Annotated in this window: 116 protein-coding genes and 3 tRNA genes (2 of these 119 cut by a window edge); 41 read left to right on the forward strand and 78 right to left on the reverse strand. The window is 56.0% G+C overall.

What is annotated here, in order from left to right; all coding sequences use genetic code 11:
• The 4 genes from M2305_RS12875 to M2305_RS12890 all read right to left on the reverse strand — a co-directional run.
• Positions 1-917: the 5' portion of a cation:proton antiporter gene (locus tag M2305_RS12875; protein ID WP_264649568.1), read on the reverse strand. The gene continues 346 nt to the left of window position 1, outside the view; 917 of the gene's 1,263 nt are visible here — the first part of the coding sequence; the start codon lies at positions 915-917; the stop codon falls past the left edge of the window.
• Positions 918-1,201: 284 nt separating this feature from the next.
• Entirely contained in the window at positions 1,202-2,410 is a 1,209-nt protein-coding gene (locus M2305_RS12880; RefSeq protein WP_264649569.1) for an MFS transporter, read from the reverse strand.
• Positions 2,411-2,603: 193 nt separating this feature from the next.
• Positions 2,604-3,311, reverse strand: coding sequence for an NAD(P)H-binding protein (locus tag M2305_RS12885; protein ID WP_264649570.1), 708 nt, complete (start codon positions 3,309-3,311; stop codon positions 2,604-2,606).
• Positions 3,308-4,714: a coniferyl aldehyde dehydrogenase gene (locus M2305_RS12890; RefSeq protein WP_264649571.1), complete on the reverse strand. Its 1,407-nt coding sequence runs from the start codon at positions 4,712-4,714 to the stop codon at positions 3,308-3,310. Before M2305_RS12890 ends, M2305_RS12885 begins: the two co-directional genes overlap by 4 nt.
• Before the next feature lie 99 nt (positions 4,715-4,813).
• On the opposite strand from M2305_RS12890, the gene M2305_RS12895 reads away from it, so the two are divergent.
• Positions 4,814-5,422, forward strand: coding sequence for a TetR/AcrR family transcriptional regulator (locus M2305_RS12895; RefSeq protein ID WP_063902827.1), 609 nt, complete (start codon positions 4,814-4,816; stop codon positions 5,420-5,422).
• An 87-nt stretch (positions 5,423-5,509) separates the two neighbouring features.
• Here M2305_RS12895 and M2305_RS12900 read toward each other — a convergent pair whose 3' ends face one another.
• On the reverse strand, positions 5,510-6,493 hold the full coding sequence (locus M2305_RS12900; protein WP_264649572.1) for a zinc-dependent alcohol dehydrogenase family protein: 984 nt from the start codon (positions 6,491-6,493) through the stop codon (positions 5,510-5,512).
• An 80-nt stretch (positions 6,494-6,573) separates the two neighbouring features.
• Here M2305_RS12900 and M2305_RS12905 point away from each other — a divergent pair, with 80 nt between their 5' ends.
• Positions 6,574-6,921 (forward strand): winged helix-turn-helix transcriptional regulator, encoded by a 348-nt coding sequence (locus tag M2305_RS12905; RefSeq protein ID WP_063902825.1) that lies wholly within the window; start codon positions 6,574-6,576, stop codon positions 6,919-6,921.
• Positions 6,922-7,012: 91 nt separating this feature from the next.
• Here the strand turns inward: M2305_RS12905 and M2305_RS12910 are convergent, their stop codons facing one another.
• From M2305_RS12910 to M2305_RS12965, 12 genes are all read right to left on the reverse strand, one after another.
• Positions 7,013-7,480, reverse strand: a complete 468-nt coding sequence (locus tag M2305_RS12910; RefSeq protein WP_264649972.1) for a hypothetical protein — start codon at positions 7,478-7,480, stop codon at positions 7,013-7,015.
• Between the two features lie 120 nt (positions 7,481-7,600).
• The gene (locus M2305_RS12915) at positions 7,601-7,825 is read right to left on the reverse strand and encodes a DUF2171 domain-containing protein (protein ID WP_063902823.1); all 225 of its coding nucleotides are present in this window, start codon (positions 7,823-7,825) and stop codon (positions 7,601-7,603) included.
• 275 nt (positions 7,826-8,100) lie between these two features.
• Positions 8,101-8,484 (reverse strand): type II toxin-antitoxin system VapC family toxin, encoded by a 384-nt coding sequence (locus M2305_RS12920; protein ID WP_063902822.1) that lies wholly within the window; start codon positions 8,482-8,484, stop codon positions 8,101-8,103.
• Positions 8,481-8,819, reverse strand: coding sequence for a type II toxin-antitoxin system Phd/YefM family antitoxin (locus M2305_RS12925; protein WP_264649573.1), 339 nt, complete (start codon positions 8,817-8,819; stop codon positions 8,481-8,483). Before M2305_RS12925 ends, M2305_RS12920 begins: the two co-directional genes overlap by 4 nt.
• Positions 8,820-8,827: 8 nt before the next feature.
• Positions 8,828-9,466 (reverse strand): tyrosine-type recombinase/integrase, encoded by a 639-nt coding sequence (locus tag M2305_RS12930; RefSeq protein ID WP_063902821.1) that lies wholly within the window; start codon positions 9,464-9,466, stop codon positions 8,828-8,830.
• 579 nt (positions 9,467-10,045) lie between these two features.
• Positions 10,046-10,786: a Qat anti-phage system TatD family nuclease QatD gene (qatD, locus tag M2305_RS12935; protein WP_264649574.1), complete on the reverse strand. Its 741-nt coding sequence runs from the start codon at positions 10,784-10,786 to the stop codon at positions 10,046-10,048.
• 9 nt (positions 10,787-10,795) lie between these two features.
• Positions 10,796-12,142 (reverse strand): Qat anti-phage system QueC-like protein QatC, encoded by a 1,347-nt coding sequence (gene qatC / locus M2305_RS12940; protein ID WP_003618835.1) that lies wholly within the window; start codon positions 12,140-12,142, stop codon positions 10,796-10,798.
• Positions 12,139-13,014, reverse strand: coding sequence for a Qat anti-phage system associated protein QatB (gene qatB / locus M2305_RS12945; RefSeq protein WP_003618833.1), 876 nt, complete (start codon positions 13,012-13,014; stop codon positions 12,139-12,141). Before qatB ends, qatC begins: the two co-directional genes overlap by 4 nt.
• Positions 13,014-14,978 carry a Qat anti-phage system ATPase QatA gene (gene qatA, locus M2305_RS12950; RefSeq protein ID WP_264649575.1) on the reverse strand — a complete coding sequence of 655 codons (1,965 nt, stop codon included), beginning with the start codon at positions 14,976-14,978 and terminating at the stop codon, positions 13,014-13,016. The genes qatB and qatA overlap by 1 nt, the downstream gene beginning before the upstream one ends.
• A 288-nt stretch (positions 14,979-15,266) precedes the next feature.
• Entirely contained in the window at positions 15,267-15,503 is a 237-nt protein-coding gene (locus M2305_RS12955; protein ID WP_264649576.1) for a hypothetical protein, read from the reverse strand.
• Positions 15,504-15,589: 86 nt separating this feature from the next.
• On the reverse strand, positions 15,590-16,162 hold the full coding sequence (locus M2305_RS12960) for a hypothetical protein (RefSeq protein WP_264649577.1): 573 nt from the start codon (positions 16,160-16,162) through the stop codon (positions 15,590-15,592).
• A gap of 548 nt (positions 16,163-16,710) precedes the next feature.
• Positions 16,711-16,962 (reverse strand): hypothetical protein, encoded by a 252-nt coding sequence (locus M2305_RS12965; RefSeq protein ID WP_015074028.1) that lies wholly within the window; start codon positions 16,960-16,962, stop codon positions 16,711-16,713.
• Positions 16,963-17,119: 157 nt separating this feature from the next.
• On the opposite strand from M2305_RS12965, the gene M2305_RS12970 reads away from it, so the two are divergent.
• From M2305_RS12970 to M2305_RS12985, 4 genes are all read left to right on the forward strand, one after another.
• Complete coding sequence (locus tag M2305_RS12970) at positions 17,120-17,806, forward strand: LexA family transcriptional regulator (RefSeq protein ID WP_264649335.1); 687 nt, start codon at positions 17,120-17,122, stop codon at positions 17,804-17,806.
• A gap of 242 nt (positions 17,807-18,048) precedes the next feature.
• Positions 18,049-18,588, forward strand: a complete 540-nt coding sequence (locus tag M2305_RS12975) for a hypothetical protein (RefSeq protein WP_264649578.1) — start codon at positions 18,049-18,051, stop codon at positions 18,586-18,588.
• Positions 18,589-18,763: 175 nt separating this feature from the next.
• A complete protein-coding gene (locus M2305_RS12980; RefSeq protein ID WP_264649579.1) occupies positions 18,764-19,087 on the forward strand; it encodes a hypothetical protein in 324 nt (107 codons plus the stop codon).
• Between the two features lie 89 nt (positions 19,088-19,176).
• On the forward strand, positions 19,177-19,506 hold the full coding sequence (locus M2305_RS12985; RefSeq protein ID WP_264649580.1) for a hypothetical protein: 330 nt from the start codon (positions 19,177-19,179) through the stop codon (positions 19,504-19,506).
• A 174-nt stretch (positions 19,507-19,680) separates the two neighbouring features.
• Here the strand turns inward: M2305_RS12985 and M2305_RS12990 are convergent.
• The 4 genes from M2305_RS12990 to gatC form a co-directional block, all read right to left on the reverse strand.
• Positions 19,681-19,772: transfer RNA gene (locus tag M2305_RS12990), tRNA-Ser, on the reverse strand.
• A gap of 92 nt (positions 19,773-19,864) precedes the next feature.
• Entirely contained in the window at positions 19,865-21,322 is a 1,458-nt protein-coding gene (gene gatB / locus M2305_RS12995; protein WP_264649581.1) for an Asp-tRNA(Asn)/Glu-tRNA(Gln) amidotransferase subunit GatB, read from the reverse strand.
• Positions 21,319-22,806 (reverse strand): Asp-tRNA(Asn)/Glu-tRNA(Gln) amidotransferase subunit GatA, encoded by a 1,488-nt coding sequence (gene gatA / locus M2305_RS13000; RefSeq protein ID WP_264649582.1) that lies wholly within the window; start codon positions 22,804-22,806, stop codon positions 21,319-21,321. Before gatA ends, gatB begins: the two co-directional genes overlap by 4 nt.
• Positions 22,806-23,093, reverse strand: a complete 288-nt coding sequence (gene gatC, locus M2305_RS13005; protein WP_064275348.1) for an Asp-tRNA(Asn)/Glu-tRNA(Gln) amidotransferase subunit GatC — start codon at positions 23,091-23,093, stop codon at positions 22,806-22,808. Before gatC ends, gatA begins: the two co-directional genes overlap by 1 nt.
• A gap of 67 nt (positions 23,094-23,160) precedes the next feature.
• Between gatC and ruvX the strand changes: the two genes are divergently transcribed.
• A complete protein-coding gene (gene ruvX, locus M2305_RS13010) occupies positions 23,161-23,646 on the forward strand; it encodes a Holliday junction resolvase RuvX (RefSeq protein WP_264649583.1) in 486 nt (161 codons plus the stop codon).
• Positions 23,647-23,669: 23 nt separating this feature from the next.
• Here ruvX and M2305_RS13015 read toward each other — a convergent pair whose 3' ends face one another.
• Both M2305_RS13015 and M2305_RS13020 read right to left on the reverse strand, forming a co-directional pair.
• The gene (locus M2305_RS13015) at positions 23,670-23,825 is read right to left on the reverse strand and encodes a hypothetical protein (RefSeq protein WP_264649584.1); all 156 of its coding nucleotides are present in this window, start codon (positions 23,823-23,825) and stop codon (positions 23,670-23,672) included.
• A gap of 134 nt (positions 23,826-23,959) precedes the next feature.
• Positions 23,960-24,181, reverse strand: coding sequence for a hypothetical protein (locus tag M2305_RS13020; protein ID WP_264649585.1), 222 nt, complete (start codon positions 24,179-24,181; stop codon positions 23,960-23,962).
• A gap of 105 nt (positions 24,182-24,286) precedes the next feature.
• Here M2305_RS13020 and M2305_RS13025 point away from each other — a divergent pair, with 105 nt between their 5' ends.
• From M2305_RS13025 to M2305_RS13045, 5 genes are all read left to right on the forward strand, one after another.
• Complete coding sequence (locus tag M2305_RS13025) at positions 24,287-24,529, forward strand: hypothetical protein (RefSeq protein ID WP_099212554.1); 243 nt, start codon at positions 24,287-24,289, stop codon at positions 24,527-24,529.
• A 141-nt stretch (positions 24,530-24,670) separates the two neighbouring features.
• Positions 24,671-24,856, forward strand: a complete 186-nt coding sequence (locus M2305_RS13030; RefSeq protein ID WP_264649586.1) for a hypothetical protein — start codon at positions 24,671-24,673, stop codon at positions 24,854-24,856.
• Between the two features lie 542 nt (positions 24,857-25,398).
• Complete coding sequence (locus tag M2305_RS13035) at positions 25,399-25,941, forward strand: RrF2 family transcriptional regulator (RefSeq protein ID WP_086633162.1); 543 nt, start codon at positions 25,399-25,401, stop codon at positions 25,939-25,941.
• A gap of 32 nt (positions 25,942-25,973) precedes the next feature.
• Complete coding sequence (locus M2305_RS13040) at positions 25,974-26,363, forward strand: cupin domain-containing protein (protein ID WP_264649587.1); 390 nt, start codon at positions 25,974-25,976, stop codon at positions 26,361-26,363.
• A gap of 17 nt (positions 26,364-26,380) precedes the next feature.
• Positions 26,381-27,295 (forward strand): NAD-dependent epimerase/dehydratase family protein, encoded by a 915-nt coding sequence (locus M2305_RS13045; protein WP_264649588.1) that lies wholly within the window; start codon positions 26,381-26,383, stop codon positions 27,293-27,295.
• A gap of 140 nt (positions 27,296-27,435) precedes the next feature.
• Here the strand turns inward: M2305_RS13045 and M2305_RS13050 are convergent.
• Positions 27,436-27,510: transfer RNA gene (locus M2305_RS13050), tRNA-Val, on the reverse strand.
• A gap of 122 nt (positions 27,511-27,632) precedes the next feature.
• On the opposite strand from M2305_RS13050, the gene M2305_RS13055 reads away from it, so the two are divergent.
• Positions 27,633-28,772, forward strand: a complete 1,140-nt coding sequence (locus M2305_RS13055; protein WP_264649589.1) for an acyltransferase family protein — start codon at positions 27,633-27,635, stop codon at positions 28,770-28,772.
• Positions 28,773-28,837: 65 nt separating this feature from the next.
• On the opposite strand, the gene M2305_RS13060 is transcribed toward M2305_RS13055, so the two are convergent.
• From M2305_RS13060 to M2305_RS13070, 3 genes are all read right to left on the reverse strand, one after another.
• Positions 28,838-29,794 carry a glycosyltransferase family 2 protein gene (locus M2305_RS13060; protein ID WP_264649590.1) on the reverse strand — a complete coding sequence of 319 codons (957 nt, stop codon included), beginning with the start codon at positions 29,792-29,794 and terminating at the stop codon, positions 28,838-28,840.
• A gap of 198 nt (positions 29,795-29,992) precedes the next feature.
• Complete coding sequence (locus M2305_RS13065; protein ID WP_264649591.1) at positions 29,993-31,867, reverse strand: hypothetical protein; 1,875 nt, start codon at positions 31,865-31,867, stop codon at positions 29,993-29,995.
• An 11-nt stretch (positions 31,868-31,878) separates the two neighbouring features.
• Positions 31,879-32,811, reverse strand: a complete 933-nt coding sequence (locus tag M2305_RS13070) for a mitochondrial fission ELM1 family protein (RefSeq protein ID WP_264649592.1) — start codon at positions 32,809-32,811, stop codon at positions 31,879-31,881.
• Here M2305_RS13070 and M2305_RS13075 point away from each other — a divergent pair.
• Entirely contained in the window at positions 32,795-34,033 is a 1,239-nt protein-coding gene (locus M2305_RS13075; protein ID WP_211502603.1) for a DEAD/DEAH box helicase, read from the forward strand. The two genes, M2305_RS13070 and M2305_RS13075, sit on opposite strands and share 17 nt — an antisense overlap.
• Here M2305_RS13075 and M2305_RS13080 read toward each other — a convergent pair.
• Positions 34,030-35,097 carry a glycosyltransferase family 4 protein gene (locus tag M2305_RS13080; RefSeq protein ID WP_264649593.1) on the reverse strand — a complete coding sequence of 356 codons (1,068 nt, stop codon included), beginning with the start codon at positions 35,095-35,097 and terminating at the stop codon, positions 34,030-34,032. The two genes, M2305_RS13075 and M2305_RS13080, sit on opposite strands and share 4 nt — an antisense overlap.
• Positions 35,094-36,290, reverse strand: coding sequence for a glycosyltransferase family 4 protein (locus M2305_RS13085; protein ID WP_264649594.1), 1,197 nt, complete (start codon positions 36,288-36,290; stop codon positions 35,094-35,096). The genes M2305_RS13080 and M2305_RS13085 overlap by 4 nt, the downstream gene beginning before the upstream one ends.
• A 169-nt stretch (positions 36,291-36,459) precedes the next feature.
• Here M2305_RS13085 and argE point away from each other — a divergent pair, with 169 nt between their 5' ends.
• Together argE and M2305_RS13095 are read left to right on the forward strand one after the other, a co-directional pair.
• Positions 36,460-37,635 (forward strand): acetylornithine deacetylase, encoded by a 1,176-nt coding sequence (gene argE / locus M2305_RS13090; protein WP_211511409.1) that lies wholly within the window; start codon positions 36,460-36,462, stop codon positions 37,633-37,635.
• Entirely contained in the window at positions 37,632-38,681 is a 1,050-nt protein-coding gene (locus M2305_RS13095; RefSeq protein WP_264649595.1) for a M14 family metallopeptidase, read from the forward strand. Before argE ends, M2305_RS13095 begins: the two co-directional genes overlap by 4 nt.
• Here the strand turns inward: M2305_RS13095 and glyA are convergent.
• On the reverse strand, positions 38,678-39,982 hold the full coding sequence (glyA, locus tag M2305_RS13100; protein ID WP_046901634.1) for a serine hydroxymethyltransferase: 1,305 nt from the start codon (positions 39,980-39,982) through the stop codon (positions 38,678-38,680). The two genes, M2305_RS13095 and glyA, sit on opposite strands and share 4 nt — an antisense overlap.
• A gap of 92 nt (positions 39,983-40,074) precedes the next feature.
• On the opposite strand from glyA, the gene M2305_RS13105 reads away from it, so the two are divergent.
• From M2305_RS13105 to M2305_RS13115, 3 genes are read left to right on the forward strand one after another with little or no spacing between them, the layout of a single operon-like run.
• Positions 40,075-41,508, forward strand: coding sequence for an APC family permease (locus M2305_RS13105; RefSeq protein WP_264649596.1), 1,434 nt, complete (start codon positions 40,075-40,077; stop codon positions 41,506-41,508).
• A 25-nt stretch (positions 41,509-41,533) separates the two neighbouring features.
• Positions 41,534-42,532, forward strand: a complete 999-nt coding sequence (hemB, locus tag M2305_RS13110) for a porphobilinogen synthase (RefSeq protein WP_264649597.1) — start codon at positions 41,534-41,536, stop codon at positions 42,530-42,532.
• 56 nt (positions 42,533-42,588) lie between these two features.
• Positions 42,589-42,900, forward strand: coding sequence for a YraN family protein (locus M2305_RS13115; RefSeq protein ID WP_264649973.1), 312 nt, complete (start codon positions 42,589-42,591; stop codon positions 42,898-42,900).
• Between the two features lie 2 nt (positions 42,901-42,902).
• Here the strand turns inward: M2305_RS13115 and M2305_RS13120 are convergent, their stop codons facing one another.
• The 9 genes from M2305_RS13120 to purB all read right to left on the reverse strand — a co-directional run bounded on the left by M2305_RS13120 (position 42,903) and on the right by purB (position 49,816).
• On the reverse strand, positions 42,903-43,202 hold the full coding sequence (locus M2305_RS13120) for a hypothetical protein (RefSeq protein ID WP_046901637.1): 300 nt from the start codon (positions 43,200-43,202) through the stop codon (positions 42,903-42,905).
• 192 nt (positions 43,203-43,394) lie between these two features.
• Positions 43,395-43,730, reverse strand: a complete 336-nt coding sequence (grxD, locus tag M2305_RS13125) for a Grx4 family monothiol glutaredoxin (protein ID WP_046901638.1) — start codon at positions 43,728-43,730, stop codon at positions 43,395-43,397.
• 88 nt (positions 43,731-43,818) lie between these two features.
• Positions 43,819-44,049 carry a BolA family protein gene (locus M2305_RS13130; RefSeq protein WP_046901639.1) on the reverse strand — a complete coding sequence of 77 codons (231 nt, stop codon included), beginning with the start codon at positions 44,047-44,049 and terminating at the stop codon, positions 43,819-43,821.
• Positions 44,050-44,052: 3 nt separating this feature from the next.
• Complete coding sequence (purL, locus tag M2305_RS13135; protein ID WP_264649598.1) at positions 44,053-46,257, reverse strand: phosphoribosylformylglycinamidine synthase subunit PurL; 2,205 nt, start codon at positions 46,255-46,257, stop codon at positions 44,053-44,055.
• Entirely contained in the window at positions 46,254-46,955 is a 702-nt protein-coding gene (purQ, locus tag M2305_RS13140) for a phosphoribosylformylglycinamidine synthase subunit PurQ (RefSeq protein ID WP_064272888.1), read from the reverse strand. Before purQ ends, purL begins: the two co-directional genes overlap by 4 nt.
• Positions 46,952-47,341: a Rap1a/Tai family immunity protein gene (locus tag M2305_RS13145; RefSeq protein ID WP_264649599.1), complete on the reverse strand. Its 390-nt coding sequence runs from the start codon at positions 47,339-47,341 to the stop codon at positions 46,952-46,954. The genes purQ and M2305_RS13145 overlap by 4 nt, the downstream gene beginning before the upstream one ends.
• Positions 47,338-47,580 carry a phosphoribosylformylglycinamidine synthase subunit PurS gene (purS, locus tag M2305_RS13150; protein ID WP_264649600.1) on the reverse strand — a complete coding sequence of 81 codons (243 nt, stop codon included), beginning with the start codon at positions 47,578-47,580 and terminating at the stop codon, positions 47,338-47,340. The genes M2305_RS13145 and purS overlap by 4 nt, the downstream gene beginning before the upstream one ends.
• Complete coding sequence (gene purC, locus M2305_RS13155) at positions 47,580-48,341, reverse strand: phosphoribosylaminoimidazolesuccinocarboxamide synthase (protein ID WP_046901644.1); 762 nt, start codon at positions 48,339-48,341, stop codon at positions 47,580-47,582. The genes purS and purC overlap by 1 nt, the downstream gene beginning before the upstream one ends.
• A 143-nt stretch (positions 48,342-48,484) precedes the next feature.
• Positions 48,485-49,816 (reverse strand): adenylosuccinate lyase, encoded by a 1,332-nt coding sequence (gene purB, locus M2305_RS13160; RefSeq protein WP_099212634.1) that lies wholly within the window; start codon positions 49,814-49,816, stop codon positions 48,485-48,487.
• A gap of 81 nt (positions 49,817-49,897) precedes the next feature.
• Between purB and M2305_RS13165 the strand changes: the two genes are divergently transcribed.
• Genes M2305_RS13165 through M2305_RS13175 form a run of 3 tightly spaced genes read left to right on the forward strand, consistent with a single transcriptional unit; the run spans position 49,898 to position 52,836 of the window.
• Positions 49,898-50,509, forward strand: a complete 612-nt coding sequence (locus M2305_RS13165) for a YjbE family putative metal transport protein (RefSeq protein ID WP_064272890.1) — start codon at positions 49,898-49,900, stop codon at positions 50,507-50,509.
• Positions 50,490-52,364: a lytic transglycosylase domain-containing protein gene (locus M2305_RS13170; RefSeq protein WP_264649601.1), complete on the forward strand. Its 1,875-nt coding sequence runs from the start codon at positions 50,490-50,492 to the stop codon at positions 52,362-52,364. The genes M2305_RS13165 and M2305_RS13170 overlap by 20 nt, the downstream gene beginning before the upstream one ends.
• A complete protein-coding gene (locus tag M2305_RS13175) occupies positions 52,351-52,836 on the forward strand; it encodes a CinA family protein (protein ID WP_264649602.1) in 486 nt (161 codons plus the stop codon). Before M2305_RS13170 ends, M2305_RS13175 begins: the two co-directional genes overlap by 14 nt.
• A 61-nt stretch (positions 52,837-52,897) precedes the next feature.
• Here M2305_RS13175 and M2305_RS13180 read toward each other — a convergent pair whose 3' ends face one another.
• From M2305_RS13180 to M2305_RS13235, 12 genes are all read right to left on the reverse strand, one after another.
• A complete protein-coding gene (locus tag M2305_RS13180; RefSeq protein ID WP_046901649.1) occupies positions 52,898-53,218 on the reverse strand; it encodes a hypothetical protein in 321 nt (106 codons plus the stop codon).
• Between the two features lie 94 nt (positions 53,219-53,312).
• Entirely contained in the window at positions 53,313-53,783 is a 471-nt protein-coding gene (locus M2305_RS13185; protein WP_046901650.1) for a type II toxin-antitoxin system RatA family toxin, read from the reverse strand.
• Complete coding sequence (gene lipA, locus M2305_RS13190; protein WP_264649603.1) at positions 53,783-54,751, reverse strand: lipoyl synthase; 969 nt, start codon at positions 54,749-54,751, stop codon at positions 53,783-53,785. The genes M2305_RS13185 and lipA overlap by 1 nt, the downstream gene beginning before the upstream one ends.
• Positions 54,752-54,756: 5 nt before the next feature.
• Positions 54,757-56,163, reverse strand: coding sequence for a dihydrolipoyl dehydrogenase (lpdA, locus tag M2305_RS13195; protein WP_264649604.1), 1,407 nt, complete (start codon positions 56,161-56,163; stop codon positions 54,757-54,759).
• 3 nt (positions 56,164-56,166) lie between these two features.
• Complete coding sequence (locus tag M2305_RS13200; protein WP_264649605.1) at positions 56,167-57,399, reverse strand: pyruvate dehydrogenase complex dihydrolipoamide acetyltransferase; 1,233 nt, start codon at positions 57,397-57,399, stop codon at positions 56,167-56,169.
• 6 nt (positions 57,400-57,405) lie between these two features.
• The gene (locus tag M2305_RS13205) at positions 57,406-58,773 is read right to left on the reverse strand and encodes a pyruvate dehydrogenase complex E1 component subunit beta (RefSeq protein ID WP_264649606.1); all 1,368 of its coding nucleotides are present in this window, start codon (positions 58,771-58,773) and stop codon (positions 57,406-57,408) included.
• 5 nt (positions 58,774-58,778) lie between these two features.
• Positions 58,779-59,783 (reverse strand): pyruvate dehydrogenase (acetyl-transferring) E1 component subunit alpha, encoded by a 1,005-nt coding sequence (gene pdhA, locus M2305_RS13210; RefSeq protein WP_086633189.1) that lies wholly within the window; start codon positions 59,781-59,783, stop codon positions 58,779-58,781.
• A gap of 165 nt (positions 59,784-59,948) precedes the next feature.
• Positions 59,949-60,872 carry an indole-3-glycerol phosphate synthase TrpC gene (trpC, locus tag M2305_RS13215; RefSeq protein WP_046901656.1) on the reverse strand — a complete coding sequence of 308 codons (924 nt, stop codon included), beginning with the start codon at positions 60,870-60,872 and terminating at the stop codon, positions 59,949-59,951.
• Entirely contained in the window at positions 60,869-61,960 is a 1,092-nt protein-coding gene (gene trpD, locus M2305_RS13220; RefSeq protein ID WP_264649607.1) for an anthranilate phosphoribosyltransferase, read from the reverse strand. Before trpD ends, trpC begins: the two co-directional genes overlap by 4 nt.
• Positions 61,957-62,553, reverse strand: coding sequence for an anthranilate synthase component II (locus tag M2305_RS13225; protein ID WP_264649608.1), 597 nt, complete (start codon positions 62,551-62,553; stop codon positions 61,957-61,959). Before M2305_RS13225 ends, trpD begins: the two co-directional genes overlap by 4 nt.
• A 48-nt stretch (positions 62,554-62,601) precedes the next feature.
• Positions 62,602-64,014, reverse strand: a complete 1,413-nt coding sequence (gene trpE, locus M2305_RS13230) for an anthranilate synthase component I (protein ID WP_264649609.1) — start codon at positions 64,012-64,014, stop codon at positions 62,602-62,604.
• On the reverse strand, positions 64,014-66,020 hold the full coding sequence (locus M2305_RS13235) for a peptidyl-prolyl cis-trans isomerase (protein ID WP_264649610.1): 2,007 nt from the start codon (positions 66,018-66,020) through the stop codon (positions 64,014-64,016). Before M2305_RS13235 ends, trpE begins: the two co-directional genes overlap by 1 nt.
• Before the next feature lie 54 nt (positions 66,021-66,074).
• Here M2305_RS13235 and tpiA point away from each other — a divergent pair, with 54 nt between their 5' ends.
• From tpiA to kdsA, 4 genes are all read left to right on the forward strand, one after another.
• On the forward strand, positions 66,075-66,869 hold the full coding sequence (gene tpiA, locus M2305_RS13240; RefSeq protein WP_264649611.1) for a triose-phosphate isomerase: 795 nt from the start codon (positions 66,075-66,077) through the stop codon (positions 66,867-66,869).
• Entirely contained in the window at positions 66,866-67,249 is a 384-nt protein-coding gene (gene secG / locus M2305_RS13245; RefSeq protein ID WP_264649612.1) for a preprotein translocase subunit SecG, read from the forward strand. The genes tpiA and secG overlap by 4 nt, the downstream gene beginning before the upstream one ends.
• Before the next feature lie 62 nt (positions 67,250-67,311).
• A complete protein-coding gene (locus tag M2305_RS13250; protein ID WP_046901663.1) occupies positions 67,312-68,943 on the forward strand; it encodes a CTP synthase in 1,632 nt (543 codons plus the stop codon).
• The gene (gene kdsA, locus M2305_RS13255) at positions 68,940-69,764 is read left to right on the forward strand and encodes a 3-deoxy-8-phosphooctulonate synthase (RefSeq protein WP_264649613.1); all 825 of its coding nucleotides are present in this window, start codon (positions 68,940-68,942) and stop codon (positions 69,762-69,764) included. The genes M2305_RS13250 and kdsA overlap by 4 nt, the downstream gene beginning before the upstream one ends.
• On the opposite strand, the gene M2305_RS13260 is transcribed toward kdsA, so the two are convergent.
• On the reverse strand, positions 69,752-70,237 hold the full coding sequence (locus M2305_RS13260; protein ID WP_046901665.1) for a DUF3429 domain-containing protein: 486 nt from the start codon (positions 70,235-70,237) through the stop codon (positions 69,752-69,754). The genes kdsA and M2305_RS13260 overlap by 13 nt on opposite strands.
• Before the next feature lie 102 nt (positions 70,238-70,339).
• Between M2305_RS13260 and eno the strand changes: the two genes are divergently transcribed.
• Both eno and M2305_RS13270 read left to right on the forward strand, forming a co-directional pair.
• Positions 70,340-71,620 carry a phosphopyruvate hydratase gene (gene eno / locus M2305_RS13265; RefSeq protein ID WP_064272901.1) on the forward strand — a complete coding sequence of 427 codons (1,281 nt, stop codon included), beginning with the start codon at positions 70,340-70,342 and terminating at the stop codon, positions 71,618-71,620.
• A 147-nt stretch (positions 71,621-71,767) separates the two neighbouring features.
• Positions 71,768-72,097, forward strand: a complete 330-nt coding sequence (locus M2305_RS13270) for an FtsB family cell division protein (RefSeq protein WP_046901667.1) — start codon at positions 71,768-71,770, stop codon at positions 72,095-72,097.
• Positions 72,098-72,211: 114 nt separating this feature from the next.
• Here M2305_RS13270 and rpmG read toward each other — a convergent pair whose 3' ends face one another.
• Positions 72,212-72,379, reverse strand: coding sequence for a 50S ribosomal protein L33 (rpmG, locus tag M2305_RS13275; RefSeq protein WP_046901668.1), 168 nt, complete (start codon positions 72,377-72,379; stop codon positions 72,212-72,214).
• A gap of 307 nt (positions 72,380-72,686) precedes the next feature.
• On the opposite strand from rpmG, the gene lexA reads away from it, so the two are divergent.
• A complete protein-coding gene (gene lexA / locus M2305_RS13280; protein ID WP_211499037.1) occupies positions 72,687-73,412 on the forward strand; it encodes a transcriptional repressor LexA in 726 nt (241 codons plus the stop codon).
• A 52-nt stretch (positions 73,413-73,464) separates the two neighbouring features.
• Here the strand turns inward: lexA and M2305_RS13285 are convergent, their stop codons facing one another.
• The 4 genes from M2305_RS13285 to M2305_RS13300 all read right to left on the reverse strand — a co-directional run bounded on the left by M2305_RS13285 (position 73,465) and on the right by M2305_RS13300 (position 78,128).
• The gene (locus tag M2305_RS13285) at positions 73,465-74,073 is read right to left on the reverse strand and encodes a hypothetical protein (protein WP_211497042.1); all 609 of its coding nucleotides are present in this window, start codon (positions 74,071-74,073) and stop codon (positions 73,465-73,467) included.
• Positions 74,074-74,174: 101 nt separating this feature from the next.
• Positions 74,175-74,777 carry a CDP-diacylglycerol--glycerol-3-phosphate 3-phosphatidyltransferase gene (gene pgsA / locus M2305_RS13290; protein WP_086633199.1) on the reverse strand — a complete coding sequence of 201 codons (603 nt, stop codon included), beginning with the start codon at positions 74,775-74,777 and terminating at the stop codon, positions 74,175-74,177.
• 109 nt (positions 74,778-74,886) lie between these two features.
• Positions 74,887-76,806 (reverse strand): excinuclease ABC subunit UvrC, encoded by a 1,920-nt coding sequence (gene uvrC / locus M2305_RS13295; RefSeq protein ID WP_408871475.1) that lies wholly within the window; start codon positions 76,804-76,806, stop codon positions 74,887-74,889.
• Positions 76,807-77,120: 314 nt separating this feature from the next.
• Positions 77,121-78,128 (reverse strand): dipeptidase, encoded by a 1,008-nt coding sequence (locus M2305_RS13300; protein WP_264649614.1) that lies wholly within the window; start codon positions 78,126-78,128, stop codon positions 77,121-77,123.
• 80 nt (positions 78,129-78,208) lie between these two features.
• Here M2305_RS13300 and M2305_RS13305 point away from each other — a divergent pair, with 80 nt between their 5' ends.
• Positions 78,209-79,006, forward strand: coding sequence for an exodeoxyribonuclease III (locus M2305_RS13305; protein WP_264649975.1), 798 nt, complete (start codon positions 78,209-78,211; stop codon positions 79,004-79,006).
• Between the two features lie 17 nt (positions 79,007-79,023).
• Here the strand turns inward: M2305_RS13305 and M2305_RS13310 are convergent, their stop codons facing one another.
• Positions 79,024-79,758 carry a response regulator transcription factor gene (locus M2305_RS13310; RefSeq protein WP_086633203.1) on the reverse strand — a complete coding sequence of 245 codons (735 nt, stop codon included), beginning with the start codon at positions 79,756-79,758 and terminating at the stop codon, positions 79,024-79,026.
• Between the two features lie 157 nt (positions 79,759-79,915).
• Here M2305_RS13310 and M2305_RS13315 point away from each other — a divergent pair, with 157 nt between their 5' ends.
• Positions 79,916-80,425: a L,D-transpeptidase family protein gene (locus M2305_RS13315; protein ID WP_211508501.1), complete on the forward strand. Its 510-nt coding sequence runs from the start codon at positions 79,916-79,918 to the stop codon at positions 80,423-80,425.
• Here the strand turns inward: M2305_RS13315 and M2305_RS13320 are convergent.
• Complete coding sequence (locus M2305_RS13320) at positions 80,422-82,245, reverse strand: cation:proton antiporter (protein ID WP_211508502.1); 1,824 nt, start codon at positions 82,243-82,245, stop codon at positions 80,422-80,424. The genes M2305_RS13315 and M2305_RS13320 overlap by 4 nt on opposite strands.
• A gap of 97 nt (positions 82,246-82,342) precedes the next feature.
• On the opposite strand from M2305_RS13320, the gene M2305_RS13325 reads away from it, so the two are divergent.
• Complete coding sequence (locus tag M2305_RS13325; protein ID WP_264649615.1) at positions 82,343-82,873, forward strand: GNAT family N-acetyltransferase; 531 nt, start codon at positions 82,343-82,345, stop codon at positions 82,871-82,873.
• Here the strand turns inward: M2305_RS13325 and M2305_RS13330 are convergent.
• The 3 genes from M2305_RS13330 to M2305_RS13340 form a co-directional block, all read right to left on the reverse strand.
• On the reverse strand, positions 82,815-84,149 hold the full coding sequence (locus M2305_RS13330; protein ID WP_086633206.1) for an RsmB/NOP family class I SAM-dependent RNA methyltransferase: 1,335 nt from the start codon (positions 84,147-84,149) through the stop codon (positions 82,815-82,817). The two genes, M2305_RS13325 and M2305_RS13330, sit on opposite strands and share 59 nt — an antisense overlap.
• Positions 84,150-84,205: 56 nt before the next feature.
• Entirely contained in the window at positions 84,206-85,699 is a 1,494-nt protein-coding gene (guaB, locus tag M2305_RS13335) for an IMP dehydrogenase (protein WP_264649616.1), read from the reverse strand.
• 150 nt (positions 85,700-85,849) lie between these two features.
• Positions 85,850-85,923: transfer RNA gene (locus M2305_RS13340), tRNA-Gln, on the reverse strand.
• Positions 85,924-86,081: 158 nt separating this feature from the next.
• Here M2305_RS13340 and M2305_RS13345 point away from each other — a divergent pair.
• The 3 genes from M2305_RS13345 to M2305_RS13355 all read left to right on the forward strand — a co-directional run bounded on the left by M2305_RS13345 (position 86,082) and on the right by M2305_RS13355 (position 89,451).
• A complete protein-coding gene (locus M2305_RS13345; protein WP_264649617.1) occupies positions 86,082-87,206 on the forward strand; it encodes a Ppx/GppA phosphatase family protein in 1,125 nt (374 codons plus the stop codon).
• Positions 87,203-88,003 carry an RlmE family RNA methyltransferase gene (locus tag M2305_RS13350; RefSeq protein WP_046901679.1) on the forward strand — a complete coding sequence of 267 codons (801 nt, stop codon included), beginning with the start codon at positions 87,203-87,205 and terminating at the stop codon, positions 88,001-88,003. Before M2305_RS13345 ends, M2305_RS13350 begins: the two co-directional genes overlap by 4 nt.
• A gap of 86 nt (positions 88,004-88,089) precedes the next feature.
• Complete coding sequence (locus tag M2305_RS13355) at positions 88,090-89,451, forward strand: sodium:solute symporter (RefSeq protein WP_264649618.1); 1,362 nt, start codon at positions 88,090-88,092, stop codon at positions 89,449-89,451.
• On the opposite strand, the gene M2305_RS13360 is transcribed toward M2305_RS13355, so the two are convergent.
• The 4 genes from M2305_RS13360 to hpnD form a co-directional block, all read right to left on the reverse strand.
• A complete protein-coding gene (locus M2305_RS13360; protein ID WP_264649619.1) occupies positions 89,419-90,051 on the reverse strand; it encodes a nucleoside phosphorylase-I family protein in 633 nt (210 codons plus the stop codon). The two genes, M2305_RS13355 and M2305_RS13360, sit on opposite strands and share 33 nt — an antisense overlap.
• On the reverse strand, positions 90,051-92,039 hold the full coding sequence (gene shc, locus M2305_RS13365; RefSeq protein WP_264649620.1) for a squalene--hopene cyclase: 1,989 nt from the start codon (positions 92,037-92,039) through the stop codon (positions 90,051-90,053). Before shc ends, M2305_RS13360 begins: the two co-directional genes overlap by 1 nt.
• A gap of 73 nt (positions 92,040-92,112) precedes the next feature.
• Positions 92,113-93,408, reverse strand: a complete 1,296-nt coding sequence (gene hpnE, locus M2305_RS13370) for a hydroxysqualene dehydroxylase HpnE (protein WP_099212661.1) — start codon at positions 93,406-93,408, stop codon at positions 92,113-92,115.
• A 5-nt stretch (positions 93,409-93,413) separates the two neighbouring features.
• Positions 93,414-94,289, reverse strand: coding sequence for a presqualene diphosphate synthase HpnD (hpnD, locus tag M2305_RS13375; RefSeq protein WP_264649621.1), 876 nt, complete (start codon positions 94,287-94,289; stop codon positions 93,414-93,416).
• Between the two features lie 136 nt (positions 94,290-94,425).
• Between hpnD and M2305_RS13380 the strand changes: the two genes are divergently transcribed.
• Together M2305_RS13380 and M2305_RS13385 are read left to right on the forward strand one after the other, a co-directional pair.
• Complete coding sequence (locus M2305_RS13380; protein WP_211508511.1) at positions 94,426-94,869, forward strand: cupin domain-containing protein; 444 nt, start codon at positions 94,426-94,428, stop codon at positions 94,867-94,869.
• Between the two features lie 83 nt (positions 94,870-94,952).
• Complete coding sequence (locus M2305_RS13385) at positions 94,953-96,128, forward strand: pyridoxal phosphate-dependent aminotransferase (protein WP_264649622.1); 1,176 nt, start codon at positions 94,953-94,955, stop codon at positions 96,126-96,128.
• A gap of 39 nt (positions 96,129-96,167) precedes the next feature.
• Here M2305_RS13385 and hpnC read toward each other — a convergent pair whose 3' ends face one another.
• The 3 genes from hpnC to hpnA are packed head-to-tail and all read right to left on the reverse strand — an operon-like array spanning position 96,168 to position 99,162.
• Complete coding sequence (hpnC, locus tag M2305_RS13390) at positions 96,168-97,028, reverse strand: squalene synthase HpnC (protein ID WP_264649623.1); 861 nt, start codon at positions 97,026-97,028, stop codon at positions 96,168-96,170.
• Positions 97,025-98,167, reverse strand: a complete 1,143-nt coding sequence (locus M2305_RS13395; RefSeq protein ID WP_264649976.1) for a glycosyltransferase — start codon at positions 98,165-98,167, stop codon at positions 97,025-97,027. Before M2305_RS13395 ends, hpnC begins: the two co-directional genes overlap by 4 nt.
• Positions 98,167-99,162, reverse strand: coding sequence for a hopanoid-associated sugar epimerase (gene hpnA, locus M2305_RS13400; RefSeq protein ID WP_046901689.1), 996 nt, complete (start codon positions 99,160-99,162; stop codon positions 98,167-98,169). Before hpnA ends, M2305_RS13395 begins: the two co-directional genes overlap by 1 nt.
• A gap of 138 nt (positions 99,163-99,300) precedes the next feature.
• Here hpnA and M2305_RS13405 point away from each other — a divergent pair, with 138 nt between their 5' ends.
• Positions 99,301-100,470 (forward strand): lysylphosphatidylglycerol synthase domain-containing protein, encoded by a 1,170-nt coding sequence (locus M2305_RS13405; RefSeq protein WP_338085673.1) that lies wholly within the window; start codon positions 99,301-99,303, stop codon positions 100,468-100,470.
• Entirely contained in the window at positions 100,470-101,348 is an 879-nt protein-coding gene (locus M2305_RS13410) for a prephenate dehydrogenase/arogenate dehydrogenase family protein (protein ID WP_086633239.1), read from the forward strand. Before M2305_RS13405 ends, M2305_RS13410 begins: the two co-directional genes overlap by 1 nt.
• Positions 101,349-101,394: 46 nt before the next feature.
• On the opposite strand, the gene pyk is transcribed toward M2305_RS13410, so the two are convergent.
• The 4 genes from pyk to M2305_RS13430 all read right to left on the reverse strand — a co-directional run bounded on the left by pyk (position 101,395) and on the right by M2305_RS13430 (position 105,009).
• A complete protein-coding gene (gene pyk / locus M2305_RS13415) occupies positions 101,395-102,825 on the reverse strand; it encodes a pyruvate kinase (RefSeq protein WP_264649625.1) in 1,431 nt (476 codons plus the stop codon).
• 24 nt (positions 102,826-102,849) lie between these two features.
• Entirely contained in the window at positions 102,850-103,782 is a 933-nt protein-coding gene (locus tag M2305_RS13420) for an SH3 domain-containing protein (protein ID WP_211511445.1), read from the reverse strand.
• Between the two features lie 79 nt (positions 103,783-103,861).
• Positions 103,862-104,239 carry a DsrE family protein gene (locus tag M2305_RS13425; RefSeq protein WP_211515224.1) on the reverse strand — a complete coding sequence of 126 codons (378 nt, stop codon included), beginning with the start codon at positions 104,237-104,239 and terminating at the stop codon, positions 103,862-103,864.
• A complete protein-coding gene (locus M2305_RS13430; protein WP_264649626.1) occupies positions 104,236-105,009 on the reverse strand; it encodes a HesA/MoeB/ThiF family protein in 774 nt (257 codons plus the stop codon). Before M2305_RS13430 ends, M2305_RS13425 begins: the two co-directional genes overlap by 4 nt.
• Before the next feature lie 97 nt (positions 105,010-105,106).
• On the opposite strand from M2305_RS13430, the gene M2305_RS13435 reads away from it, so the two are divergent.
• Complete coding sequence (locus M2305_RS13435; RefSeq protein ID WP_215767408.1) at positions 105,107-105,640, forward strand: DUF2939 domain-containing protein; 534 nt, start codon at positions 105,107-105,109, stop codon at positions 105,638-105,640.
• Between the two features lie 11 nt (positions 105,641-105,651).
• Here the strand turns inward: M2305_RS13435 and M2305_RS13440 are convergent, their stop codons facing one another.
• The gene (locus M2305_RS13440; RefSeq protein WP_046901696.1) at positions 105,652-105,876 is read right to left on the reverse strand and encodes a DUF3126 family protein; all 225 of its coding nucleotides are present in this window, start codon (positions 105,874-105,876) and stop codon (positions 105,652-105,654) included.
• A gap of 189 nt (positions 105,877-106,065) precedes the next feature.
• Between M2305_RS13440 and M2305_RS13445 the strand changes: the two genes are divergently transcribed.
• Positions 106,066-106,665 carry a hypothetical protein gene (locus M2305_RS13445; RefSeq protein WP_046901697.1) on the forward strand — a complete coding sequence of 200 codons (600 nt, stop codon included), beginning with the start codon at positions 106,066-106,068 and terminating at the stop codon, positions 106,663-106,665.
• 34 nt (positions 106,666-106,699) lie between these two features.
• Here the strand turns inward: M2305_RS13445 and M2305_RS13450 are convergent, their stop codons facing one another.
• The 4 genes in view from M2305_RS13450 to M2305_RS13465 are tightly spaced (at most 4 nt apart) and all read right to left on the reverse strand, a layout consistent with a single transcriptional unit that may run on beyond the window.
• Positions 106,700-107,401 carry a pyridoxine 5'-phosphate synthase gene (locus M2305_RS13450; RefSeq protein WP_211502563.1) on the reverse strand — a complete coding sequence of 234 codons (702 nt, stop codon included), beginning with the start codon at positions 107,399-107,401 and terminating at the stop codon, positions 106,700-106,702.
• Complete coding sequence (gene pdxA / locus M2305_RS13455; protein WP_264649627.1) at positions 107,398-108,396, reverse strand: 4-hydroxythreonine-4-phosphate dehydrogenase PdxA; 999 nt, start codon at positions 108,394-108,396, stop codon at positions 107,398-107,400. Before pdxA ends, M2305_RS13450 begins: the two co-directional genes overlap by 4 nt.
• Before the next feature lies 1 nt (position 108,397).
• The gene (locus M2305_RS13460) at positions 108,398-109,819 is read right to left on the reverse strand and encodes a M20/M25/M40 family metallo-hydrolase (protein WP_264649628.1); all 1,422 of its coding nucleotides are present in this window, start codon (positions 109,817-109,819) and stop codon (positions 108,398-108,400) included.
• 4 nt (positions 109,820-109,823) lie between these two features.
• A protein-coding gene (locus tag M2305_RS13465) for a glycosyltransferase (protein ID WP_264649629.1) crosses the window boundary here: on the reverse strand, positions 109,824-110,906 show its 3' end. It continues 2,118 nt past the right edge of the window; the window shows 1,083 of its 3,201 coding nt (coding positions 2,119-3,201); the start codon falls outside the window, past its right edge; it ends in the stop codon at positions 109,824-109,826.

Here is a 110,906-nt window from a genome sequence, read left to right on the forward strand (position 1 = left end):
ATGAGCATGAACAACAGGACGTTCAGCACTTCGTCAATGAGTGTCCACGCGACGTCAAGGTCCTTGCGGGAAGCTTCATCGAAAACGGAGTGGCTATAGTTTGTTCCGAAGCATAGACCGGCCATGACGACGGCAATCGCCCCGGACATTCTAAGCTGATTGGCGATGCTGAACGTTCCCGTGGCCAGAGCCAGCGATGTCAGCAGGTCAATATGCGGATCCCGCTGCCCCTTGAGTACCCGGAGAGCAATCCATCCCGTCAGTGCGCCCAGCAGACCCCCACCGATTGCCTCGCGACAGAAACTCAGAGCAATCTCGGAGACGGTCACTCCCGGACTTCCCCCGGTTGCCAGTCCGATCGTCACACCGAAAATGACAACGCCCACGCCATCATTGAACAGACTTTCACCTGCGAAAACCGCCTGAAGCGGTCCCGGCAGACCCAGACGTTTCAGCATACCGACGACCGAAACCGGGTCGGTTGGTGCTAAAATGGCACCAAGGACGATGCACCATGTAAAAGGAATGTCCTCACCTAACAGGGGGAAGACGTACCATGCCGCGATCGCCAGCAAGGCAACAGCCAGAACTGTTCCCAAAACAGAGAGAGCGGCCACGGAGGCAAGCTTTGCGCGCAGATGTCCGACATCCACTTGCATGGCCCCGGCGAACAGAAGGAAGGATAACGCGCCATTCAGAAGGGCCGTAGGGAGATTGATGGCTCCAAGTACAGATCTCGGAAGAGCCTGGAGGTCATAGGCTGGTATCAATGGATTCAGGGTCATGATCAGCAGGGAAGCCAGCAATGAGAAAATCAAAACGCCAATCGTTACAGGAAGGCGAAATGTGTGGTGATTGAGAATGCTGAAGCCTGCCGAGAGGGTCAGGAGCAGAGCGAGGAGGCTGATGGTATCCATGCCCTCACCGCTGGACACTTCCGCATCTTACGTCAAGGAAAACTGGTTACGTCCGCTATCGGGAAAGCGTGATAGTTCGTTGAATGGCAGAGATGAGGGCACTCCTGCCTGTCTGCTTCATATTCCTTGAGTAGACAGGCCGTTTGGAGGGAGCAACTCCGATGCGATTTTGTCCCGACTAATGGCGTAATCTGACAAGGGGCAGATAGAACATGCCAGTCAAACCGGATTAATTTTCCTTACCGGCCATAGCATAAAAGCAATGTGCTGCTCCTGAGGAGATGTCAGCTTGGTCGACCGGCCATCTTCTGGCGAAGGAGATTGCCTTTCCCCGAACCTGCGGCACTGACGCCAAGGATGCCCACAGCAATGGCGAGCATTGCAGCAGTCACCCAATGCAGTCTCTCCAGAGGCAGTCCGTGCGCAAGTAATGCCCCTCCCATGGCCGCGCCAGCGGCCGTTCCGAAATAGATAATGGAGTGATTAATGGCGATAAGGAGTGGGCTGTTGGAGGGGGCCAGAGCGATCAGACGTGCCTGCTGTGGTGCGAAAGTGCCCCAGCCAGTAACAGACCAGATAGCAAGCGTCACGGCGGTTGTGATGGTTGTCTGCAGGCTCAGTCCCATTGCGGCCTGATTGAGGGTGGCTACAAATAGACATGCCAAGAGTGGCTTAATAGCTCCGAACCGATCAACCAGCCGGCCGCCAAGTTGACTGCCCGCCAGTCCACCACATCCGTAAGCCAGAAAGAGAAAGACGACGGTACGTGGCTCATGGTGCCGGGCCAGAAGAGCACCAAGATAAGTATAACTCATCAGATTGGCGGTGTTCCAGAACACGCTTGGCAGCATGGCAAGAAGGATTGTTGGATCTTTAAGAGGGGCAAACCTCGCTGCAATGCTGACGACGGCGGCGTGTCTTACTGGTTCCTTTGGTGGCCGGAGGCACAGGATGATGGCAGACAGTGTCGAGACTGCCGTTACCAGCCAGAAGGTCATACGCCAGCCGAGTATATCGCCGATTGCCGTCCCGATCGGAACGCCGAAGACGGCTGATCCAGTGAAACCAAGCGCCACCGCAGAGAGCGCCGCACCTTTCCGGGTGTCTGGCGCGAGAGATGCGGCGAGGGAATAGGCTGTTGAAGTATAGAGGGCAGCGACAATACCAGCGATAATCCGGGCCGCAATCAGGACAGCATAAGATGGCGTTGTGGCACAGAGCATATTCGCGATGGCAAACACGGTCAGGGTGCCAATGACGATCCGGGTTTGCCTGAAGGCCGCGGTAAAGGGCACGACAACTGGCGCGATAAGGGCATATGTCAGGGCGTAGGCTGTAACGATCTGGCCAGCACCGTTGAGATCCACATGTAGGCTGGTCGCGACTTCGGGCAGAATACCCGAGATGACGAACACATCTGTCCCGATCGCGAAGGTGCCGAGAGCAAGAAGCCATATTCTGGGGTCTAGAACGGCGGAAACTGAAGACTTCACTGGTCTTATTCTCTTTGTCGTGATGCAGGTCGGGTAAGTAGATACGCATAAGTGCGGCAGACACCGTTGTCGAGAAACACTCTCACGCGATGCCGCGTCTGTTTTGTGCTTAGACCGCTATATAATGTCTGCTCTCTGCTCCGTCCTGGAACGATCCCAGTGTCGGGGATATAGGCGAGTGCTGGCTGTCCGCTTAATTTCTGATCTCAGTGGTTCTGACCGGGTCATTCCATGAGTTGGCAGTTTGACTGGCGATGCGACGCAGGTCCGCATTGTCATATGTCCCGCATCCATCGGCTGCCCGGCTCACAAGCCCATCAATCGCCTTCGCAACAGTTTCTGCGTGAATGGCGCCATATCCGGCAAGTCTGCCAACCATGAGCGGCGTCAGTACCGTAGCCAGTCGCTGACCGATCGCCTCCATCGGTTGTGCCTCCGCACGCTGACCCAGCAGCATGCCGGGGCGTATGATGTCCACACGGCTAAAACCGAGCGCCCTGATGTCGCGCTCGATTGCGCCTTTGGTCCTGAGGTAAAAACCGGGACCACCCGCTCCCACGGAGGAAACGAGAATGAACTGACGCGCGCCAGACGCATGCGCCCCTCTGGCGAAAGCGAGGACGTAATCGTGATCGACGCGAAACATCGCCGCCTGCGATCCGGCAGCCCGGATGGTCGTGCCCAGACAGGAAATCGCCACGTCAGCTCCGGAAGGGACCGCATTACGCAATGTCATTTCCGGCGCAGTACACAGATGCTCGAAATCAATGACATGATCGGATGCGGATGCTTTCCGACGTGTCAGGCTGGTGACGATAATGCCGGAGCGCGCGGAAAGGTCCGCATCAACGAGACGTCCGATGAGACCGGTGGCGCCAATAAGCAGAACGCGCGTTGTCATCGCAGGATAAAATTTGTGATAGCGTCGGTGAATTTACCGAACGGCGGCTGAAGCAGCGTTGCCGCATTGAGGCGGCCCTGCCTGTAAAGGCCACGAGGATGGGTGAGCGCCATGAAACCTTCTTTCCCATGATAGGCTCCGATACCGCTGTCTCCCACGCCGCCAAACGGCAGATCGTCCTGCACATAATGCATCAATGTGCCGTTGATAGTGACGTTCCCTGAAACCGTGCGCTTCAGAAGCCTGTCGCACTCAACGCGGCTGTCACCAAAATAATACAGGGCCAGAGGCCGGGGACGCGCGTTGATGAAGCCGATTGCTTCGTCGAGAGTCTGGTATGTCAGCACCGGGAGGACCGGTCCGAAAATCTCCTCCTGCATGACCGCCATTTCAGGTTTGGCGTTTAGTATGAGAACCGGCGCAAGGACATGGCTGGCGGCTGAATCGCTGCCCATCCGGATGACCTGTGCACCATGCTCCTCAGCATCACGGATCAGACCGCTCAGCCGTTCATAATGATGCTGGTTGAGGATTGCTGTATAATCGGGTGACCCGGCATAACTACCCGGATGCAGCTTTTGCACGGCCTCCTGCCAGGCCGTGGCAAAAGCGTCCCTGTCGTTTTCATGAACCAGCACATAATCCGGCGCGACGCAGGTCTGCCCGGCATTGGTCAGCTTGCCGAACGCAACCCGGTTTGCCACCCGCTGTATGGAAAAACCGGGTTCGACCACCACGGGAGACTTGCCGCCCAGTTCCAGGGTAACGGGGGTTAGATTGCGTGCCGCCGCCTCTGCGACCTTCTTTCCGACTGCTGTGCTGCCGGTGAACAGGAGATGATCGAAGGGCAGAGCCGAGAACGCGGCGCCGACTTCGCCGTCTCCCGTGACGACGGAAACCTGCTCGGGCGGAAAGACGACCTGAACGATCTCGCCGATCGCCGCCGATGTGGCCGGTGTGAATTCCGAGGGTTTGAGCATGGCCCGGTTACCGGCGGCGATTGCTGTCGCCAGCGGCACCAGGGCCAGCGAGACCGGATAGTTCCACGGTGCGATAATCCCCACGACGCCCACAGGCTGCCGGACCACCCAGGCGCGACCGCACTGGAAATAGGCCGATACATGACGGCGTTCCGGTTTCATCCAGCGTCCCAGATGCGCGATCATGTAATTGATCGACTGCACCAGCGGGATCAGTTCCACGATGGCGCTTTCCCGTTCCGATCGCTGGCCGAAATCCGTTTTCAGGGCGCGCACGATGTCACTCCGCCGTTTCAGGATTTCGGCTTTCAGGCGCCGCAGATCGGTGCGGCGCTGTTTCAGGTCGGGTGGTCCGTCATGCATGAAGGCGGCACGCTGGCGGTCGAGAATACGGTGCAGGTCAGATGGGGTAGCGTCGGACATTGCGTCCTCCATGTTTACAGAGAAAACTTATGCAGGCAGGATATGGAGTATGACGATCTGACGTCAACAAAGTTTCTTCTGTAAACATGGATCTCACGGATGAGTGAAACGAAAGAGCGTCCCTATCATCATGGCGATCTGCGCCATGCCCTGGTCGAGACAGCCCTCACCATGCTGGCCACGGACCAGAGCTGGACTTTCACGCTGCGCGAAGTCGCGCGACGCACAGGTGTCAGTCACGCAGCTCCATACAAGCATTTCCGCGATCGTGAGGATCTCCTGCGGGAGCTGGCCCGGATTGGTTTTGTTCGGCTCGGTCAGGCCATGACGCAGGCTATGTCCTCCTCACAGTCCTCTACGCGCGAGAAATTCGTTGCTGGAGCGCGGGCCTGTATTGCTTTCGCAATTCAAAATTCCGGCCTGTACCGTTTGATGTTCAGCACAGACGCCGACAAATCAGCGGACCCTGATCTACATGCAACAGCCATGGGGACATTCGGAATTCTTCTGCAGCTTCTGAAAAACGGACAACAGGACGGCAGCTTCCGTCCGATTACCATCAACGCGCTGGCGGCAGCAGGCTGGGCGCAGGTGCATGGTCTCGCGATGCTGGCAATTAGTGGACAGCTTCTGGAAGAGAAGGTTGGGTCGGAGCCAGTTCAGGCAGCGTTGGACGTGTTGCTGGAGGGAATGTGTCGTACGGATTGAACAGCCTGTGCCTTGATCTCCGCTTCCCATATGCTCGATATAGAAGGCGATTACCGCCTCTCTGGTTTACGTTTGTGCATCAGGTTGTCATTCTCCGATCCGTATTACCAGTTTACCAAAGTGCTCTGCGACCCGCAGAGCATCGTATGCAGCCTCTGCGTCTTCAAACGGAAAGACGCGATCAATCTGCGGTGTAATGTTCGTCTTGACCAAGGCCTGTAAGGACGCGACCGGACCAACATAAATCCCTTGGAGCGTGATCCGCTTTTCAAGAAGAACGCCCGTATCGACCGGACCTTCAAAACCCGTCAGGACGCCCATAAGCGAGATCCGGCCGCCGAGGCGGGTCGCTTTTAACGTTTTGTTCAACGTTGCTGGGCCAGCGACATCGACAGCCAGATCCGTACCCACTCCATCTGTTAGACGCAGAACTTCGTTCTCCCAGTCTGGTATGCTGTGATAGTTGATCAGGTGATCGGCACCCAGGGTCCGGGCGCGTTCTAACTTCTCATTCGAACTGGACGTCATGATCACGCGTGCACCCGCCATTTTGGCGAGTTGCAGCGCAAAGATCGAGACACCACCGGTCCCGAGAAGAAGCACAGTCTCTCCTGGCTGGACAGGACGTCGTTCAAACAGGGCAGACCATGCCGTAACGCCTGCACATGGAAGCGTGGCGGCAGCCTCGAAAGTCATGGCGTCAGGAATACGTACGACGCCAGTTGCGGGCACCACGATCCGCTCGGTCAGAACCCCATCAAAGCCTGGGCCGCCAAGGCTTGCCCTTCTGGCGTCGGTGAATTCACCGTCCAGCCATTTGGGCATGAAGGCAATCACGACACGATCGCCGATCGCATGCCCCTCGACACCGTCACCCATGGCGGAAACCACTCCAGCGTCATCCGACAGCGGAACCACATCGCTGAAGCGTTGCGCCATAATGAGGTCGCGGTAGTTCAGGGATGCCGCCCGAAGATCGACGACAATTTCGCCATGGCCCGGACGAGGGTCTTCACTATGGACGAGTGTCAGTTTCGGGAGATCATGTCCTGTCAGGATATAGCGTCGCATGGAGATTCTCCTTTTCCCTAACGACATATAACCTTATCTGGTCATGGGTAGGAGTACGTACAAAATGAACATGTACTATCATGGATGATAGTGTCCCACGGAGAGGTCGTCGCCGACAGGCTGGCCGCACGGGCTGTGCTGTGGAAGCAACGCTCTCCGTTATCGGCGGCATCTGGAAGCCGGTCCTGCTGTTTCATTTGCTGGAAGGAAAACTGCGCTTTAACGCGCTATGTCGGCTGGTCCCCTCAGCAACGGCCCGGATGATCACACTGCAATTACGGGAGCTTGAGGCAGACGGCGTCGTCAATCGTATTGTCTATCCAGAGGTTCCGCCGAAAGTCGAATACGAATTGACTGAACTTGGACGATCTCTTGAACCCGTTCTTGTCAGTATGCGGGACTGGGGCGCCCGGCTTCAGAAGACATAGATCGTCGGAATACCAGTCCGACACAATTCAATGGCGCCCCAAAACTGAAGCGAGACATCTCTGTGTTGCAGAGTAGAAGGGGCCGCTCAGCTCATCCGATAAGATCTTTTTCCTTTTTCTCCCGTTCAGCGTTTACGCTGAGTTTTTGGTACGTCCCTAATGCCATGACCATAAAAGTTGCTACCACCAACAGGGCTGCCGGATAGAGAATGTCTTCGGGTGCCTTTCCGCTTCGCTCGAACACTCCCACAAGCCCCTCGATAAAGACGGCAATAATAATTGTTGTCATAAATTTTGTGAGGCTGACCCGTGCTTCGGAGAGGGACTGCTTTTCCCGAGAGCGTAAAACTTCTTCTTCTATAAAATACTTGGCAACGTCAAAAACTGCTATGGCGATCACAACATAGCTGATTGCCTGAACAATTTCTTCTCTTCCATCATTCAGAGATAATATGAATGCAGATATTAATCCGATAGCGCCGGATACAATGAGTAATGATGCAAGTATGATCAGGAAAATACTTGCAAGCAAAAAGGCCACCCTTGAGATGTTTGTTATTTTATAAATCAGACATCTCCTTTAAAATATTATGTTTAATTTCGATACTATTCAGTAATTACTCCAATAAAATTCGGAGCAAGACCTCCATTAACGGCTAATTGATCTGCCACCACACTCTCAGTCTTCCAATGTAATAGCGACATCGGCATTGGCAGAAAGCCTGACCGTTCCGTTTTCAATATCAGCGATGAGACCCACCGAAATATATCTTCGTGGGCTGGCCTTTAGATCATCCTGGGATATCTGTATGCGATGCTTCTCTATTTTCGCCACATAACCAATGTGAACGCCATCAGCCCCGATGATTTCGGAACCTTTTTTAATATTTGTGAGATCAGACATGACACCAAGACCTGATAGTTAGAGACACATAACGCCCTCAGGAATGAATAGTGACCGTCTGTTCCAAAATTATTTTTGAGAGTATTAATTTTTTGAGGCGCTTCCTAATCAGGGCACGCGCCCCGCCCCGAGCACCCTAAATGTCTTCGCCTTCCCCGATAGGCAGGGCCAATAACTAAAAATGGGTAGAGTCTAAAAAACGGTTTCCGCTTTATGTACGTTCCCGTGACGGCCTTCACGACCGAGAAGACGGCGTAATCTGACGGCAGTTTGCTTCACGAACAGCATATTCGCTTGACGGGGTAGTGATCCATTTGTCCGTCTTCCGAAAGGAATGCGGCGTGCTCGGACTGTGCTTGCACCACCAGGAGATGGTCAAACGGATCACGATGGTGCAGAGGCAAAGACATCAGGTTCTGCAGGTGTGCGGGCTGTATTTGTAGTAGCGAGAAACCTTCCCCAGGAATGGCTGCCAGAATATCGTTCATATCCGCATCCAGCTTCCCGATACGGATTTTGATCGCAATCTCCCATAATGACACGATACTCACCAGAATATCGTGGGCCGGATCTGCGATGATCTCTCGTGCATTCTCACCCAGCCGGTCGGAGTCCGAAAGCCACCAGAGCAACGCATGCGTATCGAGCAGAACCTTCACAGGTCGCGTTCCATGCTCTCAAGAATGTCTGGTGGTGTCTCATCAAAATCTTCGCTCATTCTGATCCGTCCTCGAAGAGCTCCTGGCTGACGGCGGGGGCGATAGGAAGGAGTCGGCGGCCGCAATTCAGCGACAACCTCATCATGAGACGTCACGAGGATCGTACTGCCCTGTCTGACCTGACGCAGATAAGCTGTCAGGTTTCCCCGGAACTCCCGAACACCGATTTTCTGTGGGGCTGGTGCGTTATCTGAAAGATGCTGACTCATGGTCTTCTCCTTGTGTGTCATCATAGCATGTACACAGAAGGAGAAGGTAGAGAATTCCCGAGGCATATTCGATTTCAGAGATCCGTGGCTTCCGACAATGCCAGAGCGTCCTCGACGTCCACCCCAAGGTATCGAACTGTACTATCCAGCTTTGTATGGCCCAGCAGAATCTGCACGGCTCGGATATTACCGGTTCGTTTGTAAATCATGGCAACCTTAGTCCGACGGAGCGAATGAGTTCCATATTCCCCGGGGATAAGTCCTATCGCCTGAACCCATTGATCCAGAAGCCGGGCGTATTGCCTTGTACTCAGATGAGCTTTGGCACTTAAGCGACTGGGAAAAACATACTCATTCAGACCACCACCGCGATGTTCCAGCCACGCTCGCACACTTTCCCGCGTTGTTTCTGTAATTTCGAACTGCACCGGTCTTCGGGTTTTCTGCTGGACGACCATGGCTCGATGACGCACCTGACCGCTGGTAACGATGTCGCCGATACGAAGGCTGACAAGATCGCAGCCCCTGAGCTTGCTATCGAGAGCAAGATCAAACAAAGCTCTGTCTCTGACGCGCTGTTCGCTCCCCAGCCAGAACCGAATAGCCCAGACGTGCTTTTCTTTGAGTGCCCGCTTGGCGCCAACCATTTTTCCTGCATTCCAAGGCACGGACGCCTTCAGCGTAGGTGATGGAAAACGCGTTTTCTTTTCCATGATACTTTCTCCTGATCAGCTGCAGATGCAGCAATCAGAAGTTTGGACGAGGATATCGGCGGATAACGAGGACTATTGCAGACCGTCCGCTTTCCGGAAACTTGAGCGGCTCTGCTTATGACCGAGATGAGGCGTAAGCGGACCTACTGCTCTCGCCTACATCCCGGTCATACAGGCGGTTGGGAGAGTTTCCCGAAAGTCGACATGAATCCATCCGACGCTCTGCCGGCAAAGGCGGATAGCGGATTTGCGCATGCATTCTACCCAGTCGAGGCTCGAATCTCACTAGGCGGGCCGGAACCAGATGAGAACTACGTCTACGCCATAACCCTCTAAAGCCCCCTTTTGGGACTGAGTCGCCATCCATGGTGCCGTTACCTAACGGCTGTTTATGCCATAATCTGCCGATGGTCTGGTGACGTTGGATCGGCGGGACGAACGTTCAGTTTCAGATTAGCGATCTGCACCCTAGGCTAGCCGAGACCGATGGATTTGCAACAGACAGGTTCCAGCGCAAGCCGGGATATGGTGCTGTTAACCGTGTCTTCACCACCGCCAGAGGGCGAAGCGAGCAGATCGTCAGAAGAGGAGCTTCCTGAGATTGGCGTAGATCAGGGCCTTAGTCTCGGTTTCGTCCAATCCTAGCAAAGCGGCCAGTGGAGCGAGTGCCCGCCCCGCATCTGTAGGCTCAGCCGCACGATCCCCTACCTTGGTAAACGGACCGTCCGTTTCGGTCAGGAGACGTTCACGCGGCAGGGATCGCAGAAATGCCGTTTTACCTTCCTTGGCGAGCATCTGTTCGTTGATCGAGAAATAGCACCCGAGATCGGCCGCACGGCGTGCTTCCGCTGCCGAGCCCGTGAACCAGTGTAGCACCACCTTCCCGCGATCGGGCGGCATGTGAGCCTCGACCATATCGAGGACGACCTTCGCCGACCGTACGCTATGGACCGACAGGATCTTGTTACCGGCTTCGGCACAAGCTTCCAGTACGTGGGCGAAGACCTTCTTTTGCACGTCGAACGAGCTATAGTACCGAGGTCCCGCATCGAGGCCGACTTCGCCGACATAGCGCGTCTCGGGCAGCAACCTCTCCCATAAGCCTATCTCGGCTGCCCTTTCGCCCACAAGCTGAGGATGGAGGCCGAGGCCCGCGCGCACATATTTCGTCGCTCCCGTCACTTCCGCGTTCCGCCGCCACGCCTTAGGCGTCGTCGTCACCGTGAGGGTGAAGACGCCTGCGCGTTCGCAACGCTCGACCGCGCGCTCGAAATCTGGATACAGGTCGAGGTGACAATGGAAATCTACGAGATTGCTCATCCCCGCCCTCTACCTCGGACGCGTGCGAACGCCATCCAGCAATCGCCCGACTTCCTCCAGACCACGCGCGTAGACCCCTGCCATGCGGCCTTGGTCATCCAGATCATGGTCGTAGAGGGGGCCGGGTTTATGGATGAGGATCTTCGCCAGGTCGGGTCGGTCGCGGAGCCGCGCGATCGCCAGCTGAAACGAGCGGACCTGTACGCCTTCTGCTTCCGCGCTGTTCAGCGGGCGCTGGCGCAGGTCCTCGAGGAAGTACCTCGTCGGATCGCCGTCCGGCATCGATGCCCGCCGGATGAGGCACGGAACGCAGTATCCGCAATGTCCTTGAGCATAGCCCGCCCACCGCAGTTTCGCGGGGGACGAACAGGAGATCGATTTGTCGGCGATCGTCATGAGGAACGGCTTGTCCGCGCAAGCGTCGACCATCTCGCCCTTGGTCATCGCCCAATAAGGGTTTGACAGTGACCCATCGATGCCGAGCGCGGCGATGATCTCGCGCCAGCGCGCCATATAGAATGGGTGTGTCGTTCGGGTACTAAGTGCCCCGAGACGTAGCGGATCGAGCGGTACGTTAAGCGCGATAAGGCCATTTTCGGGCACTTTGAGGTCGAATGGCCGACGCAGCGCCGTTCCGGCCGCAACACCGAAGGCGAAGAACAGAAACGATCGCGCCCTAGTCGACGTCTCCGATCCGACGCCTTCTGCCAAGTCATGCGCGAAGACCATCGGCAGCCTCACCCATTCGAAACGACGCTGCGGGAATTTCGCCTTGAGCGCCGCGTGGCAAAGATACTGCGCTTTGCTCCCCGCACCTTCGCCAGCATGGCTCACCAGCAGGGGCCGCTCATCGGCCGCGAGGCTATCGATGGCGCCGATCAAGCTATCGAGGCCGCCCGAGAAGAGGTTCACACCCCCGAGATCCGTATTGAGCAGCGGCGCGTCGCCACCGAGCCTTCCCTTGCCCACTGGCCGGGTGCGGAACTCAATCTCCCATCGGTCGCCGCTCAGGAAGCCTAATGCGCGGTCGATCACCGGTCGTGCCCTTTCCCACGCGGCGACGTCACTGACTGGCAACGAGATGCGTATCTCGCGGGTCCAGCCGTCCTGGGCTTCGGTCGCGCGAGCGATCCGCGTATCCGCCGCGTAGACAAGGGCGCCAAGCGCCAGCAGGTCGATGCCGATCTCATTGGGGACCAGATCGAACTTGCGTAGCTCGTTGAGCGCGGTCTGTACCCCATAGGCCATCCCGCCTGCGTTCAGGAGCTGGACGTCGGATCGGACTTCGTCGATCCGCGTCAAGACAGTAGGGTCGTCCGTGGGTCCCAATTTGCCGACGAGGAGATGACGCTTCATCGTGCCGCCTCCGCATCGCCCATCGCTTGGAGGATCTGGAAGGCATCCTCGTAGACCGATGTCACGAAACCGTTGATCTGGTCGGGTGAAAGCGTCTGGATGTTACTACCGGAACGCGCCACTGCGTCGGTTACGCCGCGCTGGATGAAATCGTGCAGCATATCCTCGACCTTCTGGGCTGCCGCCGGGTTCGCGGGCAAGGCCACCGCCTTGGTCCCGATGTCATTGCAGATGCGGGCTTCGATCGTGTGCGCCACATAAAGCTCAAAGACCGTTGTCATCTGCTCGGAGGTCAAACCATCGATGTCAGTGATGCCGGCTTCGGCCAGGTCGGCGATCGTCTCTATGAAAGCGTTGCGCGCGATGCCTTGATCTATCGACCCATCTTCCGGACAGACATAGTCCGCCAGACCCGCGAACACTTCCTCGATAGGACGTCCGGCGAGCGCGGTGAGATTAAGCTCCCGCAAGGTCTCTGCGATCCCGTTGGCCTGCACCGATTGCAGCATCCGGACCACGTTGCCGCCGGACGCGCGAGCGGTGCCCATCCGCTGCGCTGCGCGGCGCGGGCTCCCCATGGACGAGCGCACATAACCTGATACCGCCCGGCCCAGACTGCGCCGATCGGTGCCGCCAGAACGCGCAAACGTCGTGAAATTGGCGCGCGGGGCCGTGAAGCGACCTGCTGCACCCGGTGGCGGGAGTGGCGGCGCGGCGGGCGCAGGTTCGCCATCACCGCTATTGCCATCGGCACCATCCTGCCCATCGCCTGCGTCATCACCGGCCCCACCGTCCCGGTCGCTGTCGTCGACGAAGGTGGGCACCAGCGGGCGATCGTTATTGGGGCCGTCGAAGGTCGAGGACGTGCCCATCAGCCCTTCGCCCTCGTCCGCAGAGCGGCGGTCGCGCTCGCGGCCAGCGCCGGATTGTCGGTAGCCTTGCTCCATCGCTCCAGCAGAGTCTGGAAGCGCCGTCTTTCGGCGTCTTCGGTGATCACTTCCGACCAACCCGCGACGATCCAGGGACCGCTTGAGGCGGGCAGCGTTCCGAGCATGTCCAAGAGGGCCGACTGAAGGTGCGGTTGCGTACGCACGAGGATCGTCGCGCCGTCGATGCCGGCGGGTGGCCGCGAGAAATCACCCGCACCTAGGATTCGCCGACGCACATAATCGAAGACGAGCGAGGCTTCGGGCTTTGCGAGCGCCCGCAGTTCCGCATCCATTCCCGAGACGGCCATGCGACGGCCCATCAGCCGTTCGACGACCGCCGCCAGCGGGCCGAGGGCGGAGGCTGCTGCGAGATAGTCCTTCCGGTCCTTGGTGACGAACAGATACGGACGCAAATCAACATTGCTCAAGGGCGGCTGAAGCTTCGCCCACGCCTTGATGACGTCCGACGCCTGCCATTGTGTCAGGACCGGATTTTCGACCGTCGCAGGCTCGGGGGCAGCGACAGCCTTGGGGGGCACGACTTTCTTCCCTTCCCCGCCTGCCACAAGTGGTGCAGGGGCCCGAGCCGTTTCGGGTTTGGGACCTTCCTCGAGGACAGCGAGGTCTTTGCAACGACCATCGGGATCGTTCGCCGACGCGAGGCCGATCTCGTCGAACAACGTGGGGATGAACCGTTCCGCTAGCATGAGCTTGGCCAGCACCGGCAATTTGACCGCAGCCCCGAAGCCTCGCGCGTCCGCCGTCCGCTCGCGGAGCAGCAAGCTGTTGAGGAATCGCTTGATCTGCCGCGGATTGCCGGACGTCCCACTAGCCAGCAGCTGCACGATCTGTTCGGTCAGCACGAGATCGTCCGCAACATCCTTCGCGCGCGCACCGAGCGCAGCTTGGACCGCGGCACCATCGAACCCCGTAGGATCCCATGGGCGCTTCAGCGCCTCGCGCGCCACCGCCACCAACGCCTTGAATTGCGCGTCTTCGTCACCGAGCCGTGCGCCCACGAGGAGCAAGGTCACATAGATATGCGTCTCAACCCCGCCGAGCGCCGGGATGCGAAACGGGATCTGGATGAGCTTCTCGAGATAATTGCGCGCATAATCACGCGGACCGGTGGTATCCGGTAAGTCGGGGAAGTGCTTACGCACCGAATATTCGATCATCGCCTCATCCGCCGCGATGACGAAGGCGGTGCGGTCCATCATCACGAACAAGCGCATCGCTTCAAGCGTCTCGATCGCCGGCTCGGGCAGGCAGCGGTCGAGATCGTCGATCAGGACGACCAACTGCTTCAGTCTAGCGCGATTTAGCAGTTCATCGAATGCCTTACGGAATTCCTCGACTTCCTGCGGGACGCGCCGACTTTCCTTCTCCTTCAATAACCCTTCGGCACCTTCTATGACCTTGTTTATCTGCTCCTTGTCGGCATACTTGGCCGGGTCCGCGAAGAAGCCTTTCACCATGCCGACGATCGCGCCGACATGATCGGGACTGGGCAAACCCGACATCGCGGTGAACGCGAGCCCACCGCCCATCCGCGCTACCTTGAGCCAGTCAATGCGCTTGACGACATCCTTGACGGCATCGGCTGCCTTCGTCGTCAGCGACCTCTTCTCGATCAGCTGCGTGACCACGCCTTCAATCAGCGCGATCTTCGCATCCTCTAATCCCTGGAACCGCCATGCGTTGAACTTAATGCACAGCGTCTCGTCATGATCGGCGAACGACGCTTCGATCATCTCCAGCACGCTCGATTTGCCCGCTCCCCAGTCACCGTGGACACCAACGGTGACGGCGCGCTCGGGATCTTCGGTAATGAGGCCGACAATAGTCTTGGCGATCGCATCGTTGTTCAGCAGATCGAAAGTGGTCTCGTTGTCCGCAAGCAGCATTTATTCCCCCGAGAGAGACGGTTTGGGCCAGCCGTCTCCGAAAGCTATCCTGCATCTTGCGATGACTAGATCAAGGGGTGTCGGTATTAAAGCCAAGAGGAACCAGGCAACTGCCTGATGAAAATTGGCCGTGCGAAGGACATGCACCGAAGGCAAAAGGCCGCTTCCGGCATCATGGCGGACTTGAATCAATGTCGTCCGGATATCGTTCAGCGGACATTTTTTGAGGTTAATGAATCCACTCCAGAAAACCAAACCGACAAGCAATCACGTCAAGTATGCAGATTTCTAACTTGCTCCAGCCTCACTTTGTGGAATTTTTTGAAAAAAATCATCCGTATAGTTTTTAACATCAGGAATAATAGACAATGGGTAGCTAAATTTTACCTCATCGTTTTGTATGTGACATATCGGCCTTTCAGTTTTTTCCCAATCAAACATTTTGCGTCCGAATAAATAATGCTCGCCTTGAGACTTTCTAAAAACGTAAGGTAATGTATTTCCATATTGATATATTTTCACCATTTGCAATTCTCCCCCTATGAGCGGAAAATCGGTACAATTTTTTGCCCTCGAAAGAATATTGTTGAGAGCTATCAGAGGCTCATACTTCAAAGAAATATATTTTTTTCATGTGAATTAGTAAATGACGCAGATAGGATTTTCTTTATTTCATTTTCGTAATCTCTTTGGTAATCTCCCAGAAACAGGAATGATTTATTTTGATCACGAAAGGGGTGTGGAAGGTTTGTTTTTCTTTTATGGTAGATGAATCCACTATCATCATACTTAAAATAACCAATAATGAAATCAGATTTTTTCCATGACCATCCCCCAAAGAAAATATTTGTTTCCTTTAGTTCTGTTAATTTTTCTGATTTTTTCAGATCCCAACTAGATATAAGATTATTTAGTATTTTACAAAGAAAATCTTTTATTTCCAAAACATCAAAGATTCTCGTTCTCGTCTTGATGAAATTATTTAACGCTGAGCTTGCCTGAACAGACAATGGATAAGCTATTTGTGCGTCACCACAAAAACCCAAACAACAGTCACCTCTTTCCAAAGGAAAAATTTTTTGACATTGATCCATGGCTCCGTAACTTCGAAGTCTACTATCCGATATTAATATAAGCTCCTTTGTATCTATATTATGGTTAATCCATGAAATAGTTATTGTCATGATAATCTCCAAAATATTATTTATTGGCTGGGACAGTTCTATTAACCAAATATAAGTTTCCCCAAAGATAAAATTTATCCAGCGTATTTCCTGAAAATCAGCAATGCTACTTTTCGTTTAGAACCGCACGCATCTTCTCTAGCGTCTCATGCTGCTCCCTGCCTATCAGCTTACGAAATAACTCTGCCAGATGCAGACTAGCAAAAAAAGCCGTCCATTTTGATGTAAGCGTTGAACGTAACAAATATTTTTTCTTCGGCCGAGGCAGGCATTATTCCCGACCTGTCGGTGAATGTCCGCTCCGTAAGGAGTGACGCCATCCTTGTTAAACCGCTCAGGGATTGACGGAAGTGTCCGCTTTCAAAGGTTTGTGTTGCGAAGCGGTCGGTCCGCTTCCCCCCCCCAAGCGACATTTTTTGAGTACCATTCGCCCTACGGCTCACGTCCGGAATCTGCACACATTTCCACCCCAACGCCGAACAAGTATCAGGCTGTCGCGTTAAAAAATCGTACATTACCGACCAATCTTTGCTCTCATCGCGCAAGCCTCACAGCCGCCCGACCTCCCGGCAGATCCCCAGAAGATGAGCGAGCTTCTGATTGAGCACGGCGCCCAGAACAATGACGCCTTCCAGAATATGGGCCGCCTCACTCTCGGCTTTCAGACCATCGAGCCTGCCGCGGAGCAGATAATGCTCGAGCTCCACCAGTCGCACCACCTCATGCAACCCTGCGTGCAACTCTTCCAGTCGAGGGTCCCGGTGAGAGGACAGGGACAGGCCATGCGCATCGTCGGTCATGAAACCCCCTTGGACAGAACAGTCGGGATATGCGAGCATCCCGCGATGACCTACGAGGCTCCGCGTCACCGTTTGATGCAGAAACATACGTTTATTCGACTATATATTCAAGCGTATTTTCGCCTAAATACAGACATCTCTGGTTCAGGATGTCTGCATGGCTCGATCACGCCCCCGAAAGCGCCCCCTCATGGATGACCAACTTACCCTCCTCCGCGAGCGCGGCGAGCGCCTGCGTCAAGCCGCCCAAAGCATCGGCATCACCCACGCCGCCAAGGCCGCAGGCGTCCCCTATACGACCCTGCGGGATTATATGGGCGGTAGCGAGATGAAGCTGTCGGCTGTCGCGTCCCTCGCCCGGGTTTGTGGCGTCTCCCTGGACTGGCTTGCTTTCGGCGTTGGGGATGCCTCCATCACAGCGTCTCATGCAGCAGGCTCCTCTGAACCCCCGACGCGTGGCGGCCACCAGACTGTCATCCCCTGGATCGATGATCGCGATGAGGGTCTGCGCGTCAGCAAAGCCTGGCTTGAAGCCACCGTCGCACGTGAGACGACCGGATTAAGACTGATCAGCGTGACAGGCGACGCCATGACACCCACCCTGCGGGAGGGCGACCTCGCCATGATTGATACGGCCAGCGTCACCGTTCAGGGCGGTGCTGTCTTTGCCTTACGGGTCGAGGGCAACATTCTCATCCGTCGTCTTGAGCGACGTCTGGGCGGCGGGATCCGTGCACTCGCCGATCATGATCGCTATCCCCCGCAGGATCTCTCACCAGACGAAGCGCAGGCCCTGACACTTCTGGGGGAAGTGATCTGGTCAGGCGGACCGCTGGTCAGTTAGGCTTGCCCAGGCAGATAGAAACGTCTTATGCGATTAATCGCGCCATTCTATATACGAATAATCATTGACTAAGGCGATTCGTCGCCTATTATGGCCTGAGATTCACCGCCCTATCGGGTATCTCAGGAGGCCGCCATGTCCGTTATCCTCTCTCTCCCCTGCCCGTTGACCGAACTGTAACGCTCCTCCTGCCCTTTCGCCATTTCACGAGAGCATGCGGAACGTCTGTTTCGGAGAGCGTCATGGACCAGAAAGATATCGACTTCGAGAAGATCAAAGAGCGGCTTGTGCTCTTTGCACGGCGGCCTGAAGACCTCCTGATCGCCTCCGTGATCTGTGTCATTCTGGCCGGACTTCTGCCTTGTGCCCACCGCCATGTCGAACGCGATATGGCGTCCTATCAGCAGATGGGCTTCAGCGGCTTTCATGTTCTTGGCTTCCTGCTCTGGATCACGATTGCCGCCTTCGCAGCCTCCATCCTCAGCCGGGTACGGGCAAGCTTCAATGTCCCACGTCATTACTGCGATCGCGCCTGCTATGCGCTGTCCCTGTTTTGCCTGGTCAGGATCTACAGCTTCCTGCAATCCGCCCAGACGACCACAAGCGGATTTTTCTTCTTCTTTTCGACCTTCCGGCTTTATTTCACGCCCGCCATCGGTGCTGTGTTTCTCCTGATCGCCCCGGCCCTGCTCTGGGGGGCCACGCATCTCGAGAACGGACAGGTGCAGGCGATCTCGCAGGATCAGACGCAGATGTCCCCGCCCGAAGGTCCTGACACCTGACCTGACGCTTTTCGACCCATCAGATCTCAAAGACCCTGAGTTTCGAGACACAAGGATTGGCAGAGCCGGATCCTTCCCAAGGCCTGCTGCCTGAACGCGCCCACACAGCCAAATGGTCCGGTTTCGAAATGGTTTTCCTCATTTCTGTCGGACATAAGTAAAGGAACACACGCCCATGAACACACCCTCAAAATATCCCCTCGCACTGGCTGGTTTGCTGATGATGGCAGGCTGCACACAGATGCAGCCCAATGACGCGATCGTGCGGCTTCAGGCGGCAACAGCACAGATGATCGGACTGGCCTCGTCCGATGAACTGACAGTCAGCAATGTTCAGGCCACCAGCCCGGACAGACTGGGCGGTCAGCAACTGTCCTATACAGCCACAACCGTGCGTGGACGTGTCTTTTCCTGCTCTGCGCTCATGACGCCAGGCCTGCTTACAGAACCCCCCAAAGTGTCAGCACCCCACTGCACGCCCGTCCTCGTCCATCAATGATCCGGCGCTGAACCGCGTCGGACGACGTCTGATGACATGCCTCCCCTGAAACACGACGCCTTCACGCCCAAAATGTAAGGTTGCTCTCCATGTCCGATACCTTTCTGTCCTCAGGTCAGTCTTTGAACACTGTCACGATCGGTGATGGTGACAGCGTCTATGTCGGTTCCGGGGCCAGCACCTCGGATCTTCAACTCGCGCCTGGTGGCAACGAATATGTCATGGCAGGCGGTCGGGCCCTTGGGACCGTTGTCAGCGCAGGCGGCTTTCTTTTTGCCGCAGGCGTAACCGACGCGGCGTCAGCCGTCGTCTCCGAAGGCACAATCGACGCAGGCGCCGAGGCGATACTTCATGCGTCGTCGTTGCGAGCCGTTGAGCTGTACGAAAATGAACAAGCCCCCGTATCAGCATGTTTGTAAGGTTTTTCTGCTGGCTTAAGGCCACGCAAGCTGAATATCCGTCAGCATCCGATACCCCAATATATACCCCGACGCTGCATGAGCTTAAGGACTATCACAGAGCGAATAAAATGACGGGAAAATACCAGCTCTACGACACTAAAAGCGCTACGAATTATTATGGGATATATAGAATGGCGGAGGGGATGGGATTCGAACCCACGATACGACTTACATCGTATAACGGATTAGCAATCCGCCGCCTTCAGCCTCTCGGCCACCCCTCCGCGTGGAAAGCAGTTTTTATACTGCGTTCGTGAAGGCGTTCTTAAGGGGGAACGGCCTCGCCGTCAAACCCCTTAAGAACAATTTTTTTATCTCATTCGGAAAGAAGCTTTTTCAAGGTTTCATTCACCAGAGCCGGGTTCCCTTTACCCTTCATGGCCTTCATCGTCTGACCAACAAAGAAGCCGAAAAGCTTGTCCTTGCCGGATTTGAATTCAGCAACCTTATCCGCATTTGCTGCCAGGATGTCGCGGATGGAGCTTTCGATGGCTCCTGTGTCCGTCACCTGACGAAGACCTTTCCGCTCAACAATAGCAGAAGCCGATTCGCCGGTTTCTACCATGTCTTCAAGGACTTCCTTCGCAATCTTGCCGTTGATCGTCGAATCCGAGATCAGGCTTAACAGCTCACGAAGCCCTTCTGCACTGACCGGACTGTCTTCAATTGAGCGACCAGTGCGGTTCAGCGCAGCAAAGAAGTCTCCGAGCATCCAGTTGGTGGCAAGGCGCGCATCGGCACCCTTTGCAACGGTCTCGTAGAAGTCTGCAACAGCTTGCTCTGCGGTCAGGACACTCGCTTCATAGCGACTGACACCGTATTCGCGCTCCAGGCGGTCCCGCTTGGCTTCTGGCAGTTCGGGAAGAGCAGCTTCTAGTTCGTCAACCCAGGACTGCTCGATGACGAGCGGTAGAAGATCTGGGTCCGGGAAGTAGCGATAATCGTGCGCGTCTTCCTTGGACCGAAGCGAACGTGTTTCGCTGCGGACATGATCGAACAGGCGCGTTTCCTGATCGACTTCGCCGCCAGCTTCCCAGATCTCGATCTGGCGCTGTGCTTCCACTTCGATTGACTGCATGACGTAGCGGATCGAGTTGACGTTCTTGATCTCGCAGCGGGTCCGATATCCCTCCTCGCCCGGCTTGCGCACAGACACGTTGACGTCAGCGCGCATGGAACCTTCTTCCATGTTGCCATCGCAGGTATCGATATAACGCAGGATCTGACGGAGCTTCCGCAAGTAGGCTCCGGCTTCTTCCGGTGAGCGGATGTCTGGCTCACTGACGATTTCCATGAGGGCGACGCCCGCACGGTTCAGGTCAATGAAGGAACGCGTTGGGTCCTGATCATGGATGGACTTGCCTGCATCCTGTTCCAGATGAAGTCGCGTCACGCCGATTTCACGTGTGCTTCCATCCGCAAGATCAACCAGCACCTTGCCCTCACCCACGATGGGATGAGCAAACTGGCTGATCTGATAGCCAGTGGGGAGATCGGCATAGAAGTAGTTCTTGCGATCAAAGCGGCTGAAAAGATTGATCTGAGCGTTCAGGCCAAGGCCGGTCCGCACTGCCTGCGCAACGCATTCCTGGTTCAGAACCGGGAGCATACCCGGGAAACCCGCGTCAATCAGGCTGACATGCGTATTTGGCTCGCCGCCGTAAGAGGCGGAGGCGCCAGAGAACAACTTCGCTTGGCTGATGACCTGGGCATGAACTTCCAGCCCGACGACAATTTCCCATTCGCCGGTGTTGCCGGTGATACGATAGCTCATGCCGACACTCCTGCATGGATGGCGGGTCTGTGGGTGAAGGACGCAGCCTGTTCGATGACGTGTCCTGCTGCGATCAGTGTTTCTTCGTCAAAGAACTTGCCAATGAGCTGAAGCCCGAGCGGAACACCCTGTGCGTCCAGACCAGCCGGAACAGAGAGCGCAGGAACGCCTGCCATGCTGGCTGGAACAGTGAAGATATCATTCAGGTACATCTGCACTGGATCTGTCGGCTTTTCGTCCTGAGCAAAGGCACTGGAGGGCGCCGTTGGCGTCAGAAGGAAATCCACCTTCTCGAAGGCATTCAGGAAGTCCCGCTGGATCAGTGTGCGGACCTTCTGCGCGCGCAGGTAATAGGCATCGTAATAACCCGACGACAGAACATGCGTTCCGATCAGGATACGGCGCTTCACTTCTTCGCCAAAGCCAGCGGCACGGGTGGCTTCGTACAGTGCATCAAGGGAATCCCCCTTCACACGTTCGCCGAAACGCACACCGTCATAGCGGGCAAGGTTTGAAGATGCTTCTGCGAGAGCTGCGATATAGTAAGTTGGAAGGCCGTACTTCGTGTGCGGAAGAGACACTTCCACCACTTCTGCGCCTGCGGCCTTCAGCCAGTTGATACCCTGCTGCCAGAGGGCCTCGATTTCGGCTGGCATGCCCGGGGCATGATATTCCTTGGGAATACCAACGCGCAGGCCTTTAACGCCTCGCGTCAGCGCTGCTTCGTAATTCGGAACAGGCGTGTTGACGCTTGTGGAATCCCGCTCGTCGAACCCGGCCATGGATTCCAGCAGGATTGCGCAATCCTGAAGGTTGCGGGCCATCGGGCCAGCCTGATCCAGCGAGCTTGCGAAAGCTATCGTGCCGAAACGGGAGCAGCGGCCGTAGGTCGGCTTGATGCCAGCAATCCCTGTAAAGGCAGCCGGCTGGCGAATGGAGCCACCCGTATCCGTACCGGTCGCGCCCAAGACCAGACCTGCGGCTACGGCAGCGGCAGAGCCACCGGAGGAACCGCCCGGAACCAGCTTGGCGTCAGAGCCAGTGCGCTTCCAGGGGTTTTCTACCGGGCCAAAGGCTGAGTTCAGATTGGCGGAACCCATAGCGAATTCATCGAGGTTCAGCTTGCCAAGGAACACGGCGCCGTCACGCAGAAGGTTGGACGTCACCGTGCTTTCGTAAGGCGGGACAAAATTGCCAAGAATCTTGCTGGCCGCCGTCGTGCGGACGCCGTTCGTGCAGAACAGATCCTTGATGCCGAGCGGAATGCCGGTCAGTGCGCCGCCCTCACCTTTCGCCAGAACGTCGTCCGCAGCCTGGGCTGCTACGCGAGCCTGATCGGGCGTACGGGTGATGAAACTGTTGAGGCGGCCATCCAGACGCTCGATGGCATCCAGGTGGGCGTTCGTCAGTTCAACCGCGGAAATCTTGCGAGCCTTAAGGGCATCCCGGGCGGAAGCCAGCGTAAAATCGTGCATGCCGGACATTATTCGACCACCTTCGGAACCGTGTAGAACGGACCTTCACGGTCCGGAGCGTTTGACAGCACGTCATCGCGGCGATTGCCGTCCGTGACGCGGTCTTCCCGCAGGCGTGGCGTGGCGAGGCCTGTGCCAATCATGGGAGGGACATCTGTGACGTCCACTTCGTTAAGCTGTTCCACCCAATCGATGATGGAACCCATGTCCTTCCCGAGAGAGTCTACCTCCCCCGGTTCGAGACCAATTCTCGCCAATCTGGCGATGCGCGTGACCGTTTTCGCGTCGAGCGACATGAACATTCCTGAAAAAGAGGAAATTATGGTAGCTTTTCAGCCGTCACACAGATCATAACGCCGGGTTATGTCCCTGTTCAATCCACAAGACCTCCGTAATGTTCTTCAAACTGATCAGCGTATCCTTGGGCTGGACCCTGGATCGAAGACGATCGGCGTCGCCCTGACAGACGTTTCTCTCATGCTCGCCTCGCCATTTATGGGATTAAAACGGCGGAAATTGGGGGAAAATGCCAAGGAGTTGGCAGAGATCACGAAGCGCCAGAACGTTGGGGCGCTGGTGGTCGGCTTGCCCCTGTCATTGGATGGATCTTTTGGTCCCGCAGCACGCGCAGCGTCGGACTGGACAACAGCTCTTTCCGAGCGGCTGGGTATTCCGGCGTGTTTGTGGGATGAGCGGCTCTCATCCAGTGCGGTCAACCGCTTCCTTATTCAGGACGCTGATATGACGCGTGGGCGACGCGCTGAAGTGGTCGATAAAATGGCGGCCGCCTATATGCTGCAAGGCTGGCTTGATGCGATGAAGGGCAGCTCTGAAAAGACATTTTTGTGAAAAATGTCTTTGGTTGGTCTGAGTTACACAAAATTTAGACCAACCAGAAGCACCAGAATGGCAATCCCAACAAAAATGCAAACCGGAAGCATAATGGTGGAGAGCAGAGATTCTCCCTCCTCCGTCGCTTCAAGAGCAATTTCGTCTTCGGTATCATCGATGTTTCTTTGGTCGGTCATACTCAAACAGTACGATATTGCCTCGTCCGAGGCGAGAAAATTATTTTATTGTTTGGGTAGAGATTTATTTTCATAATTATTAAAAATAAATCTTCATATATAAGAAAATAATAGGAATAGCATAATAATTTTCCTTATCGGTAAATATTTTTTATCTTAATTATTTCTGCGGAAATATTTATCGTTGGAATTATATTTTGTGATGATTCTTTCCATGAAAAATTGACTTGTACTTGGCGTTTTTCTTGGAAAATCATCAGATCTGAATGTCGCGTACAGACTTCGAGCATTGCCGCATGAAGGGAAATGCTTATCCGCTCATTCAGAGCATCTTTTCTCAATGAAGGGTCAGACATGAATTTGGTCCTTCCTTAATTTGGACCAAAATTATCCTGTTTTTCGGGCTGTGGCAATTAATACTGTTTTCAAATAAGCTTTTCTCCTCACAGGAGGGCCCTAAAATGGCTGATGAAGAAATTGCTGGCTACCTAATTCGCCGTGAACTCGAAAACGGAGACGACGAATTCTGGAACCCCACAGAAAAGTGGGTTTCTGATCCGGGCGACTCAGAGCTCTATGAAGATGAGGACGAAGCAAACGCTGTCGCCGATCTGCTGAGCGAGAATGACTCATTGGTGATCACCGTTGAAGAAGTGTATTTCGACGACGGCGAAGAGGAAGACGAAGCCACTGACGGAGAATAAGCGCCTCTCCTGAAGGGGGCTGCGGCCGCGCTGCTTTTGTAGCGCGGCCCTTTTCTTTGTTTTGTACGGCTGCTCTTAGAGCCGTCACTCGGCATCTCTTGCTAACGCGCGTTAGTGCCTTACAAACCTGAGGGTTACGTCATGCAGCGGAATGATAACGACGAAGACGGCATCGGATCAGAAATCTACCAACTGATGGGTGAACTGCAAAGCGATGCGGAGCGCCTGAACATCGCAGCCGATAAATCTTCAACTCCTGATGATATCAAGCATATGATTGCTGCACTTGCTGATAAAATTGATGGACTTGCTTCCCTGGTCCGATAAGTCCTCGCAGAAACCTTATCTTCTGTGAGTAAAGATTTGTTTTTATGTTTTCGATTATTCTTACCTACAAATTTAAAATAGACCTCTAATCATCATATAGTCTCCAGCGATTGCAATAAATATAAGTAGAAGAATTGCTGGTATGCAGAGGGTTAAAAATAGAAAACCGAAAATGACAGGTTTTTTGGGTCTGTTCGGATCTGGGTAAGGGCCGCCCAGAAGACTCATAATATATTTATAGGTTATCCAGAGACCAAAATTCGCGGCCCAAATTACAGATAAAACGAAAATCATAAAGTAAAATTTCTTTTGGCTGTTTCGACGGGAGAAAGAGGAATGCGCTGTTTTACAGTATTTATGAGATGCTTCCACGTGAACCAATAGACAAAATATTTTTTCTGGTAAGGCTAATAACCCTCATTTCCTCACGGCCTCGTGATATTTCTCCCCCTCTCTCCAAGCATATTACAATCCAAAAAATCCTAGGATTTTGGACTTAAGAAAATCTTGCGAATCAAAACGCGGATAGATATGGTCTGCGTATGTCATTTTACGGCGCTAGCACTGAATACGTCCTGCACAGCCTCCTGTGGCTTGTCGACAATCCTGAGCCTGTCAGCAGTCTCGATCTGGCGGAGCTTCAAAATATTCCGGCAGCATTTGTTGCGAAGCTTTTGCCCAAGCTGGAAAAGGCTGGTCTCCTCAATGCTGCTGAAGGGTTGAAGGGTGGCTACACGTTGGCAAAACCTGCCGACGAGATCACTGTTTTGGCCATTGTTGACGCAGTGGATGGTGAAAAGCGCCTCTTTAATTGTCAGGAAATCCGCGGACGCTGCGCCCTCTTTGACGAGAACCCACCTGGATGGGCGACGCAGGGGGTATGCGGAATTCATGCAGTCATGCTGCGAGCTGAAAAGGCGATGCGTCGGGAGTTAGCCCAAACATCCCTCGCCGATTTGGCCAAATCAGTTCGGGACAAGGCGCCCTCGCCTTTTCTTGGAGAGGCACAGACCTGGCTGGATGAGCGTGTTCAGACCCGAAGGACGAACAAGGTCCGGCAGAGGCGTCGTTCGGACAGTGCTTGAGCGGTTTCAGCTAACAAAAAAGGAAATATCCCGTGCGTAAATTTACTGTCCTGGCAGTTTTAACTGCTGGCTTCTGGGCCTCCTCCCTTCAGGCAGCGACAACAGTCACACCTTTGATGAGTCACGAACTGCCAGGTCTTTCAGGAAAGGAAGGGGCCATGGTGACAGTGGACTACGGGCCAGGAGATTCAGATCCGATCCACAGGCATAACGCATCAGTCTTCGTTTATGTTCTCAAGGGCAGCGTCATCATGCAGGTTAAGGGTGGGCAGCCAGTCACTTTGAAAGAGGGGCAAACCTTTTTTGAAGGCCCCAACGATATGCATGTTGTCGGGCGGAATGCCAGTCAGACCGAACCGGCTAAATTCATTGCGTTTTTCGTCAAGGACAAAGCTGCCCCGTTTGTCTTTCCTGCGCACTGAGGTACGGGATATTCGCTATGAAAATTTTTGTCGCCGGTGCTAGCGGAGCGCTGGGGCGCTGCTTGATTGCGCGCCTCAAAGAGGCTGGACATGGCGTCTGGGGGATGGCTCATCGGGCGGAAAGCCTGACGGCTATCGAGATGTTGGGAGCCCATGCGGTCAAGGCTGATGCTCTCAATAGGGAGGCATTGTTTGCAATAATCGAGAAGCTCCGCCCTGACGTGGTGATTGATGAACTTACGTCTCTCCCGGCAAGTCCTTTTGACCTTCCAAAGCATCTCCCGATCGATCGAAAACTTCGTCTTGAAGGTGGCGGCAATCTTTTCGATGCGGCGCAAACATATGGCGTAAAGCGCTACATACAGCAGTCTTGCGGCTTTTATCTGGACGCTGGTTATGACTTGGCGACAGAAGCATCTTCGCTGAGAATGAGCGCGCCGGGGAATATCGGGGAAAGCGCGCGTATGTATACAGCTCTGGAAGCGCGCGTCAGGAGCGCTCCCACAATGGAGGGTGTCACGCTGCGATACGGCTTTTTTTACGGCCCAGGGACGTGGTACTGGCCAGATGGTGCATTTAGTGCGCATCTTGCTCGTGGTGAGGTCTCACTGATTGGTGCGGGCGCCAGCACATTCTCTTTTGTTCATGTAGATGATGCGGCACAGGCAACTGTATCAGCACTTACAGCCAAGCCTGGCGTTTACAATATCGTTGATAATCAGCCTCTACAGTTCGAGAAATGGCTGAAGGCGTATGCGCGATGGGTCGGGGCACCGGTGCCGCCGTGCATGACTGAAAAGGACGCTGTTTTTCTGATGGGCGAAGAAAGCGTCTATTACCAGAATAGCCTGACAGGCGCCTGCAATCGTAAGGCTATGGCTGCGCTCGGGTTTAGTCCACGAAAAGCCCCGTGGCTCAGTACTGTAGGCTAGAGCTGCCGCCGCATATTTGAATATGAGGGTACGGTATTTATCTGCGCCCGTTTGGGAAGAAAATGGGCCAGCCAATAGAACGATGCAGGCCATTCGCTCAAGTGGCGCAAACAACATCAAATATTTTCAAGGAGTTCGAATGGTGGGCGCGACAGGGATTGAACCTGTGACCCCTGCCGTGTGAAGGCAGTGCTCTACCGCTGAGCTACGCGCCCATTCGTTGAGCGGGCTTTTAACAGTGGCGATACAGTCTGACAAGACGATTTTTTGGCCATACCATCGCCTTTGTTTGAACTCATTGCGCCGTCAGAAACATTTTGTCTGACTGGGAGCGACAATGAAACGGAATCCCGCTTTGGATTGTCTGCGAGGAGCAGCAATTCTTTTTGTGATCAGTAATCACATTGGAATACGCATTCCCCTCTCTCATACGGGGTTGGCCAGCTTTCTGCCGCGTTGGTTCCTCATGGGCCTGAACTATAATGGCGGTGAGGCTGTCAGCATCTTCTTCGTCTTGTCCGGCTTTCTGATTGCGTCCCGAATTACGCAGACCTTCGGTGCTTTGGATCGGATACAGCCGGTCAGGTTCCTCATTCATCGCGCTATTCGTATCCTTCCCTGCCTCGTGTTACTTGTGAGCGTTCTGGGAGTGCTCGACTATGTCGGCTTCGAAGATTATCGCTTTTCAAAGCCGGGTCAGAGCTTCCTAGGCGCGACAATGGCAGCTTTCGGGCTGTATTTTAACGTGTGGCAGGCCCGGCATGGTTGGAGTGTTGCAGGCTGGACGATCCTTTGGTCCCTGTCGATTGAAGAGCTTTTCTATCTGCTGTTCCCGTTCCTCTGCCGATTGAATGTGTGGTTGCGTGTGGGCGTGCTCCTCCTGCTGGCTGTAACGGCACCCGTGTATCAGGCAACGCTTCAGGGCAATGAAATCTGGCGAGAGCAGGCCACCCTGACCGGTTTGGGAACCATTGCGCTGGGTATTCTCATGGCAATCGTGGCAGCGCGGTATCGTCCTAACGGAAGCTGGCCTGTTGCGATGTGGGGCGTTGGTTTGCTGATGATGCTGGCAGAGATGTTTGGTCCGCCATCCTGGTGGCATCTGCTGTCTGATGGCTGGTTTGCCGTCCTTTATGGAGGCATTGCCATGCTGGTTTTGGCCTGTGGCTGGCGTTCATTTGAAGGGGGTCGATGGAGTTGGTGGATCCGTAGAATGGGGCAACTGTCATATGAGGTCTATCTCACCCACATGTTTGTTGTCATGGCTGCTGTTCGGATCTGGAGGCATAATCATTGGCCGCAAAGCAATGGATGGATTGTCTATCCAGTCTGCCTGATCGTGATCTGGGGGCTGGGCGAAGCTGTCTCGCGGCTCTTTACCAAGCCCATTACCAAGTTTCTTGATCGAGCGTTGACGTCCCGAATCTATCAAAAAAGCCGAGTGACAAGTTCGGTTCAGCCGGAGGTGGGATGTTAACAGTCCGCCTCCGGTTCAGATTTCTTTTCTAAGCACGCGCAGTGAGTTGTCTCAGAACGCTATTTTTACTGTTCTTCCAGCAAGGGAGGTGCGGCGAGTGACAGGTAATGCATGCGCTTCAACTCGCGTCGCCCCAGTGTGATGCTGTCCAGGATCAGGCCGCAAACCAGTGAGAGCGCCGCAAGGATCATACTGCCTGTGGCAAGGAGCGCTGTAGGAAGGCGTGGGACGAGCCCTGTGTTGAGGTACGTCACCACGACAGGGATCCCGAGGATCAGACCGGCAAGGGTAAAAAATAGTGAGAGCGCTGCAAAGAACATCAACGGGCGTTCCTGCTTTACCAGATTGATGATGGTTCTCAGGATTAGCAGTCCATCTGAGTAGGTGCGCAGCTTGGATGCTGAACCGGGCGGGCGCTCGATATAAGCCGTTGGAATTTCCCCAATCGGCATGCCGAGTTCGAGGGCATGGACCGTGAATTCGGTCTCGGTCTCAAAGCCGGCAGAAAGAGCCGGGAAAGACTTTACGAAGCGCCGGGAAAATACGCGATAACCTGAGAGCATGTCACTGAGTCGACGGCCGAAGACGAGCGTTACCAGTCCTGTCAGTACCTTGTTGCCCAACACATGTCCGCGGCGATAGGCGGCTTCGCGGTCGGTTACGCGCGCACCGTTTACCATGTCCAGACCTTCTGACATGGCAGCATGAAGCATGCCGGGTGCCGCCGCCGCCTCATAGGTGGCATCACCATCAACCAGGATATAATAGTCTGCCTCAATATCCGCGAACATCCGGCGGATAACGTGTCCCTTCCCTTTCATCCGTTCCGTACGGACAATTGCTCCCGCAGCTTTGGCGACTTCTTTTGTGCGATCTGTCGAGTTGTTATCGTAAACGTAAATATCTGCGCTCGGCAGTGCTGCACGAAAATCCTGCACAACCTTCTGAATGGTCACCTCTTCATTATAGCAGGGCACAAGAACAACCGTGCGAGAAGAAGAGAGATGCGTGTTGGAAAGCATTGAGATAGGACCAATATTCAGAATGTGTGAAATGTCGTCTTACAGAAGTATAAATTTATTCTGCGTAAAATTCAAAGGCCGATGGAAGCTCGTGGATTCACTGCGGACGGACATGGTTTCGTCAGCTAGCGAAAACTGCCGCACTTCCTGTTGAAGAAAGGGCAGTAACCCATTCCTCAACAAGAAGCCTGAAAAGGTTTAGAAGCCGAACATATGATCGAGGGAGAAGCCACCTTCCTCATTTTCAAGGCCATGGTACCCGAACAGGCGGCATGTGAGATCGCGGATCAGGATATATCCACCGACACCGGCTCGCTCCAGGTGGGCGCTCTCAAAAAGCTCATGGGGACGAACCATGTAGGAGCCTGATGGCTGGATGCGGATACCCGTCTCGGCCACCAGGGTGCCGTCAGCGGCATGAAGCAGCAGAACCGTTTCGGATTGATCCGTCCCCTCGATTGAGGCGGGGTGGATCAGGCAACAAAAACTACGCAGATGATCATGCCCAAGCTTCAAGAAGAGACGCGTTGTCAGGCCCGGCGGTGGACCGGAGTAGGATTGCGGCTCGGAACGCCATGTCATGAGCGTGTTAAAGATGTGCGCTCCAAAACTGGTTTCCGCCGCATGATCGGTTTCGCGGTTGCGATAGCGCATGAGCGCATGAAGCCAGCCGTCAGCTTCCCCTCCGTCTCGGAAGTCATATACCAGATCTGCATGCCCTGGCCGGTCTGTCAGGTCATGCAAGGCAATGGCTGTTGAGTGGTTGCGGGGAAGATTTCCAAGGAAGTGGGAGCCTACCGGCTGTCCGGCATCATCGAAAATATCCAGCCGCACAGGAAGCGTTTCCAGTGCTTCGGACATGGGGTTTGGTTGGATAAAGCTTTCAAATTTTGCAGGGTCCAAAATGGGAAATGGCAGCAGAAAGCCTCGGCCTAGCGATGGTGCGAAATTTCTGATGGCTGGGTCCGGGTGAATATTGTCCCGCTCGACATTCAGGTGTGCAATGCGTGTGCGTCCACGCTGCGTTATTTCATAGCGCGGCCGAACCAGATGACGTCCTGCGCGCATTTCGAGCTGGGCAGGCCATGCGAGTTCGGGAAAGATTTTTCCAACATCGACCGCGATGGTCTCAAACGGGCCGATCGTCCGATCAACGCCACGATGTTCTTCCACGCCCATGGGGTTAAAGGTAATGCCTCCCGCCGGGATCGTGGTGGCATGGCTGTTCTGGACCCAGACGGTAAGGGTCTCATCTGCTTCCGGAGCGGGTAGCGTGGCATAACGGACAGATGGCCAGGCATTGGCGTCATGTGTGACGGACAGGCTTGGGTCACCATTTCTGCCCCAGACATCAAGCGCGTACTTGACGACGTCATGCCCACGCGCGCCGATCACATGAATGAAAAGCTGGCCCATAAACGGCGGCAGGCTGAAACGTTCACGTATTTGGGCGCTATCAATCGTGATGCCTGCGCCAGACTGGGTAACAGGTTGCTCCCACTGGGCGATGACCTGCCCCGACTGATCATAAAGACGTAGCCAGTAACGCAGATCCTGCGAGCCATAATTGGACCAGTAGTTGGCCGTCACGATCCGTGTGGAAAACTGATCGTCATCCCGGAAAAAAGCAAAATTTGTCGCGAAATTGAGTTTGTCGAGATAGGGGCGACCACGGACGATCATATCATCGGGCAGGCGTGCCGGGGCGAGAGTGTGCAATGTGCGCCCGTTCAGGAGCTTGCCCAGACGACCGCGCATTTTCACGTCATCGAACGAGAGCGCCAGAATGATATCTGCCTCAGTGTCGGGCAGTTCCAAAAGGGCTTGCTTCGCCCCACCAAAGCCGTCGGGTTGGCCAACCTGCTCGGTATCATGAACCAGCACGACAGAAGGTTTTAGTCCCGGATAAAGGGCAACCAGCGTTCGAACGGTGTCTTCGGGGTCGTAAATGACGATTGTCTGCCCGGCGAAAGCCTTCTCCATGCGCGTCAGCGCCTCGGCTGCTATCGGGTGGGCCAGCGCCTTGTAGAGCACGTTTCCACCCTGTGGACCGAAAGTGCGGATATCGAGCATAGAGGGCCCTTTCAGAGCTTCAGTCGTCGGCGCATTTCTCTCGCCACAGTGGGGGTGTCGTCAAGCGGCTGGACAGACCATGATGTCAAGGTCGGGTTGAATATGCGGACGCGCCCTGCTTCCTCAAGGGTTTGCACAAACCTGCCAATGCGCGCTGACTTGCCCGGAAGCGGAAGAACCATCACTGGTGCAGTCGTAGCGGCAGCTTCAGAAATCATGGAAACACTGTCTGTAGTCACGGCAATCATATCTGCGCAGGCGAGCATCCCGAAATAAGGATTGTTATCTCCCTGCCCTTCGAGAATGCGGATACCGGCTGGAACAAGCTTTTCCTTCAGCACGGCAAGAGCGGCTGGGTCCGTTCGGCGTGAAGGGGTCAGGACAGCCTGCATTCCATTCCGGTTCACGAAAGCGATCAGTCCTTCTGCCATTTTGACTGCTTCCGCCGCCCCAAGAGAAAAGCGCCCGTTTGTGCCGCCGACCAGAATGGCAAGCAAAGGCCGCTCGTCATGTTTCAGACGATCAGCCCATAAGGCACGGGCATAATCCAGCTTCTGGGGCGTGACGGGGTGCAATGCATTGCGAGAGATCAAAACATTCGGGCCCTTGATGCCGTCATGGCTGTTGGCAACAATAAGATTAAATTTTGTGAGGTCAGTTCGGGGATTTTGAATCTGCACCACGGGCAACCCTTCCCTTTTGGCAACTGCTGCCCCTGCAATGCCTCCCGTCCCACCAATACTAATGATCAGTTTTGTGTCAGGCGCTATGGTGATGGGGGCAATGCGCTTTAAAGGAAACGGCCAGTATCGGGCCGGAAGACGATTCCAGGGTCTGCGGATCAGGACGGGTTGAAAGTCCCAGTCCATTCCTGCTTTCTCCGCGAGACCGGCACCTTGCGCACGCATCCCGGCGAAGTCTTCGGCGATGATCGTGGCCTTCATGGTTGGACTCCGAAAAAAGACGCTATTTCCCGAAACGGAAGAAATTTGGCAAGAAGCGGATATGACGATGCCTGAAACACCTTCCATTTCCAATTCTGACGGTTTTGCCGAGTTTGGACTGATCCCCCCTCTTCTGGCCACGCTGGAGCAGGTTGGGCACAAACGCCCGAGCGCGATCCAGTCCCAGGCCATCCCGCCTCTTCTGGCCGGGCGCGATGTGCTTGTCGCATCCCAGACAGGAAGTGGCAAAACTGCTGCTTTCGTGCTCCCCATGCTGCAGAAGCTGAATGAAGGGGAAGCTGCGCCGGGCCCACGCGCTTTAATTCTTGAACCCACACGGGAACTGGCCGCGCAGACTGCGGCGGTCTGCCGTCAGTTAGGGCGTCGCCTGTCTTTGAAAACGCGTGTGATCTGTGGCGGCACACCACGTGATCAGCAGTTGCGCACGATCCGCGATGGCGTCGACATTATTGTGGCCACGCATGGACGACTGCTGGACCTGGTGATGCAGGGTGAACTGGTTCTGGAGTATTTGTCCTACCTTGTGCTGGATGAGGCTGACCGCCTTCTTGATGAAGACTTCTCCGAAAGCATGACGGCGCTGACACCCTATTTCCCCGATGTGCCGCCGCAAACCGTCTTCTGCTCTGCTACGCTGCCAGAGCCGGTCATGGCTCTGGCCAAGCGTGTAACGCGTGATCCAGTACGCGTGGATGTTGCTGCTGAAACCTTCACGCCTAAGAAAATACGCCAGCGCGCGATGTTTGTGGAAAAAGACGACAAGCCTGAAACTGTCGCACGTATTCTGGAGAGGTTTCCGGGCCGCAGCATGGTCTTTGCCCGCACTAAGGTGAATGTCGATCTGATGGCGAAAGTGCTTCGCCGTCATGACATCAGGGCGGAAACCCTGCACGGTGATCGGACACAGGGCGCACGAAACAAGGCTTTGGATCTGTTTCGACAGGGCCGCGTGCCGGTGTTGGTGACCACGGATATCGCCTCACGCGGGCTGGACATCTCCGATGTTGATCTTGTCATCAACATGGACATGCCGGAAACGCCTGAATCCTATGTTCACCGCATTGGCCGGACGGCTCGTGCGGGCAAGAAGGGCGCTGCGTTTTCTCTCATCAACAGTGATGAGCGTCTGTTCCTGCGCGATATTGAAAAGCACATTGGCTATCGCATTCGTATCGCAACAGAAGACGCACTCGACACTTAAGGGAGATAGCGGTCCAGAATATTTCTCCCCAGTTCCTGCCAGGCCAGTGTGCTGTCAGGAACTGGGAGGATTGGTGGTGGATTCTCCAGAAGGCTGGTGATTGCCTGTGCGATAGCCGCCGGCTCCGGCTCACACAGTACCGCCTGTGAATTGTCAGCGAACTGCTCCGTGAGGCCACCAACATTCGTCGCGACGATATAACGCCCTCCTGCTGCGGCCATTGCGCCTACGCCACTTTGAGAGGCCTCCCGATAGGGAAGCAGCAATACGTCTGCCCAGCCAATCAGCTGTGACAGCTCATTTTCTGGAACCCATCGATTTTCGACCTGAACTCCGCTGATCTTCTGAAGTTCAGCGAGTTCACGGCTATCGGGCCCCTGCCCGATAACGCGACATTCGATAGGAACATCAACCTGCGGGAGTGCCGCAGCCAACAGGTCCAGTCCCTTATAGGGCAAAAGACGTCCAAACATCAGCAGCTTGGGTTTACCCTGATGGCTGAAAGGCGGAGCGGCGTTCGTCCCGATAAATGGTGGATGGGAAAGCGAGAGTATCCTTTTTCCCTGACACGATGCATCGCCTGAAAGTGTTTTGGCGACGTGCTGGCTAAAGGTGACCAGACTGGATGACTGCCTGATCAGAATGCGTTGAAGAAACATCTGTAACGGGTAGCCGTCTCCCGGATGGGCACGGGCATCGTGAATGATCGTGATGACCGGCACCCCGGCCCGCCGCAGAGCGTGCGCCATGAGAACATCAAGTGGCCCTGGCATTGCACAGATGGCGATATCGGGCCTGTTGCTCAGAATGGCCATGAAAAGACGTGTGATAATCACCGGTGCCTGCAGGAATTTGCAGAACAACCCGAACGCAGAGCGATACGTCCTGAATGTCAGGACATTCGCAGGAGCGTGATGGCTATGAAGGATTTCCGCTTGGTCGGAAAGCGAGAGCTGAACACTGGTTCGGGGAAGTGCAGCAAGCCCATTGGCAAGGTCCACTGCGATTCGCGGCCCCGCGCCCCGTTTCCCCCACTGCCAGACAAAAACTTTCCTGGCTTTCACCCCTGAACTCCTGACGCCTGTACCGCTTGCAGAAGGCTCTGGCCGTTCAGCCGATCCTCCACACGCTTCATGGCGGCATTTCCCAGGCGTTCCCGAAGAGCGGGATTATCGGCGGCTTCTTGTAATGCCTGTGCTGCGGATTGAACGTCAGGGTTGGCCCAGCTGGTTTGCGGCATGTCGAGAACGCCCCGTGGGTCACGGGCGGGAGACAGACTGTAGGCGACTGGAAGCCCGCATGAAGTATCCATAAACTCCGCGGTTGCAGACCAGTCCGTGGCGACGACGGAGCGCCCCAGCGCCATGGCTTCAGCCACGACCAGTCCGAACCCTTCGCTCTTGTGAAGGGAAAGAACGATATCAGCGCAAGCCATGAGTGCCAGCGTGTCTTCGCTGCTGTAATGCGCTGTATCGAGACGAATATTATGAGCCCCACCGATCGCTGCCTGAATGGCGGCCATATCGTCTGGGTAGTTTTTTGTATGGCCAATCTTCAGCAGTAAAATCCGGTCAGGACGGATGCCGAACGCCTCACGAAAGGCCCGAATGGTATCGATGGGATTCTTCCGAACCATGCTGGACGCAAGATTAAACGAAACAAGAACAATGAGGGCATCATCTGGCAGGTTGAATGCCGCCCGGTCTTTCTGAGAGGGTTTTTGACCCGCGAGGCCAACAGGGTGTTCCACCACGCGAACCGGGACGTTGAGGGGCGCAATCGCATCAGCGGTAAAGCGGGACGGCACCCAGATTTCATGAACATATCGCCGGGCGTATGTCCATGTTTTTGGAATGATGGGCAATTCCCATGCCCAATAGCCGATCACTTTCCGGCCGTTCCGAAGAGAGTGTGGCATTCTGAGAAGGACAGAGGGGAGCATTGGCGCATTGACGTGAATGACAAGAGGTGCGCCTGCCCCGACTGCATCCCCCTCAAGTCGCCGGGTGTCTATATCCCAGGTCGCACAGGGAATGTTCAGTTTGCGCAGAGCCTTCACCATCAGACGAGCCCCTTCGCCCAGTCCTGAACTGCGGCTCAGTTCTCCAGCCACAATAATGCCGGAAGCACGGGATGGATAAGTCTTGCTGATGCTGGGCGCGACGAGGGCTGTTGCCCATGCAAAAAACCGTCGTCTCGGTTCCTGAGGCAGTTTTTGCCAGATCCTGTGAGCAACAGAAAGATCAGAGTGGCTCACGGCATGTCCTTCAAGGCGTGTTTCGTACGGAGAAAAATCTGTTTCAGTTTAAAATCAGCTGCCGTCACGCCTGCTTCTTTACAACATGTTTCCTGCCTTGAGCATCAGCATCATAAAGCCGTTACAAGCTCTATGGCGACTGGCCAGGAACGTGCTTACACTACAATCCATGACCGATCCACGCACCATTCCTCCCCGGGTAGAGACGATTCTTGCGGCATTGGTCTCGTTTGATACGACCAGCCGCCATTCAAATCTTTCGATTATCGAATGGATCGAAGGCTATCTGGCTGCCCATGATGTCTCTTTTACCCGGTATCCGGGTGGAGATGACGGGAAGTGGAACCTGCATGCCGTTATCGGTCCAGAAAAAGCTGGGGGAATGGCATTCGCCGGGCATGTGGATTGTGTTCCGGTTGACGGTCAGGACTGGTCGTCTGATCCTTTTGTTCTCAGGGAAGAGAACGGCCGCCTCTATGGGCGTGGCGCAGCAGATATGAAGGGCTACGTCGCCTGCATGCTGGCCGCAGTGCCCGATTTCAAGGCCATGGATCTCCCTAAGCCCATCCATCTGCTTTTTACCTGCGACGAAGAAATTACCTGTGATGGTGCACGACACCTGATCGAGGACATAAAGCAGGCGCATTTGCTTCCTGCCCTTTGCATGGTGGGAGAGCCAACCATGATGACGCCGGTGATCGCTCATAAAGGGCGTTTCGCTGTTCGCGTCCGGCTGGTTGGAAAGCCTGGGCATTCCTCTCTGCCTCAAGGCGGAAAAAATGCCTTGCATGCCATGGGGCGAGCCATCGCCATTTGTGCTGATGAAGCTGACCGGCTTTCAATCGAGGGGCGTCGTGTTGACGGGTTTGTGCCGCCTTATACAACCATGCAGGTTGGCCTCGCATCTGGTGGCAGTATCCTCAATATCATTCCTGAGCAGGCCGAATTCGATGTTGAGTGGCGGAATGTTCCCGGCGATGAAGGCTCCGTAGAGTTTGAGAAGTTACGTGAGGCCCTCTCTCCGCTGGATGAAAGTCTGAGAGAGGATAACCCCGGTGGAGGCATCAGCTACCTGTTGTTGGTGGACCTGCCCCCCTTGGCCTTGTCCGCCGACCATCTCCTGACAGAACTGACGTGCCAGATCACCGGCAGCAACACGACGGGAAAAGTGTCTTATGGAACCGAGGCTGGGATCTACCAGCGTGGTGCCATGGAGAGTATTGTCTGTGGGCCGGGAGATATTGCTCAGGCTCATCGTCCGGACGAGTTTATTGCGAAGGAACAGCTTGAGCGCTGTGAAACGGTCATACGGGATTTTGCACGGAGAGTAAGCGGGGCGGCATGAGTTGTAAGGCAGGACAGAGGCACCATCCGATCCGGCTTCGTCAGCCGCGCCTGACTGAAGACCTGCCCGGAAGCGGCCGTCCGCCTTTTCCACTGACCGTTTGTCTTGATCCACCAGATCTTTCGGCTTGGAGTAGTCCCGCATCTGGAGTTCCCGGTGTCATGGTTTTTGACTCCGGTCGAAATGGCCCGGATGTCGTGATTACCGGCATGGTGCATGGGAATGAATATGCTGGTGGCCATGCCCTGGAGAGACTGCGACGTACTACGCCTGTTCCTGCAATAGGACGGGTGACGCTGATTCTTGCCAATCTGAAGGCTTTCGATCGCTTTGATCGCTCCGCTCCGATGGCTTCTCGCTACAAGGATGAGGATCTCAACCGACTTTGGCATCCATCACGTCTGAACAGTGAGGAGCAGTCCAATGAACTGGAGCGCGCACGTGAGCTTCGCCCATTCATCGAGCGTGCGGATCTGTTGCTGGACCTTCACTCGACACTCTGGCCGTCCAATCCGCTTTTCATTGTCCCGCCCAGGCGGCGGTCCAGTGATCTCGCCTGCGCCTTGGCCTCAGAAGCTGGATTGCCGACGCTGGTCCTGACAGATCTTGGGCATCATGGCGGTTCTCGCCTGATTGAACATGCACGCTTTATGGCCGTCGGCGGTACCGGGCGATCCTGTCTGCTGGAAGCCGGGCTACATTGGGAGCCGCAGACTGTTGATGTCATGGAGAAAGTCAGCCGTCGTTTTCTGGCTGAAGCCCTGAATGTGCATCTACAGGGGGTGGCTCAGGATAAAACGCAGCCAGTGAGGCTTGCTGTCGTGACAGATAATGTCACGGCAAAAAGTGCAGAGTTTAGCTTTGTTGAGCCTTGGGTTGGAAACACCTGCATCCCAAGAGCAGGAACTGTGATTGCCCGGGATGGCCACGATGCTATCTGCACGCCCTACGATGACTGTCTGCTTATCGTGCCAAACCTTCGCCCCAAGCAGGGGCAGCTTGCGGTGCGTCTGGCCAGACGCACCGCAGTCCACCTTAACTCTTAGGCAGAGGCGCGATCATAGATCGGGAAGCGACGGCAGAGCGCCTTCACTTCTTCATGGACACGGTTGGTCGTGTCATTGACGTCGCCCTCTTCCAGAGCTGCCGTCAGAACTTCGTCCATCATGCGGGCAATGGTGCGGAACTCTTCTTCGCCGAAACCACGCGCCGTTGCAGCCGGGCTGCCCAGACGAATGCCAGACGTGACGAACGGCTTTTCCGGATCGAACGGAATGGCGTTCTTGTTGGCCGTGATGCCAGCGCGCTCCAGAATTTCTTCCGCAAGCTTGCCCGTCACTTTCTTGGGGCGAAGATCGACCAGCACCAGATGGCTGTCCGTGCCACCCGTCACGATGTCGAAGCCACGTAGCTGAAGTTCATCCGCCAGCGCCTTCGCATTGGCTACAACCCGCTTCTGGTAGTCGCGGAAGTCATCCTTCAGTGCCTCGCCGAAGGCAACGGCCTTGCCAGCGATGACATGCATCAGCGGACCACCCTGAAGGCCTGGGAAGACCGCAGAGTTGATCTTCTTGGCGAGCTCAGCGCTGTTCGTCAGGATGATGCCACCACGGGGGCCACGTAGCGTCTTGTGAGTCGTGGACGTCACGATGTCAGCATACGGTAGCGGGCTTGGATACAGGCCAGCAGCAACCAGACCGGCAAAATGAGCCATGTCCACCATCAGATAAGCGCCAACTTCGTCAGCAATCTTCCGGAAGCGCGGGAAGTCGATCACGCGCGGATAGGCGGAACTGCCTGCGACAATGATCTTCGGCTTATGCTCACGTGCCAGTTCTTCCATCTGATCGTAGTCGATCAGACCATCCTGCGCACGCACGCCATACTGAACGGCGTTGAACCACTTGCCGGAATAGTTCGGAGCTGCACCGTGGGTCAGATGTCCGCCAGCCGCGAGGCTCAGACCCAAAATGGTGTCGCCAGGCTTTGCCATTGCCATGAACGCTGCCTGATTGGCATTGGCGCCGGAATGCGGCTGCACGTTTGCAAATTCTGCACCGAACAGCTTCTTAAGGCGCTCGATGGCGAGGGTTTCAACGCGGTCCACGTCAACGCAGCCACCATAGTAGCGCTTGCCCGGAAGGCCTTCAGCGTACTTGTTGGTCAGAACAGAGCCCTGCGCTTCCATCACGGCAAAAGATGCCATGTTCTCGGACGCGATTAGCTCGATACCATCCTGTTGACGGGTCAGTTCGTCATTCAGAATTGCGGCAACTTCGGCATCAGCCTCTTTTAGAGGCGCGTGGAAAAAAGGATTCAGCGTGGACTGGCTGGCGTGTTCCGACATCGTGGTCCATTCTCCAGGGTGAGTTCGCCCCGTCACTACCGCAGAATGCGCGCGTCGGCAAAAACAATCCGTGTTTCCAACGAGGATCTTTCATGACCAATCCGCTCTGGCGGACCAAGCCTGTGTCTTCCGCTGCGTCTGACAATACAGGCCTGAAACGTGTTCTTGGCCCCTGGCACCTCATCGCACTCGGTGTGGGTGTGACCATCGGTGCCGGCCTGTTCTCCCTGACAGGCGTTGCAGCAGGCCAGAATGCAGGCCCTGCCGTCACGCTGTCCTATCTTATTGCCGCCCTCGCCTGTGGATTTGCCGGCCTCTGTTACGGCGAACTGGCCGGTATGATTCCGTCCGGCGGGTCGGCGTATTCCTATGCCTATGCGTCTATGGGCGAGCTGATCGCCTGGATTATCGGCTGGGATCTTGTGCTGGAATATACGGTGGGTGCGGCCGCTGTGGCCTCAAGCTGGTCGGGCTACGTGTCCTCCTTGCTCTCAGGCTGGGGCATTACGATTGATCCACGGCTTCTGGCGACACCCATGACACCTGTGACACTGGCGGATGGGTCAGTGGTCAGTGCCTGGTTCAATTTTCCGGCTGTTCTGGCTATCTGGGTCGTGACTGCTTTGTTGATGCGTGGTGTCAGCCAGTCCGCTGCGCTGAATAATGTCATCGTGGTGATCAAGCTGGCAGTGATCGCTCTGGTGCTGGTGTTCTGCATCCCGCATATCAAGCTGGCCAATTATCATCCGTATATTCCGCCGAATGACGGCACCTTTGGGCATTTCGGCTTCTCGGGCGTGATGCGGGCCGCAGGAATGGCATTCTTTGCCTATCTGGGATTCGATATCGTCTCCACAACCGCGCAGGACAGCAAAAACCCGGCCCGGGATATTCCGGTCGGCATTATCGGAAGCCTGCTGATCTGTGGCGTTGTTTATGCAGTGTTCTCGGCGGTTCTGACGGGCGTTGTGAACTATAAAGTCATGGCGAATGATCCAAGCCCGGTTGCAACAGCGATTGATGCTGCTGGTGCCCCCTGGCTCGCCAGTCTCGTCAAACTGGGGATTACAGTAGGATACGTTTCTGTCCTGTTTGGGCTTCTTCTAGGTCAGGCGCGTGTATTTCTTGCCATGTCGCATGATGGGCTGCTTCCGAAAGTCTTCGCGAAGCTGAACACGCGCACGCATACACCCTGGACGTCCCACCTTTGCTTTGCCGCCCTGACAAGTGTTCTGACTGCAGTGCTGCCGATTGGTGAGTTGGGCAACATGACCTCTATCGGAACCCTGCTTGCGTTCATCATTGTCTGCGTCGGTGTTCCACTCTTAAGGATGAAGGAGCCTCAGGCCCCACGCCTTTTCCGTGTGCCCGGTGGGCCGATTATTCCGGTTCTGGGCGTGTTGTCCTGCGGTGCGGTCATGGTGTCTTTGGATCTGCTGACCTGGGTTCGGCTGGTGGTATGGCTCGTGATCGGGCTGGCGATTTATTTCTGTTACGGAGTACGTCACAGCCTGCTTTCCAGATAGAAAATATAGGCGCATGATTGGGGGCATGACGAACGCATCATTCCCCCTCTTCCGCCCGCGGCGTAATCGCCACGATGCCTTTACACGTCGGCTGGTTCAGGAAAATCGACTGCACGTCGATGACCTGATCTGGCCGATTTTCGTTTGTGAGGGCGAAAACCAGCGCCAGAAAGTGTCCTCCATGCCCGGTGTTGAGCGCGTCAGCCTCGACAATCTGGTGGAGCATGTCCGCCCGGCTGTTGAACTTGGCATCCCGGCGATTGCCATCTTCCCCATCACGCCAGTCGAACTGCGTGATGCAACCGGCACTGAAGCCCTGAACCCGGACAATCTGATGTGCCGCGCATCACGCGTCATCAAGGAAGCTTTTCCGGAGCTTGGCGTCATTGGTGATGTGGCGCTCGATCCCTACACGGATCATGGCCATGACGGTGTTATCAAGGACGGCCGTATCCTCAATGACGAATCTGTCGAAATCCTGCGTCAGCAGGCGCTCAATCAGGCTCGCGCTGGGAACGACATTATTGCGCCGTCTGACATGATGGATGGTCGTGTGCAGGCAATCCGTGAGACACTTGATGCCAACGGCTTCGAAACTGTCCGCATCATGGCTTATACCGCGAAATACGCTTCTGCTTTCTACGGCCCGTTTCGTGATGCGCTGGGATCAGGTGGCCTTCTGACGGGCGACAAGAAAACCTATCAGATGGACCCGGCCAATTCGGACGAAGCTCTTCGGGAAGTCGAGCAGGATATTCGTGAAGGTGCGGACATGATCATGGTCAAGCCGGGAATGCCCTATCTGGACATTATCCGCCGCATCCGTGACCGTTTCGCTGTGCCGACCTTCGCTTATCAGGTATCCGGTGAGTATGCGATGCTTGCCGGAGCTATCCAGAATGGCTGGCTTGAGCGGGATCGGACCATTATGGAGAGCCTGATTGCTTTCAAGCGGGCCGGTTGTAATGGCATTCTGACGTATTTTGCGATTGATGCAGCCCGCCTTATGAAAGAAGACCGCTGATTAATCGCCGCGCACGAGGCGTTCAGGCTTACTACGGAGGCCTGAACGCAGAAGAAATCGCAAGGCGCCATATGGTGGAGGCAGGGCTGGAAATTCTGGCTCAAAGGCTCAGAACGCCATATGGCGAAATCGATCTTCTGGTTGCGGATGAAAACTGGGTTATCGCTGTCGAGGTAAAAAGCCGTTCCACACTCAGGGATAGCGTGGAAGCCCTTCAGCCTCGTCAGGCTGAGCGGCTGATGACAGCCTTCGAGTATGTTCTTGCGACCAGACCAGACTGGTCACGCCCGAACACGCGTTTTGACGTTATTGCTGTCAATCGTGAGGGGCAGGCGCGACGCATCGTGGATGCGCTACGCCTTACATAATATCAGGTGCGACGGCTGCGGACGTGGCGATGAGCTGTTGTTGCGGCAGCTGCGTGCGGGCGGTAAGCCACGTTACGGATCACAGCGTGATGTCCGCTCCATGCCATTGAGTGGCTTGCGGAGTGGCGAGCAAAGTGAACAACCGGGCGGTGGTAAACCGGGGTAGCTGTCAGCGCATCAAATGTCAGCTTGCTGGCTTCGTAATCAGTGATGGCTGCACGGGCATGAGCCTTTCCGGCCCCCATGCATAGTCCAACGCCCATAATGCCGAGAGCAATTCGGCCAGCCCACTGTCGCGCCATTGATGTGTTTCCATCCCTGTTTTGATGGAACTACCGTATGACGTAATCAGAGGGTTCGACAACCCCGATGGGGAAAGTTTTAGAAAAAATCAAGGTCTTGCCACTTTTGGACACATCATGGCTGAATTGTGGCGTCTGCAAGCCTTGAAAAAGGTTGAATTCCGGCCGTTTCAGCGGCCGGAATTAACGAAATCAGGCATTCGCCGTAGCGATTCCTTTTTCGGTCAGCAGAGTCTCAAGTTCACCGCTCTGGTACATGTCCGTCACGATGTCGCACCCACCAACGAACTCACCTTTGACGTAGAGCTGCGGCACGGTCGGCCACTGTGAGAAATCCTTGATGCCCTGACGAAGCTCAGCGCTTTCAAGAATGTTGCAGGTCTCGAACGGCACGCCAAGGTGGTTCAGGATCTGCACAACGCGTGCAGAGAAGCCGCACTGCGGGAAGAGTTTGTCACCCTTCATGAACAGCATGACCGGGTTTGCGTCGATCAGGTTCTGGATATGCTGGAACACGGTCTCAGACATTGGTTTTTCCTTTTGTCGGCATCAGGGAGAGGCAATGCCCTCCCTGGCTGTCAGCAGTCACTTCAGAAGGGAATGATTCCCCCTGAGTTCAAGGGGTCAGGGTTTTGAGAGCCATTGCATGCAGCTCAGTACCCATGCGGGTTCCGAAGGCATCATAAACCAGTTTGTGCTGGCGTACACGAGAAAGCCCTTCGAATGCCGTGCTGACCACGGTGCAGGCGTAGTGATCGCCGTCCCCGGCCAGATCCTGAATTGTGATCTGGGCATCGGGAATGGCGGCGAGGATGGTCCGTTCGATTTCGGATGCTGTCATCGGCATGTGTCAGGCGTCCTCACCCATGAATTTCGGGAAGAATGCTGCGTTGATGTCGCGCAGTCTGCTGGCTTTTAGTGCAATACCATCCGCAAGCTTCAGTTCCTTGCCGCCGGAATGACCCAGCTTACGGGCGGGGACATGAGCTTTTTCGGCTGCGGCAAGAAGGACCTGAGCGCTTTTGGTCGCCACAACATAGCACGCCTGATCTTCACCGAACCAGAAAGCATGCAGTGGCATGTTGGATGGTGGTGCATTCAACACGCATCCAACATCTCCAGCCATGACCATCTCAGCCAGTGTCACAAGAAGACCGCCATCTGCAATATCGTGGCAGGCTGCGACCAACCCGGCTTCAATCTGTCCGCGCACAAAGTCACCGTTCCGGCGCTCTGCAACAAGATCAACATGAGGTGGAGCACCGTCCTCGCGATGGCAAATCTCACGGAGCCACAAGGACTGACCGAGTTCACCACGGATTTCACCAATCAGAACCAGATCATGATCTGCAGGCATGGACAGTCCGATGGACCGCGATGCATCTGCAAGAACACCCAGAGCGCCGATCGCCGGTGTCGGGAGAATAGCCTGGGCCAGACCTGATGGTGAACGTGTCTCGTTGTACAATGAGACATTGCCGCTCACGACTGGGAAATCCAGTGCGCGGCACGCTTCACCCATGCCTTTGATGGCTTGAGCAAACTGAGCCATGATTTCTGGGCGTTCCGGATTGCCGAAATTCAGGTTGTCCGTCACGGCCAAAGGCTTCGCACCTGTTGCCGTAATGTTGCGCCATGCTTCGGCAACAGCCTGTGCTGCTCCGGTTTTCGGATCAGCCTGACAGTAACGCGGGGTGCAGTCTGTCGTCAGGGCGAGGCCCAGACGCGTTCCTTCCACGCGCACAATGGCAGCATCTGCCGCACCTGGGCGACGCGCCGTATTGCCGCCGACGGATGCATCGTACTGGTTCCAGATCCATGCGCGGGACGCCAGATCAGGGCAGCCGATCAATGTCAGTAGAGCATGCTCAATCCCTACCGGGTCTGCAGGTGGCTGGATGTGCCGTGGGGCCTCCAGCGGAACAGTCGGGCGATTGTAGATCGGAGCTTCATCGGCCAGCGGTGCCAGCGGAATATCCGCTTCGACCTGTCCGTTGTGCTTGATTGTGATGCGGCCACTATCTGTCAGCTGCCCGACGATAGCGAAATCCAGTTCCCACTTTTCGAAGATGGCCCGGGCCTGCTCGGTGCTCTCAGGCTTGAGAACCATGAGCATACGCTCCTGGCTTTCAGACAGCATCATTTCGTAGGCTGACATGCCGGGTTCGCGCTGCGGGACAGAATCAAGGTCAAGCTCAATTCCGACGCCACCCTTCCCTGCCATTTCAACGGCGGAAGATGTCAGGCCAGCAGCACCCATGTCCTGAATGGCGACGATCGCATCGGTGGCCATCAGTTCGAGGCACGCCTCGATCAGCAGCTTCTCGATGAACGGGTCGCCAACCTGCACGGTCGGACGCTTGGAGGCGGCCTCATCGTCGAACTCGGCGGAAGACATGGTGGCACCATGAATACCGTCTCGACCGGTTTTGGAGCCAACATAAACAACCGGATTTCCAATGCCTGCAGCAGCAGAAAGGAAGATCTTGTCCTGCTTGGCAACACCGACTGTCATCGCGTTGACGAGCGGATTGCCGTCATAGGCCTTGTGGAAGTTGACTTCCCCGCCGACCGTCGGAACGCCGACGCAGTTGCCGTATCCACCTACGCCGCGAACAACACCATCGACGATACGGCGCGTTCCCGGATTTTTGGGGTCACCGAAGCGCAGGGCATTCAGGTTGGCGACCGGACGCGCGCCCATGGTGAACACGTCACGCAGGATACCGCCCACGCCTGTCGCTGCGCCCTGATAAGGCTCGATGAAGGACGGATGGTTGTGGCTTTCCATCTTGAAGACGGCAGCCAGCCCCTCGCCGATATCAACAACACCCGCATTTTCGCCCGGTCCATGAATGACCCATGGAGCCTTGGTTGGCAGCGTCTTGAGATGGATGCGGGAGGATTTGTAAGAACAGTGCTCGGACCACATGACCGAGAAAATGCCAAGCTCCGTAAAGCTGGGCGTGCGGCCCATGATGTTCAGAAGCTTGTCATATTCCGCAGGTGTCAGGCCGAACGACTGGGCCAGTTTGGCGTCGATTGTAACACTCATCCGACGAGAGCCTCCACCAGGCCTTTGAAGAGCGGCACGCCGTCAGTCGCGCCGATTTCCGGGTCAGTCAGGTTTTCAGGGTGCGGCATCAGGCCACACACACGGCCATTTTCACTCAGGATACCAGCAATAGAGCGCGCGCTGCCGTTGGGATTGGAGTGGCGATTGCCCTCTGAGACCTGTCCATCAGCAGCACAATAGCGGAATGCGACCCGGCCCTCTCCTTCGAGACGCTCAAGCGTTTCAGGTGAGGCCGTGTAGTTGCCATCGCCATGCGCAAGCGGTGCACGGAAAATGTCGCCGCTCTTCCATCCTTGCGTGAATGCCGACGTGGCATTTTCAACTTTCAGGTGGCAGTCCTGCGACAGAAAGCGCAGGCCAGCGTTGCGAAGCAGTGCGCCTGGCAGAAGATGCGTTTCCGTCAGGATCTGAAAACCGTTACAGACACCGAGAACATGGCCACCCTTCTCAGCGAAAGCTTTGACTTCGCGCATGATCGGAGAATGAGCAGCCATGGCACCACTGCGCAGATAATCCCCGAAGCTGAAACCCCCTGGCAGAACCACAAGATCCAGATCACCAAGGGATGTGTCCCGGTGCCAGATCATCTTCGGGGTCTGGCCGGAAACCAGCTTCAGGGCGTGCACCATGTCGCGCTCCCGGTTCGTGCCAGGAAATACGACGATACCTGCCTTCATTTCTGAGCCTCCGGAGCCGTATGGCAGGGGTAAGCGTCATGCAGGGCACGGTAAACGGCCTTGCCGCCCGACTGCGTCAACGCATCATTATGAGCGTGCAGCCAGGAAATCAGCTTGCCGCGGACCTGCGTTGTCGTTTCGCTGACCGGAACACAAAACGCGACAGGCGCGCCAGCGTCATCGGCGTAGCTGTCGTATTTCTTGGACCAGACTTCGCTGTCCATGACGCCTGCGAGATACGCGTCACAGAGAGCAGTGGACTTGCTGGCCGAGCACATGTTGCCCAGAGCTTTTCCGGAGACCTTGGAAACGCGCTGTGCATGAGCAGGAGCCGCAGTTACGGTCAAGAGACCAGCAGCCAGAAGAACAGCGGAGAAGAGCTTCATGCCGCCACCTCGACGCTGAAGTCTTCAATGACTTCGTTAGCCAGAAGAGCGCGGGCCATGGCCTCACCTTTGGCAAGAGCTGCAGCATTGTCCTGCGCTGCAACGTCCAGTTCGATCACGCGGTTAACGCGGACTTCACCAACACCTTTGAAACCCAGAGACTCAAGAGCATGGCCGACGGCTTTGCCCTGCGGGTCAAGAACACCATCTTTCAGAGAAACGAAAACGCGGATTTTCATTATACTGCCTCCGGACCCTTGAGGTCTCCATTACTGGCTTCGGGCAGGATCCCGAGACGCCGTGCAACTTCCTGATAAGCTTCTTCGACGCGGCCCATGTCCCTGCGGAACCGGTCCTTGTCCATTTTCTCGCTGGTCTTGCTGTCCCACAGGCGGCAGTTATCGGGAGAGATTTCGTCAGCGACGATAATCCGCATCTCCTCGCCTTCCCAGAGACGGCCGAATTCCAGCTTGAAATCAATGAGGGTGATGCCAACGCCCATGAAGATGCCCATCAGGAAATCATTGGTCCTGAGAGCCAGCGTATTCATGTCGTCCAGATCCTGTGGTGAGGCCCAGTCGAACGCGGCAATATGTTCTTCAGAGACCATCGGGTCCCCAAGAGTGTCGTTCTTGTAGTAATATTCGATGATCGTGCGCGGCAGACGGGTTCCTTCAGGGATGCCAAGGCGCTTGGCGATCGAGCCCGCCGCAACATTGCGGACCACCACTTCGAGCGGAATGATCTCGACTTCGCGGATCAGCTGCTCACGCATGTTGAGACGGCGAATGAAGTGCGTTGGGATGTTGATGTCGTGCAACTTCATCATCAGGTATTCGCTGATGCGGTTGTTCAGAACACCCTTCCCTGTGATCACGCCACTTTTGGCGCCGTTTCCGGCGGTGGCGTCATCCTTGAAATACTGCACGAGCGTTCCGGGCTCGGGCCCTTCGAAAAGAACCTTGGCTTTGCCTTCATAGAGCTGGCGGCGGCGGGCCATGAGCAATCCTTACTGCGTTGCGCCGTCCCGTTTGTCAGGGATGCGGAAACGGCTGGTCCAGCGACGGTTTTTCGGTTCCATAGCATTGCGGAACCGGAACCGCGAGAGTGCGGGAAAACTATTCCCGCCCCCGTTTGTCCAGATTAACCGAAAATGCGGTTAAAGATGCGATCAACCTGGCTGAGATGCTGCGCCGGATCGAAGGCCCGGTCTAGAACTTCCGCACTGACACGGCCGGCAACTTCCGGATCTGCTTCAAGATTCTCGCGGAACGTGCGGAAGTCAGGATGGCCCAGCTTCGTCCATGTCTCCATGGCGTTGCGCTGGACGATCCGGTAGGCGTCCTCGCGGGAAATACCAGCGCGGGCCAGAACCAGCAGCACTTCACCGGAATGAACAACGCCACCAAGGCTTTCCATGTTGGCGATCATCTGGTCCGGATAGACCATCAGCTTTTCCATCATGCCAGCCAGACGCATCAGAGCGAAATCAAGCCCGATCGTGGCGTCAGGGCAGATGTTCCGCTCCACGGCCGAGTGGCTGATGTCACGTTCGTGCCAGAGGGCAACGTTTTCCAGTGCAGGCGTAACATGGGAGCGAATCAGGCGGGCAAGGCCTGTCAGATTTTCGGATAGCACCGGATTCCGCTTGTGCGGCATCGCGGAGCTGCCTTTCTGTCCCTTATGGAAGAACTCTTCCGCTTCGCGCACTTCCGAACGCTGCAAGTGGCGAACTTCAACAGCCAGACGTTCAATACCGCTGGCAATCACACCCAGGGTGCAGAAAAATGCTGCGTGGCGGTCACGTGGGATGACCTGCGTTGAGACGCTTTCGGCAACAAGTCCCAGCTTGTCGGCAACGTATTCTTCAACGGCCGGGTCAATATGAGCATACGTACCGACCGCACCGGAAATGGCACAAACAGCGATTTCTTTGCGGGCCTGAAGCAGACGCTCTTTGTTGCGCGCGAATTCTGCATAATGGCCAGCCAGTTTTAGGCCGAAGCTGGTCGGTTCCGCATGAATGGCGTGGCTGCGGCCGATCGTCACGGTCAGCTTGTGCTCGTATGCGCGCGTCTTGAGAGCAGCGAGAACGCGCTCCAGATCTTCAAGAAGAAGGTCGGAAGCCTGTGTCAGCTGAACGGACAGGCATGTGTCCAGCACATCCGAAGACGTCATGCCGAGATGAACGAAACGGCTATCGGGGCCAACTTTTTCTGCCAGCCATGTCAGGAACGCAATCACGTCATGGCGCGTTTCCGCCTCGATCTCGTCAATCCGGGCCAGGTCAGCGTCGGAGAATGCGGCCATTGCGGCATCCCCCTTTTCGCGGATCGTTTTGGCTGATTCGGCAGGGATTGCGCCCTGTTCCGCCATGGCTTCACAGGCCAGGGCTTCAATTTCGAACCAGATACGGTAACGGTTGGCGGGCGACCAGATTGCGGTCATCTGGGGGCGGCTATAACGCGGAACCATGAGAACTCCGGAGGCGAGTGGGGCTTTACGGAGGCTGCTTAGACCAAATACGAGGATATTGCACGGACCCCTTTTGGAAGAATGACAACCTTGCTCCCTGATACTTTCGTTCACGGCCTGTTTGCGCTGGCGCAGGTCACCCTCATTGATATCACGCTCGCGGGAGACAACGCTGTTGTCATCGGGATGGCGGTTCGTAGCCTTCAGGGGCGACAGAGGCGTCTGGCCATTCTGATCGGCACGGCGTTTGCGGCCGTCCTGCGAATTGGGCTGGCACTGGTTGCAGCCCGTCTTCTGGCTATTGTGGGCCTGACGCTTGCAGGCGGCTGTCTGCTGCTCTGGGTCTGCTGGAAAATGTATCGGGAACTCCGGCACAGTGATACGGACGTTGAGGTTGACGCTCCTTCCCGTCTTGGGCCGGCCATTCTCAAGATTGTCATTGCCGATCTTTCCATGAGTCTGGACAATGTCCTTGCTGTCGCAGGTGCTGCTGTTGGTCATCCATGGATTCTCATGGGCGGTCTTGCATTCTCTGTGTTGCTGATGGGCGTTGCCGCGTCGTTCATTGCCGGGCTTCTGGCCCGTTACAGTTGGATCGCATGGTGTGGTCTGTTTGTCGTTCTGGGTGTGGCGATTGAGCTTATCATCCGCGGCGGAGGAGAAATCTGGCATCATGTTGTGCTGCCGAACTGATCGACCACTTCTGCTGGCTGCTGCCTTGTTTCTCGGGGCGGCAGCTCCTTTGCCCTCTACACCCTCGGTTCAGGACCGATTGGCTCAGTGGCTGTCACTTGTCGCGCCTTCAGCCACAGACCGACCTGCGGACGACTATGCCGCCTTTCTTCTGCAGACCCCGGTCTGGCCGCAACGCGCCAAAATTCTATGGCGATATCAGAATGCCCTTACGCATACATCTGATCCTGACGCGTTAAACCGGCTTTGCCCGGCTCTTCCCCTGACACTCGTCTCGGCGTTCCTGAACTGTCAGGATCATCTCCCCAGTGCAGTGAATGAAGTGCGCAGGCTTTGGGTCTCTGGTGCGGGAACTGCTCAGGAAGAAGGTGCTCTTCTGGCGCGATATGCCACTGTCTTCAGTGCGGATGATCAGTGGCAGCGTTATGCGACTCTTGAGGCCAAGGGTCAGCTTTCGGCGGCGGGACGTCAAATCTCCCGCCTGCCGCCCGAGCGTCAGGCCCTTGCACGCGCGAGACTCGCTGAACGATCCGTCTCCCCTGATGCCAACAGCGCATTTGATGCTTTATCTCCTGTGGAGCGTGCAGATCCCATTTTAATCCGCTATCGCTTGCGGGCTCTCCGGCGCGGAGACCGCCTGGATGAAGCTTTGGCGCTCTGGAATGATGCGGGTTCACGCCTGCAAGCTGCGGCCCCTTCTCATGAATGGTCCAGTGAAAGAGCAAGTCTGGCTCGCGCCCTGCTCCTCGCAGGTCGTGTGCAGGACGCTTATGCCCTGGCGCAGGACACAACACTGCCGCTCACCGAAATCGACCGTCAGGAAGCGCAAAATCTCTCGGGCTTTATTGCTCTTCGACTCTTGAACACTCCCGACCAAGCGGAGGAATTTTTCAGGCCGCTCCAGCATGCTTCCTCGCTCGCGATGCAGGCTCGAGGCTGGTACTGGACTGCGCGCGCCCGCCAGGCCGCAGGGCATTCAGGAGACGCGCAGAACGCATTTGAGCATGCGACACGTTTTCCCACGACGTTCCATGGCCAGCTTGCTCAGGCGGCTCTTTCCGGGGAGCAGTCTTTTATTTTGGCCGGGGCGACGTCTCAGGAATTCAGTAGTGCGCTCCAGCAAAGCTTGCACTCTCTTCCGTCGGTGGCATCAGGAGACTTGCAGCGACAGGATCTCGTCGAGGCTGCCACCGACCTGATGCAGTCAGGAGATCAGGAGCACGCTAAAGACTTCCTCCTGCTTCTTCTGATCGCTAATCCGACGCCGCAAGGCCAGAAAGCTGTGGCAGACCTTGGCTCACGCCTTAATGTTCCTGCCGCCGAAGTCTTTGCCGCTCATGCCTTGTCACGAAAAGGCGTTGCCCTTTATCCGCAGGGTTTCCCTAATCCATGGCCGGAAGCATCGACTGTTCCAGATGGTTTGCTTCCAGCCGTCATCAGGCAGGAAAGCGGATTCGATTCTGCTGCGATCAGTGGGGCTCATGCCATAGGGCTGCTTCAGATCTTACCCGGGGCTGCGACGGATGTTGTGAGGCGCGCCCATCTGGGGGGCATGAATGTCTCCGCAGCGGCCCTGCTGGATCCTCAGACCAATCTGATCGTCGGGAATGCTTACGTATCCCAGTTGCTCGCGCGCTTTGATAACGTCATTCCCTATGCCTTGGCTGCTTATAATGCCGGGCCGCATCGGGTGGATCTGTGGCTCAAAGCAAATCCACCTGCCGATCCTTTATCTGAAGATGGCATTCTAGATTGGATCGAGCGTCTCCCTTATCGGGAAACGCGAATGTACATCGAAAATATCGAAGCTAACATGATGGTTTATCGAGTGAGCGCTTCCAATGTCGGAAACTGATTTTCGATCACTTTGTGAACAAGTGCTCTCGCATCTGGCGGCAAGTAACCTGCGCCTTGTGACTGTGGAAAGTTGCACGGGCGGGATGATTTGCGCAGCCCTCACCGATATTGCAGGATCGTCCAGCGTGATTGAAGGCGGCCTTGTGACCTATTCCAATGCCCTGAAAAGCAGCGCTGCTGGCGTTCCGGCAGACACTCTTGTTCGATACGGCGCAGTCAGTGAAGAGACGGCACGAGCCATGGCGGAGGGCGCACTGTGGCATGCTGCGGATGCGACAATAGCGGTTTCTGTCACGGGAATAGCAGGACCAGACGGCGGAAGTGCTGAGAAACCCGTGGGAAGTGTTTGCTTCGGGCTGGCTGTTTTTCCAGGAAAGGCAATTTCAGAGCGACATGTTTTTTCGGGAGATCGAGCTGCAGTCAGAAAGGCTACGGTAAGACATGCTCTTGAAATGATTTTGAAGGCCTGAACAAAAAAAGCCCCCACCGATCTGGTGAGGGCCTTTATGGCAAACTGTGCCAACTGACGATTTACTGACCGTCAGTCGGGGCCGTTGCTGGCATTGTTGATGCCGCTGGCGGTACGGTCGGAACCGGCGCCGTAGGAACAACCGCAGACGTCGGTGCCGTTGCAACCGGAAGCGGAGCCGCTGGAGCCTGTGCCTGAACTGGAGTCTGAGCCTGCTGGAGCGAGCGGGCGTTCAGAGCGTCTGTTGCAGACGCTTCATCAGACTTCTGCATGTGCGAAGCCGATTTTTTGCCATGGTGATGTCCATGGTGTTCGGCCATAGCCGGGGAAGCAGCAGCAATCAAAGCCGAGAAGGCAAATGCGCCGAAGGTAAATTTCTTCATTGCGTAATCCTTTCATGACACCATTCGGTGCTTGGGGCTCAAAACGCCACACGCGCCAAATGGTTCATGACGTATTACGAATTCTTTCCTGTGCTCAGGAAAGTCCCGGCTGCGGAGTACGGGTTTGTGGCGTCTGTACGCCATAGATATCACGAGCCCGCTTGATGAAGGCTGAGACCATCAGACGAACGCCTTCATTGAAAACAACACCCATCGCATTCTGGAGCAGACGGGACCGGAACTCGAAGTCCACAAAGAAATCCACTAGGCAGCCACGAGGGTCAGGTGTGAATGTCCAGACATTGTTCAGATACCGGAAAGGCCCTTTTTCATAGCGGACGCGGATACGCGAAGGGCATTCCAAAGTCACACGGCTGGTAAAGGTCTCACGGAACGGTCCGAACCCGATTGTCAGGTCAGCTACCAGTTCATGCTCCGTCTTGGATTTGATAGTCGCTTTGACGCACCATGGCAGAAACTGCGGATATCTCTCCACATCTGCGACCAGATCAAAAAGTTGCTCCGGCGTGTAGGCAATCAACCGTTGCTCGGCATGTGTCGGCATCAGGGACTTTCTTTCAGACGGCTGTTTCGCGCAGCCTGCAGCTTCGCGAAGTCACTGTCCGCATGATAGGAGGATCGTGTCAGAGGGCTTGCACTGACCTGGAGAAATCCTTTGGAACGGGCAGCCGCAGCATAGCCGTCAAATTCTTCCGGGGTAACAAACTTTTCGACCGATGCATGCTTTACGCTCGGCTGAAGGTACTGTCCCAACGTCAGAAAATCGACGTCAGCGACCCTGAAATCATCCATGACCTGCCATACTTCCATCTTCTCCTCACCAAGGCCAAGCATCAGGCCGGACTTGGTGAAAATGGATGGATCAAGCCTCTTCACACCGTCCAGCAGACGCAGGGACTGATAGTATCGCGCACCCGGACGAATAGTGGGATAGAGACGTGGCACAGTCTCGATATTGTGATTGAAAACGTCCGGTCTGGCTTCCACGACAACCTCAAGAGCGCCTGGCTTCCTCAGGAAGTCAGGAGTCAGGATTTCGATTGTTGTGCTCGCTGAAGCCGTCCGGATGGCTTTGATCACATTGGCAAAATGGCGCGCCCCGCCATCGGCGAGATCATCACGATCCACCGATGTAATCACAACGTGCTTGAGGCCGAGCTTTGCTACCGCTTCTGCAACCCTGCGAGGTTCGTCTTCGTCCAACGCCTTGGGCAGGCCGGTTGTGACATTGCAGAACGCGCAGGCGCGCGTGCAGATCTCTCCCATGATCATCATGGTGGCATGACGCTGAGACCAGCATTCCCCGATATTCGGGCAAGCAGCCTCTTCGCACACCGTAACCAGATTCGCTTCCCGCATCAGAGCTCGCGTCTCGTGATAGACGGGATGATTGGGCGCTTTGACCCTGATCCAGGATGGCTTGCGCTGGATCGGGTTATCGGGGCGATGCGCCTTCTCCGGATGACGGGGAGAAGGCGCTAACCGATGATCAATGGTGATGCGCTGGGACATAATGCTCAGATATGGAGCGGGCCATCGAAGGCCGCCAGAGTCGCTTCATGCATCGTCTCGGAGATTGTCGGATGCGGGAAAACCGTCTCGATCAGTTCTGCTTCCGTCAGCTCACTGGTTCGGGCGATAACATAACCCTGGATCATTTCCGTGACTTCGGCACCGATCATATGAGCACCAAGAAGCTCTCCGGTGGTCGCGTCAAACACGGTTTTAACCATGCCTTCCGTCTCACCCATTGCTACGGCCTTGCCATTCGCCATGAACGGGAAGCGACCGACGCGGACCTTGTGACCAGAGGCAATAGCCTTCTCTTCGCTCAGACCTACCGAAGCAATCTGGGGACGAGAGTAGGTGCAGCCCGGAATGTTCAACGCATGAAGAGGCTGAGGCGAACGACCGGCAATCTTTTCAACGCAGAGAATGCCTTCATGGCTTGCCTTGTGAGCGAGCCATGGAGCGCCCGCAACGTCACCGATGGCATAGATGCCCGGCTCTGCCGTGCGGCAGAAGCCGTCCGTGATGATATGAGTACGATCGACCTGAACCTTGGTTCCCTCGAGGCCCAGATCTTCAACATTTCCAACAATACCAACAGCGCAGATCACGCGATCCACGGTCAGATCAACCGTGCCGGATGCGCTTTCAATCGTGGTAGAGACCTCGTTTTCGCCCTTCTGCAGCACTCCAACCTTTGCGCCGGTGATGATTTTCATCCCCTGCTTCTCAAAGGCCTTGCGGGCAGCGGCGCTGATTTCCGGATCCTCGGCAATTAGAATGCGATCCGCAACTTCAGCAATTGTGACTTCGCTACCCATGTTGCGGTAGAAAGACGCAAATTCAATGCCGATAGCTCCAGAGCCAATGACCAGAAGACGCTTCGGCAGTTCTGCCGGAGTCATGGCCTCACGCGCACCCCAGATCAACTTTCCGTCCGTCTCAAGACCTGGAAGCTGACGACCGCGCGCCCCTGTTGCCAGGATCACGTTGGGCGACTTGATGACTGCGACTTCAGCGCCGTCTTTGGTGATGGAAACCTTATGTGCTTCCCCTGCCCGTCCAGCCAGTTTTGCACGACCGTCAAAGGTCGTGACCTTAGCCTTCTTCAGCAGGTGAGCAATTCCGCCGCCCATACGGCGTGCAATGCCGCGTGACCGGGCCACAATCTTCGGTAGATCAAAAGAGACATTTTCGGCGGAGAAGCCGAACGTGTTCAGATCATGCAGAAGATGATGAATTTCCGAAGAGCGCAGGAGCGCCTTGGTGGGAATGCAGCCCCAGTTGAGGCAGACACCGCCAAAATGCGTGCTCTCCACGATGGCAACGCTCATGCCAAGCTGGCTGGCTCGGAGTGCTGCAACGTAACCGCCAGGACCGCCACCAACAACGATCAGATCGAAAGTATCGGACATGGATCAGACCACCAGAGTGTAAGGGTTCTGTACGATGTCGCGCAGGGCGTTCAGCCACTGTGCGCCAAGCGCGCCATCAACGGCACGATGATCAACAGAAAGTGTCGCCGTCATGACGGTTGCAATTGCAAGCTGGTCTCCACGAACCACGGCACGTTTCTCGCCCGACGCAATAGCCAGGATACCAGCCTGCGGCGGATTGATGATCGCGGCAAAATCGCGGACGCCGAACATCCCCATGTTGGAGATCGAGAACGTCCCGCCTTGGAATTCTTCCGGCTTCAGCTTGCCTGCACGGGCACGCTTGGCCAGATCCTTGGCTTCACGACTGATTTCGCGCAGGGACTTCTGGTCCGCATTCCGAATAATTGGCGTGATAAGGCCATCTGGAATGGATACAGCCATCGAGATGTCTACATTATCGAAATGCAGCGTCTCTGAATCTGTAAACTGGACGTTCAGACCCTGCACCTTCTTGAGTGCCAGCCCGACGGCCTTGATCATCATGTCATTAACAGAAAGCTTGAAGCTATTGTCTTCAGCCGTCGCGTTCAGTTTGGAACGAAGCGCAAGCAGAGCATCAAGCTCAATGTCCACAGATACATAGAAATGCGGCACCTGCGTTTTTGATTCCGTCAGGCGTCGTGCAATGACTTTACGCATCGTGGAATTCGGAACGCGCGTTACGGAACCCTCGTTAGCAACGGGTGCCGCGGGCGTAGCTTTCGGCGCGGTTTTAGCCGGCTGGCCGCCCTTCTCTACATCGCGCTTTAGAATACGACCGTTTGGTCCCGTTCCGTTGAGCGACGCGAGAGCAATTCCGCGCTCTTTTGCCATACGCTTTGCAAGCGGAGAAACAAAAATACGCTCAGAACTCTCTGCCGTAACTGCTGCCTTGGTGACTGGCGCAGGTGCATTTACGGAAGCAGCAGGCGCATCAACCGGAGCTACTGAAGCGGGTGCCTGTGCTGAAGATGCTGCTGGAACATCTTCGCCTTCTTCGACAAGAATGGCGATAGGTGTGTTAACAGCGACACCTTCCGCGCCTTCCTGAACGAGGATACGGCCAAGAATTCCTTCATCTACCGCTTCAACTTCCATCGTGGCCTTGTCGGTCTCGATTTCAGCGATCACGTCTCCGGCAGAGACCGTGTCTCCTTCGTTTTTAAGCCAGCGGGCCAGCTTGCCCTCAGTCATTGTCGGCGACAGGGCCGGCATCAGAATATCGATTGCCATTGTCGGTCAGTCCCCGAACTGCTTGCGGACCGCTTCCACAACCCACTCGGGTTTCGGAAGTGCCAGTTTTTCAAGATTGGACGCGTAGGGCAGCGGCAGGTCAAGCCCGCAGACGCGCGCCGGAGGCGCATCAAGCCAGTCAAAAGCCTGCTCAACGGCGACCGTGCAGATTTCTGCGCCGATACCCGCAACCGGCCAGCCTTCTTCAACGGAAACAATCCGGCTCGTCTTCTTGACGCTCTTGATGATCGTTTCAGTATCAAGGGGCCGCAGTGTACGAAGGTTGATGACTTCGGCTTCAATGCCCTCTTCTGCCAGCTTGGCAGCGGCATCGAGCGCAACGCCGACCATGATGGAGAACGCAACCAGGGTCACGTCTTTACCTTCACGCTCGATCTTGGCTTTCCCGATCGGCAGGATGAAGTCTTCATCCGTAGGGCATGGGAATTTCTGGCCGTACAGGATCTCGTTTTCAAGCACGACAACCGGGTTCGGATCCCGGATAGCTGCACGCAGAAGACCCTTCGCATCCGCGGCAGACCACGGAGCAACGACCTTCAGGCCAGGAATATGAGCATACCAGCTTGCAAAGCACTGGGAGTGCTGAGCGCCGACGCGTGCTGCGGCACCATTCGGGCCACGGAAGACGATCGGGCAGCCCATCTGTCCGCCGGACATATAAAGCGTCTTGGCGGCAGAATTAATAATATGATCAATAGCTTGCAGCGAGAAGTTCATTGTCATGAACTCAACGATAGGCTTCAGGCCCGTCAGAGCCGCGCCCACCGCCATGCCAGTAAAGCCGTGCTCGGTAATTGGCATGTCGATCACACGCTTCTCACCAAATTCATCCAGCAGGCCCTGGCTGATCTTGTAAGCGCCCTGATACTGGGCAACTTCCTCACCCATCAGGAAGACGTCTTCATCACGGCGCAACTCTGCAGCCATCGCGTCCCGAAGAGCCTCGCGAACCGTAATGTTTTTCGTTTCGCCCCAGTCTTTCTCGTTGTTAGCCTGCTTGATGGCAGGAGCTTCGACAATGGCAGGTGCAGACGGAGTTTCGACAGCAACTGATGCGCCAACAGCTGGATCGGCTGAACGCGTCACGTTTTCAGCGGCGGCTACGTCTTCGCCATCTTCAAGAAGGACAGCAATAGGCGTGTTGACAGCAACGCTCTCGCTGCCCTCGGGCACGAGAACCTTCCCGAACACACCGTCATCAACGGCTTCGACTTCCATCGTGGCCTTGTCGGTTTCAATCTCGGCGATCACATCGCCAGACTTCACGGCGTCGCCAGGCTGACGAAGCCAGCGTGCAATTGTACCTTCGGTCATGGTCGGCGACAGGGCCGGCATCAGAATCAGAGATGCCATGGAAATCAGGCCTCCACCAAAATGTCAGTCCAGAGTTCGGAAGGATCCGGCTCAGGACAGGTCTGTGCAAATTCAACAGCGTCCGCCACGACGGCTTTCACTTCGGTTTCAATGTCCTTGAAGATGCTTTCTTCTATGCCGTTGCGCAGCATTTCAGCCTTCAGGGTTTCAATCGGATCACGTGTCCGACGCATTTCTTCAACTTCAGCACGATCACGGTATTTGGCCGGATCAGACATGGAGTGCCCGCGGTAACGGTAGGTTTCCATTTCCAGCAGGAAAGGTCCCTTCCCGGAGCGGCAGTGTTCCATGGCTTCCTGCGCAGCCTGGTGGACGGCAAAAATGTCCATACCGTCGACCTTGCGGCTCGCGATGCCCCAAGGCTCAGCATTGCGAGAAAGGTCTTTGGAGGCAGAGGCACGCTCAATGGACGTGCCCATGCCGTACCTGTTGTTCTCGATGACGTAGATGCAGGGAAGTTTGTGCAACGCTGCGAGATTGAAGCTCTCGTAGACCTGTCCCTGAGCTGATGCGCCTTCGCCAAAATAGACGATGGAGACTTCGTCCGTGCCCCGATACATGTTGGCAAAGGCCAAGCCCGTGCCTAGAGCCACCTGCGCACCGACGATGCCATGGCCGCCATAGAATTCTTTTTCGCGGGAGAACATGTGCATGGAACCACCCTTGCCGCGTGAATAGCCGCCTGCACGCCCGGTGAGCTCTGCCATCACGCCGCGGGGTGTCATGCCGGCCACGAGCATCTGGCCATGGTCACGGTATGAGGTGATGGATTTATCACCCTGCTTCATATTCAGACCGATGCCGGCCACAACCGCTTCCTGCCCGATGTAAAGATGGCAGAAGCCGCCAATCAGGCCCATTCCGTAAAGCTGGCCAGCTTTTTCCTCAAAACGTCGGATAAGAAGCATGTCCTTGTAGGCTTGCTTCATTGTTTCCGGCGAAAGGGCCGGACCATTGCTCCGGTAGGAAGCGGACGTTGTCTCGCCCATGGCAGGTCTCCTGCAAATGCACAAATCTGGGGAAGCTCTTACCGTCACTCGACCCGGAAGGCCAGAGTGGCCCCAGTTACATCTCCGAAAGGAAAAGCAGGAGGGCGTGAGCTCAATGCGGAATGACAAGGCTGAGAGGGGAAGATCGCCCTCTCAGCAGAAAAATTAGACGAAACCTAAAAGACGGCGTGCAGCCTGGCCTGGATCTTCTTCACGAAGGAGGCTTTCTCCGACAAGCACGGCACTCGCCCCGACTTCCCCGACTTTTAGAAGATCATCCTGGGTTTTAATACCGCTCTCGGACACAACCAGACGATCAGGTGGGACCATAGGGGCCAAATCAAGCGTTGTCTGAATGTCTGTCTTCAGGGTGCGGAGATTTCGGTTGTTGATGCCGATCAAAGACGTGTCGAGCGCAAGAGCCCGGTTCAGTTCGTCAGCATCATGCACTTCAACCAGTACATCCATGTCCAGGCCACGTGCAATTCCAATGAGTTCCGATGCCTGCGTTTCTGTCAGGGCGGCCATAATCAGAAGGATGCAATCCGCCCCAATCAGACGACTTTCGTGGACCTGCCAGGGATCAAGAATGAAGTCCTTGCGCAGGATTGGAAGGCTGCAGGCCTCGCGAACGGCACGGATATCATCTGTGCTGCCGTGGAAACATGATCCTTCCGTCAGAACGGACAGGCACGTTGCACCAGCAGCCTGGTAAGACAGCGCAATTTCAACAGGATTGAAATTTGGGCGGAGCACACCAGCGGACGGAGACGCCTTCTTGATTTCCGCGATCAGTCCAACCTGTCGGTCTGCTGTCAGATGCTGGAGGGCTTGACCGAAGCCTCGTGTCGGCGCCGTGACTTCACGCGCGCGCAGCGTGATCTCCTTAAGAGACATGATCTGTGAACGCTGTTCTACATCCACCCGTGTGCGGGCGCAGATGCGAGCAAGAACGTCGCTGCGATCGGTTGTCTCGACGGCGGGATCCTTGATGGGCGGCGTGGTCGTCTCCGGAACTTCCGGGTCAGGAAACTGCTCTACCCCTTCAGGTGCATAGGTCATCGCGGGTCGCTGATGCATGAAGGTCATGATAGTCCTGCGTTTGTTTTTATAAGGGTGGAATTTGTCATGGCCGCTCTGTCCAGAGCTGCGCGCGCGGAGCCATCGTCGATGGCACTTGCTGCCAGAGCTACATTGTTACGAAAAGCCTGTGCGTCAATTGTGCCGTTCTGCACGACGCTACCTCGGCCTGCCACATGCAGGGCAGCTGCAGCATTCAGAAGTACAGTATCACGATACGGGCCGGGAGCGCCATTGAGGAGTGCGCGCAGGGCGACGGCGTTCTCTTCAGCGTTTCCGCCGCGAACGGCAGAGATTGGCGTTCTAACCATTCCCGCCATCTCGGGCTCGAATGAAAGGGAGAGAACTTTCGCATCTTCAAGGCAGACAATCTGAGTTGGGCCTGCCAGCGTCAGTTCATCGCTGCCGCCCTCATCTGTGGTTCCGTGAAGAGCCCAGACATGCGTGCTGCCAAGATTGGCCAAAGTCCGAACGACAGGTTCGCACCATCGGGCATCAAAAACACCGATAAGCTGGCGATGAACCTGCGCAGGATTGCACAGGGGGCCAAGCAGATTGAAGAGAGTTCTGAAGCCAAGAGCCTTCCGGATCGGTGCGGCATGACGCATGGCGGGATGATGAAAAGGTGCAGCCAGAAAGGCCAGATTGTTTTCACGTAGCCGATGAGACTGAAGCGTCAGGTCATCGGTGGGTGGAATTCCCAAAACTTCCAGTACATCCGTGGCGCCGGAGCGGGATGAAAGTGCCCGGTTGCCATGTTTGGCCACAGGAACGCCGAGGCCTGCCAGAACGAATGCAACCGCAGTGGAGACATTGAGCGTCCCTAGCCCATCTCCGCCCGTTCCGCAGACATCCAGGGTGTTATCAGGCACATCAGGCAAGGTCGTCATATATCGTCGGACGGCCTGAACTGCGCCTGTCAGCTCCGCTTCTGTTTCACCGCGAACTTTGAGAGCTGTCAGAAATGCGGCAAGTAAAGGAGCGTCTACGGAGCCAGCCATAATGGCGGAAAATGCGGCATCAGCTTCGTGCGATGCCAGAGATTTGCCATCAGCAACCTTGCGAAGCACGGCTGCAAAATCTGTCTTTCCTGTCATGCCGCTTTAGTAGCTTTGTGCTGAATACCGGCAACGGTCAGAAAATTAGAAAGAAGTTCACGGCCTGCAACCGATGCGATGCTTTCAGGGTGAAACTGTACACCGTGAATGTCGTAGTCCCGGTGGCGAATGCCCATGATCACGCCATCTTCCGTAGAAGCGTTGACGATCAGTTCGGGAGGAATGGTCGTGGGATCAAGCGTCAGGCTATGATAGCGCACGACGTTTACGGGGTTTGGTAAGCCTGCAAAAACACCCGTCCCGTCATGATTTACAGGGCTGATCTTTCCGTGCATCGGCACGGGCGCACGAACGACAGTAGCGCCAAAAACCTGACCGATGGCCTGATGTCCAAGGCATACGCCAAACACGGGAAACTTTCCGGCCGCGGCTCGGATCAGCTCACAGCAGATCCCCGCACCGTCTGGTGCACAAGGGCCTGGCGAAATCACAATGGCAGACGGGTTGAGCGCAAGTGCTTCGTCCACGCTCAGCGCGTCATTTCGTCTCACATCACATTCAACACCCAGTGCGCCCAGATGGTGGACGATGTTGAAGGTGAAGCTGTCGTAGTTGTCGATGAGCAGGATCATGGCAACAGGATGGCCTTCACGTTTCGTTACGTCAAATGCAACATTGTTTCAGGATTTTGCTGCGTTGGAGACAGCAACTTCGGCCGCCCTGAAAAGAGCCCTCGCCTTGACCTGTGTTTCACGAAATTCGGAGTTGGGATCGCTGTCCGCGACCACACCGCAGCCGGCCTGAACATACATCTGGCCGTTTTTGAGAACGGCCATACGCAGCCCGATGCAGGTATCCATTTCCCCGTCTGCTCCGAAATATCCGACGCATCCTGAGTATGGCCCCCGACGGGTCGGTTCCAGCTCATCAATGATCTGCATGGCGCGGATTTTTGGCGCTCCGGTCAGGGTACCTGCCGGGAATGCCGCGACGAGGGCATCCATAGCCGTTTTGCCTGCTTTGATCTGCCCGGTGACGGTTGAAGAGATGTGCATCACATGGCTGTAGCGTTCGATCACGAACTGATCCGGCACTTCTACTGTGCCAAGTTCGGAAACACGTCCGACATCGTTGCGGCCCAGATCAATGAGCATCAGATGTTCAGCCAGCTCTTTCTTGTCGGCGAGCAGTTCTCTCTCGAGTGCCAGATCATGCTCCCGATCCGTTCCACGAGGACGTGTCCCGGCTAGCGGACGAACCGTGACTTCCCCTGCCCTCAAACGAACAAGAATTTCGGGGGAAGATCCGACCAGCGCGTAATCTTCCAGCTCCATCAGAAACAGGAACGGTGCCGGATTGACGCGGCGCAGGCTGCGATAGAGGGCAAGCGGTGAGAGTGGGAACGGTGTCGTAAACCGCTGGCTTGGGACAATCTGAAAGGCATCTCCAGCCGCGATGTAATCCTGTGCCTTGCGGACGTTCGCTTCAAACTGTTCCTGCGTCATATTGCAGGACGGCGGTGCCAACTCACTTTCTGCTGGAAGTGTCTCGCTGGCATTTTCCAGTGGAGCAGCAAGGGCTTCACGCGCGCGATCCAGAAGCGCATGGCCTTCTGCTTCTGTCATGGAGCCCCGGATAGGCACTGCAAGGGTCAGCTCATCACGCACGGAGTCAAAGACTGCGAAGAGCTGCGGACGGATCATGATCCCTTCCGGCAGGTCCAGATCGTTGATGGGAGCATTCGGCAGAAATTCCATCTGCCGCACCATATCGTATCCCAGAACGCCGAAGACACCGCCGATCATGGGAGGCATATCGACCGGCAGCGTCATCTGGCTCTGGTCGATAATGTCCTTCAGGGTCTCCAGCGGGTTCCCCTTCAAGGGCGTCCCATCCAGAACCGCTTCACCGTTACGGCACTTCCAGACCAGATCAGGCAGAAGTGCAATCACGGAATATCGACCACGCGCGGCTCCCCCCTCCACACTCTCCAGGAGCATCCGATACGGATCATCAGAGAGGCGTGACAATCGGAGGTAGGCTGAGACGGGCGTTAGAAGGTCTGCGGCTTCAATGCTGTGAACGATGCTCATCACTGCGCTCCGCCTGCGTTCCCCGGTGACGTGGACGCCACGACCTGATTGAAGAGGTTGGTGTTCAGGTGCGACACCGGCACTGTTTTTTCAAGGCTGGCGTTCAGGGCAGCAGGGATATCGGCCTGAAGAGCCTGAACGTACTGGGCTGACAGCTCCTTTTGCAGAGAAGCAGCATCTGCTTCTGCGCCCGGCTTCTGCCCTGTCACGTTGACGATCCAGAAAGCATCTGGCCCTTCATACATGCCTGTTGTGCCGACCTTCAGGCCGAATGCGGCACGAAGAACATTCTGAGGAAGAGACTGGTCCGGGTGGATACGTGAAATTGTCACATCCTTGCGAAGGCTGGACGCTTCAGTCTGACCGTCGAGTGCCTTTGCCAGTGTGCTTTTCTTGGCTTCCGTGAACAGGGTCGTGGTGCGTGTGTCAGCGGCATGACGCTGCTGTTCTGCTGTCCATGCCAGAACGATCTGATCCCGCACATCAGCGAACGGACGGCGCGTTCCAGGATGGACTTCGTCTACAACTACGGCGAAGGCAGAGCCATCCGGGCCGTTTACAACAACTGGCTGGGCATCTTTCTTCTGAGAGAAGATATGCTGAACGATGGACTGACGCAGGCCTGCGTCGCCCGGGATTGGTGCTGGAGTTCCGTCCTGCATCAGGCCATGGGAATCAAGCGAGCCAGCTGCTGGCACCGCACCAAGGTTGGATGGAATTTTCTCAAGCGTTGTGGAGCCTGCAATCGCGTCCTGAAACTGCTTCAGGCGCGCCTGAAGTGCTTCGGGAGCTTCCTGCTTCTGGACCTGATCGCGAAGTTCAGGCTTGGCCTGCTCGAAAGTGGTCTGATGGGGGGCGACGACATCCGTGATGTTGAATACGACCCAGCCTGCTGCCGTTTTCGTCGGACCGCTGATCTGATTAGCGGGCGCTCCAAAAGCTGCTTTGGCGAGTTCGGGGTTCGGAATGTCGCTCTCGCGGACGTGCGGAAGAGCGACAGCCGCTGCATCCGGATAGGCCTTCTGGATCGCGTCCCAGGCATTGGTGTTGCGCCATGCCGTAGCCGCAGCATTGGCTTTGCTTTCGTCCTGGAACGTCAGAACCTGAAGCGTGCGTGTTTCCGGCATGTTGTACGTGCGGGACTGAAAATCATACAGCTTGTGTAGAACGTCATCCGGCACTTCAATCGTCTTGGCGACGCTGTCCGCCGTCATTACGACCATCTTGGCATGACGATATTCCGTGGTGCGGAAATCCTGCGGATGATTGTCGTAATAGCGATGAAGCTGCTCGTCGGTTGGGGCCGCTGACACTGCCGTCGAAGTGAACGGAACGCGCAGAACATCCATGACGCGCTGATCTGCATCGAAGGCGAACAGACGGTTCAGAAGGGATGTTGGTGCCTGAACGGAAGCGCCCATACCCTGAAGCAGGGCACGGGAAATAATGTCCTCGCGAATCATCTGGATCAGGCGTTTTTCGGTAATGCCAATGCGGGCCAGTCGGTCATTCAGCATGCTGCGATCAAACTGACCTGCTGCATTGTGAAAAGCCGGGATCGCGAAGATTTCCTTCCGGATCAACTCATCTGGCACAACCATGCCAGCACGCTCGCCTGCAAGCTGTACCTCGTTCTGGATCACGAGATTGTGAAGAACCTGACGTGCAATCTGCTGCTTCGTGCCGTCAGGCAGATGTGACGGATCAGATAGTCCCATCTGCTGGGCTGCTGCCGGTAGCTGTGCGGAGAGTGCCCGCGCAAGGTCATCCGGAGTGATCGTTCTGTTCCCGATCGTGACGATCGTATTGGAGCTGCTCGTCCCCATATTGGAATAGACGTCTCCTACACCCCACCCGATGAAGGCCAGGAAAATCAGGATTGCGGCGGCACGGCCGGCCCAGGAGTCAACAAGGAGGTGGCGTAGGGTGGTAATCATAGGGTCAGGACGGATCCGGATGGCGGGATGGTGCGGACGGGGAAGGCCCGCTAGAACTTGCCGCACCATAATGTCGTGAGCCGCGCTTGACCAGAAGCTGACAGGCCGCCCCCAGGAGGAAGCATGAATGTAACGCCGAAACTCGTCATCGGGAACTGGAAGATGAATGGCTTGCGGGAGGCGTCACTGCAACTTGCAACAGCTGTGGCCGAAGGTGCGCGTTCGCTGCCTGACGATGTACGGATGGTCATTTGCCCACCCTTCACGCAACTGGACCGTGTGGCTGAGGCACTTGAGGGCGCAGGAGCATCCATAATGCTGGGAGCGCAGGACTGTCATACTGCGGTTTCCGGGGCTCATACAGGTGATATTTCGGCTGAAATGCTCGCCGATACTGGCGCGCGTTATGTTCTCCTGGGGCATTCAGAACGTCGGCAGGCCCATGGTGAAAACGACGCCGTGATCAGGCAAAAGGTGCAGGCGGCAGAAGCTGCCGGACTGATTCCTGTTGTCTGTATCGGGGAAACGATGGCCGAGCGGCAGGATGGTCGTGCGGCAACAGTTCTGGCCAGTCAGATTGACGGTTCTTTGACCGATAATTTCAATGGCGTCTTGGCGTATGAGCCTGTCTGGGCGATTGGAAGTGGCGTCACTCCATCCCGGGAAGAGCTTGAACGGACGCTGCTTTTGTTGCGTGGTCTGTTGCAGTCCCGTCTCAAGATGGATGACATTCGCGTGCCAATCCTGTATGGCGGCTCCGTAACACCGGCCCAGGCGCCGACTATTCTTTCCATCGGGGTGCTTGGCGGAGTGCTGGTTGGTAGTGCCAGCCTGGAAGCCAGAAGCTTCCTGCGCATTGCCGAAGCGGCATCGCTCCGTCTCTCTTCCCAACCATTGTCCGGACCCTATCGTTCATGACCACATTTCTGCTTGTCATCAATCTGCTGGTCACACTGGCCCTGATCGGTACGATCCTGATCCAGCGCAGTGAAGGCGGCGGCCTCGGCATCGGTAGCAGCCAGGGCATGGGCTCCTTCATGACTGGCCGCGGCACGGCAACGCTGTTGACGCGTGCGACATCTGTGCTTGCTGGCGTTTTCATGCTGCTCTGCCTCGTTCTGGCTCTTCTGAACCGCGGTGCTTCCTCGGGTGTCGGGGGCCATGATATCCTTGCAGATCCGCCTGCCCCGGCTGCTGTGACGACGGCTCCTGCTGCGCCTGCAGCCCCTGCTGCTCCGGCTCCTGCTGCGCCTGCAGCCCCTGCTGCTCCGGCTCCTGCCGAGACGCCTGCTCACTAACTGAATCGGGAAGCATCTCGACGCTTCCCCTCGCCCCCACCTTCGGTGTATGAGGAGCGCCCATGACGCGCTTCGTATTCATCACCGGCGGTGTGGTATCTTCTCTCGGCAAGGGCATCGCTTCTGCGGCTCTTGCTGCTCTTCTCCAGGCACGCGGTTACAAGGTCCGCATGCGTAAGCTGGACCCTTACCTGAACGTGGATCCGGGCACGATGAGCCCGTATCAGCATGGTGAGGTGTTCATTACTGACGACGGGGCCGAAACCGACCTCGACCTTGGTCATTATGAGCGCTTTACGGGCGTCCATGCCCGCCGTGCAGACAACACCACAACAGGTCGCATCTATTCCGACGTCATCGCCCGCGAACGTCGCGGCGACTATCTGGGCGGAACCGTTCAGGTCATCCCGCACATCACGGACGCCATCAAGGATGTCGTGGTGGCTGGAACGGAAGAATATGATTTCGTTCTGGTGGAAATTGGCGGAACGGTTGGCGACATTGAGAGCCTTCCTTTCCTTGAAGCCATTCGTCAGCTTCGCAATGATCTGGGACACAACCAGACCATGTGTGTGCATCTGACGCTGCTGCCCTACATCCCCTCAGCCGGTGAGTTGAAGACGAAACCGACGCAGCATTCCGTCAAGGAATTGCAGAATGTCGGCATTCAGCCGCAGGTTCTGCTGTGCCGTTCGGATCGTCCGATTCCGGAAAACGAACGCCGCAAGATTGCGAACTTCTGTAACGTCCGTTCGGAAGCAGTGATCGCAGCGCTGGACGTAGATACGATCTACGCGTGCCCGATTTCGTACCATAACGAAGGCATGGATCGCGAAGTTCTGCGTTACTTCGGTCTGCCGTTCGAAGGCTCGCCGGACCTGACGCGCTGGGAAAAGATCGTCCACGCGATTCGCGAGCCTGAGGGCGAGGTCAAGGTTGCTGTCGTCGGCAAGTACACGGCGCTTCTGGATAGCTACAAGTCATTGGCGGAAGCCCTGCTGCATGGCGGTATCGCGAACAATGTGCGCGTCAAACTCGACTGGATCGAATCGGAAGAGTTCGAGAAGTCAGGTGATATCGCCGAGCGCCTGAAGGATGCGGATGCCATTCTGGTTCCGGGTGGCTTCGGTGAGCGTGGCGCAGAGGGCAAGATTCAGGCCGTTCGTTATGCGCGTGAAAACGGCATTCCGTTCCTTGGTATTTGCTTCGGCATGCAGATGGCCGTGATTGAATGCGCCCGTTCGCTTGCTGGCCTCACGAAAGCGTCTTCCACCGAATTCGGCCCCACAAGTGAGCCGCTGGTTGGTCTCATGACGGAATGGGCAAACGGCAATGAGCTGATGCGCCGCCGTGAAGGCGGTGACCTTGGCGGAACGATGCGTCTCGGTGCATTCCCGGCCAAGCTGGCTGCAGGATCACGCGCCGCTGAGATCTATGGCACGACCGATATTCGGGAGCGTCACCGTCATCGCTGGGAAGTGAACCTTCACTACAAGGATCGCCTGGAAAAGACGGGTCTGCGTTTCTCTGGAATGTCTCCGGACGGCGTTCTTCCGGAAGTGGTGGAATACCCGGATCATCCCTGGTTCATCGGCGTGCAATATCATCCGGAACTGCTGTCCAAGCCGTTTGATCCGCATCCGCTTTTCGCCGGATTTATCGGGGCGGCTCGCAAGCGGGCTGAAAGCAAGTGAGCTTCCGGATTGGAAAGCTCGAGATTGGTCAGGACCGGCCCTTCACGCTGATTGCAGGGCCGTGCCAGATTGAATCCCGAGATCATGCTGTGGAGATGGCAGATGCTCTCTCCACGGTATGTCGAGAGTTGGATATCGGACTGATCTACAAGAGCAGTTATGACAAGGCGAACCGTAGCTCCGTGAATGCGGCTCGCGGTGTAGGCATGGAGATGGGGCTGGATATTCTGGCTTCTATCCGTGAACGCTTTGACGTTCCTGTTCTGACGGATGTGCACGCTGCCGAGCAATGTGCTGTCGCTGCGGAAGCGGTGGACGTGCTTCAGATCCCTGCTTTCCTGTGTCGGCAAACTGACCTGTTGCTTGCTGCCGGTGAAACGGGTCGTGCCATCAATGTCAAGAAGGGTCAGTTTCTGGCGCCTTGGGATATGGCAAATGTCGCGGCCAAGCTGGCTTCAACCGGTAACGAGCGAATCATGCTCTGTGATCGTGGCACGAGCTTTGGTTACAACACGCTCGTTAGTGATATGCGCGGCCTGCCAATTATGGCTCAGACGGGCTATCCGGTTGTTTTCGATGCCACTCACTCTGTGCAGCAACCGGGTGGCCTAGGGGCTTCCACGGGCGGACAGAGGGAGTTTGTTGAACCCCTCGCCCGTGCTGCATTGTCTATCGGTGTTGCGGCAGTTTTCATCGAGACACATCAAGACCCGGATCATGCTCCGAGTGATGGTCCAACAATGGTGCCGCTTTCAGAAATGCGGGCCTTGTTGACCCGCCTTAAAGCGTTTGACGTTTTGGCAAAATCTTACAACGTATAATTCTGTAAAGGTGCCAGGGCTGCCATGAGGAGACTTATGACAGCCCCCACCGTTAGAACGCCTCTTAGGGGCATGTACCCCGGTGGCAGTGCGCCATTCTTCCAGGCCATTCGTTCTACAGCAAACGTTGCCAGAAAACCGATAACCTCAAGCAGGTATCCGGCGCGTAGCCCTCCAAGCAGTCCGACGCAGAGGGAAAGCCATGCCCAGAGTGCAGGGCAGACTCCCAGAAGGAGTCTCTGGCGGTCGCGATCTGCTGTTCCCTGAACTGTGATGATATCTGGCCGTTCCATGGCGAGGCCCCAGTGGACTGCACCGAGAAAAGACAGGATGCATGCCCCATAAGCCAGAAGAATAACGGTTAGATGCGGGAGTGGGGAGAAAAGTCCGGCGAGGAAAATCCACCCTCCAAGGGTCAGGAAAGGTATAAGTCCTGCCAAACCGAGGATCAGGGCGAGGAAAGGAAGACGCATGTCGTCGATTGACCTTGTGTTCTGATTTTGAGACGAGACGTGTGGTCCGTCCCGAACGGTTATGAGCCACCCCCGGTTCACGCATATCCAGGAGAGCTTCCATTGAGCGCCATTGTTGATATCACCGCCCGCGAGATCCTGGACAGCCGTGGTAACCCAACCGTTGAGGTTGAGGTTGAGCTGTCGTCTGGTGCCCGCGGTCGCGCCGCAGTTCCTTCCGGTGCTTCCACTGGTGCCCACGAAGCCGTTGAGCTGCGTGACGGGGACAAGTCCCGTTACAACGGCAAAGGTGTTCTGAAGGCCTGTGGTTTTGTCGAGGACGAAATCCTTGAAGTGCTGCAGGGTGCCGAATCCGAAGATCAGATCGCAATCGACAATGCGATGATCGAGCTGGATGGCACACCGAACAAGTCCCGCATTGGTGCGAATGCAATTCTCGGCGTTTCTCTCGCGGTTGCCAAGGCGACGGCAGAAGAGCTGGAACTGCCGCTCTATCGCTATGTCGGTGGCGTTTTCGCGCACACGCTTCCGGTTCCCATGATGAACATCGTGAATGGTGGCGAACACGCGGATAACCCGATCGACATTCAGGAGTTCATGATCCAGCCAGTTGGTGCGCCGACCTTGGCTGATGCCGTGCGCATGGGGTCTGAAATTTTCGCCGCTCTCAAGAAGGGTCTGTCTGCTGCTGGTCACAACACCAATGTTGGTGATGAAGGTGGGTTTGCTCCGGGTCTGAAGTCTGCCGATGAAGCTCTGAGCTTCATTACGAAGTCTGTTGAGGCTGCCGGATATCGTCCGGGCGATGACGTGACGTTTGCCCTCGATTGTGCCGCGACCGAGTTCTACAGCAACGGCCGCTACAATCTTAAGGGTGAAGGCAAAGAGTTCGACTCTTCAGGCATGATCTCCTACCTCGAAGATCTCGCCAAGAAGTATCCGATTGTCTCCATCGAAGATGGTCTGGCTGAGGATGACTGGGAAGGCTGGGCTGAACTGACGTCCCGTCTGGGTGATCGTCTCCAGCTTGTTGGTGATGATCTGTTCGTGACCAATCCTGAGCGCCTTCGTCGCGGCATCAAGGCCAAGACAGCGAACTCCCTGCTCGTGAAGGTCAATCAGATCGGCACGCTGACCGAGACGCTGGAAGCAGTCGAGACAGCCCACAAGGCTGGCTATACCTGCGTTATGAGCCACCGTTCTGGTGAAACTGAAGACGCTGTGATCGCAGATCTTGCTGTTGCTACGAACTGTGGTCAGATCAAGACTGGTTCCCTTTCCCGCTCTGACCGCACGGCTAAGTACAACCAGCTGATCCGCATTGAGCAGCAGCTTGGAAGTGCAGCCCGCTATGCGGGTCGCAGCATTCTCAAGTCCGCCTGATCAACAAAAGCCGGCCTCCATTCAGGAGGCCGGTTTCATAGGCGCGTTAAAATAATTTACTGTCTTGAACAACAGTGATTGTTTCGCAGCCTCTCTCTGAGCTAGATTGTTGGGAAGTTTTCAAGCCAAGGGAGCCTGTTACCCCGCGTGAGACCCGTCAGACTTATCAAACGTGCCATCCGCGCGGTTGCTCCCCCTGTGCTCTTTCTGTCCCTGACCGCTTATTTCGGGTGGAACGCCCTTCACGGTGCTCATGGTATCCGTGCCTATCAGGATCAGCTTGTGCTTCAGCAGCAGGCAATCCAGGCGCAACAGGATGCCAAAGATGAACAGGCGGTATGGCACCGTCGCGTGCTAGCTCTGAAAGAGAAAGCTCTTGATGCTGACATTCTGGATGAACGTTCCCGTGCCATGCTTAATCTGACGCGTAACGGTGATATTGTTATCCCCTACGGTCCGCACGACAAACTTTTTTAAGAGCCGTTCTCGGCTCTTTTTTTATGTTCGGGAAAGTTTATTCGTCAGAAATTGCGTCAATAAAAAAGGCGACCCGAAGGCCGCCTTTTTTAACGTCGTATGATCCGCGAGATCTTACTTGATCTTGGCTTCGCGGAAGGTCACGTGCTTGCGGGCAACCGGGTCATACTTACGGACTTCCATCTTGCCCGTAGCAGAACGTGCGTTCTTCTTCGTGACGTAGAAGTAGCCGGTGTCAGCCGACGAGACGAGACGGATCTGAATAACGTTGCTTTTTCCCATGATACCCTCGGGCTTGCGCCGTCCTGATGCCGCTCGCAAGTGCCAAAGCAGCAGGTTGATCTAGTTCGGCGCAACATGCTGATTTGTATGTCCTAGGTCAAGGCTTTCTGAAGAAAATCCAGGGATAAGGTGCATTTTTCCGCAAAAACCGGGGTTTTTAGCCAGATAAAAGCTTTGTTGATGCCTGGTAGATGTTCTTGCAGGTGGACGAACGAGAACCTATAAGGAACAAAAGAGCGTCGCATAAGTTTATGCAGTGTCTCAATCTTCAGATTTTGCCTCCACCGAGGCGCATGGGAGCGCCTGTATGCTGACGCGTAAGCAGCACCAGCTTTTGCTATACATTGACGAACATCTTCGGCGGACGGGCTATTCCCCTTCCTTCGATGAAATGAAGGACGCCCTCGAACTTCGTTCCAAATCAGGAATTCATCGCCTCATCTCTGCCCTTGAAGAGCGTGGCTTTCTGCGACGGCATCACCATCGTGCAAGAGCGCTTGAAGTTCTGCGTTTGCCGCATATGGGGCTTGAGGCCCCGGTTGTAGATGCCGTGTCTAATCCGGCGCCTTTCGTTCCAACAGTTGTTGAGGGTGGTCGTCAGGATCTTCCTGGGACATTTTCCGAGGCGCCTCGCTCTCCCGTTGAAAACACAAGCGTTCAGCTTCCACTTTATGGACGCATTGCTGCCGGCCTCCCTATTGAGGCCTTGCAGGATGATAGCGCACAGATTCAGGTACCATCGTCCCTGCTCGGCACTGGAGAGCATTATGCTCTCACGGTTGCGGGTGATTCCATGATTGAAGCTGGCATTTTGGACGGTGATGTTGCCATCATCCGTCGCGGCGAAGTGGCGGATAATGGTCAGATCGTTGTTGCGCTGATTGATGATCAGGAAGTGACGCTCAAGAAGCTGCGCCGTCGTGGTTCTACGATTGCTCTGGAAGCCGCTAATCGGGAATACGAGACACGTATTCTGCCGGCTGCGCGTGTGCGCATCCAGGGACGACTGGTCGCCCTTTTCAGGCAGTACTAAGAAAACTGCCTTGCTGGTTTAATTCTCCTGCAAGGCAGATAACTTCTGATGATTATTTATTAGGAACTGACGGCACGCCGCGCACAACGCGGACTTTACCATCCGGAGCAATAAGCGTGCTCGTTCCATCCCCGTTCGGGATGATGATTGTTTTGTCAGGGTTTTTGTTCAGGAAACGACCAGCATTATCTGGAACGCTACTGGGAAGTGTCGGGACAAAGTGACTGCGATCTTCTGATACACCACGCATCGCATCGATTTTTTCACCGACGGACATGGTGTCGCCTGGCTTCATTTGAGGGCCAGAGACGCCGAGAGCACCGGTGCCGGCAATACCACCACCCATGAAATTCTTGTCGAGCGTTGCACCGCCAAAATACGTAGCCGGATCGCCAAGAGACTTATTAAAGACGCTGTCAGGGTTCACAACATCTTTGAGGGTTGGCAGAGGCTGAGGTGAGCCGGGCCACATGTTCCCGCCTTCTGGCAGGATTGGTGCAGCTGCTACGAATTCACCGCGTGCCCTGCGAAGGTTTTCACTATCGCCATGGGGAGCATTAGGGTTGCTTCCCGACCACAGCGCGGTGTCATTGAAAAACTTGCCCATGCCCGCACAGCCGCTCAGGGCCAGAGGTAATGCCAGTAGAGCGGCCTTACGCATTGTGTACTCCCATAAGGTCGATCCCTGAACTTTACCTGTCATCGATTAAAAGCGCCAGATGACGAGCTGATAACTGCAATAATAATCACAGATAGTCCAGATCAGGAGACGATCTTTGAGGATTTGCGAGGCTCAGAGGCCATCATTCTGGAAAGTCCGGCGGTGAGATAGCCCCACCCACTTAGAACTGTTGGAATAACTGAAACCCAGAGAAGAATACCGCCGATTAGTGTGGCCGGCAGGAATGAAAGATGAAGCGTAGCCGCAGCTTTGTCTCCGCCAATCAGGAAGCCAATCGCGACCATCTGAATTCCGGTCTTCCATTTTGCAAGGCGGGTGGATGGAAGGGTTGCGCGTTGGGAGGCCATGTATTCACGCAAGCCACTGACCAGAATTTCGCGCAGCATGATGATGATGGCTGCGTAGAGCGAATACACTGGAAGTGTGGTCAGGCCGGCGAGTGCGAGCAACAGCGCACCGACAAGAAGCTTGTCGGCAATCGGATCCATCATCCGACCCAGTTCGGATAGCATTTGCCATTTCCGTGCCAGAGCACCATCCAAATAATCCGTAATGCAGGCAGCCGTGTACACAACGCAGGCTGCGACGTTACCGAGTGCGGAATGCAGCGCCAGCAGGGCAACCAGAACAGGAATGGCTGCAATACGGAGCAGAGTCAAGACGTTTGGCAGATCAGTCAGCATCACGAAGCAGTCTAGAACAGTTTATCCATCTCCGGTATGCGCCAATCCGCTCTGAATGTGTGTATTTTTTATGCCAAGCCAGCGTTCAGGGCGTGACCTCACGGAATTGTCAGCTCTGTGTCCGAAGCCATTCGGGATGAAAGTGCCCGTAGATGGCTCTGGCGGTTCCAGAGCTGATTCCGGGTGCAGTTTCAAGCTCTTCGAGACTGGCCTGTCGCACGGTCTTGGCTGACCCAAAGTGATTCAGAAGCGCCTTCTTGCGGGCCCCTCCGATTCCCGGAACATCATCCAGTTCAGATTTCCGGAGCCCTTTGGAGCGCCCTGCCCTGTGTGTCGTAATGGCGAAACGGTGGGCTTCGTCTCTCAGGCGCTGAAGATAATAGAGAACCGGATCACGAGGTGGGAGCTGGAACGGTGGCTGTGTTTCAGTAAAAAACCATTCGCGTCCAGCATCACGATCCGGGCCCTTGGCGATTGCCACAATGGGAATTCCCGTAACGCCAAGGTCTGCCAATACGTTGCGCACAGCGTTGAACTGACCCAGGCCGCCATCAATTAGCAGCAGATCTGGCCAGTCTTCCGGTCGCTCTCCATCTTCCCTGTTTTTTCCAAAACGACGTTCCATGACTTCCCGCATCATGCCGAAATCATCACCGGGAGTGACCGGGCCCTTGATGGCGTATTTTCTGTAGGAGCGCTTTTCAAAACCCTCCGGCCCACCCACAACCATGACGCCATAAGGTGCCTGACCCATGATGTGTGAATTATCGTAGGTTTCGATCCGCTGGGGTGTTTCAGCGAGGCTGAAAACCTTCGCGACGCCCTCCAGAAGTTTGCGCTGTCCGGTATTCTCCGCGAGCTTTCGCTCCAGTGCTTCACGTGCGTTCAGGGTCGCATGGTCTACGACACTTTTCTTTTCGCCGCGTTGAGGACAGACAACCTCGACTTTCTGCTCCCTCTTGATGCTCAGGGCTTCTTCGACGAGCTTCTGTTCCGAGATCTCCTGATTTACCAGGATGACAGGTGGTGGAGGCTTGTTGTCATAGAACTGAATGAGGAAGGCGGAGAGCACGTCAGCCGGGGTCTCTTCCTCCGCATGCACGGGATAGAAGGCACGGTTGCCGTTATTGCGGCTTCCACGAATGAAAAAGACCTGAATGCAGGTTTGCCCTGCGGTCTGCCAGATTGCCACGATGTCGGCGTCGTGAATGGAGGCCGGATTGATAATGCCTGAATTCTGGATGCTGGAAAATCCACGGATACGGTCCCGAATGGCTGCAGCCCGCTCATATTCCATGGCTTCGGAGGCGCGTTCCATTTCAACAGCAAGTTCCTGCTGCAGCTCGGTATTTTTACCCGAGAGGAATTGCCGAGCCTGGACGACCAGCTCGTTATAATTTTCTTTGGAAATACGATCCACACATGGCGCAGCGCAGCGTTTGATCTGAAACAGCAGGCAGGGCCTTGTCCGGCTCTTAAGAACAGCGTCCGAGCAGGATCGCAGTAGAAAAGTTCGCTGCACAAGGTTCAGAGTCTGGTTCACCGCCCAAGCGGAAGCAAAAGGTCCCCAGTAGGTAGCGCCTTTCACGGGTTTTCCACGCTGTTTGGTGATCTGGGGAAATTCGTGATTTTCAGTGAGCATCAGCCACGGATAGCTTTTGTCATCCCGCAACAGGATGTTGAAGCGTGGCTTCATACGCTTGATGTAGTTCGCTTCCAGAAGAAGCGCGTCGGCTTCCGTCCGGGTGATGACAATCTCCATCGAGACCGTCAGAGACACCATACGGCGCAGACGCTCTGGCAGCTGGGTCGTGCGCGTATAGGAAGCAACACGTTTCTTGAGGCTTAACGCCTTGCCCACATACAGGACCTCCCCTTTCTCGCCGAGCATGCGATACACGCCAGGGCTGTAAGGAATGGTTTTCAAAGCGTCCCGAATAGCCTCGACGCCCTGCTTTTTTACAACGGGAACAGGAGCTTCTTCAGGTGTCATTGAGGTTTCTGTCTCTGTGGGCGTAGGGTCAGTCATGCCAGTTCTTCAGTCATCCACTGATCCTGTGGACAAGTCTGTGGGTTGCTCCATGACAGAATCATGAAGGCCAAGGTTTCCCGGCCTTGCCATCAGATTGCCTAATTTTTAATCAGTAAACGTAAGATATTGAAAATAATGGAAAATATTTTCCGTTCCGTCAGGGTGCGGAAAAATTTCTAGTTTGAGGTTCGTGTTGAACGGGACATGACAGCTTTTCGAAACATCGTGGATGAGTGCACTCCACATTAAGTCTGAATGGTCCCGTTCTGTTCCCGTTAGGGCGCACTTTTTTGCTGAACAGAGCTGTCTTTTCAGGCTGAAATTGATGCTTGCTCAGCCTTTTCCATCAGACGCAGCATATTGCCACCCCAGATAGCAGTCAGCTCTTCAGGGCTAAACCCAGCCTTGAGGAGCGCCTGTGTCACAGCCGGCGTTTCAGTTGCATCCTGCCAACCGGGTATACCACCGCCGCCGTCGAAATCTGATGACACACCAACATGGCGAACGCCCACCCGCTCGGCGACATAGGCAACATGGCGCGCGAGGTCTTCTACGGTCCCCCCACCACCCTTACGCAAAAAAGATCCCATGGCGGTAATCTGGATCAGTCCGTCGGTTTCTTTCAGGCGATCGAGTTGCTCGTCGTCGAGGTTGCGAGGATGATCGCAGAGACTTCTGACGCAGGAGTGGCTGGCGAATACCGGCGTGGTGGAAAGTTCTGACGCCTGCATCATGGTGGATTTTGCCGTGTGTGACACATCCACCAGCACACCGTGGCGATTCATCTCGCGAATGGTCTCGTGGCCCAGTTCAGACAGTCCCCCATGAAGTTCAGGACTATCATTCAGGTCTTTTCTCGGAATGGCCGCGTCTGCGAGAGCGTTATGCCCGTTGTGGGTCAGGGTCAGGTATCGGACGCCATACTCTGCAGCCAGTTGACCGATCCGGGGCGGTACACCACCAAGCGCATGGCCATTTTCAATGGCGGGAACAATAGCGAGCGCTCCTGACTGGAATGCTGAACGGACATCCTTCGCGGTTCGGCAGACATTTGCGCTCAGTCCGTCCTGATGTCCGCCGAGGGCGTTGATGACCTTGAGCATCGCCTGAACACGGTGCCAGGCCTCTTCGTGGCCCGCTTCATCGCGTGGTCCCTGCGGAATATAAGCGGCAAGGCAGACAGAGCGGAGTTTGCCCTGATCGCATTTTCTCACATCGACTTTTCGGTCCGTGTTCAGAGACCAGGCATCTGCCTGATCGGGCCATGGAATGTCGATATGGGTATCGAAAGTCAGAAGCGTGTCGTGCAGTTCAGTCATGATCCGTCCTAGATCGGGTGTGAGCGGGTCTGACGCAAGAGGTGCTTGTCAAAGCGCTCAATTCAGACGATCCAATGGTGATGCGTCTGATTACATGGAACATCAACTCCCTCCGGCTTCGTCTGCCGCTGCTGAAGAAGCTCGTTGAGGAGGAAAATCCGGACATCGTCTGCCTTCAGGAGACGAAAGTTCCCGATCCGCTCTTCCCGGCCGAAGCTCTTGTGGAGCTTGGCTTTCCGCATCAGCTCTATCGAGGAATGAAGGGATATAACGGGGTTGCGATCCTGTCCCGCCTGCCCCTCGACTCAGTTGCGAATACGCCTGACTGGTGCAGTCGGAGCGATTGTCGGCATATCGCGGCATCGATTCAGACACCTGGCGGCCCAGTGATGCTGCATGATTTCTATGTCCCCGCGGGGGGCGATATCCCGGATCCGGAAGAAAACGAAAAATTTGCTCACAAACTCGCATTTGTAGAAGAAGCCGCGAAATGGTTCACGGATAGTCCGCCAGTGCGCAGCATTGTGGTTGGAGATCTCAATATCGCTCCGTTGGAGCATGATGTCTGGAGTCATCGTCAGCTTCTGAAAATCGTCAGCCATACGCCGCCGGAGACAGAGCGACTTAATACGTGGATGGCGGCAGGGTTTGAGGACGCCATGAGGCGGATTACGCCTGAACCCACCAAATTGTACACATGGTGGTCCTACAGGAACAAAGATTGGAAGAAGTCAGACCGTGGAAGGCGCCTAGATCATGTCTGGCTCACGCCAGATCTGATGCCAGGCCTTCGGAATATTCGTGTTCTGCGGGATGTTCGCGATTGGGACAGCCCTTCAGATCACGTGCCGGTCGTGCTGGATTTCGATCCAGCCTGACCAGCAGGGCCTGAGTATCAGGCTGTCAGTGATTCGGCCGTAGCAACAGTGCGGCCTTCCGGGTCAAGACGATACCCACCACCCTCAGTGATCAGCAGGGACGTCTTGGTGGGGTCTGGCTCGATTTTCTGGCGAAGACGATAGATATGCGTCTCAAGCGTATGGGTCGTGACTGCAGCGTTGTAGCCCCAGACTTCGTTCAGAAGCACCTGACGGGCGACGGGGCGCTGACCGGCCCGGTAAAGATACTTGAGAATCGCGGCTTCTTTTTCCGTCAGGCGAATGCGGCGATTACGGGCCGTCTCAACCAGAAGTTTGGCCGATGGACGAAACGCGTAAGGGCCGATTTCAAAAACGGCATCTTCGCTGTTTTCAAAGATCCGGAGCTGTGCCCGAAGTCGCGCCAGCAGTTCCCCGATACGGAATGGCTTTGCGACATAGTCGTTTGCGCCTGCATCAAGCCCGCGGACAACATCGCTTTCATCGTCTGAGCCGGTCAGAATAATGATCGGCATCCGAACGCCTTCGCGACGAAGCTCCGCACAGAAGTCGCGGCCGTCTCCGTCTGGAAGGGTGATGTCCAGCAGCATGGCGTCGTAACGGGCACCAGGCTTCTTGAGGAGCTCCCTTGCTGTTGCCACGGAGACTGCTTCCACAGCCTCAAGTTCGCCACCGTGCTGGAGTTGCTCTGTCAGCAGGCTTCGTAGCGTATCGTCATCATCTACCACGAGGATGGGCCGGGGACCTGCCATAATACCTGTCTCGTTTTATCTAGGCGGAAAACGTCACATCCGCATGTGTTCGCGTTAATAGGCCACGCATCCAATTCTGCCTATCCTGCACCGCAGGACCAGCAGCACACTTGCCATCTGAGATATGACAAATACTTATCCGAAAGGGAACAGCAACATGACTAAAGCTATTTTGAGAATCACTGAGGGCCGCGCTTTTCTTCACTTTCGTAATGTAATCATTCCGGCTTTGATCGGGGCTGGTGGTATTCGCCTTGACAAGCGTGAAGGCGATCACGCGACCCCTGTAGGTGAACTACCCCTCCGCCGTATCCTGTATCGCGCAGATCGTGTGGAAAAGCCTGTTTCCGGCGCGGGTTTACCTATCGAGCCGATTGCTGCTTCGGATGGTTGGTGTGATGACGGATCGCACCCGGATTATAACCGTCCGGTGACACTTCCTCACCCTGCATCATGTGAGAAAATGTGCCGTGATGATCATGTCTATGATCTCTGCATTGTGATGGGGTGGAATGATGTCACCATCGAGTCGGGACGTGGGTCTGCAATTTTCCTGCATCTGCCTTCCGCCAGCGGTGTGACGGAAGGCTGTATTGCATTGCAGGAAAAGGACCTGCGTTATGTGCTGGAACAGGGGCTGACAGCAGTTGTCGTGGAAGCGCCTTAAGCGGCATCTTCCTCTGTGTGCGGAGTGTCAGTCGGCGGGACCATCGAGATCATCAGGTCCCCAGGCATCGGGGTGATGACAGTCGGATCTTCTGCCGAACGAATGAGAATGGCAGAGCGTCTGCTGACAAGGATATCGAGGCGATTGTCGTCCGTTCCAAACCCTGCCGCATTGGCCTCATTGGCTGCACGGGATACGAAGCGCCAGCCTTGCTCGAACAGGGTATCGAACAGGGTGTAATTCCAGGCGGGTTCTCCCAGAACCTTCCCTCGGGAGTCACGGGAAAGCCCATGATAAAAATCCAGTCGGGCGACACCTGGGCTGATCTGGAACACCCGCTCCCGCCCCATGGCTGGCGCGAGATGTCCACAGATCATCCCGTTATAGATGCCGTCTCCGGTCGTTGCGATCAGGTAGTCTGCCGGTCGTTCTTCCAGTGCTTCCTGTCCGTGCTGGGACAGTAACTCAGTTCTTAGAACCGGAATGTCGAGTTGTGCGGCTGCCATCAGCGCACTGGATCTGTTGTCCACGAGAAGAACGGGTATGTTTTCCCTGTGGAGGCAGGCTGCAAGGTCGATGGACCATTTGCTCGCCCCCAGAATGGCAATGGCCGGATCGTTAGAGAGCGTGAGCTTGAGGGCACGCGCGATTGGGCGAAGCGAAAAGCCATGAAGGATCATGGTGACAGCGATGACGGCAAAGACCGCCGGCATAATGAGGTCAGCTGACTGGTAGCCCGTTTCTTTCAGGCGAATACCAGCGGCGCCGGCAACGGCGGCGGCGACGATGCCTCGTGGGGCAATCCATCCGACGAAGAGGCGCTCTTTCCAAGGCATACTGGTGCCCAAGGTGGAAAAGAAAATTCCAACCGGACGGACGACGAACAGTACGACAAGCGTCAGCATCAGAATGGGAATGGAAAGATGCTTGAGAACGTCGCGATGAAGATCTGCCGTCAGCAGGATGAACAGTACCGACACGACGAGGACCACCATCGATTCCTTGATGCGCCTCAGTTCTGCGACGCCTGGAATGTGAAGGTTGGTCAGTGCCATGCCAAAAATAGTGACCGCGACCAGGCCAGCGCCCTCCATTTCCAGATTGCAGGCCGTGAAAATCAGCAGTGCCATTGAGATAAGCACCGGCGTTTTGAGAATTTCCGGCATCATGTCGCGAGTGAAGAGATAACGGATCAGATAGGCTGGAAGAATGCCTGCCGAAATCGACTCAGTTGCAGCAGCGAGCAGATCAGGAAGTGTGTGCGTGAAAAAGACGCCGGTATGCAGGTCAACGTGCAGAAGCATGAGCTGCAGCACAACGGCCGCCAGAATCGCTCCCAGCGGATCATTGACGATCGCTTCCCATCGTAGGAACGCTGCGACCCGGGGTTGAAGCTTGGCGCTTCGTAGAAGCGGGAGCACCACGGTCGGGCCTGTCACAACAATGATGGCGCCAAACAGCATCGAGGTGCCCCATTCAAGGTGGGCAACGTAATGGGCCGCCAGCGATCCCAGAACCCAGTTGATGGGCAAGGCCAGCATCGTCAGGCGTGCGACACCTTCCCCGGCCTCACGGAGCTGCCGGATATCCAGAGCCATGCCGCCTTCAAACACGACAATGGCAACCAGGAGGGAGACCAGTGGTCTGAAGACCCAGCCCATCGTCTCTGAGGGGTGCACAATGCCCAGCCCAGGGCCGAACAGAAGCCCAATGGTGAACAGGAGCACGATTGCGGGAAGGCGAAACCGCCAGGCAACCCACTGGGCCAGCATTCCGGCCCCGAAGGTCGAGGCGATGCCGATGAAAATATCATACTGCATGTGTAAGAGCGCGTCGGTCCCGTGCTGATTTTGGAAACCGTATCATAACCCGGATAATGTGTTGGGCCTAACTGCGTGATTTTGAGAGTGTTATCCGATGGTTGAAACGATCCTGACCATTCGTCCGGCACAGTCCCTAGATCGGGAGGGTCTCTGGCGCTTGCTGGCACCTGTTCTCAAAGCTGGGGAAACGTACGCTCTGCCGCGAACGTGGTGCCGTCGTCAGGCCCTGGCGTACTGGATGGCCGTCGAGCATCGTGTGTATGTTGCCGAGACAAAGACAGGCCAGATTGTGGGCACATTCTATGTGCAGGACAATCAGAAGGGCGGCGGTCAGCATGTCGCCAATGCTGGTTTTGTTGCTGCGCCGGGATATGGTGCCGGAGTGCAAATGGGAGCCTACGCCCTGAAAGAGGCTCAGGCGCTCGGATACAGGGCGATGCAGTTCAACTTTGTCGTTAGCACCAATCTGCGAGCCATTGCGCTTTGGAAGCATCTTGGTTTCAGGGTGGTTGGAACGCTACCCGGTGCGTTCAACCACCCTGAGCAAGGGTATGTGGATGCGCTTGTTATGTGGAAGGAGCTTCTTCCTGTGACGTCTCAACCTTCTGTTCAACCCGCTGCATGACGCAGGCAAAGAAGCCATCCGTTCCGTCACGAAGGGGCGTCAGGGAAAACTGAGCCTTTTCGCGAAGTTCGGCTGGCAGAAGATCGGGTAGGTCTTCCGTAGCTACACGAACAAAATCTGTCCGACGCTTTAGGAATGCATCAATCTGCTGCCCGTTTTCAGCGGCCAAAAGAGAGCACGTCGCATAAATCATCCGGCCGCCTGGTTTAACCAAAGATGCTGCACGATCAAGGATTTCTGACTGTTTGATAACAAGTTCCTGAATGTCTTCAGGTGTCAGTCGCAGGCGTGCATCCGGGTTGCGGCGCCATGTGCCGGTGCCCGAACAGGGTGCATCCACCAGAACGCGATCGAAGCTTGCTGCCCGACGCTTGGCCCATTTGTCGCCTGTGGTGAGCAGGTGTCGCTCAACATTATGCACCCCTGCCCGACGCAGACGTTTTACAGCCCCTTCAAGGCGCTTTTCATGAACGTCACAGGCAACGATATGGCCCTTGTTTTCCATGGTCATGGCAAGGGCAAGAGTCTTGCCGCCAGCGCCGGCGCAGTAATCCAGAACGCGGTGTTCCGGTTTGGCGCCGGCTGCTGCAACAACGAGCTGGGAACCTTCGTCCTGAATTTCTACCAACCCGTCTTTGAAAGCCTGTGCTGCCGTAACTGGCTGACGGCCATCGAGACGCAATCCCCATGGCGAGAGCTTTGTTGGGACGGCGTTCAATCCCTCGCTCTTCAGCGCACGCAGACCGTCCTCGCGAGTGCCCTTCAGGAGGTTCACGCGAAGATCCAAAGTCGGGGTTCCGAGCATGGCTTCCATTTCGTCAGCCATTCGGGATCCGAAAGTTTCGCGCAGGGCTGGCTCAATCCAGTCCGGATATTCGAGGCGGACTGCTACAGGTTGCTTCTGGGTGGAAAGTTCTTTTCCTTCCAGATGCTTAAGGTTCACATCTTCACGCGGCGTCAGAGGCTTTTGAGCATAGCGCTCGCCACTGAACAACATGCGAACCTGATCCATCGTCGTGCCGGTCAGCAGCATGGAGGCAGCACATAGCAGGCGTGGAGAAATTTCGCCCTGGCTGCCTTCCAGGTGCCAGTGCAGCCGCCGCCAGCCACGCAGCACATCCCAGGCAAGCGTGGAAATGGCGCGCCGGTCTCCGCCGCCTATATAACGGCGTTCACGGAAAAAAGCGTTGGCGGTAGCGTCTGCGGGACGGCGGGGCGCATTCTGGATCGCACAAAGCAGATCAATGGCGCCGGAAAGGCGAGCTGCGGGGGTCATATCGCCCCCGTAGCCGGTTTGGCCTCTCAAAGCGAGAGGCCAATGCACAGGAAATGTCAGTCCCGGCGATAGTTCGGGGCTTCACGCGTGATTGTCACGTCATGGACATGGCTTTCACGAAGGCCCGCATTCGTAATGCGACGGAACATGGTGCGGACCTGAAGATCAGCAACTGTGGACGATCCGGTGTAGCCCATGCCTGCTTTCAGGCCGCCAACGAGCTGATGCACGACCGGAGCCATGCTGCCCTTGTAAGGAACCTGCCCTTCGATCCCTTCCGGCACGAGCTTCAGCGTGTCACGGACTTCTGCCTGGAAATAACGATCGGCTGAACCTCGGGCCATGGCACCAAGAGACCCCATCCCACGATACGACTTATAGGAGCGGCCCTGATACAAGAACGTCTCACCCGGGCTCTCATCTGTGCCGGCCAGCAGCGAGCCAACCATCACAACGTCAGCACCGGCACCTATGGCCTTTACAATGTCACCGGATGTCCGGATGCCACCATCGGCGATGGCCGGAACATCAAGGTCATGACAGGCTGCTGCCGTTTCCATAACGGCGGAGAACTGCGGAACACCGACGCCTGCAACAACGCGGGTTGTGCAGATGGACCCCGGGCCAATACCAACTTTGATGCAGTCTGCTCCGGCTTCAATAAGGGCGCGAGCCGCCTGTGGGGTCGCGACGTTACCTGCGATGACCTGAAGGCCTGGGTGACGCTCCTTCAATGTCCGGACTGTGCTCAGGACGCCGTGGGAGTGGCCATGAGCGGTATCAACGACAATAACGTCCACACCGGCTTCCACGAGGGCAGCAGCACGGTTCAGACCGTCCTCCCCAACGCCGACAGCGGCGGCGCAGCGAAGCCGTCCTTGCGCGTCCTTGATGGCGAGCGGATGCGTCGTCGCCTTGTCCATGTCCTTGACGGTGATGAGGCCGATGCAGCGGCCGCCCTCATCAACGACCAGCAGCTTTTCGATGCGGTGACGATGCAGCAGAGCGCGAGCTTCTTCAGGGGCAGCGCCATTGAGAACCGTGACAAGATTGTCCTTCGTCATCAGATCACGGACGCGGGTGTTCAGGTCCGTGGTGAAACGGACGTCACGGTTGGTCAGGATGCCAACCAGGATACCGGTTCCCTCTTCCACAACCGGAAGGCCAGAGACACCGTGGCGCGCCATGATGGCGTTGACTTCAGCCAGTGTCTGGTCCGGCCCAACCGTGACCGGATTAACGACCATGCCAGATTCGAAGCGCTTTACGCGGCGAACCTGTTCGGCCTGCTCTTCAATAGAGAGGTTTTTGTGAATGACGCCCATGCCGCCCTGTTGGGCCATGGCAATGGCCATTCCGTCTTCTGTGACTGTGTCCATGGCCGAGGACATCAAAGGGATGTTCAGCTCAATGGTGCGCGTCAGGCGTGTGCGGGTGGATGTCTGGGCCGGAAGCACGGACGATTCAGCCGGTTCGACGAGAACATCGTCGAACGCCAGTGCTTCACGTATGCGTGCGTTAAAATCAGTTGTGCAGGAAGAGGATGTCATGCCCGCTGGCCCCCGTTGGTCATGCGTCGTGGGACGCTTGAAGTCTGAACCGGGGGCCAAGAGGCCCAGCCGGCCGTTGGCGGGTCCTCATAGACTAATTCCCCCCTGGAGGGGAAGTCTCTTTTTTGCGGTAGATTTTAAGGAATTTGTTGGCTGGGAGACCTGGATTCGAACCAGGGCTGACCGGGTCAGAGCCGGTAGTTCTACCGCTAAACTATCTCCCAAGCGGTGAGTGGGTGTTTACCCATCACGGCTGAGTGACGCAAGGGGGTCTTTCCACTTTTTTTGAAAAAATTGATATTTTTCTTGCGGTAAGACGTTTTCCCGTCTCATGCTGCATATTCAAGGTCCCAGCACGGGCAAAATCGGGAGCCTAAACAAGATGATGAGGCAAGGAACGGAGCAAAGGCTTTCAGGTCAGGCGCAAATTCGCGCGTCTGGTGCCCGTCAGGCCGGTCCGTTCTTTGGGGCCATTGATCTTGGGACGAATAACTGTCGGCTGATGATTGCCGCAGGCACACCGAATGGGTTTCGGGTCGTGGACAGTTTCAACAGGTCTGTCCGGTTAGGGGAAGGCCTGCGTGTCAGCGGGCGACTGGCTGAAGAGTCTATGACACGCGCGCTTGAAGCCCTGCGCATTTGCGTCGAGCGCATGCGGCAGTGGCCCCTCTCCCACGTTCGCGCTGTGGCCACCGAAGCCTGCCGTCGCGCCGTGAATGGTCGCGAGTTCCTTGAGCGTGTGCAGAGTGAAATCGGCCTGACTATCGATATTATTACGGCGCGTGAGGAAGCAGAGCTCGCGCTGGAGAGCTGTTCTCCCCTCTTCCGGATGCCGTCACGGCCACCTTCTCAATCCGAACGTGGCGTTCTGTTTGATATTGGTGGCGGCTCCACTGAAGTTGCATGGGTGCGTGTTGATCAGGAGCGTAAGTCTCAGACACTGATTGGCACAACCAGTATGCCTGTGGGTGTCATCACGCTTCAGGAGATGTTCGGTGAAGGCCATGGCTCTTCCTATGAAGAGATGGTTTCTCATGTGCAGAGCCACCTTGTAGGTTTTGAGAATGTTCACCGCATCCGCCGTGAAGTCGCACAGGGGAATGCGTGCCTGCTGGGTACGTCTGGTACTGTCACGACCCTTGCCGGTGTTGCTCTGGCCCTGCCCCGCTATAATCGCGCGGCGATTGATGGCCTGACTTTGCCGGGACAAATCATGCGAAGTGCCATTGACACGCTACGTAGCCTTTCGCGCGATCATTTGGCGATGCATCCCTGTGTCGGACAGGATCGCGTAAAGTATGTTCTTCCCGGATGCGCAATTTTCGAGGCAATTCATCGGACATGGCCTATAGAAGAGGTCACGATTGCCGATCGGGGGTTGCGTGATGGCATGCTGCTGCGTATGGCCCGCGATCATGGTCAGCGTTTCACTAGAGAACGCCGCAGGACCCATCGACATGTAACGCCCCGTTCGAGGGGCCCTCTCGGGAATTACGCCACGATATGAAGCCGCCTAGATCCCGCTCCGGTTCTTCCAAAAAGGATACGGGACCCAAGCGCATCCCTGGAAAAGCTCTCAAGAGTGCTGCCGCACCAGGTGCAGCTGACGCTACTCAGGACGCCTCTACTTCACAGACGGCCCGTAATAAGGTCGTTACCCTCAGAACAGCTCGTGGGCGCACCACGGCACAGCAGCGCTGGTTGAACCGGCAGCTCAACGATCCCTATGTCGCGGCAGCCCGCAAACAGGGCTGGCGTTCACGTGCAGCCTTTAAGCTTATCGAAATCGATGATCGATTTCACATCATCAAGCCGGGGGCGCGCGTCATCGATCTGGGAGCGGCCCCAGGCGGCTGGTCTCAGGTTGCTGTCAAACGTGGTGCTGGCAACATTGCAGGCGTGGACCTCCTGCCTGTTGATCCTGTCAGCGGTGCCGAGATCATTGAAGGGGATTTCACAGATCCGGAAATGCCTGATCGCTTGAAAGAAATTCTCGGCGGTCCAGCAGATCTTGTCATGTCTGATATGGCTCCCAACACAACGGGCCATGCCGCAACAGACCATATGCGAATTATGGGACTGGCAGAGGGTGCGCTGGATTTTGCAGTTCAGGTACTGGCTGAAGGCGGAAGCTTCGTGGCCAAGGTCTTTCAGGGTGGTTCTGAAAAACAGATGCTTGAGTCCATGAAGAAAGCCTTCTCTTCGGTCAAGCATGTTAAGCCGCCTGCTTCCCGTAAGGAATCAAGCGAACTCTACGTCATTGCCACGGGTTTCCGCCCCGAGCGACTAAGCGACGAAGGCTGATCGTTGAACTGACGAGCGCTTTTTTTAAAGGCACTCGTCAGTTCCGGTGCTTGACCGGATCACGTTCCACCTACAGAACGGACAGGATGATCCAGAGCCTTACTGTCATCCTGCTTTATCTCGTGTCGCTGCCGCTTTTTGCGCTCACTCTGGCGCGGCAACCTCATAAAGATCTTCCGCCCTGGGCTATCTGCCTCTCGTTAGTTGCAACCGAAACGTCCACATTGACGATCGTCAGTGTTCCTGGCGTGGCATACCTGCACGGATATGTCTTTCTGGGGTTGGCAGTCGGGTATCTGCTCGGACGCGTGGCTGTTGCCTGGTGGTTTCTGCCTCTGCATGAGCGGGGCGCGACATCCATCTATCGGTATGTCGGTCAGCGGTTCGGAACGCGTCTTCAGAAGCTGGTGTCTGGCACGTTCCTGCTGACGCGCCTTCTTGCCGAAGGCGTGCGTTTGTACGCCGGCATGATTCCGGTTTCCCTGTTGTGTGCGAGTATCGGCTATCCTATTCCGGATATTGCCCTGCTTATGGGGATTGTCATTCTCACGCTGGCTTATACACTGGCCGGTGGTCTGAAAGCTGTCGTCTGGTCCGACACGCTTCAATTGCTTCTCTATCTCGGCGGCAGTGTCGCGTGTGGGGCGGTGCTTTTCAGCCGCTCAGGGACTGATATTTTTCATGCAGCTCCCATGTTTACTGCGGGATTGCCAGCCTTCACCAATCCTTTCTCCGTAGCGGGAGCTGTCGTCGGCGGCGCAATTCTCTCCCTTGCTTCACACGGTACAGACCAGCTCATGCTTCAGCGTTGCCTCGCAGCAAAGACGCTCAAAGGCGCGCGGGCAGCGATGATTGGAAGTGTGTTTGTCGTGGCGTTGCTGTTCGCCCTACTTTCATTTGTCGGGGTGGGGTTGAGAGCACTTTGGCCTGATTATCATGGTGCTCCAGATGCACTCTTCCCACAGTTTGTTCTGACATTGCCCCCTATTCTGCGCGGACTGCTCGTAGCGGGCATTCTGGCTGCGACAATGGGATCTCTTTCCAGTGCCATGAACTCAATGGCAGCCGCGACAAAAAGCGATTTTTTTCCAAAGAAGACGCTGTCCCTGCGGACGGCGACGTGTTTCTGGGCCGTTCTGCTTGTTGTGACGGCGCTGTCTTTCTCTCACCCGAATGGCTCTGCCGTCGTCTTCGGGCTCTCAATCGCGTCTTACAGCTATGGTGCGACGCTTGGAGTGTTTTTGCTGGCTATGGTCGGACATTCACGAGATGAGGCAAATGGGATTGCCGGTTTTATAACAGCCGTTGTTGTTTTGGCCGGTCTGGCGATGGTCAGGATTGGAGGCCATCCCATCGCCTTCCCTTGGCTGGTGCCCGCAGGCGTTCTAGCGACTTTTGCGGGAGCTAGGGTTTTCTCACAGCTGCGGCGGATGGGCTTCCAGAAATAAGGCCATTGCTTTCTGAGCCATGGCAGCATCTTTGCCCAGCTCGATGAGCGCAGGAATCTGCGATGGCTGCCTGACGAGAGAGGACAACAGTCCGCCAAGATGGATGGCGCCATCCTTGAGGCCATCCCGTGCAGCTGGCGGCAGGCTGCGGGCTGAATCATCGCAGACGACACGAAGGACTGCGAAAGGCTTGCCGGTTCTGGCTATTGCGCCGCTTTCCATATCGACGGCGATGCAGCCCGTGGCCTCGTAGAGACGGGATTTTTCTTCCGCCGTTTCGATGAGGTTGTCGCTATGAAGAATGTGCCCCTGACGGGCATGGTCTGCTCCGAACTGTATGCTCAGACCCGCATCGGCCTCGTAACTTGTACCGGTCATGACAACACAATCTGCCACGATGATCGTGCCTGGTTTTACGCTGGTTGACAGTCCGCCAGCGCATCCGAAAGATAGCAGACGTGTTGCCCCAGCGCGCAGAAGCCTCTCGGCTCCAGCCACAGCGCCTGATGCTGTAGCGTTGCTCAAAGCAATCGGCGCGTCCGGCAGGAAGCGGCGAATGATGCGCGCTTCCTGCTTCATTCCCACTAGAACACCTAGCATCAGAAACCGTATTCCACGCGACCGGTGTTGCTGGTTCCCAGATTGCGGTAACGCGAAAGAGCCTGAAGCGGGAAGAACTGCTTGTAGCCGTGATAGCGGAGGTAAAATACCTTCGGGAAGCCAACAGCGTTATAGGCGTCTTCCTGCCATTCGCCGTTATCATCCTGCTTTGATGTCAGGAAGTTGATGCCACGCTTAACGGCTTCACTGTCACGGCGGCCCACAGCCATCAGCGCGAGAACAGCCCAGGCGGTTTGTGACGGCAGGCTCTCTTTGTACGTGCCTGGAGGCGCGCCTTCATAGGTTGCGCAATCTTCGCCCCATCCGCCGTCGGCACGCTGAACGTCTTCCAGCCATGTGATGGCGCGCTTCACCATCGGGTCATCATAGGAGATGCCCGCAATGTTCAGGGCGCAGAGAACAGACCAGGTACCGTAGATATAGTTCGTGCCCCAGCGACCGAACCAGCAGCCTTCTTTTTCCTGCTCTTTGCGCAGGTAATCCAGTGCCTTGTCGATGACTGGCCGGTCTTCCGGATGGCCAAGCTGACACAGGAAAGAAATGCACCGTGCGGACACATCGGCAGTTGGTGGGTCCAGAAGCGCGCCATGATCCGAGAACGGAATATGGTTCAGCATTTCGAGATCATTATCGATGTCGAACGCGCCCCACCCACCATTGGTGCTTTGCATTCCAATGATCCATTCCCGTGCGCGTTCAATGGCTTCACGGTTCTCTTCAGGATCAACACGATGCAGCAGCATGCCGACAACAGCCGTATCATCCACATCCGGGTAGTAATCGTTTTCGTACTGGAAAGCCCAACCGCCTGGACGTAGATTGGGTGTGTTGACTGCCCAGTCTCCTTTGACATCCAGGATCTGGCGGTCCCGCAGCCATTCAGCACTTTTCTTGAGCTTCGCGATGGTTTCGTCCCGTTTGGTGGGATGAGCACCGGATGCCGCTTCCATCATGGCAAGCCCTGACAGTCCTGTATCCCACACAGGTGAGACGCAGGGCTGGCAGTAAATTTCGTCTTCTTTTTGAACAAGAAGGTCCTGAATGGACTCCCATGCCGTGACCACGCGTGGATCGCTATCGGGAACGCCAAGCGCGCGATACATCATGACCACGTTGGCCATGGCAGGGTAGATCGCTCCAAGGCCGCCACGACTCAGGCGTGGTTCGATAAAGCTGATGGCAGCCTTGATGGCCTTCTCATGGATGCGGTTAGGAATGAGCGGCAGGACAGGCCGAAGCGCAGAGTCCAGATGTTTGAAAGCCCGTCCCCAGATTGAGCGGTATGGACCCCGGATCCAATCTTTGACCAGCTCAGGTGGTTTGACGAACAGTTCCTGAATATGAATGCCACGCGGATTGCTGGCAGTAGGCTTCATAGCCCCCACTGCCAGCATCGGCGCCAGCACGCATCGTGACCAGTACGACATGTTCCAGACTGAGAAGAATGCCTTCCGCGGGAGCAGCATGAGCTCGACCGGCATGACAGGCGTCGCATCCCAGGGCACTTCACCATACAGGGCAAGCTGGATGCGTGTGAACACATTGGACCGGGCAGCCCCACCGTGGTCCAGGATGGCTTCGCGGGCGCGACGCATATGTGGTGCGTCTATACTGTCCCCGATGGCCTTGAGCGCGAAGTAAGCTTTTACACTTGCGGACAAGTCAAAGCCGCCGCCAAAATAAAGCGGCCAGCCCCCATGTTCGCCCTGAATACGGCGCAGATAAACGCCGATCTTGTCCTGCTTTTCCTGATCAATACGATCAAGATAATGCTCTAGCAGAACGTATTCGGCAGGAATTGTAGCGTCTGCCTCAAGTTCAAAAACCCAGTGTCCGTCGTCTTTCTGGCGATTGCCCAGAGCGGCATGGGCCCCCTCAATGGCGCGGTTGACGTTTTCGGCGTCGACAGGCTTGTGGGAAAGGGTCTCGCTCACACGGTCCTCCTTTTCATCAGGATAGATCAGCATTGTTCAGGTCTCCCGGGACATGCAGCCCTCATTATCGGGAGTTGTGTTACAGCCATGGTTTGGAGAGCACTCATCACGTTTCCGTGTTTTTCACGGCAGAACGGAAACCCAGAGCGCTGACAGCTGCCAGCCCGGATTGAATGGCCCCTTCGATTGTTGAGGGAAGCCCCGTATCCGTCCAGTCTCCCGCCAGCGCCATATTGGCGGTATCTGTCTTCGCTTTGGGGCGACGCCGGTTTTGCTCTGGTGTCGCGGCGAATGTCGCTCGTTTTTCCCGTAGCAGCCGAGCAGGTGGCATCGCGACAGGGAGTGGCTGAGGCAAAATGGGATCCAGTGCGCGCCGGATTTCAGACCAGATCGTGGCAAGCATCTCGTTGCTGTCGCGATCTGCGTAGCGATTAGCGGCGCTAACCGTGACGGAAAGGACGTCGCCTTTCAGAAAGATCCACTCCGAAATACCACCCACGAGACCTACAAAGCCTGCCTGAGCGACGACACCCCTCGCCTCTACGGGCGCGGCAAGTTTGAAATGCGCGTTTGCAATGCTCTCGAACGCGTCTGGCACAACCAGTTCCGGCAATAGGTTCTGGGTAACCGGAGCGGGTGTAGTGACAATGACGTGGTCTTCTGGGCCAAGCTCAATGCGGCCTTCCGTCGTCTCAATGGCAGTCGCGCGGCCATTCTCTCTGATGATGGTACTAACACGGACGCCCGTGCGGACCGTCGCATGATACCGGTTCAGGTATGAAATCGCTGGGTCGACCAGTGTTTCAGATAGGCCAATTTTTGGGAACCAGGGGCAGCAGGCCATACCGCCTTGTGCCAGAGACTTCCGGATGACGTTTCCCAACAGCAGTGCACTACCAGTGTGCAGGTCTGTGTTCAGAACCGAGATGGCGAAAGGCTCCAAGAGGCGCCGGCTTAGCTGACCGGGCTTCAGGCACTCTTCCACAACGGTCGTGTCATCAGCTTTCAGGAAGCGCCCGAGGGATGCCAGTTCGGAAAGCTTCATCCCTGGAACGCGGCGACCGCCGGGTAATGCCCAGAATGGGACTTTTCCTTTGGAAAGCCGAAGTGTCCAAGCCAGATCTTCTGCCAGATCATAGTAAGGAAAGATCGGAATACCGGGGCCTGCCAGTGTGTGACGGGCGCCGAGAATATCCAGATACCGGAATGTCAGGCCGTTGGCCGACAGCAGCAGATGGTTGCCGTTGTCGATCAGGGTATCGAGCGTGCGGTCATGAAAAGAGCGTGCGCGTCCGCCACAGGCAGGGCCCGCTTCGTAAATCGTGACCTGGGCCTGGGCGGCAAGTTCTACGGCAGCAGACAGGCCGGACAGACCTCCGCCAATAATATGAACGTGGCTCATGGGGCTTACTTCACGTATGCCGCCAGAGCGCGGACTGCCCGCCAGCCCCTACTGACTTTCGGAGAAAGCTCTGGATTTTTCCATCCACGCTTTTCGAGTGCGTTCAGGACAGGCTCATAAGACGCTGCCATCATGCGTGCTGGACGCATGGCGGTGCTGTTGCATTCTTTCATTGCACGGCGCGCTTCCCGGAAATGATCATGAGCACGGCGGCTCAGGATACGGGCCACATCATCCAGGCCATGTGCGTACAGAGCTTCTTTCGGATTGGTGGGTACGTTGAAGCGTTCCAGCAGTTCTGACGGAAGGTACAGCCGGTCCCGTGCCGCATCTTCAGCAATGTCGCGCAGGATGTTGGTAAGCTGGAGGGCCCGCCCCAGATGTTTGGACACACGGTCAGCCGCAGCGGAAGAGTCCCCGAAGGCACGAACCGAAAGGCGACCTACGGCCGACGCAACGCGATCGCAATACAGATCCAGGGTTTTCTCGTCAGGTGCAACAATGGGGGCACCACAATCCATGGCCATACCGTCAATAACGGCATGGAAATCCTTGGCCTGGAGCTGGAACCGGAAAATTGCTGCCACAAGAACACGATCGAGTGCGTCCTGAGTTTCCCCCTGATACAGGCGGTCTATACGTTCATGCCATTCCTGCAGGGCCTGTGCGGGGTCAGCGACATTTGTGTCACCATCCGCAATGTCGTCGACCTGCCGGCAGAACGCATAGATTGCAAACATGGCCTGCCGTCTTGCCGCCGGTAAGACCTTCATACCTCTGGCAAAAGACGTCCCGGAGGCTGTGACAATGTGCGCAACATGGTCAAGATCGGCCTGCGCGCAGGGAAGACCAGAAAAAGCACGCGCCCTGCTGAAAACCATGTCTGTCACCTGTTCTGTTTCAGAAATTCTGCGTTCTAGCCCCAAACCGGGATGTCACAAAGCCGACACGAACGGAATGGGATGCCATACGTTTGTATGATGCCAAATGGCAACACTCTGCCCAAAGGAGTATCCGATGAATTTCCGTTTGTCTCTGATCCTTCTGTCCTGCCTGGCTGCGGGTTCCGTTGCCCATGCAGAATCGTCGACAGCCACCGCCCATGCTGATCACCTGCTGAACGCATCCCATTCCTGGAACGGAGTAACCTACACGCCGTATTCCACGTCCCAGCCAGAACTGAGTATGATCCGGCTCACCATTCCGCCTCACACCGCCCTGCCCTGGCATGTCCATCCATTTCCAAACGCCGGCTATGTCCTGCAGGGAACGCTGAAAATTGAAGACCGTGAGAGTGGCAAAACCAGAACCTTTCATCAGGGCGAAGCCTTTGCGGAGTCAGTGAATGATGTGCATCGTGGTGTGTCAGGAGATGTCCCGACCGTTCTTCTGCTGACCTATGCGGGCGTTGAGGGGAAGCCGACTTCTATCCCGGTAGACAAGCAGAAACCGGAATACTGAAATCCGATTTCATTTCGGGCTTTGACAGACAGATCGTTTCGTTTCTAGTATGTTTTCAGACACACTAGGAGCGTGAGCCGAGCATGACCGACTGCCTGTCCCCTGAAGCAAAAGACGATCTTCTCTCACGCGGTTATTCCCGTCGTAGTCTGGGCCGCGTGGCTGCACTGATGAGTGCAGGCATGGCAGTTCGGTCCCTTGTTGGGCGTGCGGAGGCTTCCCCCCTCACCGCGCTGCCGCCCGGTGATGTCACAAAAATGGTCCGGATCGGCAGCAATGAATGCTGGACAGGTCCTTTTCCAGCCGCTGCCAAGGCGGGTGCCGCTGCCGTTTTCGAGGGAAACCGGTATGATCCGAGCGGCCATACCCGTGAAGATCTGATCCGCACAGCCGCCAAGATCGACAACGTCCCAGAAAATTGCATTCTGCCGTGGGGGGGGTCGTCTGACCCGCTCTGTCGTACGATCGTGACGTTCTGTTCCCCGACGCGTGGTCTGGTCACGGCTGACCCAAGCTACGAAGCCGGATGGGTAGCTTCTGAGTGGCTCAAGATTCCGCTGGCCAAGGTGCCGCTGGACGCATCGAACGGTTATAAGACCGATGTGAAGGCGATGCTGAAGGCTAATCCGAATGCCGGCGTCTACTACATCTGCTCACCGAACAACCCGACCGGCACCATCACGCCGCTGGAAGATATTCGCTGGCTCGTTGCGAACAAGCCGAAAGACTCCATTGTTCTGGTTGATGAAGCCTACATCCATTTCTCTGACGCCCCGAGCGCCGTTTCGCTCGTTGCTGAAGGACGCGATGTAGTGGTTCTGCGGACCTTCTCGAAGATGTTCGCAATGGCTGGCCTGCGACTTGGCTTCAGCATGGCTCCTCCGGCTCTGCATGAGAAGATGATGCGCTATGATGGTGTGAACCAGACTCACATGCTGCCGATCCCTGCGGTCATCTGCGGTACGAAGAGCCTGACCATGGCGTCGGATATTGCGGCACGCCGTCGTGAGATGGATGCGGCACGCGCCATGACCTATGAACACCTTCAGAAGAAGGGCATCAGCTTCATTCCTTCTGATGCGAATATGTTCGTTATTGACTGGAAGCGCCCTGCTGCACCGATCAAGGATGCTTTCCTGAAGGAAAACATTATCATTGGTCGCTCTTGGCCGATCTGGCCGAATGCCTCCCGTATTACGGTTGGCTCCATGAGCGACATGAAAAAGTTCTGTGCAGTGCTTGACCGTATTATCGGCTGATGTGCCTGAGGGAAGGTCTGAAGCCTTCCCTCATCCTATCTAGTTCGACGGAAAGTAGCGCATAGCCAGAAGCAATGCCTTTACGCCGTCTGATTTCGTAAGAGACACACGTTCTGCGACAGGGTCCTGACGTCTTAGTTTGCGCGTCAGAATATGCGATAGCTCTACGATAACAGCAGCTTCAAGCCGCATCCGGCGATCCTTGATCAGCATCGGTAGTCCGCGGGCTTCGCGATTCAGCGTATCTACGCCATCCAGCATTCTATCAAAAACGCGGCGCAGACCTGGTTTGCTTCGAACAAGCCGAAGATCGTCGATTGTAACGCCTTCTTCTGCGAGCCAGGGAAGCGGAATGTAGCATCGATCCAGCGTTTTCAGATCTTCAGACGCATCCTGAAGATGGTTGATGACCTGCAGTGCGGAGCATAGAGCGTCTGATGGTGCTAGGGTCTCCTGCCCTTCTGCGTGCAGCAGCAGAAGAAAGCGCCCAACCGGGTTGGCCGAATACCGGCAGTAATGCAGGAGTTCCTGCCAGCTCTCATAACGTGTCTTTTCTGCATCCATACAGAATGCTTCAAGAAGATCCGTTGCGGTTTCCAGAGGAACGCCTGTTTTAAGAAGCACCTCTCTTAATTTTACGGCTGTCTGTGCATCTGCTCTTTGAGGCGCCTGGATTTCCCCGCGAATGACGGCAGCCATCCCTTTCAGCCGCGCAATTTTCTGCAGTGGCGTCAGGTCGGGAGTGTCCACCATGTCATCGGCGACGCGGGCGAAATTGTAATATGTGTGAACATATGGGCGCAGGCGCCGGGAAATCAGTAAAGAGCCGACGGGGAAATTTTCGTCAGTTTTGCCTTTGGCGGAGGTGACGTCTTTCGTCCCCCAGATGTCTTCTGTCACGATGCCTCATCCGTATAGGAACGATTTTTCCAGCGTACGCCGACGCCTCTATGGTGGTCTATGGCAGAACCAACGGTGGCAGCCATATAAAAAGCCGCAACGAATGGCAGCGGTAATGCCCGCCATAGTGGAAGACCAAACCGCTTCAAAGTTGGCAGAAAGGTTGCGCAAGACACGAGATAGGTCAGAAGTCCGACTTTCCTCGTACGCCCCTTGCCAAAAAGCGCCAGACCGACAGGGAGAAGCCAGATCAGCGTCATTCCTAGAATGGTCGCCAGCAACAGTAATGGAGACTGGCGAAGCTGGACGTAAGCTGTCCGGGCAATCATTTCCCAGATGTCTTTGGCTCCCCGATAGGGACGAACTGACCATGCAAGCTCGCTATGCCCTAGGTAGAGCCTGCCACCCGATCGTTTAACATGTGCTGCAAGCGTGCAGTCATCAATCAGTGCGCCCCGGATGGCTTCGATGCCACCGATCCGCTCCAGAGCACGTCGACGGAGCAGGATTGTTCCCCCTGCGGCTCCCGCAATGCGTGACCGTTCACTGGCTGTCCAGGCAAACGGATAGAGCATGGCGAAGAAATAGACGAAAGCCGGGACAAGAAACCGCTCGGCCGAGCTTTCGCAGTTAAGTGCAACCATCTCCGAAACCATGTCGAGATCGTCTTCACGCGCCTTGGCCAGAAGGGTGGCCAAGTGCTGGGGCGCATGCATGATATCGGCATCGGTAAACAGAATATAGCCGTAAGGCCCAATATGGTTCAGGGCCTTTTGGGCGCCCTGGTTAACTGCCCACAGCTTGCCACTCCATCCGGGTGGTCGTGGGGCACCAGTGAGAACAATAAGCCGGTTATGAGGATCGGGAACGGCGCGTGCCAGATCTCCCGTTCCGTCCGTGCTGTTGTCATCTACGAGAATGACCGAAAGTTTGCCGTCATAGTCCTGTTGCAAAAGAGATGTCAGACACGACTGGATAGACTCAGCTTCGTCACGCGCGGGCACCACGATTGCAACATCCGGGGCGCACGGGGGCGACGAACCTGCTTTGAGAGTTGGGCCGCTCTGCCAGAATTTTCCATGGAAGAGTGAAAGATAAATCCAAGCCCCAAGACTGGTAAGTGCGCTTCCAAACAGCATTATTTCATACGTCCATGTAGTCGGAACCATGAAATCGCATCTGCGATCGCATCCCGTGCAGGGCGCGGCGCATAGCCCAGTTCTCGTTGAGCCTTGAGCGATGAGAAGAACATGAGCTTCCGGGACATGGCGAGTGTTTCACGTGTCACGCGGGGCTCAATCCCGAATCCTCGTGCGAGCCATTCAGAGACGACCGCGACTGGGTAGAGCCAGGATTGCTTGAGCTTGACCCGAGGCGGCTTGACGCAGGCAATTTCGCTGGTGAGCCTGAAGAGGTCTCCCAACATCATGTTCTCGCCACCGAGAATATATTTTTCGCCAATTTTGCCGCGTTCCAGAGCCAGAACATGGCCTTCTGCGACATCGTCTACGTGAACGATGTTCAATCCGGTTTCGACGTATGCGGGCATCCGGCCGGAGGCGCAGTCAAGAATCATCTGCCCCGTGGGGGTTGGTTTGATATCGCGCGGACCAATCGGTGTTGACGGATTGACGATAATCGCTGGAAGACCTTTTTCCCGGACCAGCTTCAGCACTTCCTGTTCCGCACGATACTTGGACAGTTTGTACGTGCCGATGACACTGCTTTCCGTGACGTATGTTTCCTCGTCAGCAGGTGTGCCGTCTTTGCTTAGGCCAAGTGCTGCTACGGAAGAGCAGTAAACGATCTTTTCTACCCCGGCCTCAAGGGCTGCGAGCATCAGGTTCCGTGTGCCGTCCACGTTCGCTTTCATCATGACTGAAGGGTCCGGGACCCAGAGTCGGTAGTCGGCAGCGACGTGAAAAAGGATCTTCACACCTTTGAGAGCGGCAGGAAGGGTCGTCGGATCAGACAGATCCCCGATGGCAAGTTCCGCGTCGAGCTCTGCAATGTTGGAACGGTCCGAGTTTTCCCGAACGAACAAACGCAGGCGGTGCCCACGTTCCCGGAGTACGCGGGCAACAGCAGAACCAACGAACCCGGTAGCCCCTGTAACGAGTGTGACATCGTTCATGGTGGCAATCTTCTCCTCGGCTCATCAGCAACAGGTTGAAATTTTTCGGCCACCATACTGCCGGTGGCTTTCGGGGGAAAGCGTCTGCAAGGCTGGAATATTGCAGAGCTGTAGGTTAGAGCGTGTTGCGAACGGTATGTGACGAAGACGTTGAAAAAAACTCTCCCTATTATTCTCTCCCTTCTGGGTGTGGCTCTTTTCACATTCATTGCCGCCAAGGCAGGCATTCAGCCAGTCATGGAAGCTCTTGGAAAAGTTGGCGTCGGAGGTTTCTTCCTTCTGGTGCTGATCCAGCTTGTTCTGGATGTCGGTCTCGGCCTCGCCTGGAAGGCAGCCGTACCGCAGATCGGTCTGGCACGATTGACCGGCGCACGATTTGTCCGTGATGCAGCGGGTGCCTGCTTGCCCTTTTCCCAGCTTGGCGGGATGGTCCTCGGCGTTCGCGCAACCCTGGCAGGGCATCAGGCTCGGGACGTTGATGGCGAAGATCTTCACTGGCCGGAAGGTGTGGCGGCCAATCTGGTCGACATCACAACAGAGGTTCTGGGGCAGATCGCCTTCATTCTTGTTGCGATTCTCTGCCTCGTTGGTCATCAGGGAGCCGCGCGGTTTATTTGGCCTCTGATGGGCGGCATGGTGCTTCTCTCTCTCGGCATTGCCGGTTTCATTTGGACGCAGCACCGCGGCGGATCGATGGTACGCAAGGCCGCCATGTTCTTCGGGCGTCATATCGCCTCTGACTGGCGAGAGAGCCTTATCGGAAATACAGACATCTTTCAGGCGCGGCTGGAATCGCTGTGGGGCCGCCCGGATCGCATTATGCTGGGCGCGATCGTCCATTTCAGTTGCTGGGTCGGTGGTGCAGCCGCCACATGGACGGCTCTGGAGCTGTTAGGCGCTCACGTCGGGTTTTTGTCTGCTCTCGCCATTGAAGGCGTGGTGTGCGGGATCATGTCAGCAGGCTTCCTTGTTCCGGCGGCTCTTGGTGTGCAGGAAGCCGCCTATGTGGCGCTCGGCCTCATCTTCGGAATAGACTCACAGATCTCTCTCAGCCTGTCTCTGCTCCGCCGTGGGCGTGATATCCTGATCGGTATTCCTGTTCTTCTTGGATGGCAGGCTGTAGAGATGAATCGTCTTCGCAAAGAACGGGCTACTCTTGCCGGCACTCCTGAGGACACCGTTACGTCAGTCCTGAAAAAGGCCAGAACGTCTGCGATGGCTGGGGCTGCGGGAAAAGACGGATCATCTCATCAAAAAGTTGAAAAAGAGGACGACGCCGCTTTCGCAACCGCGCCGCGCGTTCTGTGATGCCCCTTTTCCGTTCTCTGGCTGTTATTGGTCCCGGTTTGATCGGTTCCTCTGTCCTGCGGCGGGGGAAAGAAATGGGCACGCTCGCGGATACGCTGATCGCGGCTGATATTAATCCTGCCGTTCTTGATCGCGTCCGCGAGCTTGGATTTGCAGACGTTGTTACAGACGATATGGCGTTGGCAGCACAGGCTGACTGCGTGATGATCTGTGTTCCCGTCGGTGCAGTAGAAGCGACAGCGCGCGCTATTCTGCCTCACATGCGACCGGGAGCAATCCTCACGGATGTTGCATCTGTACGTGGAAAACTCGGCCCTACGATACAGGCACTCCTGCCCGCCGGTGTAGACTATGTTCCGGGCCACCCCATGGCTGGAACCGAGCACTCAGGGCCGGACGCTGGTTTTGCGACGCTTTTTGAGAACCGCTGGTCGCTACTCGTGCCGCCAGAGGGGGCAAATAAGCTTGCCATAGAGAAGATACAGAAGCTGTGGGAGCTTTGTGGCGCTCGCACAAAAATTCTTCCTGATGACAAGCATGACCGTATCTGTGCCATGGTGAGTCACCTTCCCCATCTGCTGGCTTTTACGATCTGCGATACGGCGGATAATCTTTCCGAAGAAATCCGCGCAGCCGTTCTGGACTATGCCGCATCAGGTTTCCGTGATTTCACGCGTATTGCGGCTTCTGATCCCGTCATGTGGCGAGACATCTTCATCGCTAACAAGGACGTCTTGTTAGAGACGCTGGATCGCTTCGTTGCAGATGCCCAGGGTATGGCGCAGGCGATACGTGCTGGGGATGAGGAAGCGATTACGAGCCGGATTGAACGAGGTCGGGCAATCCGGCGGACACTGATCGAAAATCGACAGGCTTGATATTTTCCCTTCCTGAAAAATAGCAGGAAGGGAAAATGTTTTAAAATCAGGCTGTTGTGATCCGAAGCGTATTTGTGCTTCCAGCCACGCCGTAAGGAAGCCCCGCCAGAACGATAACGTGGTCGCCGCTGCGACAAAGCTTCATGGACAGTGCCATGGCAGCCGTCGGAGCAGCCAGTTCCTCAATGCTCTGAGCAATGTGCTCTTTCTCTACGACCTGAGGGAAGACACCCCACACAACACAGAGACGGCGAGCCACCTCCTGATGAGGTGTGACGGCCAGGATCGGGCAGTGAGGACGCTCACGAGCCATGCGCAGGGCGCCACCACCGCCTTGTGTCCGAACGCCAATGGTCCGGGCATTCAGCGCGGTGCTAACCTGCCAGGCGGCCTGAACAATTGCGTCCTGAACCGTTCCTTCCGGCTTTGGGCGGGAGCGGTCCATGCGCAGACGCCATTCGACGTCCTGCTCAACACGAGACGCAATGCGCGCCATGATGGAAACTGCTTCAATCGGATACTTACCCGCAGCACTTTCAGCCGAAAGCATCACAGCATCAGCGCCATCATAGACAGCGTTGGACACGTCAGAAACTTCGGCGCGTGTTGGCGTTGGGCTTTCGATCATGCTTTCCAGCATCTGTGTCGCCACGATAACCGGACGGCACTGACGACGCGCTTCAGCAATGGCGCGCTTCTGCGCAACTGGTACTTCTTCCGGAGGCAGTTCAACACCAAGATCGCCACGCGCAACCATGATCGCGTCTGAGAGACGAACGATCCGCTCCAGGTCATCCATCGCCTGTGGCTTCTCGAGCTTCGTCACAATTGCTGCGCGGCCCTTGGCAATATTGCGTGCTTCTTCGACGTCTTCAGGGCGCTGTACGAAAGAGAGCGCAATGAAATCCACACCGAGAGAAAGCGCGAAGTCAAAGTCCTTGCGATCTTTCTCGGTCAAAGCCGGAATAGGAAGCGTCACGTCAGGGACATTCACGCCCTTGCGTTCAGACAGTTTGCCGCCAATGACAACTTCCGTTTCCAGAGCGCCTTCAATGACGTTGACAACGCGCAGCTTGAGCTTGCCGTCATCGAGCAGGAGGTGGCTGCCCGGCTTGGCGGCAGAAATGATTTCTGGGTGTGGTAGGCAGACGCGGTCTACCGTGCCGGGTGTTCTGTCCAGATCCAAACGGAACGGCTTTCCTTCTTCGAGGACAACCGGACCATTTTCAAAAACACCTACGCGCAGTTTCGGCCCTTGAAGATCGGCAAGAATGGCGAGTGGTCGGCCAACTTTCGCTTCTGCTGCCCGGATCGCCGCATGACGCTCGCCGTGGTCTTCATGGGCGCCGTGGGAGAAGTTGAGACGGAAGACATTTACCCCTGCTTCAGCCAGAGCAAAGATCATCTCAGGCGAGGATGATGCCGGGCCAAGAGTTGCGACGATCCGCGTACGGCGATGATGGGAGCTGGATGTCATGTGTTGGCGTCCTCGCAAGAAAAATCAGTTGGATTGAATCGTCTCTCCTGGGAGAAGTCCCCAGAACAGACGACGTGGCAGCCATCCCTCGTAGCCTTTGACGACGACGTGGCACCATTGAGAACTTTGTGGGCAGGCTTTGATGTTGCCCACTGTTCCCGGCTGGAGGACAGCAACCACGCTACTGTCTTCCTCCGGATGGCTCATGAGGAGAACATCACTTTTATGCGCGCGGGCTTCGTCCTGCGTCTCGACGTGACCCAGAACGCGTGCATCTGCGCGGCCGATGTGGTCTCCGTCCTTGGCGGAAGCCTCTCCCGTCTGAGCTTTCACGCCTTCAGGCGGCAAGCCCGGAATAACGAAAGTTCGGCTGCCGTACAGCGTTGCCTGATGGACCCATCCCTTCTGGCCGTCGGAGTCTTCGACAAGTCGCCAGACATCGAATTCACGCTCGATCTGAACAGGGAGGCCACGGCGATGATAGACCCAGTCGATGGGATAGCGATCACCCGGGCCACGCCGCATATAGACCTTGTCCGCACGTAGAGCAGCGTATCTGGGGAGAGGTAGCCCCGTGTTGCTCCCTTTATCGGTCGGGTCGGTGGGCGGCACATCTGGCGTTGCTGCTGCGGTTGCAGGCTGGCTCGCGGCCGCAGCGGCTGCTGCCGCCCCGGCTCCGGCCGCCGCTACAGGCGCGATATGCTTGCCCGAACCGTGATGCGATGCGTGATGAGTCGTTTTGACGGCCCCTGCACTGTCATTTTTGGCTTTTGCCGATTTCTTTTTCGCGTGGGCTGTCTTGGCAGTGGCAGAGGCGTCGGCTTTAGCCGTGTGCTCATGCTTGTGATGGCGCGCTTCTGCGGGGTGAATGGCCAGCAGAGCTGTGCCAGTCGTGACAGCCAGCAGAAACTGACGGCAGCGCAGTGTTCGGGACAGAGGGGTGACAAGCGTTCTCATGACCGCATCCCTGCCAAGGGTGAAGGGTTTCGGCAAGTCACCAAATCACAAAACTTCCGAATTGTCCGTATGTGGAAACTCATAGTGCCGTGATCGGGCGGTCTCCCGCCTGCTCCAGAAAGGTTACGATACCCCGGACAGAAACGGTTTCGACAAGGGCATCTGGTTTGAGGCCGGCGAGAGCCAAACCTGTTTCACATGCCATCAGTGTCACATCGAATTCGATTAGGGCATCCCGCAACTCACGGAAACCCGGCACACCACGAGCGGCGAGTTCATCATCAGGAATAACGCCTGCGAGACCTGACCAGTCTTTCGCCAGTGCGTGAACACTTTTGCCGCCAGCAAAAATTGTAACTGCACGCCCCAAAGAGAGCATTCCAGCCGCGACGATAAAAGCATAGTGCGCGCGTTGCCAGGAATCGTCTGCCAGCGTCAGAAAAACAGGAGGTTTCAAGCTGGTGTGCTTTCGTTATGGGTGTGGACTGGACAGGAGGGATCCCGGGCCAGAGCAAAACTCCGCATGGTTGCGCCCAGAGCATCCCAGATCATGAGGCGTGTTTCATTGCGCCCTTCAAGCTGCATAAGCTCGCGCATCACCTCAACAGCCATCAAACTCCCCATGACGCCTGTTGCCGCACCGAGCACTCCAGATTGGCCGCATGTCGGGGCCTCGGTCTGGGCGGCTTCGGGGAACAGGCAGCGATAGCAGGGGCCGCCAGTCTGAGGTCTGAAAACGGCCAATTGCCCGGAAAATCCCTGAACAGCGCCAGAGACAAGTGTTCGGCCATATTTTACGCAGGCATCTGAGACAGCGAGGCGCGTCTCAAAATTGTCAGTACCGTCGCAAATGAGGTCGTAGCGCGGAACAAGCTCGTCCAGCGTCTCTGCTGTTGCATGGGTGCAGTACGCCGTGACGCGAGACAGCGGATTGAGCGCTGCAAGGCGTTCTGCGCCCGCTTCAGCTTTAGGGCGGCCAATGTCTTGTGTCGTGTAGAGAACCTGACGCTGAAGGTTGCTGAGCTCCAGATGATCGTGATCCATCAGGCCAATACGCCCGACACCAGAGGCAGCCAGTTGCTGCGCCAGAGGAGCACCTAGCCCTCCTGCCCCAACAATCAGGACCGAGGCCTGCCTGACCCAAGCCTGCCCCGTGGCGCCAACCTGCGGAAGCAGAATATGACGGGAATATCGCTCAAGTTCGGCATCAGAAAAATCAAGGTTCATCAGTACAAGATAATTGCTGACTTTTCAGACGGAAAGACGTTAGATTCACGGATGTCCACCTTCCCCTGATTTTCAGGGCCTGTGCGGAGGCTTGAGCGTGAAAAATTCTTTCTGGAAAATATCATACCGAGCCCGGCAGGGACTGGGTGTTACAGCCGGTGCGGTGCTGGCAGCTTACGCTGTTTCTCCGTTTCTGGCGCTGTGGGATATTGACCGTGCCATGAAAGGCAACAATCCCGCCAGATTGATTCCGCATGTGGACTGGAGTTCCCTGACGCACTCTCTCAAGGAGCAGTTCAGACCGCCCGTCCCTGCTTCAGACGATGATCTTCCGGATTTTGGGAGTTCATTTGCGGGCAATGCCATATCGAATGCCATCGATACAGAGCTTTCTCCCACGACCCTCATGTCAACGGCGCATCAGCTGATGCCAGCAGGGTCTTCCGGTTATTCTTCTGGAGGGGGCTGGCCAGTGCTTGGTGGCCTGCATGCTCATTTCGTAAGCCTGAACAAATTCGAGGCACAAGTTGACCAGCCCGGGCAGACGCCGTTCGTTCTGCACATGAAGTTCGAGCACTGGGGCTGGAAAATCACGCGATTTGAATTACCGCAGTCTGCCCCTCGGCCCTAAATAAGGGCTGTTCAGGCCGGAGGAAGATCTTCCTCAAGAACTGTGATGTGAATGGCGTATGAGACTTCGCCTTCATCTTCGTCACGATGAACCGTGCCGATAACTTCGCCTGAAACGGCGAGTTCAACACTCATTCCCTTACGTGCAGGCTTAACGACTGCGAGCTTCGGCGATCCCAGAAGACGCTGCAGCGTCGTTTGAAGGCGTGTCACTTCGGAAAGGGTCATATCGGCCATGAGTGGCACTCCTGTGTTTGGCAAGGTCTTGCCCTGTAGCTCATCGTTACCCTTAAAGGAACCCGTCTCCCCTACCCTGAATGGGTTTCGTGTTGTAGAAATCGGGCTCTTTCTATTTTGCCCTGTCCATTCGGTGCTGTCCGGATTGGTTTAGGGCAGTCCATCCTGACCCCGCGCAAAGGAGACAGAATGCGCCCCTTCCTCTTCCGTACACTCGGAGCTCTCGCCACAACGGCAGCTCTTTCCGGATGCGGTTATTTTGATTCCCGTAACGCTCACAAGGCCCAGTTCGAGATGGTTGGCATGACCGGCTACGATCTCCAGGCCTGCGCCGGTCTTCCGGGAAGCACCAAGAAGCTGAATGATACGACAGAGATCTGGCAGTATGATGGTACGCAGAGCACACCTACCATTTCTTCTGATTCAGGTCTGATTCCTGCACAGTCCATTATCAGCATTTATCAGTCTGCTTTTGGCGGCGGCGGCACAACTTGCCGTATGGTCCTTCGACTGGACCATGATCGTGTTTCCGAAGTGCATTATACGGGAAATGACGACGAATATATCGGCACTGACGGTATCTGTTCCATCATTACCCGTGGCTGTGCTCGCCAGAGAGAGTCGACGATGCATCGCGTAAATGCAGGTCCATTCGGTCCGGTCTCGGCCTTCCACCCACCGGCAACACCGGCACAGAGCACCTCGGCCACATACTCCGACCAGTCCGGAAAATATGTGCCGAAATTCACCGACGACAAGACACAGTCGGTTATTCAGCCAGCCAAGTAAGAACGAAAAAGCCGGGATTTATCCCGGCTTTTTTTTATGGGCAGTTGATCAGATATTTCATTTTACGAACGGCTGGACCGAGGCCATCGAAAACCGCCTGGCTGATCAGGAAATGCCCGATATTCAGCTCAGCCAGTCCTGGAAGCTTGGCCACAGGCGTCACGTTGTCATAAGTCAGACCGTGACCGGCATGGAGTTCCAGTCCACAGTCTGTGACGATTTCAGCGGCATGCTGCAGGCGCTCAAGTTCTCCCGGCTTGTTGTGGGCATAGGCGCCTGTGTGAAGCTCCACAACCGCTGCGCCAAGCTCCGCCGAAGCTTCGATCTGGCGCTGATCCGGATCAATGAACAGAGAGACCCGGATACCCGCGTCTTTCAGGCGCGCAATCCGCGGGGCCAGTACTTCGCGATGGCCTGCGACGTCCAGACCGCCTTCTGTTGTCACTTCCGTACGTTTTTCCGGAACCAGACAGCATGCGTGCGGCTTCAACAGGCAAGCGATTCGAACCATTTCCTGCGTTGCTGCCATCTCGAAATTCAACGGTGCTGCGAGTGCTTTGAGGCGCGGCATGTCTGCATCACGGATGTGTCGACGATCTTCCCGAAGATGTGCTGTAATGCCGTCTCCTCCCCATTTAAGGGCAAGCTTTGCGGCTTCTACAGGGTCCGGGTACGCATCGCCGCGGGCGTTTCGCAGGGTGGCAACATGATCGATATTAACACCAAGACGAATCATCGGTTGTCTCCCTTTTTATGACGGGACATGGAAGCTGCCAGTCTAAGTGCTGCGAGAAGGCTGGATGGATCAACCTGACTGTCTGAACGTCCGACTGGCCCTGCAATATCGAAGGCAGTGCCGTGATCTGGAGACGTTCTGATAATCGGCAAGCCAATGGTGACGTTCACGCCCTCAGCCATATCAAGCGTTTTCAGGGGAATAAGCGCCTGATCATGATACATACAAATAGCTGCGTCATAGCCTGGCCTCGCTGTTGCGCTGAACATTGTGTCTGGTGGGAACGGACCCATCACGGTCAGTCCTTGGGACTTCAATATGGCTATAGCTGGGCCGATGATGGTTTTTTCTTCCGTGCCCATCATGCCCTCTTCGCCAGCATGGGGGTTTAGGCCAGCGATCGCCAGGCGCGGCTGAGTGATACCAAAGTCACTCTGTAAAGCCTTGTGCGTGGCGAGCGTGACCGCAACAATCCGCTCAGTAGTCAGGCTCTCGATCGCCTGGCGTAGAGACACATGGATCGTCACTGGCACAACCCTAAGATGAGGGGATGCCAGCATCATGACTTCCTGTCCATCGCAATGGCAGAGCGCCGCCAGAAACTCCGTGTGCCCCGGAAAGGAAAAACCTGCTGAGGCCAGAATATGCTTGGCAATCGGGTTGGTCGTGATGCCTACCGCCTGCCCGCTCTGAACATATCGTACGGCCTGTTCAATGCTCGCAATGACTGCAGAAGCATTGCGTGAATCCGGCGTTCCAGGGACGACGGGAGCCAAACATTCAACTGGTACAACAGGCAAGGCATCCGAAAACACGCTGTGAGCATCTTCCGGCGCTTCAATCAGCTTGAAGGGTATCGCGTCGTTGAGGAGCGCTGGATCACCAAGCCAGAAGAAAGTTGGGCCCGTCTCTCGCAGGGCCGACCAGGCCAGAGCGGCCAGCTCCGGCCCTATCCCAGCAGGATCACCGAGGGTCAGGGCAATCGGAGCGTTCATGTCAGCCTGCGTCTGCGAGGGAAGCAATGATACGCGCCCAAGACCTCACACCTTTGTGGAAGGAGTCCAGGCCATATTGCTCATTGGGAGAGTGAATACGGTCATCAGATTGTGCGAAGCCAACCATGAGTGCATCCAGTCCTAGCGCATCCCGTACTTCGCCAGCCACTGGGATGGACCCACCGCAGCCGATCGTAGCGGCAGGGATGCCCCATTCATCAGTCAATGCTTTCAGTGTGGGAGCAAGAAAGCGACTGTCACGGGAGACTTCAAAGCCGGGTGAGCCGCCATGCGCTGTAAATGTAACCTTGGCGTCTGCTGGCAGGGCAGCATTCACATGCGCGCGGAAGGCTTCGCGGATTTTGTCCGGGTCCTGCCCCGGCACAAGCCGGAAGGACACTTTCGCCATTGCTTTTGCGGGAAGGACTGTCTTGAAGCCCTCGCCTTCGTATCCGCCAGAAATACCGTTAATTTCGCAACTTGGGCGGCACCAGGTCTGCTCAATGGCGGTATAGCCCTTTTCCCCGGCCGCGACGGATAGTCCAGCTTCTTCCAGCAAGGCTGCATCATCTGGAAACAGTGTTTTCCATTGTGCGCGTGTCTCTGGGGATGGGTCCTGAATGCCGTCGTAGAACCCAGGAAGTGTTACACGTCCGTCAGCATCGCGAAGTGAAGCCAGAATCTGACACAACAGGGCAATAGGATTGGCTGCGGCGTTGCCATAGATGCCTGAATGCAGGTCATGAGAGGCGCACTCGATGATGATTTCTTCAGCCATCATGCCTCGAAGTGAGGTCGTAATGCCGGGGGTCTGCCGGTCGGCCATCGACGTGTCGCATACCAGGGCGACATCTGCCTTCAACTCGGCAGCGTTCTCCTGAAGGAATGGCAGGAGATTGCTTCCGCCGCACTCTTCCTCACCTTCCAGGAGAACACTAACCTGCACCGGGATGGAACCGTGGACAGTTTTCCACGCCCGGCAAGCCTCAAGGAAGGTCATGACTTGGCCTTTATCATCGCTTGCCCCACGTGCCACGATGACCTTGCGTCCAGACGGTTCTTCTACCATTCGTGGTTCGAAGGGAGGCGCCTTCCAGAGATTTTCCGGATCAGTCGGCTGCACGTCATAATGGCCGTAGAACAGGACATGCGGCTTGCCTGCCTGGGTAGAATCATGAGCCACGACCATCGGGTGTCCGGGCGCGGCCCAGCGAACTTCACGTATATCCGCGGTGAGACCCATGCTTGCCATATCAGCCTGAAGCCACTCCGCTGCTTTTCGGCAATCTGCAGCGTGTGATGGCTGTGTGGAGATGCTCGGAATTCTCAGGAGGCTGAAAAGCCGCTCGACAGAGGCATCAAGAGACGTGTCGATATGTGAGAGGACAGCATCCAGAGCGGAAATGTGAGAAGTGGTCGTCATTAGGTCAAAGTTCCGAAAGCGGTAATGAAATTCCGACGCGCGGGGCGAGCGTCTTTGACGAAGCTACGTCACCGTGATCTTCGTCATCAGAGATTGGCGCGGGTGTCGGGGTGTCAGATATTTTACGGGGTTGCAGCCGGATCGGAGCAGGCGCAATGGGCCCTGCAGGTTTGTTCTGCCGGATCATGCGTGGCGGATAGGTTTGAGCCGGCAGAGCGTCCTGGCCGCTTGCCAATGCCAGAATGGCATTGAGCTGCTGGTCGAAGCGGATTGCTTTCGACGTCTCGGAAACTGTGTGACGAGACTGATTGCTGATTTCGTTCCAAAGTGCCTGATCCTGATACAGGCGCACGATTGCATCAGCAAACCTGTCGGGATCACAGAAACCGCCGGATACGCAATCTTTCCCATCTTCCCAATTCAACTGGGCTCGTGTTGTTTCTGTCAGTACTGCTGGTAAGCCTGCCGCCGCAGCTTCAAGAATTTCCTTGGCAGAAGCGCTCATGACGCGTGATGGATCAACCAGGATGCGGCGAGAACGATACAGAGCGCTCATATTCACAAGGGATGGCAACGGCTCTACAAGCGAGGCACGTGTGTAGGGTGTCAAATCGACATCGTCCCCTATCTGGCCCGCGATAAGAACTGTTGCGTCTGGCGGAAGCCGTCCCTCAAGTTTCTGAATAACGTCGAGCATGAACCAGTTCAGGCCGTCATGTACCGCATTTCCAGCATCAAGTACGGGTAAGGCAAATAGAATGCCAGAGCGTTCACTAAAACCCGGCGTACTCGCGGGAGGGGTAACTGGCAGTTGGTCCAGCTGCTTGACATTGCCATAGCCAAGTTGGCTGAGACTGTCTGCTTCCGCCTCATGGCTGGTTACCAGGACCTGACACATCCAGGCATCTGCAAGTTCCTGATCGAGGTCATCGAGCATCTGCTCACGATCATCAACTGCCCCTACCCGTTTGCGAAGATAGGTCTCTTCCGCGCCTGTTCCATCCAGGTCCAGAACGATGTTCAGTTCAGGCAGGGTAGCGGCATGTGCGCGAAGAACTGTAGCCGTACGTCGAAGCGCGTTGCTGCC

This window comes from Gluconobacter cerinus, assembly GCF_025961355.1.
In the GTDB taxonomy this organism is placed as follows: Bacteria; Pseudomonadota; Alphaproteobacteria; order Acetobacterales; family Acetobacteraceae; genus Gluconobacter; species Gluconobacter cerinus.

What these genes read in the sequence shown, in the direction of transcription:
- M2305_RS12885 (WP_264649570.1), bottom strand. Translation starts at nt 3,311, where the DNA reads ATGACAACGCGCGTTCTGCTTATTGGCGCCACCGGTCTCATCGGACGT.
- M2305_RS12890 (WP_264649571.1), bottom strand. Translation starts at nt 4,714, where the DNA reads ATGTCCGACGCTACCCCATCTGACCTGCACCGTATTCTCGACCGCCAG.
- M2305_RS12895 (WP_063902827.1), top strand. Translation starts at nt 4,814, where the DNA reads ATGAGTGAAACGAAAGAGCGTCCCTATCATCATGGCGATCTGCGCCAT.
- M2305_RS12900 (WP_264649572.1), bottom strand. Translation starts at nt 6,493, where the DNA reads ATGCGACGCTATATCCTGACAGGACATGATCTCCCGAAACTGACACTC.
- M2305_RS12905 (WP_063902825.1), top strand. Translation starts at nt 6,574, where the DNA reads ATGGATGATAGTGTCCCACGGAGAGGTCGTCGCCGACAGGCTGGCCGC.
- M2305_RS12915 (WP_063902823.1), bottom strand. Translation starts at nt 7,825, where the DNA reads ATGTCTGATCTCACAAATATTAAAAAAGGTTCCGAAATCATCGGGGCT.
- M2305_RS12925 (WP_264649573.1), bottom strand. Translation starts at nt 8,819, where the DNA reads ATGCCTCGGGAATTCTCTACCTTCTCCTTCTGTGTACATGCTATGATG.
- M2305_RS12930 (WP_063902821.1), bottom strand. Translation starts at nt 9,466, where the DNA reads ATGGAAAAGAAAACGCGTTTTCCATCACCTACGCTGAAGGCGTCCGTG.
- qatD (WP_264649574.1), bottom strand. Translation starts at nt 10,786, where the DNA reads ATGAGCAATCTCGTAGATTTCCATTGTCACCTCGACCTGTATCCAGAT.
- qatC (WP_003618835.1), bottom strand. Translation starts at nt 12,142, where the DNA reads ATGAAGCGTCATCTCCTCGTCGGCAAATTGGGACCCACGGACGACCCT.
- qatB (WP_003618833.1), bottom strand. Translation starts at nt 13,014, where the DNA reads ATGGGCACGTCCTCGACCTTCGACGGCCCCAATAACGATCGCCCGCTG.
- qatA (WP_264649575.1), bottom strand. Translation starts at nt 14,978, where the DNA reads ATGCTGCTTGCGGACAACGAGACCACTTTCGATCTGCTGAACAACGAT.
- M2305_RS12955 (WP_264649576.1), bottom strand. Translation starts at nt 15,503, where the DNA reads ATGGTGAAAATATATCAATATGGAAATACATTACCTTACGTTTTTAGA.
- M2305_RS12960 (WP_264649577.1), bottom strand. Translation starts at nt 16,162, where the DNA reads ATGACAATAACTATTTCATGGATTAACCATAATATAGATACAAAGGAG.
- M2305_RS12965 (WP_015074028.1), bottom strand. Translation starts at nt 16,962, where the DNA reads ATGACCGACGATGCGCATGGCCTGTCCCTGTCCTCTCACCGGGACCCT.
- M2305_RS12970 (WP_264649335.1), top strand. Translation starts at nt 17,120, where the DNA reads ATGGCTCGATCACGCCCCCGAAAGCGCCCCCTCATGGATGACCAACTT.
- M2305_RS12975 (WP_264649578.1), top strand. Translation starts at nt 18,049, where the DNA reads ATGGACCAGAAAGATATCGACTTCGAGAAGATCAAAGAGCGGCTTGTG.
- M2305_RS12980 (WP_264649579.1), top strand. Translation starts at nt 18,764, where the DNA reads ATGAACACACCCTCAAAATATCCCCTCGCACTGGCTGGTTTGCTGATG.
- M2305_RS12985 (WP_264649580.1), top strand. Translation starts at nt 19,177, where the DNA reads ATGTCCGATACCTTTCTGTCCTCAGGTCAGTCTTTGAACACTGTCACG.
- gatB (WP_264649581.1), bottom strand. Translation starts at nt 21,322, where the DNA reads ATGAGCTATCGTATCACCGGCAACACCGGCGAATGGGAAATTGTCGTC.
- gatA (WP_264649582.1), bottom strand. Translation starts at nt 22,806, where the DNA reads ATGTCCGGCATGCACGATTTTACGCTGGCTTCCGCCCGGGATGCCCTT.
- gatC (WP_064275348.1), bottom strand. Translation starts at nt 23,093, where the DNA reads ATGTCGCTCGACGCGAAAACGGTCACGCGCATCGCCAGATTGGCGAGA.
- ruvX (WP_264649583.1), top strand. Translation starts at nt 23,161, where the DNA reads ATGTCCCTGTTCAATCCACAAGACCTCCGTAATGTTCTTCAAACTGAT.
- M2305_RS13015 (WP_264649584.1), bottom strand. Translation starts at nt 23,825, where the DNA reads ATGACCGACCAAAGAAACATCGATGATACCGAAGACGAAATTGCTCTT.
- M2305_RS13020 (WP_264649585.1), bottom strand. Translation starts at nt 24,181, where the DNA reads ATGTCTGACCCTTCATTGAGAAAAGATGCTCTGAATGAGCGGATAAGC.
- M2305_RS13025 (WP_099212554.1), top strand. Translation starts at nt 24,287, where the DNA reads ATGGCTGATGAAGAAATTGCTGGCTACCTAATTCGCCGTGAACTCGAA.
- M2305_RS13030 (WP_264649586.1), top strand. Translation starts at nt 24,671, where the DNA reads ATGCAGCGGAATGATAACGACGAAGACGGCATCGGATCAGAAATCTAC.
- M2305_RS13035 (WP_086633162.1), top strand. Translation starts at nt 25,399, where the DNA reads ATGTCATTTTACGGCGCTAGCACTGAATACGTCCTGCACAGCCTCCTG.
- M2305_RS13045 (WP_264649588.1), top strand. Translation starts at nt 26,381, where the DNA reads ATGAAAATTTTTGTCGCCGGTGCTAGCGGAGCGCTGGGGCGCTGCTTG.
- M2305_RS13055 (WP_264649589.1), top strand. Translation starts at nt 27,633, where the DNA reads ATGAAACGGAATCCCGCTTTGGATTGTCTGCGAGGAGCAGCAATTCTT.
- M2305_RS13060 (WP_264649590.1), bottom strand. Translation starts at nt 29,794, where the DNA reads ATGCTTTCCAACACGCATCTCTCTTCTTCTCGCACGGTTGTTCTTGTG.
- M2305_RS13065 (WP_264649591.1), bottom strand. Translation starts at nt 31,867, where the DNA reads ATGCTCGATATCCGCACTTTCGGTCCACAGGGTGGAAACGTGCTCTAC.
- M2305_RS13075 (WP_211502603.1), top strand. Translation starts at nt 32,795, where the DNA reads ATGATCGTGGCCTTCATGGTTGGACTCCGAAAAAAGACGCTATTTCCC.
- M2305_RS13070 (WP_264649592.1), bottom strand. Translation starts at nt 32,811, where the DNA reads ATGAAGGCCACGATCATCGCCGAAGACTTCGCCGGGATGCGTGCGCAA.
- argE (WP_211511409.1), top strand. Translation starts at nt 36,460, where the DNA reads ATGACCGATCCACGCACCATTCCTCCCCGGGTAGAGACGATTCTTGCG.
- M2305_RS13095 (WP_264649595.1), top strand. Translation starts at nt 37,632, where the DNA reads ATGAGTTGTAAGGCAGGACAGAGGCACCATCCGATCCGGCTTCGTCAG.
- glyA (WP_046901634.1), bottom strand. Translation starts at nt 39,982, where the DNA reads ATGTCGGAACACGCCAGCCAGTCCACGCTGAATCCTTTTTTCCACGCG.
- M2305_RS13105 (WP_264649596.1), top strand. Translation starts at nt 40,075, where the DNA reads ATGACCAATCCGCTCTGGCGGACCAAGCCTGTGTCTTCCGCTGCGTCT.
- hemB (WP_264649597.1), top strand. Translation starts at nt 41,534, where the DNA reads ATGACGAACGCATCATTCCCCCTCTTCCGCCCGCGGCGTAATCGCCAC.
- M2305_RS13120 (WP_046901637.1), bottom strand. Translation starts at nt 43,202, where the DNA reads ATGGCGCGACAGTGGGCTGGCCGAATTGCTCTCGGCATTATGGGCGTT.
- grxD (WP_046901638.1), bottom strand. Translation starts at nt 43,730, where the DNA reads ATGTCTGAGACCGTGTTCCAGCATATCCAGAACCTGATCGACGCAAAC.
- M2305_RS13130 (WP_046901639.1), bottom strand. Translation starts at nt 44,049, where the DNA reads ATGCCGATGACAGCATCCGAAATCGAACGGACCATCCTCGCCGCCATT.
- purL (WP_264649598.1), bottom strand. Translation starts at nt 46,257, where the DNA reads ATGAGTGTTACAATCGACGCCAAACTGGCCCAGTCGTTCGGCCTGACA.
- purQ (WP_064272888.1), bottom strand. Translation starts at nt 46,955, where the DNA reads ATGAAGGCAGGTATCGTCGTATTTCCTGGCACGAACCGGGAGCGCGAC.
- M2305_RS13145 (WP_264649599.1), bottom strand. Translation starts at nt 47,341, where the DNA reads ATGAAGCTCTTCTCCGCTGTTCTTCTGGCTGCTGGTCTCTTGACCGTA.
- purS (WP_264649600.1), bottom strand. Translation starts at nt 47,580, where the DNA reads ATGAAAATCCGCGTTTTCGTTTCTCTGAAAGATGGTGTTCTTGACCCG.
- purC (WP_046901644.1), bottom strand. Translation starts at nt 48,341, where the DNA reads ATGGCCCGCCGCCGCCAGCTCTATGAAGGCAAAGCCAAGGTTCTTTTC.
- purB (WP_099212634.1), bottom strand. Translation starts at nt 49,816, where the DNA reads ATGGTTCCGCGTTATAGCCGCCCCCAGATGACCGCAATCTGGTCGCCC.
- M2305_RS13165 (WP_064272890.1), top strand. Translation starts at nt 49,898, where the DNA reads ATGACAACCTTGCTCCCTGATACTTTCGTTCACGGCCTGTTTGCGCTG.
- M2305_RS13170 (WP_264649601.1), top strand. Translation starts at nt 50,490, where the DNA reads ATGTTGTGCTGCCGAACTGATCGACCACTTCTGCTGGCTGCTGCCTTG.
- M2305_RS13175 (WP_264649602.1), top strand. Translation starts at nt 52,351, where the DNA reads ATGTCGGAAACTGATTTTCGATCACTTTGTGAACAAGTGCTCTCGCAT.
- M2305_RS13180 (WP_046901649.1), bottom strand. Translation starts at nt 53,218, where the DNA reads ATGAAGAAATTTACCTTCGGCGCATTTGCCTTCTCGGCTTTGATTGCT.
- M2305_RS13185 (WP_046901650.1), bottom strand. Translation starts at nt 53,783, where the DNA reads ATGCCGACACATGCCGAGCAACGGTTGATTGCCTACACGCCGGAGCAA.
- lipA (WP_264649603.1), bottom strand. Translation starts at nt 54,751, where the DNA reads ATGTCCCAGCGCATCACCATTGATCATCGGTTAGCGCCTTCTCCCCGT.
- lpdA (WP_264649604.1), bottom strand. Translation starts at nt 56,163, where the DNA reads ATGTCCGATACTTTCGATCTGATCGTTGTTGGTGGCGGTCCTGGCGGT.
- M2305_RS13200 (WP_264649605.1), bottom strand. Translation starts at nt 57,399, where the DNA reads ATGGCAATCGATATTCTGATGCCGGCCCTGTCGCCGACAATGACTGAG.
- M2305_RS13205 (WP_264649606.1), bottom strand. Translation starts at nt 58,773, where the DNA reads ATGGCATCTCTGATTCTGATGCCGGCCCTGTCGCCGACCATGACCGAA.
- pdhA (WP_086633189.1), bottom strand. Translation starts at nt 59,783, where the DNA reads ATGGGCGAGACAACGTCCGCTTCCTACCGGAGCAATGGTCCGGCCCTT.
- trpC (WP_046901656.1), bottom strand. Translation starts at nt 60,872, where the DNA reads ATGACCTTCATGCATCAGCGACCCGCGATGACCTATGCACCTGAAGGG.
- trpD (WP_264649607.1), bottom strand. Translation starts at nt 61,960, where the DNA reads ATGACAGGAAAGACAGATTTTGCAGCCGTGCTTCGCAAGGTTGCTGAT.
- M2305_RS13225 (WP_264649608.1), bottom strand. Translation starts at nt 62,553, where the DNA reads ATGATCCTGCTCATCGACAACTACGACAGCTTCACCTTCAACATCGTC.
- trpE (WP_264649609.1), bottom strand. Translation starts at nt 64,014, where the DNA reads ATGAGCATCGTTCACAGCATTGAAGCCGCAGACCTTCTAACGCCCGTC.
- M2305_RS13235 (WP_264649610.1), bottom strand. Translation starts at nt 66,020, where the DNA reads ATGGTGCGGCAAGTTCTAGCGGGCCTTCCCCGTCCGCACCATCCCGCC.
- tpiA (WP_264649611.1), top strand. Translation starts at nt 66,075, where the DNA reads ATGAATGTAACGCCGAAACTCGTCATCGGGAACTGGAAGATGAATGGC.
- secG (WP_264649612.1), top strand. Translation starts at nt 66,866, where the DNA reads ATGACCACATTTCTGCTTGTCATCAATCTGCTGGTCACACTGGCCCTG.
- M2305_RS13250 (WP_046901663.1), top strand. Translation starts at nt 67,312, where the DNA reads ATGACGCGCTTCGTATTCATCACCGGCGGTGTGGTATCTTCTCTCGGC.
- M2305_RS13260 (WP_046901665.1), bottom strand. Translation starts at nt 70,237, where the DNA reads ATGCGTCTTCCTTTCCTCGCCCTGATCCTCGGTTTGGCAGGACTTATA.
- rpmG (WP_046901668.1), bottom strand. Translation starts at nt 72,379, where the DNA reads ATGGGAAAAAGCAACGTTATTCAGATCCGTCTCGTCTCGTCGGCTGAC.
- lexA (WP_211499037.1), top strand. Translation starts at nt 72,687, where the DNA reads ATGCTGACGCGTAAGCAGCACCAGCTTTTGCTATACATTGACGAACAT.
- M2305_RS13285 (WP_211497042.1), bottom strand. Translation starts at nt 74,073, where the DNA reads ATGCGTAAGGCCGCTCTACTGGCATTACCTCTGGCCCTGAGCGGCTGT.
- pgsA (WP_086633199.1), bottom strand. Translation starts at nt 74,777, where the DNA reads ATGCTGACTGATCTGCCAAACGTCTTGACTCTGCTCCGTATTGCAGCC.
- uvrC (WP_408871475.1), bottom strand. Translation starts at nt 76,806, where the DNA reads ATGACTGACCCTACGCCCACAGAGACAGAAACCTCAATGACACCTGAA.
- M2305_RS13300 (WP_264649614.1), bottom strand. Translation starts at nt 78,128, where the DNA reads ATGACTGAACTGCACGACACGCTTCTGACTTTCGATACCCATATCGAC.
- M2305_RS13305 (WP_264649975.1), top strand. Translation starts at nt 78,209, where the DNA reads ATGCGTCTGATTACATGGAACATCAACTCCCTCCGGCTTCGTCTGCCG.
- M2305_RS13310 (WP_086633203.1), bottom strand. Translation starts at nt 79,758, where the DNA reads ATGGCAGGTCCCCGGCCCATCCTCGTGGTAGATGATGACGATACGCTA.
- M2305_RS13315 (WP_211508501.1), top strand. Translation starts at nt 79,916, where the DNA reads ATGACTAAAGCTATTTTGAGAATCACTGAGGGCCGCGCTTTTCTTCAC.
- M2305_RS13320 (WP_211508502.1), bottom strand. Translation starts at nt 82,245, where the DNA reads ATGCAGTATGATATTTTCATCGGCATCGCCTCGACCTTCGGGGCCGGA.
- M2305_RS13325 (WP_264649615.1), top strand. Translation starts at nt 82,343, where the DNA reads ATGGTTGAAACGATCCTGACCATTCGTCCGGCACAGTCCCTAGATCGG.
- M2305_RS13330 (WP_086633206.1), bottom strand. Translation starts at nt 84,149, where the DNA reads ATGACCCCCGCAGCTCGCCTTTCCGGCGCCATTGATCTGCTTTGTGCG.
- guaB (WP_264649616.1), bottom strand. Translation starts at nt 85,699, where the DNA reads ATGACATCCTCTTCCTGCACAACTGATTTTAACGCACGCATACGTGAA.
- M2305_RS13345 (WP_264649617.1), top strand. Translation starts at nt 86,082, where the DNA reads ATGATGAGGCAAGGAACGGAGCAAAGGCTTTCAGGTCAGGCGCAAATT.
- M2305_RS13350 (WP_046901679.1), top strand. Translation starts at nt 87,203, where the DNA reads ATGAAGCCGCCTAGATCCCGCTCCGGTTCTTCCAAAAAGGATACGGGA.
- M2305_RS13355 (WP_264649618.1), top strand. Translation starts at nt 88,090, where the DNA reads ATGATCCAGAGCCTTACTGTCATCCTGCTTTATCTCGTGTCGCTGCCG.
- M2305_RS13360 (WP_264649619.1), bottom strand. Translation starts at nt 90,051, where the DNA reads ATGCTAGGTGTTCTAGTGGGAATGAAGCAGGAAGCGCGCATCATTCGC.
- shc (WP_264649620.1), bottom strand. Translation starts at nt 92,039, where the DNA reads ATGCTGATCTATCCTGATGAAAAGGAGGACCGTGTGAGCGAGACCCTT.
- hpnE (WP_099212661.1), bottom strand. Translation starts at nt 93,408, where the DNA reads ATGAGCCACGTTCATATTATTGGCGGAGGTCTGTCCGGCCTGTCTGCT.
- hpnD (WP_264649621.1), bottom strand. Translation starts at nt 94,289, where the DNA reads ATGGTTTTCAGCAGGGCGCGTGCTTTTTCTGGTCTTCCCTGCGCGCAG.
- M2305_RS13380 (WP_211508511.1), top strand. Translation starts at nt 94,426, where the DNA reads ATGAATTTCCGTTTGTCTCTGATCCTTCTGTCCTGCCTGGCTGCGGGT.
- M2305_RS13385 (WP_264649622.1), top strand. Translation starts at nt 94,953, where the DNA reads ATGACCGACTGCCTGTCCCCTGAAGCAAAAGACGATCTTCTCTCACGC.
- M2305_RS13395 (WP_264649976.1), bottom strand. Translation starts at nt 98,167, where the DNA reads ATGCTGTTTGGAAGCGCACTTACCAGTCTTGGGGCTTGGATTTATCTT.
- hpnA (WP_046901689.1), bottom strand. Translation starts at nt 99,162, where the DNA reads ATGAACGATGTCACACTCGTTACAGGGGCTACCGGGTTCGTTGGTTCT.
- M2305_RS13410 (WP_086633239.1), top strand. Translation starts at nt 100,470, where the DNA reads ATGCCCCTTTTCCGTTCTCTGGCTGTTATTGGTCCCGGTTTGATCGGT.
- pyk (WP_264649625.1), bottom strand. Translation starts at nt 102,825, where the DNA reads ATGACATCCAGCTCCCATCATCGCCGTACGCGGATCGTCGCAACTCTT.
- M2305_RS13420 (WP_211511445.1), bottom strand. Translation starts at nt 103,782, where the DNA reads ATGAGAACGCTTGTCACCCCTCTGTCCCGAACACTGCGCTGCCGTCAG.
- M2305_RS13430 (WP_264649626.1), bottom strand. Translation starts at nt 105,009, where the DNA reads ATGAACCTTGATTTTTCTGATGCCGAACTTGAGCGATATTCCCGTCAT.
- M2305_RS13440 (WP_046901696.1), bottom strand. Translation starts at nt 105,876, where the DNA reads ATGGCCGATATGACCCTTTCCGAAGTGACACGCCTTCAAACGACGCTG.
- M2305_RS13445 (WP_046901697.1), top strand. Translation starts at nt 106,066, where the DNA reads ATGCGCCCCTTCCTCTTCCGTACACTCGGAGCTCTCGCCACAACGGCA.
- M2305_RS13450 (WP_211502563.1), bottom strand. Translation starts at nt 107,401, where the DNA reads ATGATTCGTCTTGGTGTTAATATCGATCATGTTGCCACCCTGCGAAAC.
- pdxA (WP_264649627.1), bottom strand. Translation starts at nt 108,396, where the DNA reads ATGAACGCTCCGATTGCCCTGACCCTCGGTGATCCTGCTGGGATAGGG.
- M2305_RS13460 (WP_264649628.1), bottom strand. Translation starts at nt 109,819, where the DNA reads ATGACGACCACTTCTCACATTTCCGCTCTGGATGCTGTCCTCTCACAT.